109 protein-coding genes and 1 pseudogene (2 of these 110 running past the window's edge) are annotated in these 112,885 nt (G+C 71.9%); 35 read left to right on the forward strand and 75 right to left on the reverse strand.

Annotation, left to right across the window (positions count from 1 at the left end):
• Together ACFO9I_RS06395 and moeZ are read right to left on the reverse strand one after the other, a co-directional pair.
• Positions 1-749, reverse strand: partial view of a hypothetical protein gene (locus ACFO9I_RS06395; RefSeq protein ID WP_379178940.1) — the 5' portion only. It extends 145 nt beyond the left edge of the window; 749 of the gene's 894 nt are visible here — the first part of the coding sequence; its start codon is at positions 747-749; the stop codon falls past the left edge of the window.
• Positions 750-917: 168 nt separating this feature from the next.
• Positions 918-2,117 (reverse strand): adenylyltransferase/sulfurtransferase MoeZ, encoded by a 1,200-nt coding sequence (moeZ, locus tag ACFO9I_RS06400; protein ID WP_379178941.1) that lies wholly within the window; start codon positions 2,115-2,117, stop codon positions 918-920.
• A gap of 184 nt (positions 2,118-2,301) precedes the next feature.
• On the opposite strand from moeZ, the gene ACFO9I_RS06405 reads away from it, so the two are divergent.
• Both ACFO9I_RS06405 and ACFO9I_RS06410 read left to right on the forward strand, forming a co-directional pair.
• Complete coding sequence (locus ACFO9I_RS06405) at positions 2,302-2,940, forward strand: TetR/AcrR family transcriptional regulator (RefSeq protein WP_379178943.1); 639 nt, start codon at positions 2,302-2,304, stop codon at positions 2,938-2,940.
• Between the two features lie 53 nt (positions 2,941-2,993).
• Positions 2,994-3,215 carry a DUF3107 domain-containing protein gene (locus ACFO9I_RS06410; RefSeq protein ID WP_379178945.1) on the forward strand — a complete coding sequence of 74 codons (222 nt, stop codon included), beginning with the start codon at positions 2,994-2,996 and terminating at the stop codon, positions 3,213-3,215.
• On the opposite strand, the gene ACFO9I_RS06415 is transcribed toward ACFO9I_RS06410, so the two are convergent.
• On the reverse strand, positions 3,212-3,916 hold the full coding sequence (locus ACFO9I_RS06415) for a ferritin-like fold-containing protein (protein WP_379178947.1): 705 nt from the start codon (positions 3,914-3,916) through the stop codon (positions 3,212-3,214). The two genes, ACFO9I_RS06410 and ACFO9I_RS06415, sit on opposite strands and share 4 nt — an antisense overlap.
• Positions 3,917-4,160: 244 nt before the next feature.
• Here ACFO9I_RS06415 and ACFO9I_RS06420 point away from each other — a divergent pair, with 244 nt between their 5' ends.
• Positions 4,161-5,576, forward strand: coding sequence for a DEAD/DEAH box helicase (locus ACFO9I_RS06420; protein ID WP_379178949.1), 1,416 nt, complete (start codon positions 4,161-4,163; stop codon positions 5,574-5,576).
• A 144-nt stretch (positions 5,577-5,720) separates the two neighbouring features.
• Here the strand turns inward: ACFO9I_RS06420 and ACFO9I_RS06425 are convergent, their stop codons facing one another.
• Together ACFO9I_RS06425 and ACFO9I_RS06430 are read right to left on the reverse strand one after the other, a co-directional pair.
• Positions 5,721-6,434, reverse strand: coding sequence for a L,D-transpeptidase (locus ACFO9I_RS06425; RefSeq protein ID WP_379178951.1), 714 nt, complete (start codon positions 6,432-6,434; stop codon positions 5,721-5,723).
• Positions 6,435-6,437: 3 nt separating this feature from the next.
• On the reverse strand, positions 6,438-7,262 hold the full coding sequence (locus ACFO9I_RS06430; protein WP_379178953.1) for a ParA family protein: 825 nt from the start codon (positions 7,260-7,262) through the stop codon (positions 6,438-6,440).
• 61 nt (positions 7,263-7,323) lie between these two features.
• Between ACFO9I_RS06430 and ACFO9I_RS06435 the strand changes: the two genes are divergently transcribed.
• A complete protein-coding gene (locus ACFO9I_RS06435; RefSeq protein WP_379178955.1) occupies positions 7,324-8,103 on the forward strand; it encodes an SDR family NAD(P)-dependent oxidoreductase in 780 nt (259 codons plus the stop codon).
• A gap of 5 nt (positions 8,104-8,108) precedes the next feature.
• Here the strand turns inward: ACFO9I_RS06435 and ACFO9I_RS06440 are convergent, their stop codons facing one another.
• Together ACFO9I_RS06440 and ACFO9I_RS06445 are read right to left on the reverse strand one after the other, a co-directional pair.
• Complete coding sequence (locus ACFO9I_RS06440) at positions 8,109-8,726, reverse strand: MarC family protein (protein WP_379178957.1); 618 nt, start codon at positions 8,724-8,726, stop codon at positions 8,109-8,111.
• Positions 8,723-9,601: a PHP domain-containing protein gene (locus ACFO9I_RS06445; protein WP_379178959.1), complete on the reverse strand. Its 879-nt coding sequence runs from the start codon at positions 9,599-9,601 to the stop codon at positions 8,723-8,725. The genes ACFO9I_RS06440 and ACFO9I_RS06445 overlap by 4 nt, the downstream gene beginning before the upstream one ends.
• 134 nt (positions 9,602-9,735) lie before the next feature.
• On the opposite strand from ACFO9I_RS06445, the gene ACFO9I_RS06450 reads away from it, so the two are divergent.
• Together ACFO9I_RS06450 and ACFO9I_RS06455 are read left to right on the forward strand one after the other, a co-directional pair.
• Positions 9,736-10,446: an ANTAR domain-containing protein gene (locus tag ACFO9I_RS06450; protein ID WP_379178961.1), complete on the forward strand. Its 711-nt coding sequence runs from the start codon at positions 9,736-9,738 to the stop codon at positions 10,444-10,446.
• Between the two features lie 93 nt (positions 10,447-10,539).
• Entirely contained in the window at positions 10,540-11,343 is an 804-nt protein-coding gene (locus ACFO9I_RS06455; protein WP_379178963.1) for an alpha/beta fold hydrolase, read from the forward strand.
• A gap of 21 nt (positions 11,344-11,364) precedes the next feature.
• Here ACFO9I_RS06455 and ACFO9I_RS06460 read toward each other — a convergent pair whose 3' ends face one another.
• Entirely contained in the window at positions 11,365-12,003 is a 639-nt protein-coding gene (locus ACFO9I_RS06460) for a DUF6758 family protein (RefSeq protein WP_379178965.1), read from the reverse strand.
• Between the two features lie 47 nt (positions 12,004-12,050).
• Complete coding sequence (locus tag ACFO9I_RS06465) at positions 12,051-12,617, reverse strand: histidine phosphatase family protein (RefSeq protein ID WP_379178967.1); 567 nt, start codon at positions 12,615-12,617, stop codon at positions 12,051-12,053.
• Positions 12,618-12,677: 60 nt separating this feature from the next.
• Between ACFO9I_RS06465 and ACFO9I_RS06470 the strand changes: the two genes are divergently transcribed.
• Positions 12,678-13,856: an MFS transporter gene (locus ACFO9I_RS06470; protein ID WP_379178969.1), complete on the forward strand. Its 1,179-nt coding sequence runs from the start codon at positions 12,678-12,680 to the stop codon at positions 13,854-13,856.
• Here the strand turns inward: ACFO9I_RS06470 and ACFO9I_RS06475 are convergent.
• Together ACFO9I_RS06475 and ACFO9I_RS06480 are read right to left on the reverse strand one after the other, a co-directional pair.
• The gene (locus ACFO9I_RS06475; protein ID WP_379178971.1) at positions 13,816-15,285 is read right to left on the reverse strand and encodes a peptide MFS transporter; all 1,470 of its coding nucleotides are present in this window, start codon (positions 15,283-15,285) and stop codon (positions 13,816-13,818) included. The two genes, ACFO9I_RS06470 and ACFO9I_RS06475, sit on opposite strands and share 41 nt — an antisense overlap.
• A gap of 81 nt (positions 15,286-15,366) precedes the next feature.
• The gene (locus tag ACFO9I_RS06480) at positions 15,367-15,891 is read right to left on the reverse strand and encodes a MaoC family dehydratase (protein WP_379179394.1); all 525 of its coding nucleotides are present in this window, start codon (positions 15,889-15,891) and stop codon (positions 15,367-15,369) included.
• 346 nt (positions 15,892-16,237) lie between these two features.
• On the opposite strand from ACFO9I_RS06480, the gene ACFO9I_RS06485 reads away from it, so the two are divergent.
• Positions 16,238-17,644, forward strand: coding sequence for an HNH endonuclease signature motif containing protein (locus ACFO9I_RS06485; protein WP_379178973.1), 1,407 nt, complete (start codon positions 16,238-16,240; stop codon positions 17,642-17,644).
• Positions 17,645-17,840: 196 nt separating this feature from the next.
• Complete coding sequence (locus tag ACFO9I_RS06490; protein ID WP_379178975.1) at positions 17,841-18,473, forward strand: histidine phosphatase family protein; 633 nt, start codon at positions 17,841-17,843, stop codon at positions 18,471-18,473.
• A 19-nt stretch (positions 18,474-18,492) separates the two neighbouring features.
• On the opposite strand, the gene ACFO9I_RS06495 is transcribed toward ACFO9I_RS06490, so the two are convergent.
• The 6 genes from ACFO9I_RS06495 to ACFO9I_RS06520 form a co-directional block, all read right to left on the reverse strand.
• Positions 18,493-18,678 carry a DUF5302 domain-containing protein gene (locus tag ACFO9I_RS06495; protein WP_379178977.1) on the reverse strand — a complete coding sequence of 62 codons (186 nt, stop codon included), beginning with the start codon at positions 18,676-18,678 and terminating at the stop codon, positions 18,493-18,495.
• A gap of 136 nt (positions 18,679-18,814) precedes the next feature.
• Complete coding sequence (locus ACFO9I_RS06500; RefSeq protein WP_379178979.1) at positions 18,815-20,005, reverse strand: acyl-CoA dehydrogenase family protein; 1,191 nt, start codon at positions 20,003-20,005, stop codon at positions 18,815-18,817.
• Between the two features lie 74 nt (positions 20,006-20,079).
• The gene (locus ACFO9I_RS06505; RefSeq protein ID WP_379178980.1) at positions 20,080-21,216 is read right to left on the reverse strand and encodes a hypothetical protein; all 1,137 of its coding nucleotides are present in this window, start codon (positions 21,214-21,216) and stop codon (positions 20,080-20,082) included.
• Positions 21,217-21,267: 51 nt separating this feature from the next.
• On the reverse strand, positions 21,268-22,629 hold the full coding sequence (locus ACFO9I_RS06510) for an endonuclease/exonuclease/phosphatase family protein (protein ID WP_379178982.1): 1,362 nt from the start codon (positions 22,627-22,629) through the stop codon (positions 21,268-21,270).
• 179 nt (positions 22,630-22,808) lie between these two features.
• The gene (locus ACFO9I_RS06515; protein WP_379178984.1) at positions 22,809-24,971 is read right to left on the reverse strand and encodes an acyltransferase family protein; all 2,163 of its coding nucleotides are present in this window, start codon (positions 24,969-24,971) and stop codon (positions 22,809-22,811) included.
• On the reverse strand, positions 24,961-26,025 hold the full coding sequence (locus tag ACFO9I_RS06520) for an endonuclease/exonuclease/phosphatase family protein (RefSeq protein WP_379178986.1): 1,065 nt from the start codon (positions 26,023-26,025) through the stop codon (positions 24,961-24,963). The genes ACFO9I_RS06515 and ACFO9I_RS06520 overlap by 11 nt, the downstream gene beginning before the upstream one ends.
• Positions 26,026-26,105: 80 nt before the next feature.
• Here ACFO9I_RS06520 and ACFO9I_RS06525 point away from each other — a divergent pair, with 80 nt between their 5' ends.
• The gene (locus tag ACFO9I_RS06525; RefSeq protein ID WP_379178987.1) at positions 26,106-27,176 is read left to right on the forward strand and encodes a hypothetical protein; all 1,071 of its coding nucleotides are present in this window, start codon (positions 26,106-26,108) and stop codon (positions 27,174-27,176) included.
• A gap of 9 nt (positions 27,177-27,185) precedes the next feature.
• On the opposite strand, the gene ACFO9I_RS06530 is transcribed toward ACFO9I_RS06525, so the two are convergent.
• The 5 genes from ACFO9I_RS06530 to ACFO9I_RS06550 form a co-directional block, all read right to left on the reverse strand.
• The gene (locus ACFO9I_RS06530) at positions 27,186-28,274 is read right to left on the reverse strand and encodes a hypothetical protein (protein WP_379178989.1); all 1,089 of its coding nucleotides are present in this window, start codon (positions 28,272-28,274) and stop codon (positions 27,186-27,188) included.
• A complete protein-coding gene (locus ACFO9I_RS06535; protein ID WP_379178991.1) occupies positions 28,274-28,468 on the reverse strand; it encodes a DUF6752 domain-containing protein in 195 nt (64 codons plus the stop codon). Before ACFO9I_RS06535 ends, ACFO9I_RS06530 begins: the two co-directional genes overlap by 1 nt.
• 29 nt (positions 28,469-28,497) lie before the next feature.
• Positions 28,498-30,027, reverse strand: a complete 1,530-nt coding sequence (locus ACFO9I_RS06540; RefSeq protein ID WP_379178993.1) for a class I SAM-dependent methyltransferase — start codon at positions 30,025-30,027, stop codon at positions 28,498-28,500.
• A gap of 12 nt (positions 30,028-30,039) precedes the next feature.
• Positions 30,040-31,332: a phospholipase D-like domain-containing protein gene (locus ACFO9I_RS06545; protein ID WP_379178995.1), complete on the reverse strand. Its 1,293-nt coding sequence runs from the start codon at positions 31,330-31,332 to the stop codon at positions 30,040-30,042.
• 70 nt (positions 31,333-31,402) lie between these two features.
• Positions 31,403-31,819, reverse strand: coding sequence for a hypothetical protein (locus ACFO9I_RS06550; protein ID WP_379178997.1), 417 nt, complete (start codon positions 31,817-31,819; stop codon positions 31,403-31,405).
• Positions 31,820-31,897: 78 nt separating this feature from the next.
• Between ACFO9I_RS06550 and ACFO9I_RS06555 the strand changes: the two genes are divergently transcribed.
• From ACFO9I_RS06555 to ACFO9I_RS06575, 5 genes are read left to right on the forward strand one after another with little or no spacing between them, the layout of a single operon-like run.
• On the forward strand, positions 31,898-33,172 hold the full coding sequence (locus ACFO9I_RS06555; RefSeq protein ID WP_379178999.1) for a magnesium transporter MgtE N-terminal domain-containing protein: 1,275 nt from the start codon (positions 31,898-31,900) through the stop codon (positions 33,170-33,172).
• On the forward strand, positions 33,165-33,683 hold the full coding sequence (locus ACFO9I_RS06560) for a DUF1003 domain-containing protein (RefSeq protein WP_379179001.1): 519 nt from the start codon (positions 33,165-33,167) through the stop codon (positions 33,681-33,683). Before ACFO9I_RS06555 ends, ACFO9I_RS06560 begins: the two co-directional genes overlap by 8 nt.
• The gene (locus ACFO9I_RS06565; protein ID WP_379179003.1) at positions 33,680-34,693 is read left to right on the forward strand and encodes an endonuclease/exonuclease/phosphatase family protein; all 1,014 of its coding nucleotides are present in this window, start codon (positions 33,680-33,682) and stop codon (positions 34,691-34,693) included. Before ACFO9I_RS06560 ends, ACFO9I_RS06565 begins: the two co-directional genes overlap by 4 nt.
• Positions 34,694-34,739: 46 nt before the next feature.
• Positions 34,740-35,906 (forward strand): Mrp/NBP35 family ATP-binding protein, encoded by a 1,167-nt coding sequence (locus ACFO9I_RS06570; protein WP_379179005.1) that lies wholly within the window; start codon positions 34,740-34,742, stop codon positions 35,904-35,906.
• Between the two features lie 3 nt (positions 35,907-35,909).
• Entirely contained in the window at positions 35,910-36,245 is a 336-nt protein-coding gene (locus ACFO9I_RS06575; protein WP_379179007.1) for a sec-independent translocase, read from the forward strand.
• A gap of 33 nt (positions 36,246-36,278) precedes the next feature.
• Here the strand turns inward: ACFO9I_RS06575 and ACFO9I_RS06580 are convergent, their stop codons facing one another.
• Positions 36,279-36,812, reverse strand: a complete 534-nt coding sequence (locus tag ACFO9I_RS06580) for a hypothetical protein (protein ID WP_379179009.1) — start codon at positions 36,810-36,812, stop codon at positions 36,279-36,281.
• Between the two features lie 111 nt (positions 36,813-36,923).
• Here ACFO9I_RS06580 and ACFO9I_RS06585 point away from each other — a divergent pair, with 111 nt between their 5' ends.
• Both ACFO9I_RS06585 and ACFO9I_RS06590 read left to right on the forward strand, forming a co-directional pair.
• A complete protein-coding gene (locus tag ACFO9I_RS06585) occupies positions 36,924-37,643 on the forward strand; it encodes a LysM peptidoglycan-binding domain-containing protein (protein WP_379179010.1) in 720 nt (239 codons plus the stop codon).
• A 23-nt stretch (positions 37,644-37,666) separates the two neighbouring features.
• On the forward strand, positions 37,667-38,176 hold the full coding sequence (locus tag ACFO9I_RS06590; protein ID WP_379179012.1) for an Rv3235 family protein: 510 nt from the start codon (positions 37,667-37,669) through the stop codon (positions 38,174-38,176).
• Positions 38,177-38,228: 52 nt separating this feature from the next.
• On the opposite strand, the gene secA is transcribed toward ACFO9I_RS06590, so the two are convergent.
• The 15 genes from secA to ACFO9I_RS06665 all read right to left on the reverse strand — a co-directional run bounded on the left by secA (position 38,229) and on the right by ACFO9I_RS06665 (position 56,033).
• On the reverse strand, positions 38,229-41,033 hold the full coding sequence (gene secA, locus ACFO9I_RS06595) for a preprotein translocase subunit SecA (RefSeq protein ID WP_379179014.1): 2,805 nt from the start codon (positions 41,031-41,033) through the stop codon (positions 38,229-38,231).
• Positions 41,034-41,095: 62 nt separating this feature from the next.
• Positions 41,096-42,304 carry a winged helix-turn-helix domain-containing protein gene (locus ACFO9I_RS06600; protein ID WP_379179016.1) on the reverse strand — a complete coding sequence of 403 codons (1,209 nt, stop codon included), beginning with the start codon at positions 42,302-42,304 and terminating at the stop codon, positions 41,096-41,098.
• Positions 42,305-42,394: 90 nt separating this feature from the next.
• Entirely contained in the window at positions 42,395-43,078 is a 684-nt protein-coding gene (locus ACFO9I_RS06605; RefSeq protein WP_379179018.1) for a response regulator, read from the reverse strand.
• A gap of 111 nt (positions 43,079-43,189) precedes the next feature.
• Entirely contained in the window at positions 43,190-43,813 is a 624-nt protein-coding gene (gene hpf, locus ACFO9I_RS06610) for a ribosome hibernation-promoting factor, HPF/YfiA family (protein ID WP_379179020.1), read from the reverse strand.
• A gap of 378 nt (positions 43,814-44,191) precedes the next feature.
• Positions 44,192-44,941 (reverse strand): ComF family protein, encoded by a 750-nt coding sequence (locus ACFO9I_RS06615; protein WP_379179022.1) that lies wholly within the window; start codon positions 44,939-44,941, stop codon positions 44,192-44,194.
• 76 nt (positions 44,942-45,017) lie between these two features.
• Entirely contained in the window at positions 45,018-46,769 is a 1,752-nt protein-coding gene (locus ACFO9I_RS06620) for an LpqB family beta-propeller domain-containing protein (protein WP_379179024.1), read from the reverse strand.
• Positions 46,766-48,436 (reverse strand): MtrAB system histidine kinase MtrB, encoded by a 1,671-nt coding sequence (mtrB, locus tag ACFO9I_RS06625; protein ID WP_379179026.1) that lies wholly within the window; start codon positions 48,434-48,436, stop codon positions 46,766-46,768. The genes ACFO9I_RS06620 and mtrB overlap by 4 nt, the downstream gene beginning before the upstream one ends.
• A 4-nt stretch (positions 48,437-48,440) precedes the next feature.
• Positions 48,441-49,154 (reverse strand): MtrAB system response regulator MtrA, encoded by a 714-nt coding sequence (mtrA, locus tag ACFO9I_RS06630; protein ID WP_379179028.1) that lies wholly within the window; start codon positions 49,152-49,154, stop codon positions 48,441-48,443.
• A gap of 111 nt (positions 49,155-49,265) precedes the next feature.
• Entirely contained in the window at positions 49,266-50,696 is a 1,431-nt protein-coding gene (gene ahcY / locus ACFO9I_RS06635; protein WP_379179030.1) for an adenosylhomocysteinase, read from the reverse strand.
• Between the two features lie 178 nt (positions 50,697-50,874).
• Complete coding sequence (locus ACFO9I_RS06640; protein ID WP_379179032.1) at positions 50,875-51,867, reverse strand: cation diffusion facilitator family transporter; 993 nt, start codon at positions 51,865-51,867, stop codon at positions 50,875-50,877.
• Between the two features lie 10 nt (positions 51,868-51,877).
• Complete coding sequence (locus tag ACFO9I_RS06645; RefSeq protein WP_379179033.1) at positions 51,878-53,008, reverse strand: acyltransferase family protein; 1,131 nt, start codon at positions 53,006-53,008, stop codon at positions 51,878-51,880.
• 29 nt (positions 53,009-53,037) lie between these two features.
• Positions 53,038-54,069 carry an SIS domain-containing protein gene (locus ACFO9I_RS06650; protein WP_379179035.1) on the reverse strand — a complete coding sequence of 344 codons (1,032 nt, stop codon included), beginning with the start codon at positions 54,067-54,069 and terminating at the stop codon, positions 53,038-53,040.
• A gap of 20 nt (positions 54,070-54,089) precedes the next feature.
• Entirely contained in the window at positions 54,090-54,248 is a 159-nt protein-coding gene (locus ACFO9I_RS06655) for a Trm112 family protein (RefSeq protein WP_379179396.1), read from the reverse strand.
• Positions 54,249-54,250: 2 nt separating this feature from the next.
• Complete coding sequence (locus ACFO9I_RS06660) at positions 54,251-55,630, reverse strand: phosphomannomutase/phosphoglucomutase (RefSeq protein ID WP_379179037.1); 1,380 nt, start codon at positions 55,628-55,630, stop codon at positions 54,251-54,253.
• Between the two features lie 37 nt (positions 55,631-55,667).
• Positions 55,668-56,033 carry a DUF3499 domain-containing protein gene (locus ACFO9I_RS06665; protein ID WP_379179039.1) on the reverse strand — a complete coding sequence of 122 codons (366 nt, stop codon included), beginning with the start codon at positions 56,031-56,033 and terminating at the stop codon, positions 55,668-55,670.
• Positions 56,034-56,082: 49 nt separating this feature from the next.
• Here ACFO9I_RS06665 and ACFO9I_RS06670 point away from each other — a divergent pair, with 49 nt between their 5' ends.
• Entirely contained in the window at positions 56,083-56,532 is a 450-nt protein-coding gene (locus ACFO9I_RS06670; RefSeq protein ID WP_379179041.1) for a metallopeptidase family protein, read from the forward strand.
• On the opposite strand, the gene ACFO9I_RS06675 is transcribed toward ACFO9I_RS06670, so the two are convergent.
• The 3 genes from ACFO9I_RS06675 to ACFO9I_RS06685 form a co-directional block, all read right to left on the reverse strand.
• Positions 56,529-57,920 (reverse strand): DUF5719 family protein, encoded by a 1,392-nt coding sequence (locus tag ACFO9I_RS06675; RefSeq protein WP_379179042.1) that lies wholly within the window; start codon positions 57,918-57,920, stop codon positions 56,529-56,531. The genes ACFO9I_RS06670 and ACFO9I_RS06675 overlap by 4 nt on opposite strands.
• Complete coding sequence (locus ACFO9I_RS06680; protein ID WP_379179044.1) at positions 57,917-60,817, reverse strand: glycosyltransferase family 2 protein; 2,901 nt, start codon at positions 60,815-60,817, stop codon at positions 57,917-57,919. The genes ACFO9I_RS06675 and ACFO9I_RS06680 overlap by 4 nt, the downstream gene beginning before the upstream one ends.
• Before the next feature lie 99 nt (positions 60,818-60,916).
• A complete protein-coding gene (locus tag ACFO9I_RS06685) occupies positions 60,917-61,171 on the reverse strand; it encodes a WhiB family transcriptional regulator (protein WP_379179398.1) in 255 nt (84 codons plus the stop codon).
• A gap of 218 nt (positions 61,172-61,389) precedes the next feature.
• Here ACFO9I_RS06685 and cofD point away from each other — a divergent pair, with 218 nt between their 5' ends.
• From cofD to ACFO9I_RS06700, 3 genes are read left to right on the forward strand one after another with little or no spacing between them, the layout of a single operon-like run.
• Positions 61,390-62,397 (forward strand): 2-phospho-L-lactate transferase, encoded by a 1,008-nt coding sequence (gene cofD / locus ACFO9I_RS06690; protein WP_379179046.1) that lies wholly within the window; start codon positions 61,390-61,392, stop codon positions 62,395-62,397.
• Positions 62,394-63,383, forward strand: a complete 990-nt coding sequence (locus tag ACFO9I_RS06695) for a coenzyme F420-0:L-glutamate ligase (RefSeq protein ID WP_379179048.1) — start codon at positions 62,394-62,396, stop codon at positions 63,381-63,383. The genes cofD and ACFO9I_RS06695 overlap by 4 nt, the downstream gene beginning before the upstream one ends.
• A 54-nt stretch (positions 63,384-63,437) precedes the next feature.
• Positions 63,438-64,193 (forward strand): DUF3105 domain-containing protein, encoded by a 756-nt coding sequence (locus ACFO9I_RS06700; RefSeq protein ID WP_379179050.1) that lies wholly within the window; start codon positions 63,438-63,440, stop codon positions 64,191-64,193.
• Between the two features lie 61 nt (positions 64,194-64,254).
• Here ACFO9I_RS06700 and ACFO9I_RS06705 read toward each other — a convergent pair whose 3' ends face one another.
• Positions 64,255-65,343, reverse strand: a complete 1,089-nt coding sequence (locus ACFO9I_RS06705) for a mannose-1-phosphate guanylyltransferase (RefSeq protein ID WP_379179052.1) — start codon at positions 65,341-65,343, stop codon at positions 64,255-64,257.
• A gap of 33 nt (positions 65,344-65,376) precedes the next feature.
• On the opposite strand from ACFO9I_RS06705, the gene ACFO9I_RS06710 reads away from it, so the two are divergent.
• Positions 65,377-66,084 (forward strand): TIGR03089 family protein, encoded by a 708-nt coding sequence (locus ACFO9I_RS06710; RefSeq protein ID WP_379179054.1) that lies wholly within the window; start codon positions 65,377-65,379, stop codon positions 66,082-66,084.
• Positions 66,085-66,114: 30 nt separating this feature from the next.
• Here the strand turns inward: ACFO9I_RS06710 and ACFO9I_RS06715 are convergent, their stop codons facing one another.
• The 12 genes from ACFO9I_RS06715 to ACFO9I_RS06770 form a co-directional block, all read right to left on the reverse strand.
• Positions 66,115-68,997, reverse strand: a complete 2,883-nt coding sequence (locus ACFO9I_RS06715) for an FG-GAP-like repeat-containing protein (protein WP_379179056.1) — start codon at positions 68,995-68,997, stop codon at positions 66,115-66,117.
• Between the two features lie 292 nt (positions 68,998-69,289).
• Positions 69,290-70,084 carry an ABC transporter ATP-binding protein gene (locus ACFO9I_RS06720; RefSeq protein ID WP_379179058.1) on the reverse strand — a complete coding sequence of 265 codons (795 nt, stop codon included), beginning with the start codon at positions 70,082-70,084 and terminating at the stop codon, positions 69,290-69,292.
• Complete coding sequence (locus ACFO9I_RS06725) at positions 70,081-70,974, reverse strand: ABC transporter permease (RefSeq protein ID WP_379179060.1); 894 nt, start codon at positions 70,972-70,974, stop codon at positions 70,081-70,083. The genes ACFO9I_RS06720 and ACFO9I_RS06725 overlap by 4 nt, the downstream gene beginning before the upstream one ends.
• Entirely contained in the window at positions 70,971-72,983 is a 2,013-nt protein-coding gene (locus ACFO9I_RS06730) for a glycosyltransferase (RefSeq protein WP_379179062.1), read from the reverse strand. Before ACFO9I_RS06730 ends, ACFO9I_RS06725 begins: the two co-directional genes overlap by 4 nt.
• 67 nt (positions 72,984-73,050) lie before the next feature.
• Entirely contained in the window at positions 73,051-74,232 is a 1,182-nt protein-coding gene (glf, locus tag ACFO9I_RS06735) for a UDP-galactopyranose mutase (RefSeq protein WP_379179400.1), read from the reverse strand.
• Between the two features lie 41 nt (positions 74,233-74,273).
• Positions 74,274-75,212 (reverse strand): glycosyltransferase family 2 protein, encoded by a 939-nt coding sequence (locus ACFO9I_RS06740; protein WP_379179064.1) that lies wholly within the window; start codon positions 75,210-75,212, stop codon positions 74,274-74,276.
• The gene (locus tag ACFO9I_RS06745) at positions 75,209-76,159 is read right to left on the reverse strand and encodes a glycosyltransferase family 2 protein (protein ID WP_379179066.1); all 951 of its coding nucleotides are present in this window, start codon (positions 76,157-76,159) and stop codon (positions 75,209-75,211) included. Before ACFO9I_RS06745 ends, ACFO9I_RS06740 begins: the two co-directional genes overlap by 4 nt.
• Positions 76,160-76,184: 25 nt before the next feature.
• Positions 76,185-77,642: an LCP family protein gene (locus tag ACFO9I_RS06750; RefSeq protein ID WP_379179068.1), complete on the reverse strand. Its 1,458-nt coding sequence runs from the start codon at positions 77,640-77,642 to the stop codon at positions 76,185-76,187.
• 107 nt (positions 77,643-77,749) lie between these two features.
• A complete protein-coding gene (locus ACFO9I_RS06755; RefSeq protein WP_379179070.1) occupies positions 77,750-78,268 on the reverse strand; it encodes an acyl-CoA thioesterase in 519 nt (172 codons plus the stop codon).
• Positions 78,269-78,277: 9 nt separating this feature from the next.
• Positions 78,278-78,670: a hypothetical protein gene (locus ACFO9I_RS06760; RefSeq protein WP_379179072.1), complete on the reverse strand. Its 393-nt coding sequence runs from the start codon at positions 78,668-78,670 to the stop codon at positions 78,278-78,280.
• Between the two features lie 5 nt (positions 78,671-78,675).
• Positions 78,676-80,049, reverse strand: coding sequence for a wax ester/triacylglycerol synthase family O-acyltransferase (locus ACFO9I_RS06765; protein WP_379179074.1), 1,374 nt, complete (start codon positions 80,047-80,049; stop codon positions 78,676-78,678).
• A gap of 11 nt (positions 80,050-80,060) precedes the next feature.
• Complete coding sequence (locus ACFO9I_RS06770; RefSeq protein ID WP_379179076.1) at positions 80,061-80,255, reverse strand: hypothetical protein; 195 nt, start codon at positions 80,253-80,255, stop codon at positions 80,061-80,063.
• 136 nt (positions 80,256-80,391) lie between these two features.
• On the opposite strand from ACFO9I_RS06770, the gene ACFO9I_RS06775 reads away from it, so the two are divergent.
• The 3 genes from ACFO9I_RS06775 to ACFO9I_RS06785 are packed head-to-tail and all read left to right on the forward strand — an operon-like array spanning position 80,392 to position 83,882.
• Entirely contained in the window at positions 80,392-81,783 is a 1,392-nt protein-coding gene (locus tag ACFO9I_RS06775) for a wax ester/triacylglycerol synthase family O-acyltransferase (RefSeq protein ID WP_379179078.1), read from the forward strand.
• A gap of 36 nt (positions 81,784-81,819) precedes the next feature.
• Positions 81,820-83,016 (forward strand): LCP family protein, encoded by a 1,197-nt coding sequence (locus ACFO9I_RS06780; protein ID WP_379179080.1) that lies wholly within the window; start codon positions 81,820-81,822, stop codon positions 83,014-83,016.
• A complete protein-coding gene (locus ACFO9I_RS06785) occupies positions 82,989-83,882 on the forward strand; it encodes a crotonase/enoyl-CoA hydratase family protein (RefSeq protein WP_379179081.1) in 894 nt (297 codons plus the stop codon). Before ACFO9I_RS06780 ends, ACFO9I_RS06785 begins: the two co-directional genes overlap by 28 nt.
• A gap of 22 nt (positions 83,883-83,904) precedes the next feature.
• Here ACFO9I_RS06785 and ACFO9I_RS06790 read toward each other — a convergent pair whose 3' ends face one another.
• The 4 genes from ACFO9I_RS06790 to ACFO9I_RS06805 form a co-directional block, all read right to left on the reverse strand.
• The gene (locus tag ACFO9I_RS06790) at positions 83,905-84,741 is read right to left on the reverse strand and encodes a SigB/SigF/SigG family RNA polymerase sigma factor (protein WP_379179083.1); all 837 of its coding nucleotides are present in this window, start codon (positions 84,739-84,741) and stop codon (positions 83,905-83,907) included.
• Positions 84,742-84,919: 178 nt separating this feature from the next.
• Positions 84,920-85,660 carry an ANTAR domain-containing protein gene (locus tag ACFO9I_RS06795; RefSeq protein WP_379179085.1) on the reverse strand — a complete coding sequence of 247 codons (741 nt, stop codon included), beginning with the start codon at positions 85,658-85,660 and terminating at the stop codon, positions 84,920-84,922.
• Positions 85,657-86,337: a GAF and ANTAR domain-containing protein gene (locus ACFO9I_RS06800; protein ID WP_379179087.1), complete on the reverse strand. Its 681-nt coding sequence runs from the start codon at positions 86,335-86,337 to the stop codon at positions 85,657-85,659. The genes ACFO9I_RS06795 and ACFO9I_RS06800 overlap by 4 nt, the downstream gene beginning before the upstream one ends.
• A 264-nt stretch (positions 86,338-86,601) precedes the next feature.
• Positions 86,602-87,342, reverse strand: a complete 741-nt coding sequence (locus ACFO9I_RS06805) for a dienelactone hydrolase family protein (protein ID WP_379179089.1) — start codon at positions 87,340-87,342, stop codon at positions 86,602-86,604.
• A 148-nt stretch (positions 87,343-87,490) separates the two neighbouring features.
• Between ACFO9I_RS06805 and ACFO9I_RS06810 the strand changes: the two genes are divergently transcribed.
• Positions 87,491-89,248 (forward strand): SpoIIE family protein phosphatase, encoded by a 1,758-nt coding sequence (locus tag ACFO9I_RS06810; protein ID WP_379179091.1) that lies wholly within the window; start codon positions 87,491-87,493, stop codon positions 89,246-89,248.
• A gap of 35 nt (positions 89,249-89,283) precedes the next feature.
• On the opposite strand, the gene ACFO9I_RS06815 is transcribed toward ACFO9I_RS06810, so the two are convergent.
• From ACFO9I_RS06815 to ACFO9I_RS06825, 3 genes are all read right to left on the reverse strand, one after another.
• On the reverse strand, positions 89,284-89,694 hold the full coding sequence (locus ACFO9I_RS06815; protein ID WP_379179093.1) for a hypothetical protein: 411 nt from the start codon (positions 89,692-89,694) through the stop codon (positions 89,284-89,286).
• Between the two features lie 1,050 nt (positions 89,695-90,744).
• Positions 90,745-91,914 (reverse strand): acyl-CoA dehydrogenase family protein, encoded by a 1,170-nt coding sequence (locus tag ACFO9I_RS06820; protein WP_379179095.1) that lies wholly within the window; start codon positions 91,912-91,914, stop codon positions 90,745-90,747.
• Positions 91,915-92,049: 135 nt separating this feature from the next.
• Entirely contained in the window at positions 92,050-92,907 is an 858-nt protein-coding gene (locus ACFO9I_RS06825) for an Ig-like domain-containing protein (protein WP_379179096.1), read from the reverse strand.
• Between the two features lie 140 nt (positions 92,908-93,047).
• Here ACFO9I_RS06825 and ACFO9I_RS06830 point away from each other — a divergent pair, with 140 nt between their 5' ends.
• Both ACFO9I_RS06830 and arfB read left to right on the forward strand, forming a co-directional pair.
• Entirely contained in the window at positions 93,048-93,446 is a 399-nt protein-coding gene (locus tag ACFO9I_RS06830) for a CoA-binding protein (RefSeq protein WP_379179098.1), read from the forward strand.
• Positions 93,443-93,898 carry an alternative ribosome rescue aminoacyl-tRNA hydrolase ArfB gene (gene arfB, locus ACFO9I_RS06835; RefSeq protein WP_379179100.1) on the forward strand — a complete coding sequence of 152 codons (456 nt, stop codon included), beginning with the start codon at positions 93,443-93,445 and terminating at the stop codon, positions 93,896-93,898. The genes ACFO9I_RS06830 and arfB overlap by 4 nt, the downstream gene beginning before the upstream one ends.
• A 39-nt stretch (positions 93,899-93,937) precedes the next feature.
• On the opposite strand, the gene purE is transcribed toward arfB, so the two are convergent.
• The 6 genes and pseudogenes from purE to ACFO9I_RS06865 all read right to left on the reverse strand — a co-directional run bounded on the left by purE (position 93,938) and on the right by ACFO9I_RS06865 (position 98,354).
• Complete coding sequence (gene purE, locus ACFO9I_RS06840) at positions 93,938-94,462, reverse strand: 5-(carboxyamino)imidazole ribonucleotide mutase (protein WP_379179102.1); 525 nt, start codon at positions 94,460-94,462, stop codon at positions 93,938-93,940.
• A gap of 2 nt (positions 94,463-94,464) precedes the next feature.
• Positions 94,465-95,625: a 5-(carboxyamino)imidazole ribonucleotide synthase gene (locus ACFO9I_RS06845; protein ID WP_379179104.1), complete on the reverse strand. Its 1,161-nt coding sequence runs from the start codon at positions 95,623-95,625 to the stop codon at positions 94,465-94,467.
• Between the two features lie 21 nt (positions 95,626-95,646).
• Positions 95,647-95,940: pseudogene (locus ACFO9I_RS06850) on the reverse strand (winged helix-turn-helix domain-containing protein); the annotation flags it as partial.
• 117 nt (positions 95,941-96,057) lie between these two features.
• Positions 96,058-97,044, reverse strand: coding sequence for an adenylate/guanylate cyclase domain-containing protein (locus ACFO9I_RS06855; protein WP_379179106.1), 987 nt, complete (start codon positions 97,042-97,044; stop codon positions 96,058-96,060).
• Positions 97,031-97,531, reverse strand: a complete 501-nt coding sequence (locus tag ACFO9I_RS06860; RefSeq protein ID WP_379179108.1) for a PH domain-containing protein — start codon at positions 97,529-97,531, stop codon at positions 97,031-97,033. Before ACFO9I_RS06860 ends, ACFO9I_RS06855 begins: the two co-directional genes overlap by 14 nt.
• 25 nt (positions 97,532-97,556) lie before the next feature.
• Complete coding sequence (locus tag ACFO9I_RS06865; RefSeq protein ID WP_379179110.1) at positions 97,557-98,354, reverse strand: biotin--[acetyl-CoA-carboxylase] ligase; 798 nt, start codon at positions 98,352-98,354, stop codon at positions 97,557-97,559.
• 53 nt (positions 98,355-98,407) lie between these two features.
• On the opposite strand from ACFO9I_RS06865, the gene ACFO9I_RS06870 reads away from it, so the two are divergent.
• The 5 genes from ACFO9I_RS06870 (at position 98,408) to ACFO9I_RS06890 (ending at position 103,243) form a co-directional block, all read left to right on the forward strand.
• Entirely contained in the window at positions 98,408-100,015 is a 1,608-nt protein-coding gene (locus ACFO9I_RS06870; protein ID WP_379179112.1) for an acyl-CoA carboxylase subunit beta, read from the forward strand.
• Positions 100,015-100,275, forward strand: coding sequence for an acyl-CoA carboxylase subunit epsilon (locus ACFO9I_RS06875; protein ID WP_379179114.1), 261 nt, complete (start codon positions 100,015-100,017; stop codon positions 100,273-100,275). The genes ACFO9I_RS06870 and ACFO9I_RS06875 overlap by 1 nt, the downstream gene beginning before the upstream one ends.
• Before the next feature lie 142 nt (positions 100,276-100,417).
• Entirely contained in the window at positions 100,418-101,905 is a 1,488-nt protein-coding gene (locus ACFO9I_RS06880) for a glycosyltransferase family 2 protein (protein ID WP_379179116.1), read from the forward strand.
• An 11-nt stretch (positions 101,906-101,916) separates the two neighbouring features.
• The gene (locus ACFO9I_RS06885) at positions 101,917-102,648 is read left to right on the forward strand and encodes a hypothetical protein (RefSeq protein ID WP_379179118.1); all 732 of its coding nucleotides are present in this window, start codon (positions 101,917-101,919) and stop codon (positions 102,646-102,648) included.
• A 58-nt stretch (positions 102,649-102,706) separates the two neighbouring features.
• Positions 102,707-103,243 (forward strand): AAA family ATPase, encoded by a 537-nt coding sequence (locus tag ACFO9I_RS06890; RefSeq protein ID WP_379179120.1) that lies wholly within the window; start codon positions 102,707-102,709, stop codon positions 103,241-103,243.
• 200 nt (positions 103,244-103,443) lie between these two features.
• Here the strand turns inward: ACFO9I_RS06890 and ACFO9I_RS06895 are convergent, their stop codons facing one another.
• Genes ACFO9I_RS06895 through ACFO9I_RS06905 form a run of 3 tightly spaced genes read right to left on the reverse strand, consistent with a single transcriptional unit; the run spans position 103,444 to position 107,108 of the window.
• Positions 103,444-104,568: a response regulator transcription factor gene (locus ACFO9I_RS06895; RefSeq protein ID WP_379179122.1), complete on the reverse strand. Its 1,125-nt coding sequence runs from the start codon at positions 104,566-104,568 to the stop codon at positions 103,444-103,446.
• A gap of 29 nt (positions 104,569-104,597) precedes the next feature.
• Complete coding sequence (locus ACFO9I_RS06900; protein WP_379179124.1) at positions 104,598-105,620, reverse strand: glycoside hydrolase family 6 protein; 1,023 nt, start codon at positions 105,618-105,620, stop codon at positions 104,598-104,600.
• Between the two features lie 57 nt (positions 105,621-105,677).
• Positions 105,678-107,108, reverse strand: a complete 1,431-nt coding sequence (locus tag ACFO9I_RS06905; RefSeq protein WP_379179126.1) for a DHA2 family efflux MFS transporter permease subunit — start codon at positions 107,106-107,108, stop codon at positions 105,678-105,680.
• A 77-nt stretch (positions 107,109-107,185) separates the two neighbouring features.
• On the opposite strand from ACFO9I_RS06905, the gene ACFO9I_RS06910 reads away from it, so the two are divergent.
• Together ACFO9I_RS06910 and ACFO9I_RS06915 are read left to right on the forward strand one after the other, a co-directional pair.
• Positions 107,186-107,806, forward strand: coding sequence for a TetR/AcrR family transcriptional regulator (locus ACFO9I_RS06910; protein WP_379179128.1), 621 nt, complete (start codon positions 107,186-107,188; stop codon positions 107,804-107,806).
• Positions 107,807-107,816: 10 nt separating this feature from the next.
• On the forward strand, positions 107,817-108,416 hold the full coding sequence (locus ACFO9I_RS06915) for a Maf family protein (RefSeq protein ID WP_379179130.1): 600 nt from the start codon (positions 107,817-107,819) through the stop codon (positions 108,414-108,416).
• Here the strand turns inward: ACFO9I_RS06915 and ACFO9I_RS06920 are convergent.
• From ACFO9I_RS06920 to ACFO9I_RS06935, 5 genes are all read right to left on the reverse strand, one after another.
• Positions 108,361-108,912, reverse strand: coding sequence for a GtrA family protein (locus ACFO9I_RS06920; protein ID WP_379179132.1), 552 nt, complete (start codon positions 108,910-108,912; stop codon positions 108,361-108,363). The genes ACFO9I_RS06915 and ACFO9I_RS06920 overlap by 56 nt on opposite strands.
• A 74-nt stretch (positions 108,913-108,986) precedes the next feature.
• Positions 108,987-109,088 (reverse strand): MFS transporter small subunit, encoded by a 102-nt coding sequence (locus ACFO9I_RS23110; protein WP_417607677.1) that lies wholly within the window; start codon positions 109,086-109,088, stop codon positions 108,987-108,989.
• A complete protein-coding gene (locus ACFO9I_RS06925) occupies positions 109,085-110,479 on the reverse strand; it encodes an OFA family MFS transporter (RefSeq protein WP_379179134.1) in 1,395 nt (464 codons plus the stop codon). Before ACFO9I_RS06925 ends, ACFO9I_RS23110 begins: the two co-directional genes overlap by 4 nt.
• 74 nt (positions 110,480-110,553) lie before the next feature.
• Positions 110,554-111,792 carry a glucose-1-phosphate adenylyltransferase family protein gene (locus ACFO9I_RS06930; RefSeq protein WP_379179136.1) on the reverse strand — a complete coding sequence of 413 codons (1,239 nt, stop codon included), beginning with the start codon at positions 111,790-111,792 and terminating at the stop codon, positions 110,554-110,556.
• A 40-nt stretch (positions 111,793-111,832) separates the two neighbouring features.
• Positions 111,833-112,885, reverse strand: the 3' portion of a protein-coding gene (locus ACFO9I_RS06935) for an acyl-CoA dehydrogenase family protein (protein WP_379179138.1). It continues 135 nt past the right edge of the window; the window shows 1,053 of its 1,188 coding nt (coding positions 136-1,188); its start codon lies beyond the right edge, outside the window; it ends in the stop codon at positions 111,833-111,835.

The following is a 112,885-nucleotide window of genomic DNA, read 5'->3' on the forward strand; positions in this document are numbered from 1 at the left end:
GTGCCGACCGCCGTGCCGTCAGCGCTCAGGAACCCCGAGCCGGAGTCACCGGGGATGCCCGGGGTCACGGTGTAGAGGGGGTGCGACCAGCCGCCGTCGGCCGCGTCGTCACCCAGGCTGACGCCGGTGTGCGGCGACAGCGGCTCCAGGCCGGCCCGCAGGCTGGAGTTGCCGTAGGTGTAGACCCGGTCGCCGGCCGCGGTGCCGTCGGTGTCGATGCCGGTCGGCCCACCCCAGAACGGCACGCTCGGGTTGACCTTCGAGACGTCCCCGGCGTCGACCTTGACCAGAGCGAGGTCGTTGTAGGCGCAGGTGTTGGGGTCGCTGGTGCCGAGCTGCTTCTCGGTCAGCCAGGACGAGTACACCAAGGTGCCCGAGCCCACCTGGGTGCCCTCGTCCACCAGGCTGCCGCCCTCGTTGAACGTCACCTTCGTGCCCAGCGGCAGCGAGTCGGTCTGGCAGCCGTCGGTGTCGGTGGAGGAGCCGGTGCCGGCGCAGTGCGCGGCGTAGCCGACGTACACGTTGGCGGCCGCGTCGGTGTACACGAAGTTGGCGGTGCACTGGGCGCCCTCGGTGTACATCATCGTCCCCGGGTGGATCTTGGCCGTGTCGGCCGGCGCCCAGGCGGTGGTGGTGGCGGCCGCCGTCGCGGGGGCGGCGGTGGCGATGGCGGTGCCGAGCGCGGCGCTGCTCAGCACGGCGAGCGCCCCGGTGGCGACCCGGGCGGACTTCGACGGTGCAAACCTCATGGAGTGGATCCCTCCCGATGTGCGGGGCCGAGGGCGGGGGTCGCCGACGGCGGCTGTGGAGGGTCCAACGAGACATGGCCCGAACGGGTTACGCCGGAGTAGTCGATCCGGGCCAGACGCGCGTCGACCCGCCACCGGGTCCGGTGACGGGTCGACGTGGGTGAGGGGTCAGTACGACGGCTGGCTGGGGTCGATCTGGTTGACCCACGCGGCCACGCCGCCGCCGACGTGCACGGCGTCGGAGTAGCCCGCGCCCTTGACGATCGCCAGCGTCTCGGCCGACCGCACGCCGGTCTTGCAGTGCATGACGACCTGCTTGTCGGCCGGCAGCTGCTCGAGCGCGCTGCCGTTGAGGAAGTCGCCCTTGGGGATCAGCACCGAGCCCGGGATCTTGTTGATCTCGTACTCGTTGGGCTCGCGCACGTCGACGAGCACGAAGTCGCGGGTGCCCTCCTCGCGCTCCTTGAGCATCGCCTCGAGCTGGGTCACCGAGATCGTCGAGCCGGCCGCCGCGTCCGCCGCGTCCTCGGAGATCGCACCGCAGAAGGACTCGTAGTCGATCAGCCCGGTGACGGTCGGGTTCTCACCGCACAGCGCGCAGCTCGGGTCCTTGCGCACCTTCAGCTTGCGGTACTCCATCTCGAGGGCGTCGTAGATCATCAGCTTGCCCACCAGCGGCTCGCCGACGCCGGTCAGCAGCTTGATGGCCTCGTTGACCTGGATGGAGCCGATGCTGGCGCACAGCACGCCCAGGACGCCGCCCTCGGCGCAGGAGGGGACCATGCCCGGCGGCGGGGGCTCGGGGTAGAGGCAGCGGTAGCACGGGGCGTCGTCGGCGATGGTCGGCGCGAACACCGACGCCTGGCCGTCGAAGCGGTAGATCGAGCCCCACACGTAGGGGATCCCGAGGAAGTACGCCGCGTCGTTGACCATGTAGCGGGTCGCGAAGTTGTCGGTGCCGTCGACGATGAGGTCGTAGCCGCGGAACACGTCCATCACGTTGTCGTTCTCGAGGCGCTCCTCGTGGAGCACCACGTGGACGTACGGGTTGGCCTCGGCGATCGACTCCTTGGCCGACTGCGCCTTGGACTTCCCGACGTCGGACTGCCCGTGGATGATCTGGCGCTGCAGGTTGGACTCGTCGACCTCGTCGAACTCCGCGATGCCGATCGTGCCCACGCCGGCCGCGGCCAGGTAGAGCAGCGCGGGGCTGCCCAGCCCGCCGGCGCCGATCACGAGCACCTTGGCGTTCTTCAGGCGCTTCTGACCGCCCATCCCGACGTCGGGGATGATCAGGTGCCGGCTGTAGCGCCGCACCTCGTCGATGGTCAGCTCGTCGGCCGGCTCCACGAGTGGGGGAAAGGGCACTGCTCGCTCCTCGTACGTCGTCGGTCTCTCTCGGTGGGCACAACATCCGGGAGTCCCACCATGTTCCCCGCTCCCCCGCGACCGACCGCCGCACGTCCCGTCATCCGGACGCAGGTGACCAGCGGGTAGGCTGCGGACTCCGCGGGTGAGACACGACACCCGTCCCGAGGCCGAGGAGCATGAGTTGAGCGCTGGTCAGCACGACACCGCAGTCTCCCGCCCGCGCGGCAACCGGATGCCGCGCCGGGAGCGTCGCGCCCAGCTGCTGGAGTCCGCGCTCGAGGTGTTCGTGGCGCAGGGCTACCACGCCGCCGCCATGGACGACATCGCCGACCGCGCCGGCGTCTCCAAGCCGGTGCTCTACCAGCACTTCCCCGGCAAGCTGGACCTCTACCTCGCCCTGCTCGACGCCTCGTGCGACACGATCATCGACAACTGCCGCCAGGCGCTGGCCTCCACGCAGGACAACAAGCTGCGGGTCGCGGCCACGATGGACGCCTTCTTCGAGTACGTCGCCAGCGACACCGGTGCCTTCCGCCTCGTCTTCGAGTCCGACCTGACCAACGAGCCGGCCGTCCGCGAGCAGGTGGACCGGGTCACCTCGGAGTGCGCGACGATGATCGCCCACGTCATCCACGACGACACGGGGCTGCCGGACACCCCGTCCCGCCTGCTGGCCGTGTCCCTGGTGGGAATGGCCCAGGTCAGCGCCCGGTTCTGGCTGTCGGAGGCGGGCGGCATCGCCAAGGCCGACGCCGCCGCCCTGGTCGCCGGGCTGGCGTGGCGCGGGATCCGCGGCTACCCCCTCACCGACGACCACTGACCCGTACGCGCTGGTCGCGCCCGCTCGCGACCACCACCAGAAAGGAACCGACCGTGGAGGTCAAGATCGGCGTCCAGCACGCCCCCCGAGAGCTTGTCGTCGACACCGACGAGACCGCCGACGCCGTCGAGAAGACCGTCGCCGAGGCCGTTGCGTCCGGCGGCGTCCTCGTGCTCACCGACAGCAAGCACCGCAAGGTGATGGTGCCGGCCGCGAAGCTGGCCTACGTCGAGATCGGCGGCGGCGTCGTCGGCCAGGTCGGGTTCCGCAGCTAGGACGCGAGCCCCAGCTCGGCCATCCGCTCGGCGTGCCGCTCGGTGAGCCGGGTGAACATCCGGCCGATCGCGGCGAGGTCGAGGCCGGGCCGGTCCACGCCGCCGGCGAGCAGGGCCGACAGGGCGTCGCGCTCCGCGGCCACCCGCTGGGCCTGGGTGAGGGCCTCCCCCATCAGCCGGCGGCCCCACAGGGCGAGCCGGCCACCCAGCCGCGGGTCGGCCGCGATGGCGGCGCGGACCCGGTCGACGGCGAACCGGGCGTGGCCGCTGTCCTCCAACGAGGCCAGGACCAGGTCGCGGGTCCCGGTGTCGAGGTAGGCCGCGATCTCGCGGTAGAAGTCGTTGGCCAGCCCGTCCCCGACGAAGGCCTTGATCAGCCCTTCGAACCAGTCCGACGGTGCGGTGTGCTCGTGGAACAGGTCGATCGCCGAGCGGAACGGCGCCATCGCGGCGAACGGGTCGGCACCGAGCTCGGTCATCCGGTCGAGCAGCGGCCCGACGTGGGCGAACTCGGCCGTCGCCATCGAGGCGATCGCGACCTTGTCCTCCAGCGAGGGCGCCATCTTCGCGTCCTCGCAAAGCCGCTCGAACGCCGAGATCTCGCCGTACGTGATCGCCCCCAGCAGGTCGATGACGGCCTCCCGGTACGCGGGGTCCTGGAACGCCAGCGGGCCGTCCTGCGCTGCGGGCGATTCAGTCATGCGCGAACCCTACCGATACAGTGGCGAGGAACGATCGTCGTGCCCGCCCCGGGCGGGGACCGACGCAGCATGTGCGCGGCAGACCCTCCCCTGTGAGTCCGCCGCACCGAACTTCTTCGGCTGAACCGGCTGAACTCACGAAAGCGACAAGACACTGACCACGTTCCGAGAGCTCGGGGTCCTCCCCGAGATTTGCGACGCGCTGGAGCGCGCCGGCATTACGACCCCCTTCGCCATCCAGGAGATGACCCTCTCCGTCGCCCTGCTGGGCACCGACCTGATCGGCCAGGCCCGCACCGGCACCGGCAAGACGCTGGCGTTCGGCATCCCGGTGCTGCAGCGCAGCGTCGCGCCGAGCGACCCGGCGTACGCCGACATGCCGCAGGGCAAGCCGCAGGCGCTGATCGTCGCCCCGACCCGCGAACTCGCGCTGCAGGTCTCGAACGACCTCCACCTCGCCAGCAAGGACCTCGGTCTCCGGGTCCTCACGGTGTACGGCGGCGTCGGCTACGACACCCAGCTCGACACCCTGGCGAGCGGCGTCGACATCGTGGTCGGCACCCCCGGCCGCCTGATCGACCTGGCCAACCGCAAGGCGCTCGACGTGTCGCACGTCCACGCGCTGGTCCTCGACGAGGCCGACGAGATGCTGGACCTCGGCTTCCTGCCCGACGTCGAGCGCATCCTGAAGATGACCCCCGAGACCCGGCAGACGATGCTGTTCTCGGCGACGATGCCGGCCGCGATCGTGGCGCTGGCCCGCACCCACATGCGGCACCCGATGAACATCCGCGCCGAGTCGTCGTACGAGAACGCCACCGTGCCGGCGACCGCGCAGTTCATCTACCAGGCCCACGACCTCGACAAGCCGGAGATCATCGGCCGCGTCCTGCAGGCCGAGGACGCGGGCAAGGTCATCGTCTTCACCCGCACCAAGCGCCAGGCGCAGCGGGTCGCCGACGACCTGGCCGAGCGCGGCTTCTCCGCCAGCCCGCTGCACGGCGACATGGCGCAGGTGGCGCGCGAGAAGGCGCTGACGAAGTTCCGCGAGGACAAGCTCCGCGTCCTGGTCGCCACCGACGTGGCCGCCCGCGGCATCGACGTCGCCGGCGTCTCGCACGTCATCAACTACACCTGCCCCGAGGACGACAAGACCTACGTCCACCGGATCGGTCGCACCGGCCGGGCCGGCGCCACCGGCACCGCCATCACTTTCGTCGACTGGGCGGACCTGCACCGCTGGAAGATGATCAACAAGGCGCTGGACCTGCCGTTCGACGAGCCGCAGGAGACCTACTCGACCTCCGAGCACCTGTTCCACGACCAGGGCATCGCCCCGGGCACCAAGGGTCGCATCGTCGACCCGGCCCCGGTCGAGCGCAAGCCCCGCGAGGAGCGGTCCGACCGCGGCGGCGAGCGCCCCGCCCGCAACCGCAACCGGAACCGCAGCCGCACGCGCAGCCGTGGCGGCGAGCCGGTCGCCCCGGACGCGACCCAGGGCGCCACCGACGGTCCGGCCCGGGCCGACTCGGGCGAGTCCACCGGCGACGCCTCCGGTGAGCAGCGCTCCGGCGGCAACCGCAACCGCCGCCGTCGTCGCCGCTCCTCCGGCTCGGGCTCCGGCGCCGACTCCGCCCCGGCTCCGGCCTCCGCCGAGTAGCACGCCGACCCGTCGCTGTTTGACCGACAGCTTCGTCGACCCGTCGTCAATTGACGACGGGTCGATGCATTTCGGCGTGAAGCTGCGACGGGTCGACGTCCGTCACCGTGAAGCTGCGACGGGTCGGCGGGGTGGGGGTGGTCGTCAGACGACGACGACGGTGGTGCCGACCGGGGCGAACTCCCACAGCGCGAGGGCGTCGCCGCGGCGCTGGCGGATGCAGCCGTGGGACTGCGGGGTGCCGAGCTGGGCGACCGACTGCACGGGCCGGCCGTCGTCGACGGGAATGTCGTGGAAGCCGATGGCGGCCCGGTCTCCGTGGGTGAAGCGCACGAAGTACTTCATCGTCCCCGAGTCGTCGATCCCCCACGCCTGCTCGGAGCGCGAGTAGACCTCGTAGGTGCCCTGGGAGAGGTTGTCGGTCACGCTGCCCGAGACCAGGTAGGTGCGCAGCACCCGGTCGTGGGCCCCGACCAGCCAGACCCGCTGACGGCCCTCGCTGAACACGACCCGCCGGCCGGTCCCGGAGCGGACCGGGAGGGCGATGTCGAGCGTGTCGCGGGCGCGGTACTCCGAGGCGTCCGCGCTCCCCTGGCTGGTCACCGGCGCGACGTCGTCCTGCCCGGCGACGCGGTCCGGGCTCCCCGCCCCCGTCGCGGCCCGCTCCGACGCGGTCGCGGGCCGGTCGGCCGAGACCTGCTCGATCGCGGCCCGGCCCCGGTGCTCGGGCGTCGAGGCAGCCGACGGGAGCATCCCGCTGCCGCCGAGCACGGCGACCGCGGTGACCGTGACCGACGACCCCAGCACGGCGATGCGCCCGTAGCGGGGGCGGACACTGTGCTCACGGTGTCGGCTCACGGCTCAGCCCTTCTTCTTCGACGACGTCTTCCGGGCCGGCTTGGTGCGCGGCCGCTGGGACCGGGCGACCAGGTTGACCGCGACCTCGCGGTAGGCCTGGGCGCCCTTGTTGGAGCGGCTGGTCGCGAGGATCGAGCGGCCGGCGGCCGGGGCCTCGGCGAACTTGATCGTCTTGGGGATCGGTGGCTCCACGACCTCGAGGTCGTAGGTGTCGGAGATCGTCTCGAGCACGGTGCGCGCGTGGTTCGTGCGGCCGTCGTACAGCGTGGGCAACACGCCCCACACCTCGAGCTTGCGGTTGGTGAAGCGGCGTACGTCGTGGACGGTGTCGAGCAGCTGGCCGACACCGCGGTGCGACAGCGTCTCGCACTGCAACGGGACGAGCACGCCGTTCGCGGCGGTCAGGGCGGCGACCGTGAGGACACCGAGCGACGGCGGGCAGTCCAGCAGGACCCAGTCGTAGTGCTCGTCGCCGAGGTCCTCCTCGAGCGCCTCGATCGCCGACTTGATGACGTGCTCGCGGCCGGTGCGGGTGAGCAGGTCCGCCTCGGCGCGCGCCAGCTCGATCGTGGCCGGCATCAGGTCCACGCCGTCCTCGGTCTCGATGATGACCTCGGTCGGGTCCAGTCCCTTGGTCAGCACGTGGTGGACCGACAGCTCGACGTCCTCGGGATCGATGCCCAGCGAGAACGTGAGGCAGGCCTGGGGGTCGAGGTCGACCAGGAGCACCCGGTGGCCGAGCTCGGCGAGGGCCGCCCCCAGGGACGCGACCGTGGTCGTCTTGGCGACGCCGCCCTTCTGGTTGGCGATCGCGAGTGTGGTGGTCATCGGTCCATATCATGCCCGACGCCCTTGCTCATCTCGCGGCGACACCTGTTTGCTTGCCCGCATGTCTGAAATGCGTTCCACCCCCGGCACGGCCCTCGTCACGGGTGCGACGGCCGGCATCGGCCATGCGTTCGCCGTCCAGCTGGCCCGGCGCGGCCACGACCTGGTGCTGGTCGCGCGCGACGAGGAGCGGCTGGAGAAGGTGGCCGCCGAGCTGCGGGCGGGGTACGACGTGCAGGTGGAGGTGCTGGCCGCCGACCTGACCGACCGCACCGCCCTCGGCCGGGTGGAGGCCCGCCTGGCCGACCCGGACCGCCCGGTGGAGCTGCTGGTCAACAACGCCGGCTTCGGGCTCAAGGGCCGGTTCCTCGACAACTCCGTGGACGCCGAGAACGCGATGCTCGACGTGCTGGTCACCGCCGTGCTGCGACTCAGCCACGCCGCCCTCGGGGCCATGACCCGGCGCGGTCACGGCGGCATCATCAACGTCTCCAGCGTCGCCGCCTTCCTGCCTCGCGGCAGCTACAGCGCCGCCAAGGCGTGGGTGAACAGCTTCGGGGAGTGGGCCGCGGCGGAGTACCGCCCCCAGGGGGTGACCGTCACGACGCTGTGCCCCGGGTTCACCCGGACGGAGTTCCACCAGCGCATGGATGTCGGCCGGGACTCCGCGCCGTCGTTCCTGTGGCTCGACGTCGACGACCTGGTCGAGCAGGCCCTCGCGGACTTCGACAAGGGACGCGTCTACTCGATCCCCAGCGCCCGCTACAAGGCGATCGCCACCGCCGCCCGGCTCGTGCCCGGGCGGGTGCTCCAGCGGTTCCAGGCGCTGGGGCGCAAGTAGGACGCTCAGCCCTCGCCGGCGATGAAGGCCCGGACGGCGTCGGCCACCAGCTGCACCGCGATGGCCGACAGCAGCAGCCCCGCGATCCGGGTCACGAGCAGGACGCCGCTCTCGCGGATCAGTCGCAGGATCGGCAGGGAGTAGCGCATCGCGGCCCACAGGCACACGTGCACGAGCACCACGCCCGCCGCCACGGCCACGAAGTCCGGCCCGTCGTGGACGTCGCGCGAGAAGACCATCGTCGCCACGATCGCGCCGGGACCGGCCAGCAGCGGCGTGCCCAGCGGCACCAGTGCGACGTTCGTCCCGACGGCCGCGGTCGGCTCCTGCTCGTTGCCGGTGAGCAGCTCGAGCGCGACCAGCAGGAGGAGCAGGCCACCGGCGCACTGGAGGGCCGGCAGCGAGATGTGCAGGTAGGCGAGGATCTGCTGGCCGAAGAACGCGAAGATCGCGATCACGAAGAAGGACACCGCCACGGCCTGCCACGCCGCCTTGCGGGCGGTGTGCGCCGAGCGCCCGGCGGTCAGCGACAGGAAGATGGGCACGGTGCCGACCGGGTCCATGATCACGAACAGCGTCACGAAGACCTCGGTGAGCAGCACGCCGTTGACCAGCGTGCTCACCCCTGCACCACCTGCGGCGTGCTCCGTCCGGACCGGGCTGCGGCGGCGCCGGCCAGGTCGAGGAGGCGGTGGTACTCGTCCGGGTCGGTGGTGTTGCAGCCGAGCTCGTGGTCGACCTTGCCGGTGCCGTGGTGGTCGCTGGACCCGGTGGCGACCAGGCCGAGGTTGCGGGCGATGCCGCGCAGCCGGTCCCGGGTCGGGCCGTCGTGGTCCTGGTGGTCCACCTCGATCCCGGCGAGCCCCGCGTCGGCCAGCCCGGCCAGGGTGCCCTCATCGGGCTCCTGGCGGCCGTGGCGCCCCCACGGGTGGGCGATCACGCTCACACCGCCGGCCTCGCCGACGATCCGCAGCATCGATTCGAGGGGGGCGGCGTAGCGGTTGGCGTACGCAGGCCGGCCCGGGCTGAGGAAGCGCTGGAACGCCTCGGTGCGGTCCGCGACGACGTCGAGGTCGACCAGCGCGTCCGCGACGTGCGGGCGGCCCGTGGAGACGGCGTCGCCGGCCACCCGGCGTACGTCGTCGGCGTCGATGTCGATGCCGAGCTCGCGCAGCCGCTCCAGCATCGCCGGCAGCCGCGAGCTGCGCCCCTCGAGGATCCGGCCCAGCTCGGCGACCAGGCCGGGGTGGGTCGGGTCGGGCAGGTAGGCCAGCAGGTGGACGCCCCGGCCGTCGTGGCGGGTGCTGATCTCCATGCCGCGGACCAGCGAGACGCCGGCCTCACGTGCCGCGACCGCGGCCTCGTCCCACCCCTCCGCGGTGTCGTGGTCGGTCAGCGCCACGACGTCGAGCCCGGCCTCCGCAGCAGCGCGCACCAGCTCCGCGGGGCTCTGCGTCCCGTCGCTGGCGCGCGAGTGGGTGTGGAGGTCGATGCGCACGCGAGAACTCTAGAAGGGGCTACGGCCGCCGCGGGAACCGGCGGACGTGTGGATCGCACCACCCCTGTGTCACGCTGGGGTCGTCAGCCCCGACCTGCTTGCTGCAGACCACCGGCGCCGGCGGAGAGGTCCCAGTGACCCAGCCCGAGGATGTGTTTCCTCACCCGGTCGAGTTCGAGGCGGTGCTCCACGCCTCCGACCAGCTCACGGTGGCCGCATCGGCCGTGACGTCGGTCGTGCTGGGCCTGCTCGACGTCGACGCCGTCGGGCTCGCCCTGCACGGTCCTGGCGGCTCCCTCGTCCGCCTCAGCGCCACCAGCGCCCTGGTCGACCGGCTCGACCGGACCCAGGCCGACCTCGGCGAGGGGCCCGGCCTCGGCGTGTTCGACGTCGGCTCGGAACGCTTCATGGCCGACGCACGGGTCGACGAGCGCTGGCCGGGCTGGAGCCGGGCGGCCGTCGGCCTGGGCCTGCTGTCGGTGCACATGACGGCGCTGGCGCCGTTGCGCGGTCACGGCGTGAGCCTCGATCTCTACTCCCACCGGGCGCACGGCATCACGGCCGCGACGGTGGCCGCCGTCGCGGCACTGTCCCTGCCCTCGGCACTCGACCTGGCGGCGATCGGTCGGCTCGACCTGCTGGAGCGGACGATGCGCGCCCGGCAGGTCCTCGGCCAGGCCCAGGGCATCCTCATGGAGCGGCACGAGCTGACCGCGCCGCAGGCGCAGGAGGTGCTCGACCGCCGGGCCTCGGGCACCGGGCTCACCGTCGACGTCCTCGCGCGCTCCGTGGCCCAGGGGGTGCCGATGCCGTGGCCGCCCGGACCGCGCGACCCCACCCCGTGACAGGGGCCGAGGCCCGCCACGGACCGGACCGGCCGGGCCGGTCCGCCGTGGACGAGGGCGCCACCGGAGACACGGTGGTGCCACACTCGGCTCATGACGGCCGGCTGGGGTCGGGTCGAGCGACCCGACGCGGAGATCTGGTACTACGACACGGCCGAGGACAAGCCGATCGTGGTCCTCCTCCACGGGCTGGCCGGCTACGCGCTCGAGTGGGGCGCCACCATCGAGGCGCTGCGCCAGGACTGGTGCGTGGTCGCGGTCGAGCAGCGCGGGCACGGCAGCTCCACGCGCCGCCCCGATGACGTGTCCCGGCAGGCGTACGTCGACGACGTGCTGGCCGTGCTCGACGACCTCGGCGTCGACCAGGTCCCGGTCGTGGGCCAGTCGATGGGCGCGAACACCGCCATGCTGCTGGCCGCCCGGGCACCCGAGCGGGTCGACCGGCTGGTCCTGGTGGAGGGCGGCCTCGGTGGCGACTCCACGGCCGCCACCGACGGGATCGGCGAGTGGCTCGCCTCCTGGCCGGTCCCGTTCGAGGACCGGGAGGAGTTCCTCGACTTCTTCCGCAGCAGCCGGATGGTCGCCGAGACCTGGGCCGACGGGCTCGAGCAGCGTCCCGACGGGCTGTGGCCGCAGTGGGACGCCGAGGTGCTGACCCGCGCCGTCGCTCACCTCCACGAGCGGGAGCACCTCGAGGAGTGGTCCCAGGTGCACGCGCCCACGCTGCTGGTGCGCGGCGAGCACGGCTCGCTGCCGGACCGACAGGTGGAGAGCATGTGCGCGCTGCGCCCGGACACCGAGGTCATCACGGTCGCCGGCGCCGGCCACGACGTGCACCTCGAGGCGCCCGAGGCCTGGCTGCGCGCCCTCACCCGCTTCCTCACGCACGCGCGCTGAGCGGGGGCCGGGCGGCGGGCGTCACCAGAGCGGGGCCGGGCCCCCGAACGACACCTCGAGGAGCGGAGCACCCACGCTCGAGACGTCCCGCAGGATCCAGTCGTCGCGCAGGAGCAGCACCGCCGAGGCCGGCCGCAGCACGATCCACAGCCAGCGTCCCTGGGCCTCACCGGCGACCACCGAGCGGTCCAGCTCGCCGTCCAGGGCGCTGGTCGAGACCGGCCACAGCGGCACCACCTGGCTCTCGACCCGGACCTTCACCGACGGCGGGCCGTGGCCGACCTCGTCCCCGGGGTCGTCGTGCAGGGTGCCCGCGCACCGGGCACCGAGACCGGTGCCGGCCTCCTCGGTGACCACGGCGACGTCGACGGGGCCGTCGAGCTCGCTGGTGCCCGAGCAGCAGGTCAGCGTGGCCCGGGTCCGCCCCTCCTCCCCCACACGCGCGAAGTCGGTGACGCTCCAGCCGGGGCTCATCGGCCAGGGCAGGTACGTCGGGAAGCCGTCGGCCGCCAGGAGGTGCTGCGCGAACCCGTCGTACGACGCTTCACCCGGGCGCCACAGCGGGGCGATAGCCCCGTGCTCGGGGCAGGACCACGCCTCACCCGGCCCCGGACGGGCGATCGGGGTGGAGCAGCGCGGACAGCCGGCCACCAGCGACATGCGACCACGGTGCTGGCGCCGCAGGCCGGCGTCAAGAGCAGACCGGGTCAGGAGTTCCAGCGCAGCACGACCGGCGACTCCCGCTCATGCCCCAGGACCGAGACGGTGGCCGTGTCGAGGCGGAACAGCCGGCCGTCGGTGACCGGGAGCCCGAGCCACCGGGCGGTCAGGGCGCGCAGCGCGTGGCCGTGCCCGAACAGCAGCGCCGGGCCGCCCGCCGCGCGCACCCGCGTCACGACCCGGTCCAGCCTCTCGCGGACCTGCTCGGCGTCCTCGCCACCCGGGCAGGGCTTCGACCACACGGTCCAGCCCGGCACGGTGCGGCGGATCTCCGGGGTGGTGACGCCCTCGTAGTCGCCGTAGGTCCACTCCACGAGGTCCTCGTCCACCTCGGCGTCGGCGTACCCGGCGAGCTCGGCGGTGCGCCGGGCCCGCTGCCGGGGGCTGGTCAGCACCAGCGCGAACTCCGGCCCGTCGATCCGCTCCCGCAGGCCGCGTGCCACCCGCTCCCCGTCCGGGAGCAGGGGCAGGTCGGTCGTGGACGTGTGCCGGCCGGACCGGCTCCACTCGGTCTCCCCGTGCCGGACCAGCCACACCTCGGCGTCGTCGCTCATGGCCGCGAGTCTGGCACGCAACGCGCCCGGTCGCGGCGCGGTCCGTGCCACGATCGGGGCATGACCTCCCGCAGGGCCCGGGCCGCGACCGCGGCCGCCTTCCTCACCCAGGGGCTGGTCTTCATCAGCCTGACCACCCGGCTGCCGGACTTCTCCGACCGCTGGGACATCTCCGAGCTGATGCTGTCGCTGCTCCTGCTGATGATGGTGCTGCTCGCGGGCCTCGGCTCCGTGGTCGCCGAGACGCTGGCCAAGCGGGCGGACAGCGCGACCCTGCTCCGGGTCGGGCTCGGGCTGGTCTGCGTCGCCGTACCGGTGCTCACCACGGCGCCGGTCGCCGCGGTGTTCGTCGCCGGGCTGGCGGTGTACGGCGTGGGGCTCGGCGTCGTCGACGCCACCACCAACATGCAGGCGGTCGCGCTCGAGCACGACTACGGCCGCCCGATCCTGCCGTCCTTCCACGGGTTCTGGACGCTCGGCGGCATCGTGGGAGCCGCCGTCACGCTGGCGACGGCCGATGCCCCGCTGCAGGCGACGGCTGTGCTGGCGGTGGTGCCGTTCGTCGTGCTCTTCGGCCCCTTCCTGCGCCGCGACCACGGACCGACCGAGGCGGCGCAGACCGTGGCGGTGCCGTGGCGCCCGATCCTGCTCGTGGGTGTCGGGATGGTGCTCTTCTACATGGTCGACACGGCCACCCAGACCTGGGGCCCGCTCTACCTCGACCACACCTTCTCGACCCCGTCCGGGCTGGTGGCGCTGGCGACCTTCCCCTACCTGGTCGCGAGCGGCGTGCTCCGGCTCACCGGCGACACCCTGGTGGCGAGGTACGGCGAGGTGCTGGTGCTGCGGGTCGGGGCGGTCGTCGCCTCGGCGGCGCTCGCCGTCGTCGTGTTTGCCCCGACCTGGCCGGTCGCCGTCCTGGGGTTCACCCTGCTCGGGGCCGGCGTCGCGGTGATCGCGCCGCTCAGCTTCTCCGCGGCGGCCCGGATCGCCGGTGACGAGGGCCTCGAGCCAGCAGTCCGCCAGGCCCGGGTGGATGCGGTGATCGCCCGCTTCAACCAGTTCAACTACGTCGGCGCGCTGCTGGGCGCGGTCATGACCGGCGTGGTCGGGTCGGGCTCGCTCCGGGTCGGCTTCGCGGTGCCGATGGTGCTCATCCTCGGCATCCTGCCGCTGGCGCGGGCCTTCGCCCCGCCGGTCAGTGCACCCCGGACATCAGGCGTCGGATCGGCTTCGTGACCGCAGCGAGCGCCAGCCCGACCGCCACCGAGATCAGCCCGAGGACGCCGAAGTACGCCGCCTCGTGGTCGGCCGAGTAGAACTTGCCGAGGTAGCCCGCCAGCACCGAGCCCAGCGCCACCGAGAGGAAGAACAGCGAGACCATCTGGGTCTTGAACGCCTCCGGCGCCAGCTTGGTCGCCAGCGACAGTCCGACCGGGCTGAGCAGCAGCTCGGCGACCGTGAAGACCAGCAGGATGCCGATCAGGGCGAGCAGCGGCGCGCTCTGCGGGCCGCCGCCGGCCATCGGGACGAACAGCAGGAACGCGACACCCATGATCGCCGTGCCCAGCGCGAACTTCAGCGGGGTCGACGGCTGTCGGCTGCCGAGCCGGGTCCACAGCGCCGCGAACAGCGGGGCGAGCACGATGATGAAGACCGGGTTGATCGACTGCACCCACGAGACCGGCATCTCCCAGCCGAAGAGGTCGCGGTCCAGGCGCTTGTCGGAGTAGATCGTCACCACCGTGAACTGCTGCTGGTAGAGCGACCAGAACGCCGTGCTGGCGAGGAACATCGGCACGAAGGCCCAGACGCGGCCCCGCTCGACGCCGTCGATCTTCTTGCTGGAGGCGATCCGCAGGAACAGCAGCACCGCGCCGACGGCGGTGACGACGAGCACCCAGGTGGCGAGGTTCTCGGCGGTGACCAGGCCGGAGAGGACCAGGACCAGGACCGCGACCAGCGCGACGACGGCGACCGCGACGACCTTGGTGCGCTCGCTCGCGGTCAGCGGGTTGTGCACGACGTGCGCCTCGGCCGGCAGCTGCTTGCGGCCGACGGCGTACTGCGCCAGGCCCAGGGCCATGCCGAGAGCGGCGGCCAGGAAGCCGATGTGGAAGCCGGCCTCCTGCTGCAGCAGGCCGGTCAGCAGCGGACCGAAAAGTGCGCCGAGGTTGATGCCCATGTAGAAGATCGAGAAGCCCGCGTCGCGCCGCTCGTCGCCCTCGGCGTAGAGGGTGCCGACCAGGGCGGTCGCGTTGGCCTTCAGCCCGCCCGAGCCGATCCCGACCATCAGCAGGCCGGCGATCACGCCGGCGTAGCCGGGCAGCGCGCTCAGCGCGATGTGACCGAGCATGATCAGGCAGGCGCTGTAGAACAGCGTCCGCTCCGAGCCGAGTACCCGGTCCGCCAGCCACGCACCGGGGATGGTGGCGAGGTAGACCAGGCCGCCGTACGCGCCGATGACGGCACTGGCGGTCCCCTCGTCCATCCCGAGACCGCCCTGGGAGGCGGTGTAGTACAGGTAGAGCAGGACGATGCCCTGCATGCCGTAGAAGCTGAAGCGCTCCCACATCTCGACGCCGAAGAGGTTGGCGAGGACACGGGGCTGGCCGAAGAAGCCGCGGTCCTGGGTGGGACTCGGGGCGGTCTGGGTCTGGGCGTTCACCCGACGGACCATGCCAAATTGACTACGCGAGGCGCAAAATCAACCCCCCGTTTGAGGGATGGACACCGCCACCCGGACTTGCTATTCGCCGGGCCAGTGCTTGTCCGGCTGCGGGGTCGGTCGTCCGGGCTGCTCGCCCCCGCGCTCGGCGAGGTAGCTGTCCTTGGGGACCATCACCTTGCGCCGGAAGATGCAGACGACCTTGCCGTCCTGGTTGTAGCCGATCGTCTCCACGTGCACGACGCCACGGTCGTCCTTGGACTTGCTCTCCCACTTGTCGAGCACCCGGGTCTCGCCGTACAGCGTGTCGCCGTGGAACGTCGGGGCCACGTGGCGCAGCGACTCGATCTCGAGGTTGGCGATCGCCTTGCCGGAGATGTCCGGCACGCTCATGCCGAGCAGGATCGAGTAGACGTAGTTGCCCACCACGACGTTCTTGCCGAACTGCGTCGTCTGCTCGGCGTAGTTCGCGTCCATGTGCAGCGGGTGATGGTTCATCGTGAGCAGGCAGAACAGGTGGTCGTCGTACTCGGTCACGGTCTTTCCGGGCCAGTGCTTGTACGTCGCGCCGACCTCGAACTCCTCGTAGCTACGACCGAACTGCATGCTCACTCCTGATCCTCGACGGCGTTCCCGGCCATCCTGTCGGACCCTCTGCGCGCGTGGGGTTACTCGTGGGAAACCTCACCCTCGGGGGGGCGGGACACCGGCAGAGGTGGGCAGTCCCTTGACCGCAGCGCCGGGCTTGCGCGCCGTTGGTGCTTGCGGTCTTGGCAGCCAAGAGGAGGTACGCCGCACTCGGCGCCGCTTCCCGGCCTCCGGTCCGCGGTGGGCGGCCCTCGGCCGCGGGTGGCTCTGGCGCCCGGAAGCTTTACCTTCGATTTTCTCCAGATGGGCCACGAAGCGTCCACAGGCAGGGACAGATGTCGGTGATCGGTGAGACAATGGACGCATGTTCGAAACCGACGCATCCGGGGAGCCGGTCGAGATCGAGGACCTCGATCTCGACGGCCTGCTGAGCGTGCTCGAACAACGCCGCCAGGGCGCCCGCGCCGAGGAGCGCGGCAAGCTCCGGGTCGCGGCCGAGTGGTGCGTGCGCCACCCCGCCACCGCCGACACCGGGGTGGCCACCTGGGGCGGCCCGAGTGTGCTGCTGACCGACGAGTCGCTGGGTGGTGATGGCACGCCGGCGGTGGCGGCGTTCGCGCCGGAGCCGGTCGCCGCGACGCTGGGGATCTCCACGGCCGCGGGGATGGCGCTGATCGCGGACGCGCTGGACCTGCAGTTCCGGCTGCCCCGGATCTGGCGGCTCGTGCAGGCCCTGGCGGTGGAGCCGTACCGGGCCCGGCAGGTCGCCCAGGCCACCCACCGGCTCTCCCGCGCCGCGGCCGCCTACGTGGACGAGCAGCTCGCCCCCCGGCTGCCCTCGTGCGGGTGGAAGGCGGTCGAGACCACCGTGGCGCACGCGATCGCCACGTTCGACCCCGACCTGATCGCCCAGAAGGAGAAGCGCGGCAGGCAGGGCTGGCACGTCACCCTGCGCCACGACCACCCCGGCCGGTTCGACGGCACCTCCTACCTCGACGTCGCCGGCGACACCCTCGACCTGACCGCCTTCCACGACCTGGTCTGCGACCAGGCCGCCCAGCTCAAGGCCATGGGCGACCAGGACGACCTCGAGATCCGCAAGGCCAAAGCCCTCGGCGTGATCGCCGCCCAGCAGGCCACCCTCGACCTCCTCTCCCTCACCGGACCCGACACCGCGCCGGACGCCGACCAGGCGTCCGACAGGCTCGCCGCATCCGCGGCGAAACCCGCCAAGCCGCGGCCGCCGAAGACCCGGCTCTACCTCCACCTCTCCCTGGCCGACCTCGCCACCGGCTGCACCACCACCGAGCCCGGCGCCGGCATGAGCGGGACGGTGACCGGCACGGTCGAGCGGTTCGGCCCCGCCACCATCGACCTCATCAAGGACTGGGTCGGCCGCTCCCGCGTCACCGTCCAGCCCGTCATCGACCTCGCCACCACCACCGCGGTCGACCAGCACGACCCGCCCCCGTGGATGGCCGAGCTGGTCATCCTCCGCGACGGCCACTGCGTCTTCCCCTGGTGCGCCGTCGACGCAAGACGATCCGACCTCGACCACATCGACCCCTACGTCCCGATCGACGACGGCGGACCACCAGGCCAGACTGCACCCGACCGACTCGCCCCCTTGTGCCGGCGACATCACCGCTGCAAGACCAGTGGCCGCTGGCGCTACCGACGCCGACCCGACGGCAACTACGAATGGCACGGCCCCCACGGCCGCAGCTACCTCGTCACCCCCCACGGCACCATCCGCCTCGACACCAACTGAGCACGCAGAGCAGCACCGCAGGCCCGACCACCCGGCACCCACCGGGCGATCGGGCCTGCCGTGCTGCCCTGCCGAGGGCATCGTGGCCCGGGCAGGGCGTCGTGCCTCGACGCTCGACCCTGCTCGCGACTCGTAGGGTGCTACCGAGGGGAAGCAGCGCGGTGGCGACCGCACCCCGGTGAGCGCAGGAGGTCCGTTGCGTCGGCTGTACGTCGTCACCCATCCCGAAGCCACGCACCACGTGTCCGGACTCGTCGGCGGGTGGTTCGACTCGGAGCTCACCGAGCGCGGGCTCCGGCACGCCGCGGCCATCGCCGACCGGGTCGCGGAGCTCGTGCCGTCGAGTGCTGCGCCTCGGCTCTACTCGTCCGACCTGACCCGGGCGGTGCAGACCGCGGAGCCGATCGCCCGACGCCTGGGAGTCCGACCGACGTTGCTCGCGGGCCTGCGCGAGAAGTCGTACGGCGTGGCCGAGGGCCGGGACCAGGCCTGGCTCGACGCGCGTTTCGTGCCCCCTCCCCCGGCCGGCGACCGGATGGGGCACCACGAGGGCATCGAGGGGGCGGAGACCAAGCGGGCCTTCGCAGCGCGGGTCTACGAGGCCGTCGGGTCCATCCTGGCCGAGCCGGCCTCGCACCAGGTCGTCGTGACGCACGGCTTCGCGCTGACCTTCGTCGTCGCCGCGTGGATCGGCATGCCGCTGGAGTCAGGGCACTACGTGAACCTGCGCGCGCGCAGCGGTGGCCTCACGATCCTCGAGCAGGACGACCGCTTCCACAACCGCAGCCTGGTGCGGCTCGACGACACCGCACACCTGACTGGTCTCTGACCCCCGCGCGCAGCCGGACTCACGAGCCGCCGCCACCGGCCTTGCGCCGGTGCATCTTCGGAGCACCGCCCACGACCTCGGAGCCGTGTGCCTTCTCCTTCACCGGCCCGTCGTGCTGGACGCCCTGGTCGTTCGACTTCTTGCGGTCCAGGGCCTCTCGCATCTTGGCCTTCAGGTCCTCGTTCGCGCCGTTCGATTCGGGCATGGTTCCTCCTCAGGTCGGTCCCACCACCCTCGCACCCCGTGGTGGCGCGCGTCGACCGCATTCCACGCCCCCGCACACGTCGAGGGCCCGGACCCGACGCCGCGCGTGGTCCGGGCCCTCGGCGAGTGCTCCCCCGCTAGATCTTGTAGTCCTTGAGCAGGCTCCGGCCGATGATCATCTTCTGGATGTCGGCGGTGCCCTCACCGATCAGCATGAATGCCGCCTCGCGGTAGAGCCGCTCGATCTCGTACTCCTTGGAGTAGCCGTAGCCGCCGTGGATCCGGAAGGAGTCCTCGACGACCTCGTTGCAGTACTCCGCGGCGAGGTACTTGGCCATGCCGGCCTCGACGTCGTTGCGCTCGCCCCGGTCCTTCAGCCGCGCCGCGCGCACCATCATCGCGTGGGCGGTCTCGACCTTGGTCGCCATCTCGGCCAGGCGGAAGAGGATCGCCTGGTGCTCGGCGATCGGCTTGCCGAACGTCTCGCGCTGCTGGGCGTAGGCGATGCCCAGCTCGAAGGCCCGGTTGGCGATGCCGCAGGCCCGGGCCGCGACGTTGACGCGACCGACCTCGACGCCGTCCATCATCTGGTAGAAGCCCTTGCCCGGCTCACCACCGAGGATCTGGTCGGCCGAGATCCGGTGGCCCTCGAAGACCGCCTCGGTGGTGTCGACGCCCTTGTAGCCCATCTTGTCGATCTTCCCCGGGATCGTGAGCCCCTGGGCGGTCTCGCCGAAGCCGGGCTCCTTCTCCACCAGGAAGGTCGTCATGTTCTTGTAGACCGAGTCAGAGCCCTCGTCGGTCTTCGTCAGCACCGCGACCAGGGTGGACGTGCCGCCGTTGGTCAGCCACATCTTCTGGCCGGTGATCTCGTAGCCCTCGTCGGTGCGGGTGGCCTTGGTCTTGATCGCCGACACGTCCGAGCCCAGACCGGGCTCAGACATCGAGAAGGCACCGCGCACCTCACCCGTGGCCATCCGCGGGAGGTACTTCCGCTTCTGCTCCTCGGTGCCGTGCTGCATCAGCATGTAGGCCACGATGAAGTGGGTGTTGATGACTCCGGAGACGCTCATCCACCCGCGGGCGATCTCCTCCACGCACAGGGCGTAGGTGAGCAGCGACTCCCCGAGGCCGTCGTACTCCTCGGGGATCATCAGCCCGAAGATGCCGAGCTCCTTGAGGCCGTCGACGATCTCCTGCGGGTACTCGTCGGCGTGCTCCAGCTCCGTCGCGACGGGCAGGATCTCCTTCTCCACGAAGGACCGGACCGCCTTGAGGATCTCGGTCTGGTCGTCGGTGAGTCCTTCGGTCTCGCAGAGCCGGCCCATGGGGCGTCCTTCCGATCGGGAGCGTGAGCGGCTGCGATCCTACCGGCCGGTAGGCCGACCGTGACCCGGCCCGGTCAGTGGGATATCCCACCCGGGACGACCCGCTCGCGCACCCGGGCGGCGGCCCGTCGGGCGCGCGCCAGCGGCGTGGACGAGTCGCCCTCGTCGTCCGGCTCGGGCGCCTCGTCCTTGCGGGCACGCAGGGTCAGCATGTCCACCAGCGCGCGGACGGCGGCCGCCGCCACCGCCCGCTCCTTGGGCGGGCGCTCCTCCTCGGAGAAGGCCGACGCGTGGCTGCGCAGGTCGGCCAGGTCGCCCTCGACGGTGTACCCCGCCTCCTCCAGCGCGGAGATCTGGGACTCGGACAGCTGACGCACCCAGCTCTCGAAACGGGTGGGCACCCTGATCGCGCGACGCTCCTGACGAGCCAGCACCCGGACCGCGAAGTAGCGCTTGCCGACGTCGCCGTACACCTGACGGCGGCGCAGCTCCGGCTCGAGCCCGGCGTTGACGCGGCGCAGCACCTCGCTCTGCAGCCGGCCGAGCCCGGTGTTGCTGCCGACGACGTCGGTGCTCAGGGCCGTCGGGTCCACCCCGAGCACGCGGCAGTAGCGCTCGAGCAGCAGCGTCGGGCTGCTGCCCGGAGGGGGCACGGTCACGACGTGGATGCGCTCGGCCGGGACATGCGCTGCCCAGCGGGCGAGCACGTTCGGCGGGTCGAACTGGGGCCTCTTGTCGCCGAAGTCGGCCTCGCGCGACTGGCGGCGCAGGCGGCGCAGGTACTTCTCGTACGGCACGGAGCCACCGGCGCGCAGGTTCTCCTGCCAGGCCGACGGCAGCTGGCGGCCGAGGTCACGCACGGTGAGCACGACGTGGACCTCCCGGTCCCCGCACGCGCCGAGCAACGTCTCGACCTGCGAGGGGGTGCAGGACGAGAGCGACTCCTGGCTCAGCAGCGCGCGCGTGCCCGGGGCGTTGGCCAGGTCGCGCTCGAAGCGCTGGAGAGCGCCCCGGACGGCCGGCGGGTCGAGGTCCGGCTGGTAGCGCTCACGCACCCGCAGCATCGTGTGGAACGCGGCACGCTTGGTGGACGGCACCAGGTCGAGCCCCTGCGCGGCCAGCTGCTCCTGGTTGGCCCAGAAGATGCTCTGCAGGTAGGACGTGCCGGTCTTCTGCAGGCCGATGTGCACGAAGAGCGGGGGGTGAGGCATGGGGCCGACTGTATCGGCCGCCCGCCCCCCGCCGGCCGGGGGCGTCCGGCCCTACTTCGCCGACGAGTCCAGGCTCGCGACCAGGTCCGCCGCCTGGGTCAGGCTCACGTTCCCGACGCTGAGGGTGGCCCGGCTCCGGGTCGTGATGACGGTGGGGTCGAGGAGCCGGTTGACGTCGACACGCTGGACCGGGGCCCCGCTCGTGTCGCGGCGCAGGATCATCGTGCGCGGAGCGTTCCCGGCGTACCAGGCGTCGCGGCAGGAGCCGAGGCACTGGCGGACTCCCGTGCCGGACCCGGACGACTTGCCGATGGCCGACATCAGCGCCTGCTCGCGCCGGGTCAGCGTCTCGCTGAGCGTGTGGACCCGCACGAACACCCCGCGGTCCACGGCAGCCCGCAGCACGCGGACGACCTTGGGACGCTCCAGGCCGGTGGTCACCAGGTCCACGGTCTCGCCGGCGGTCGCGTCACGCACGACGTCGACGGCCTCGTTGAGGACGACGCGCTGCTCGGCGTTCGTGCCGGTGGGCTTGTTGCGCACCACCGTCGTCTGACCGGGCGCGTCGACGGTCCACGAGAGGCCGGCGACGACGGCGTTGTGGTCGGAGTTGAGCTCGACGGGGTGCTGGCTGACCACCTGGATCTGGTCGTCCGCGGTGGAGAACACGTAGTCGATGGTCGCGCCCCGGTGGTCGCCGGTCGGGAAGTAGCTGCCGAGGGCGTCGTACGTCGGCACCATGCTGTCGGCGGTGAGCACGTCGCGCGGGTAGGAGCTGGACCGGTAGTGGACGTTGAAGTCCCCGCCCACGAACACCGGCCCACGCGCCTTGAGCTGGGTCACGAGCGCGCCGATGCGCCGCACCGTGCCGCGGCGCAGGTCGGGCATGCCGTTGACGAGCGGGGCGACGTGGGCGGACACGACCGAGACCGTCCGGCCGTCGGTGGACTGCAGGGTCACCCAGTTGGCGAAGCGCAGGCCGAGCATGGTGTGCCGCTTCGGCGGGATCTCGCGGTAGTTGCTGATCCGCTGGGTGCCCTGGTCGATCCGGGTCCAGGTGTCGGTGCGCCAGGCGACCGGCGTGGCGCCCTTGTAACGACCGGGCGTGCGCCAGATGTCGTAGTCGGCCGGCGCCAGGACGCCGTCCTGCCGCATCGGGACCTCGTTGTAGGTGACGAAGTCCGGGCGGGAGGCGAGCACCGCGCGCACGTCGGACTGGAACTTCGGGACCGTCATGCCGGTCTTGATGTTGGCCTGGACCATCACCACCTCGGCCGGCGCCCCGTCGCTCGAGGCCTGGGCGGGGGCGCTCACGACGAGCCCGCTGATGCCCACCGCCAGGACCGCCGAGACGGCGAGGGTCCGGTGGACGAGGGACGAACGCGTGCCAAGGGCTGCTGAATGGGGGCTCACGGTGCCGACTCCTGATGCCTGGAGAGGACCCAGGACGACGCCCGGATTCCTTGATCACACACATCACATCAGCACCACACGCATCGTCGCAACGCGTTCGCGATAACTACAGGACTGTAGTTATCCCGGGGTCCGGCCGGGCCCTCCTGAGCACCGCTGCGACCGCTCTCGCGGCCGGGTCAGCCGGCGTCGCCGACGCCCAGCGCACGGGCCAGCGGAGTGGCCAGCCACCGCGCGTAGTCGGGCGTCATGTGCTCGGAGTCGCGCATCGTGATGAAGCTGCCGACGACCGACGGGCACAGTCCGTCGGCGCAGAACCACTTGCGGGCGTCGACCACTCCCACCCCGGCGTCCCTGGCCGCCTCGAAGGACGTCCGGGCGACGGCGGTCGCCTGACGGCCGGGTCGGAAGGCGCAGTCACCCAGGTCGGGGTCCCCGTGGCTGAGACACACGCCGGTCTCCCGGGGCAGCTTGGGGGTGTTGCCGACGACGTAGACCGCGTCGGCGGACTCCTTGAACGTCTCGAACTCCTGCCGGAAGCCGGTGCGCAACGTCTCGAGGTAGTGGTCGAGGTCGCCGCCCGGCGAGGAGACGTCGCCGGTCCCGGGATCCACGAACCGGCCGTACGAGCTCGACACGAGGACGAGGTCGGGGTGCATGGAGGCGACCGTGTCGGTCACCCATGCCTTGAAGTCCTCGCACGCTCCCCAGGTGCGACCGGTCAGGTGGTCGATCTCCTCCAGGGTGCTGGCCATGCAGCCGCTGTAGACGAGCACGTAGACCTTGTAGCCGTACTTGCGGCCCAGGGCCTCGACGGCCGGCGAGAGCGCGCGAGCGTGGGAGTCCCCGGTCACGACGATCGTGCGGTCGGCACGGGGGTCACCGACCGGGCACAGCTTGCGGGTGCCCGTCCGGTAGTCGCAGTCGCCCAGCGACGCCGTCTGGTCGCGCAGCCCCAGCAACCTCGGCTGCAGCTTGCTGGGCACCGCGCGCCCGTCGCGGGCGGCCAGCACGGACGCCTCCACGAGGGCGACGTAGGAGTCGTGGGCCAGCTTCCCGGAGGGGTAGTCCGAGGTGGAGATCGCCGGGTCGTTCCCGAACTCCCCCAGCCGGTAGCGCAGCGTCTGGTCGCTGGCGAACACGCCGACGAAGACCAGCGCCAGGCAGCTGGGGTAGATCGCGAGCGCCCGGACGGGCACGCGCCACCGGTGGCCGCTGCGGAACGGCGTCTCGACCCAGCGGTACGTCGCCCAGCTGAGCACGAAGATCAGGACCAGCATCACCAGCTGGAAGGCCGGGGTGTTGAAGCGCTGGGGGCCGACCTGGCTGCGCACCAGGATGATCAGCGGCCAGTGCCACAGGTACAGCGAGTAGGACCAGTCCCCCACCCGCACGGCGGGCGGCGACGAGAGGACGCGGCCGACCACGGTCGGCCGCTCGTGCGCCCCGCCCAGGATGAGCGCCGCCGCACCGAGCACCGGCAGGGTCGCCACGATCCCGGGGAAGGGCGTACGCGGGGTCAGCCACAGCGCCGCGACCCCGATCGCGGCCAGGCCTGCCCACGGCAGCGCCGCCGAGACCGCGGCCGGCGGGCGCCAGCGCCCCCCGGAGAGGAGCAGCGCGCAACCGGCGCCCACGCCGAGCTCCCAGGCGCGGGCGAAGGTGGAGAAGTACGCCGTGGTCGGCGAGTGGTAGGTCGCCCACATCGACCAGGCCAGCGACGCGGCGACGAGCGTGGCCAGCACCACGACGGACAGGCGGCGACCCGCCGTACGACTCCTGCGCCGGGCCCACACGGCACACAGCAGCAGGATCACCGGCCAGACGAGGTAGAACTGCTCCTCGACCGACAGCGACCAGTAGTGCTGCAGCGGCGACGGGGGCTCACCCTGCGCGAAGTAGTCCGTGCCGACCATCGCGAACCGCACGTTGGCGGCGAAGAGCGTGGCCCAGACCGCGTCGGTGATGACGGTCTGGGTGCGCAGCATGGCCAGCAGCACCGTCGAGCCGACGACGGTCGCGAGGGTCACGACCGTGGCGGCCGGCAGGATCCTGCGGGCCCGGCGCGCGTAGAAGTCGACGAGCGACACCCGCCCGGTGCGGTCGACCTCCCGGACCAGCAGCGAGGTGATCAGGAAGCCCGACACCACGAAGAACACGTCGACCCCGATGAAGCCGCCCGAGATCCCGTGACCACCGAGGTGGTGGACGATCACCAGCAGGACGGCCAGCGCACGGATGCCCTGGATGTCCGGCCGGAAGCTCAGACGGGAACTCCCCGGACCGCTGGGTCCGACCGGTTGCTGGGCGCGCGACGAGGGCCGGAGCGGCTCACTCGACATGCGCGAGGGCACTGACGAAGATGTGGTCACTGATCCGCTGCTGGGTCGATGACACATCCCTCCAGTAGCCGCTCCAGGTGGCCCCGCTGCCCACCACCCAGTCCACCGGCATCGGCATCGGCGGCGGGTGGCACCCGTTGGCGGTGCTGCCGCCGTTGGGGGCGCTCAGCCCCGCGGGGACGACCACGTGGCAGAAGAACTCCGCCCGGTCGTTCATGTCACCGGTCGTGAACACCGGCAGGCCGGTGGCCTGCAGGTCCCGGATGACCGAGACCGCCGCCGCCTGCGCGTTGCGCCGCTCGACGAGGGCCCGGCCCCCTCCCGGCGAGGGGTGGGTGTTGACGACGTAGAACTCCCGGCCCGTGGCCTTGTCCCGCAGGCGCAGGATGGGCTGCGGCCGCGGCCGACCCACGAAGGTGATGGTGAACTTGCTGCCCGAGACGAACTCGAACCGGTCGGGGTCGTAGAGGATCGAGTTGTCGGTCTCGACGGTGCCCCACGAGAGCCCGGGGTACGCCGCCATGCCGGTGCGAGCCTGCAGCGCACGCAGCTGGTCGTCCTGGAGCTCCTGGGTCCCGAGCACGTCGACGCCGTGCTTGGCGATCAGCCGGGCGGCGCCCGCGCTGCGCACCGAGGCCGGCGGGAAGTTCCGGCGGTCCCCGGTGGGCGTGGTGTGCTGGCTGCCCAGCACGTTGAAGGTGCCGATCCGGACGTCGAACGGCGCGCTCGACGGCTGCGGCGGCTCGCTCTCGGTCTTCGCGGGCTCGGTCTTCTCCGGCGGGGGCGGGGGCAGCCGCTTGAACAGCGTCCCGGGCACCACGCGCATCGGCCTGGTCCGCTGGCTCACCATCTCGACGCGGCTGTGCGGCGAGGCGGCCTCGGTGGTGCGGGAGGCGACGGCCGGCCGCAGCTCGGCGGCCGACTGCTCCGGGTCGGGCCTCAGCGTGAGGACCGCCACCACCGCCGCGAGCACCGTGAGGCACAGCAGCACCGTGAGCGCGACGAGGCGCTGGGGGCGCGACGAACCGGGTGCACGGTGGACGGGGAGGGGCACCACGGGACGTTAACACAGGACCCACGCCCGGAGCCCAACGAGCGAAGGGCCACGGGCGGGCGTTCGCTAGGCTCCCGGCCATGCTGCTCACGGCCTCCACCATCAGGGACTCCCTGCCCAACGTGCGCCGGTTCGTGGCGGCGAACCTGGCATCCGGGGTGGACCACATGGTCGTGTTCCTGGACGCCCCGAAGGAGGCCGGGCAGCGCGAGGTGCAGGCCGAGCTGGACGCCCACCCCCACGTCACGTGCGTGCCCACGGGACGCTCCGGCTGGTGGCTCGACGACCGGCCCGCCGGCCTGAACGTGCGGCAGCGGATCAACGCGAACGTCGCGCTGCACCTGCTGCGGGACCTCCCCTGGGCCGAGTGGCTCCTGCACATCGACGGGGACGAGGTCGCGTGCGTCGACCCGGCGCTGCTCGCCGAGGTCCCTGCCGGGTCGGGCGCCCTCCGGCTGGCCCCGATGGAGGCCGTCAGCCAGTGGCACGTCGACCAGGTGCCGACCCTGTTCAAGCGGCTGCTCGACGAGCACGACCTCAACCTGCTCTTCACCCTCGGGCTGATCGACAACCCCTCCAACGCGTCGTACTTCCACGGGCACATCAAGGGGAAGTCCGGCGTCCGCCCGGGCTCCGGGCTGCGGCTCACCCTGCACAACGCCGTCGACGCGTCGGGGACCATCGTCGAGGCCCACAGCCACCCGGGGTTGCGGCTGCTCCACTACGACGCCATCTCCGGCGAGGAGTTCGCCCGCAAGTGGATCGCACTGTCCACGGCCGGGCGCGCCCAGTTCCGCCCCAACCGCGGGGTCACCGCGGACGCCCTGAGCGCGCTGGTGAAGAAGGACCTCGGCCCCGAGCTCACGCAGAAGTACCTGCAGCGGATCTACGAGACCACCACGCGCGACGACGTCGAGACGCTCTCCGAGCTCGGGATGCTCGAGACCTGCGACCCGAGCCGGGGCGGGCACGTGCCCCAGCAGCTCACCCCGGAGGCGAGGGCGCAGCTCGACGAGCGGCTCGCGGAGGTGCGGGAGCAGCCGAAGCGCGACTTCCACGCCGTCGAGAGCGCCCAGGGCGACGGGCGGGACCACGGCCGGGGCAACCGGCTGCGGGACCGGCTGCCCGGGGGTGCCCGGCGCACCCGGTGACGGCGAGGGTCAGGCGTCCCGACGGCGCTTCTTGCGCCTGACGATCGAGCGCAGCCCCGACTCGGCGTCCTCCTCGGCCGCCGCGCGGCGGCGCAGGCGGCGTACGTCGCCGAGCATCACCGCGACCAGGTCGAGGGCGACGTCGGCCACCTCGGTGTCGGTGACCGAGTCGGCCGTCCGGCGTTCCTCCAGGTGCTCGGGGACGAGCAGGTGCTCGAGCCGGCCCACCACGTCGAAGGATCCGCCGGCCAGGAGGTCGACCGCGTCGTGCGCGCGGCGCCGGCACTCCTCGATCTGGTCCGGCTCCGGCCAGAAGCGGTCACCGCCGCGCGGGACCAGGCGCTCGTCGGCCAGGAACGTCCGGATGAACACACCCTTGTCGAACGCCTTCTTGAAGCCTTCGAGGCGGGTGTTGATGCGGCGCAGGGCCTCGGCCTCGACGATCCCCATCGAGGTGTTGGGGAAGGACCCGGACAGGTCACAGCTGTCCGGGTCGAAGCCGACGATCCCGGCGAACCGTCGCCAGACGTCGTCCCGGGGCGCCGTCGGGTCCAGCACCAGCACGTGGATGCGCTCGGGCGGCACGGCGGCGCTCCAGCGCTCGAGGACCAGCCTCAGGTCGAGCGTGCGCCAGTTCCAGATGGCGTTGGAGCTCTTGGAGACCTTGCGGGCGTAGTCGGGCAGCGGCACCGTCTCGCCGTTCTTCAGGCTCTCCTGCCAGCTCGCGGCGAACAGGCCGAGCGGCTCGCGCGCCGTCACCACCAGGTGGACCTCCGGGGTCGGCAGCGCCTCGACCATCGCCCGCGCCTGCTTGCGGGAGGCGGCGGCGAAGAACTCGTGGCTGACCAGACCGGTGCCGCTCGACTGCTCCAGCTCGGCGAGCATCCGGGGCCAGGCGGTGCGGTGCTCCTCGGGCGCCGACGCCGCGTGCCGGTCACCTCGCACCGTCCGGGACGCCCACAGGTGGTCGCGTCGTTGGGCGCCGGGGACCACCACCCCCGCCTCGCGGAGCCGGTCCCGGTTGGACCAGATGATGGTCTGCAGGTACGACGTCGCGGTTTTCGGCAACCCGATGTGGACGAAGATCCGTTCGACCACTACATGCTCTCGTGGAATCGGTCGATGGCCGCCTTGATGACCTCCTCGTCGCGAGACGCCATCGGGATCAACAGCTCCTGCACGACGTCGGCGAGCTCGGCGAGCCGGAGGTTGTGCCGCCTCAGCTCGGCCATGTCCGCCTCGAGGTCCTGGACCCGCTGCTCCAGCTGCGCCACCGCTTCGGCACTGGCCACCCTGCGCAGGGGATTTCTGACTGCCACGCTCACCACTCTCCCATGAGTCTCGTCACCGGCGGGCCCTTCTTGACCGGCACCTCGTCCACCTCGACCACGCGCGCCCCGGCCCGCCGGGCCAGCGCGGCCACCCGTTCGGGATCCACGGCGCCCACCGCCCAGGGCAGCTCCCGCACCTGCGCGCCGAGGTGGAAGTCGGCGTACAGCCGACCGCCGCCTCGCAACGCCATGGAGGCGAACCGGACCAGTGACTCCCGCCCGACGATCGAGGTGGCCTCCAGGACGTGGCGGGCCATCATCACCCGGGGCCGGGGGTCGTGCGCCAGCCGCGCGCCCTCGGCGAAGACCGAGCGCCACTCGGTCAGGTTCAGCAGCCGGACGTCGAGGTCGAGGCCCTCGGCCTCGGCCTGAGCGCAGACGGCGCGCAGCGCGCGCGGCACGAAGTCGTACGCCGTGACCTGCAGACCCTGCCTGGCCAGCCAGAGGCTGTCGCGCCCCCGGCCCGCCCCGACGTCGAGGACCTGCGCGCCGGTCTCCTGGGCGCGTTCGCCGACCACACGCGCGAGGCCGGAGAAGCCGTTCGGCAGCTCGCGATCGCCCGCCGCCGCGCGCCGCTGCCAGTGCTTGACCATCGGACGGGTGCCCCGGAACCACTCGTCGAGCGCCCGGACGGTCCGCTCGGGAGTCGAGAACTGGAACGCCGGGTCGGGAACCGACCAGCTCGGCCCGTACATCGCCTCGAGCAGCTTCTCCGGGCGAGCGGGGACCGGCATCTCCCGGCCCTCGAGCCGGCACGTCGTCAGCGGGTGCAGCCACGCGGGGTCGAAGTCGACGCCCACCTCACCCATCAGGTAGAGCCGATGTCCGTCCATGAAGCCGCCGAAGACGTCGAGGCCGCGGATGACGCCGTCCTCCTCGGGGACCTCGATCTTGAAGGCGAGGCCGCTGTAGCGCGACGTGCGCCACCCGAGCTCGGTGATCGCGCGCTGGAGACGGAACGACTCGCGGATCACGTCCACCGGGCAGGTGAACTCGCTGACGTAGCCGACGTCGGCGTCGGAGTCGTGGCCCAGGACGGCGCCCTCGCGCACGGCACCCAGGAGCGTGCCGTAGGCCAGGAACGGCCGCACTCCGGCCTCGGCCAGGGCGCCGAGCACGACCTCGACGGCGTCGACGAGGGCTGCGACGTCCGCGCTGCTCCGGGTCGCGAACGTCGGGACCATCCGTCCGGACTTGTCGATGCCCAGCTCCACGCCCCGCGCGTCGACGAAGCGGATCTCGTCGACGCCCTCCCCGAACGTCACGTGCTCGTCGAAGAGCACCTCTCCGGTGGCCGAGTCCTGCACGACCACCCGGGCGTGACCGTCGAGGTACTTGGCCATCGAGCGTGGCCAGGCGGCCAGCCGGGTCAGGCCGGTCGTCGACCGCACGGTGTCGCGGCGCGTCCAGAACGACCACACCCGGTGGCCGCCGAACAGCACGTCGACGACGCGCTCCTTGCCGGCCCACACGAGGATCCCGCGGTCATCCACCCGGCGTACGCGGGCACTGCGATCCACCACGGGTCGTGCTCAGTCCATGTCCACGTGTGCGAACGGGTCCACCGCGGGGCGGCGGGCGAGCAGCTCGCCGTCCTGGCCCTCGACCACGTAGTCGGTGCCACGGCCGAAGATCAGCTTGCTGGAGGTGCTGGGGAAGTTGTCGTACCAGTAGTTGATGTGGGCCTGGTACTTCAACGTCGTGCCCTTGCGGTGGTAGATCGCGACGTTCTCGTCGCTCATCTTGCTGTTGCCGGACAGGTTCGCCGAGCCGTTCAGCGTGACGTAGCCGGACCTGTCGCCGCCGACGTGGCCCACGATCGACATCGCCTTGAGGTGGAAGTAGTTGTCGAACTGGCCGTCCCCGTTGGCGTCCTGGACCAGGTGGCGCAGCGGGACCGGCCCGCGGCCGCTGGGGTCGCGGAGCATGCGCGCGATGTCCTTGCCGAGCACGGTGTAGCCGATCTTGATGTCACAGCCGTCCTGCCACAGCGAGCGCAGCTTGCGGCCCAGCTTCATGCCCCGGTCCTCGCGGATGACGTCGGGCGCGAGGCGCAGGACCGTCCGGTTGTTCGGCGTGTTGGTCGCGCGGTGGCAGCGGACCTGGTTGAGCAGCTGCATCACCGGGTCGCCGACGTGCTTGCCGGTGTCCGGGAAGAACATCAGCCGGGTGCTGCCGAAGGTCCGGGAGATGAAGGGGGGCTTGACCGGCTTGTCCTGGGCGGCCTGCTTGAACACGTTCACCGCGTAGCGGTACATCTTGCGCTGCCCCACGTGGGTGACCATGTCGTTCCACTGGTTGCGCGCCGAGGCCACCGTGTAGTTGGCCGACCCCTGCATCACGACCCGCTTCGCCTTGCCCGAGTGCGAGAACAGGTAGAACTTCGAGTGCGCCACCCCGTGCTGGCCGCGGCAGGAGCCCGCGCAGATCCGCGCCCAGCTGTGCCGGCTCGGCTTGCGGTTCTTGTTGCCCGCCTTCAGCCCGGCACGCAGCCGCTTGAACGGCCGGTTGTCGATCTCGGTGAGGTTGCCCTTCGCCATGATCAGCTGCACGCGGACGCCGCGGCGCTGCGCGCGCAGCAAGGCGTCGGTCCCGGTGCGCGTCAGGAAGTTCCAGCTGAAGATCCGGATGTTGCTGCCCTGCGGCGAGGAGTTGATCGTCCGGGTGATCTTGTTGAAGATCGCGTTCTGGACCGGGGCGGTGCCCAACGGGCTGTTGAACGTCACGCCCGGGGCCGGTGTGAACTTGTCCGCTGCCACGGCACCTTCAGCCGGGACGGACAGCCCGAGACAGATCATGAGCACGACGAACAGCCTGGCGGTCATGGATAGCTTTCCCCTCGATCATCTGGTCACGCTCGTCAACGCCGGTCACGGACCGGGCAAGCGGTGGAGCTCAGCCGCGACAGATCGCGACCGCTGCACGGTACCCGCGATCCTTGTCGAGCACCGATTCGGTCTCGTGGATCTGGCCGTGCAACACGGCGTAGAAGTGGTCCCCGTAGCGGATCATCCCCTGGCCCGACGAACACCCGAGCGTGTCCTTGGCGACGTACTGGCCATCGTCCACGCAGCCCTTGTACGTCGCGGGCAGGGTCGCGCCGTCCTTCCAGACGGCGGCGCACCGCGGCCCCGACGGTGCGGTGGAGTCGGTGGTGGCGGGCTCGCTCGGGCTGGCAGCGCTCGAGGAGCTGCTCGGGGAGGTGCCCGCGTCCACGGCAGTGTCCGAGTCGTCGCCGCAGGCGGCCAGCGTCCCGGCGAGCGCCATGGCCAGCACCGACATGGAGATCGCCTGCCCGGCCAGTGAACGCATGCGAGCAGTATAGGTGGGGCGGCCTGCGCGGGCCGGGATCCGGCGTGTTCGCCCACGTGGTCCCGGTAGCGTGACCCCGTGACCACCGCCCCCATCCGCGTCTACGCCGCCCGCCTCGTCGGGCTGCCGATCTTCGACCCCCTGGGCGACCAGGTCGGGAAGGTCCGCGACCTGGTGGCGGCGGTGCGCTCGGAGGTCAACCAGCCGCGGGTCCTCGGCCTGGTGGCCGAGGTCTTCGGCCGGCGCCGGATCTTCGTGCCGATGACCCGGGTCACCAACATCGACAGCGGTCAGGTCTACACGACCGGCCTGCTCAACATGCGCCGCTTCGAGCAGCGCTCCACCGAGACGCTCGTGATCGGCGAGATGCTCGACCGCACGGTGCGCATCCCCAGCATCGGCGTGACCGGCACCGTCTACGACGTGGGCATGGAGCAGGCGCGCAACCGCGACTGGGTCCTGTCCCGGGTCGCGGTGCAGGAGCCGGCCAAGGCGCTGCGCCGGCGGGGCCAGACCCACGTCGTCGAGTGGCGCGACGTCGAGGGGCTCATCGGCCGCGAGGAGTCGCAGGGGGCGACCCACCTGATCGCCGCCCTGAACGAGATGCGCCCCGCCGACGCGGCCAGCATGATCCACGACCTGCCGGTGGAGCGGCGTACCGCCGTGGTGGCGGCGCTCGACGACGAGCGGCTCGCGGACGTGCTGGAGGAGCTGCCGGAGGAGGACCAGGTGGAGATCCTCGAGCACCTCGACTCCGAGCGGGCGGCCGACATCCTCGAGGAGATGTCCCCGGACGACGCGGCCGACCTGATCGCGGACCTGCCGCCCGCCACCGCGGCCACGCTGCTGGAGCTGATGGAGCCCGACGAGGCCGAGGACGTCCGCAGGCTGATGTCCTACGCCGAGCACACGGCCGGCGCGATGATGACCCCCGAGCCCGTGATCCTGGGGCCCGACGCCACGATCGCCGACGCCCTGGCCCACGTGCGCAACCCCGACCTCCCGGTCTCGTTGGCCGCCATGGTCTTCGTCTGCCGGCAGCCCCTCGAGCCGCCGACCGGCAAGTTCCTCGGCGTCGCCCACATCCAGCGGCTGCTGCGCGAGCCCCCGTCCACCCTGGTGGCCGGCGCCCTGGACGACTCGATGGCACCGCTGCGCCCCTCGGCGTCGATCGAGCAGGTCGCGGCGCACCTCGCGACGTACAACCTCGTCGCGGCCCCCGTGGTGGACGACAACGGCCGGCTCCTCGGTGCCGTGACCGTCGACGACCTCCTCGACCACATGCTGCCGGAGAACTGGCGCGAGCAGGCGCTGCGGCCGGGTGACGCCCGTCCGGGGGCGAGCCGTGGCTGAGGCACGCGCGCCGCGAGCGCGGCTCGACCAGCCCAAGGAGGCGCGCCGGTCGCTGGTGCGCCGGCCGGCGTACGACTCCGACGCCTTCGGCGTCTTCGCCGAGCAGTTCGCCCGGTTCATGGGGACCGCCCGGTTCCTGCTCTACATGACGGGCTTCGTGCTGATCTGGGTGGGCTGGAACCTGCTCGCGCCCGAGAGCGTCCGTTTCGACGACTACCCCTTCATCTTCCTCACCCTGATGCTCAGCCTGCAGGCGTCGTACGCCGCGCCCCTCATCCTGCTCGCGCAGAACCGCCAGGAGTCGCGGGACAAGGTGATCGCCGAGCAGGACCGACAGGCGAACACCCGGGCCCACGCCGACATGGAGTTCCTCGCCCGCGAGGTGGCCTCGCTGCGGATGTCGGTCGGCGAGATGGCGACCCGGGACTTCCTCCGCTCGGAGCTCCGCTCGCTGCTGGCCGAGCTGGACGACCGGTCCCGCGCCGAGGCGACCCGCCCGGGTGACGAGTGAGCGCACCGGACGAGCCAGACGTCGCCCAGCGGCGCACGGTCGTGGTGCTGGCCGTCGTCGCCGTCCTCATCGTGACGCTGGCGGCGGTCCACCGGCAACGGACCTCCGCTGACGACGACGCCCCCGCGTCTCGAGCAGGTGCCACCCCGGCACCGACCCCCCGGGTCCCCGGTCCCGCGCCCCAGGCGATCCTGCCTGCTCCCGCCCCGAGCAGCCCGGGGCGGGGTCCCGACCAGTGCGTCCGCTTCGACGGCACGAAGGGTCTCGCGGTCACGACGTTCAACATCCACTCCGGGCTGGCCGACGGCCGGCTCCGCCTCGACGACCTCGCGCAGGCCGTCGAGTCGTGGGACTCCGGCCTGGTGCTGCTCCAGGAGGTGTCCCGCAACCGCGGCCGGGTGAGGAACGTGGACGAACCCGCCGCGTTGGAGGCCGGTCTCGGCATGCACGCGGCCTTCGGCGTCAACGACCACCCGGCCGACGGCGGCGACTACGGCGTGATGACCCTGTCCCGCTACCCGATCGTGTCCTCGCGCAACACCTTGCTGCCCACGGCGCCGGGCGCCCAGCAACGCGGGCTGCTGCGCACCGTCGTCGACTTCGGGGGGACCCGGATCGCGGTCTACAACACCCACCTGCAGGACGGGTACTTCCCGCTGCGTCTGCGGCAGATGCGCGCGATCACCCGGATCCTGGCCCGCGAGGACCTGCCGGTCATCCTGGGCGGCGACCTGAACACCGTCCCGGGCTCGCCCGTGATCGGCATGACCCGCCCGCTGCTCTCGGACTCGTTCGCCGAGGTGGGGAAGGGCGAGGGGGCGACGATCCCGGCGTTCCGGCCCCGCATCCGCATCGACTACCTGCTGCACTCGCCCCGGCTGGTGCCCCTGGAGTCCCGGGTGATGCCCCTGACCGCCTCCGACCACCGGGCCGTGCGCAGCGTCTTCAGGCTTCCCGACGACATCCGCGTCTGCGTGCCCGCGGTCGCGCTCCACGCAGCCGGACGCTGACACCGCGGGGCCGGCGCTGGAGCCCACCGCATAGACTCGGGGCATCATGACTACCCCCCTTCTCGACCGGATCCACGCGGCACTGGCCACCGTCAACGACCCCGAGATCAAGCGTCCGATCACCGACCTCGGCATGGTGGACTCGGTGGAGATCGACGGCGATGGCGTCGTGCACCTCACCGTGCTGCTGACCGTCGCCGGCTGCCCGCTCAAGGACACGATCAACCGCGACGTCACCGCCGCGGTGACCCGGGTCGAGGGCGTCACCGGGGTCGACCTCCAGCTCGGCGTCATGACCGCCGAGCAGCGCGCGGGCCTCCAGGAGATGCTCCGCGGTGGCCAGGCGCAGCGCGAGATCCCCTTCGCCCAGCCGGGCAACCTCACCAAGGTCTTCGCCATCGCCAGCGGCAAGGGAGGCGTCGGCAAGTCGTCGGTGACCGTGAACCTCGCCCTCGCCATGGCCAAGCAGGGACTCAAGGTCGGCGTGGTCGACGCCGACATCTACGGGCACTCCGTCCCGGCCATGCTCGGCGTGGCCGACTCCCGCCCGACCCAGGTCGACGACCTGATCATGCCGGTCCCCACCGCCAGCGGCGTCTCGGTCATCTCCATCGGGATGCTCAAGCCGCGTCGCGACCAGGTGGTCGCCTGGCGTGGCCCGATGCTGGACCGAGCCCTCGTGCAGATGCTCGCCGACGTCTACTGGGGCGACCTCGACGTCCTGCTGCTCGACCTGCCGCCCGGCACCGGCGACGTCGCCATCTCCCTGGGCCAGCACCTGCCCGGCGCCGAGGTCGTGGTCGTCACGACGCCCCAGGAGGCCGCGGCCGAGGTCGCGGAGCGCGCCGGCACGATGGCCTCGATGATGCACCAGCGGGTCGCGGGCGTCGTGGAGAACATGAGCTTCCTGCTCTGCCCGCACTGCTCCGAGTCCGGGGAGCCGGATCACCGGCTCGAGATCTTCGGCAGCGGGGGCGGCGACCGGGTCGCCGCCACGCTCTCGGAGCGCTTCGGCTACTCCGTGCCGGTCCTGGGCCGGGTGCCGCTCGACACCTCGCTGCGCGAGGGCGGCGACGTCGGCAAGCCGATCGTGGACGCCGACCCGACCGCGCCGGCGGCCGCCGTGCTGATCGAGGTGGCCGGCCAGCTCTCGGGTCGCAGCCGCGGGCTGGCCGGGATGCAGCTCGGGCTCACCCCCACCAGTAAGTTCTGACCCGTGTTCGGGGTCGGTCTGCCGGAGTTCGCGGTCATCGCGTTCGTGGCCGTGCTGGTGTTCGGCCCCGACAAGCTCCCCGAGCTGGCCCGCCAGGCCGGCCAGATGGTGCGCAAGGCCCGCAACCTCGCCAACGCCGCCCGTGACGAGCTGCGCGACGAGCTCGGGCCCGAGTACGCCGACCTCGAGCTGCGCGACCTCGACCCCCGCACGATCGTGCGCAAGCACATCGTCGAGGCGATGGAGGAGGCCGACCGCGACGAGGTCACTCCCCGCCGGCGCGGGCTGCGCCCCCTCGAGGCCGGCGAGCTCCCGCCGTACGACGCCGACGCGACCTGACCGGGCGGGGCCGCGCGACCCGGGGGCGGGGGGTCAGTCGCGGCTCTGGACCGCGGCCAGGGCGGTGAAGGCGAACAGCTGCACCCGCCCCTCCCCCACGCTCGCCTCGACGAAGTCGGCACCGACCCGACGCAGCACCGCCTCGTGACGGCCTCCGTCGACCAGGTGCAGCAGGCAGCGCTCGCCGGCGCCCGCGACCCGGCGCAGGGCGGACCCCAGGCCCAGCTTCGTCACCGGTGACCAGGCCACCTCCGGCACCGACCTCTCCGACGCGCCGAGGACCCGGGTGACCGCGTCGGTGCGCACCACCCAGTCCTGCGCGCTCCCGCGCAGCAGGCACCAGCCCGTGCCGACCCGTTCCAGCACGCCCCTGACGGTCCCTGCCCCGAGCAGGTCCAGCGCCACCTCGTGGTCCAACGAGGCCATCAGTCGGCTGGCGAGCGTGACGTGGTGGTACTCCGCCCGGCTCCGGTCGGCCAGCTCGGGGCCGCGGTCGGCGTCGTAGAGCGCCTCGGCCTGCTGCTCGAGGTCGTCGAACAGGGCGAACAGCTCTTCCTCCCACGCCATGGGCCGACCCTGTCACGCGCATCGCCGCCTGACCACTGTGGATGAACCGTTGACCACGAAAGTAAAGAAGCGTGTACTGAAGCAAACGTAAGCAAACGCAAGGATCTCGGGATGAACGATCGGTGCGACGCGCCGCCGGCACGCTGCCTGGCCGTGTGGCTGACGGTCACGGCGGGGGTGGCGGGAGCCGGCTGGCTCCTCACCCCGGACCTCGTCGGGCTCGCGCACGCCGCCGGCGCCGGAGGGCTCGCCTCCCAGCCGTTCACCCGGCTGCTGGAGTGGTCGTGCGCCCTCGCCGCCGCGCTGGCGACGTCGTGGCTGTGGCTCGTCACCGGCGTGGTCGCGCTGCACGCCGCCCGCGGTGCCCGCGCCGAGCCGCTCCGGGGCGTCCCCACCCCCGTACGCCGCCTGCTGCTGACCGCCTGCGGGGTCGCCCTGACCGGCGGGCTCACCTCGACCGCCCTGGCCTCCCCCTCCCTCGCCACGCCGGGGGCCCTGCACCGGGACCGCACCGGAGCGACCGCCGCCGCCCTGCTCCAGGGCCTTCCCCTCCCCGACCGGCCCACCGGCGGCCTGCCCGGGGGCGGCCGGATCACCTCCGCGACCGCTCACCCGCCCGGGCCCGCCCGGGTCGGGGGACAGGTCACGGTGCGGGTCGGCGACTCGCTGTGGCGGATCGCCGAGCGGACCCTCCCCCCGGACTCCTCCGACGCCGCCGTCGAGGCCTGCTGGCAGCGGATCTACGCGCTCAACCGCGCGGTGATCGGCTCCGACCCGGACCTGGTCCGGCCGGGCACGACCCTCCGACTCCCCCGCCCCCTGAACCGATGAGTCCACACCGAGAGGAGCACCCCATGACACCGTCCCGCGAGAACGTCGTACCCCTCCGCGTCCCGGTGCCCGTGGACAGCATCCAGGGCACCCTCGCGCTCGACCTGCAGCCCCGCCACGACCCGCCCGTCCCCGGCCGGGCTCCCTGCCGGGTGGCCGGCGACGTCATCCCGATCGACCAGGCGGTGCGGCGCCAGGTCGAGGAGTGGGCCCGGCGCTACGCCCAGGCCGCGGTGGAGATCGTCGGCGGCGACCGCCCGGTCTCCCAGCTGCTGCGCTGGTCGAGCCGCGACGTCTACCTCGACCTGCACCGGCGGGCGCTGCTGGTGGCCCGGGCCGGTCAGCACCTGCCGGGTCAGGGACGCGTGCAGCCCGTGCGACCCCAGGTCCGCGGTGTGCACACCTGCTTCCTCTCCCGGCGGGCGGTCGAGGTCAGCGTGCACGTGCGCTACGGGCAGCGCTCGCGCGCGCTGGCCGCGCGCTTCGAGCTCCGCTCCGGCCGTTGGCAGTGCACGGCGCTGGAGTTCGCGTGAGACGGACCAGGGCGGTGACCGGAGGTCACCGCCCTGGTCCACGCGTGGTGGTCTACGAGATCCGCGCCGTCAGTCCGGTCGGGCCGCCGGGGCGACCGTGGCACAGCTTGAACTTCTTGCCGGAGCCGCAGGGGCACTTGTCGTTGCGCCCCACGCCGGCGAACTCGTCCTCGGCAGCCGCCGCGGCCTTCACCTCGACCTCGCCGTCCTCGCTGGGAGCGGAGTAGGCGAGGTTGGTGGGCTGCTGCGGGCGCTCGAGGCCCTTGGCCCTGATGTGCGGAGCCTCGTGGCCCGGCGTGCCCGGGACCGGCTGGCGCATCGGCTCGACGACCTCCTCGAGCTCCTCGACCTCCTCCTCGGCCTCCACCTGGATTTCGAGGTTGAACAGGAAGCCGACCGCCTCCTCCTTGATGCCGTCCATCATCGCGGCGAACATGTCGAAGCCCTCGCGCTGGTACTCGACCAGCGGGTCACGCTGCGAGTAGGCGCGCAGGTAGATGCCCTCGCGGAGGTAGTCCATCTCGTAGAGGTGCTCGCGCCACTTGCGGTCGAGGACGGAGAGGATCACGCGCCGCTCGAGCTCGCGCATCACCTCCTCGCCGATCTCCTGCTCGCGTCGGTCGTAGGCCTCGTGGGCGTCCTTTCGGATCGCCTCGATGACCTCGTCGGCCTCGAGGTTGGCGCGACCGCCCGCCTGCTTCTCGAGCACGGCGGCGTCGACCGAGATCGGGTAGATCTGGCGCAGCGCCGTCCACAGCGCCTCGAGGTCCCACTCCTCCGCGAACTCCTGGGTGGCGCCGGTGACGTAGCCGGTCACGACGTCGTCGATGAAGGTGCGGATCTGCTCCTGCAGGTCGGCGCCCTCGAGGACCCGTCGACGCTCGGCGTAGATCACCTTGCGCTGGCGGTCCATCACGTCGTCGTACTTCAGGACGTTCTTGCGGGACTCGAAGTTCTGCGACTCGACCTGGCCCTGGGCGTTGGCGATCGCGTTCGTGACCCGCTTGTTCTCGATGGGGACGTCGTCGGGGATCTTGAGGACCTGGAGAACCCGGTCGACCCAGTCGGACTTGAACAGGCGCATCAGCTCGTCCTGCAGCGACAGGTAGAACCGCGACTCGCCCGGGTCGCCCTGACGTCCGGAGCGACCGCGCAGCTGGTTGTCGATGCGGCGGGACTCGTGGCGCTCGGTGCCGACGACGTAGAGGCCGCCGAGCTCCTTGACCTCGTCGTGCTCGGCCGCGACCTGGGCCTTGATCTTCTCGACCATGCCCGGCCAGGCGGCTTCGTACTCGGCCGCGGTCTCGCCCGCGGGCTCGAGGCCCTGCGCGCGCAGCTCCTGGTCGGCGAGGAAGTCGACCGAGCCGCCGAGCATGATGTCGGTGCCTCGACCGGCCATGTTGGTGGCCACGGTGACGGCGCCCTTGTGGCCGGCCTGCGCGACGATCTTGGCCTCGTTGGCGTGCACCTTGGCGTTCAGCACGGAGTGCGGGATCCCGCGCTTCTTCAGCAGCTGGGAGAGGTGCTCGGACTTCTCGACCGACACCGTGCCGACCAGGACCGGCTGGCCCTTCTGGTGGCGCTCGGCGATGTCGTCGGCGACGGCGTCGTACTTCGCCTCCTCGGTGCGGTAGACGAGGTCGGCCTGGTCGATGCGGGCCAGCGGCTTGTTGGTCGGGATCGGCACCACGCCGAGCTTGTAGATCTTGTCGAACTCCGAGGCCTCGGTCATGGCCGTACCGGTCATGCCGGAGAGCTTCTCGTAGAGGCGGAAGTAGTTCTGCAGCGTGACGGTGGCGAGGGTCTGGTACTCCTCGCGGACCTGCACGCCCTCCTTGGCCTCGATCGCCTGGTGCAGGCCGTCGTTGTAGCGGCGGCCGACCAGCATGCGGCCGGTGTGCTCGTCGACGATGAGCACCTCGCCGTCCATGACGACGTACTCCTTGTCGTTGCGGAACAGCTCCTTGGCCTTGATGGAGTTGTTCAGGAACGAGATGAGCGGGGTGTTGGCCGACTCGTAGAGGTTCTCGATGCCGAGGTGGTCCTCGACCTTGGTGATGCCGGGCTCGAGGACCGAGATCGTGCGCTTCTTCTCGTCGACCTCGTAGTCCACGTCCTTGACCAGGGTGCGGGCGATCCTCGCGAACTCGTCGTACCAGCGGACCTCGTCCTGCGTGGGGCCGCTGATGATCAGCGGGGTGCGTGCCTCGTCGATCAGGATCGAGTCGACCTCGTCGACCACGGCGAAGTGGTGACCGCGCTGGACGCACTCCTCGATGGAGCCGGCCATGTTGTCGCGCAGGTAGTCGAAGCCGAGCTCGTTGTTGGTGCCGTAGGTGATGTCGCAGGCGTAGGCGACCCGCCGCTGGGCAGGGGTCATCTCCGGCAGGATCACCCCCGTCTCGAGGCCGAGGAAGTGGTGGATCCGGCCCATCATCTCGGACTGGTACTTGGCCAGGTAGTCGTTGACCGTGACCACGTGGACGCCCTTGCCGGTGAGCGCGTTGAGGTACGACGGCAGCGTGGCGACGAGGGTCTTGCCCTCACCGGTCTTCATCTCGGCGATGTTGCCGAGGTGGAGCGCGGCGCCACCCATGACCTGCACGTCGAAGGGGCGCATGCCGGTGACCCGCTTGGCCGCCTCGCGCACCGTGGCGAACGCCTCCGGCATCAGGTCGTCGAGGGCCTCGCCGTTGGCGAGCCGCTCCTTGAACTCCGCGGTCATGCCCCGGAGCTCGGCGTCGCTCATCGCGACGAAGTCGTCCTCGATGGCGTTGACGGCCTGCGCGACGGCCTCGAGCTGGCGCAGGATCTTCCCTTCGCCGATGCGGAGGATCTTGTCAAGAATGGCAGGCACGACGGTGTAACTCCCTGATCAGTTGAGTGCTGCGCCACTCTACCCAGCGCGTCGAGCGGACCCTAACCGAATGCCGCACGAGCCCCGGTCAGGTCCCCCAGCTGCGGAGCCAGGTCGCCGCGCGGCTCGACCGTGACGTCGTCGAGCCCCAGCCAGCCGGCGAGGACCCGCAGCTCCGCCGCGAGCTCGCTCGCCGTCTCCGGGGGCGCCCCGGCCTCGGCGTACGCCGCCTTGACCTGCAGGCGTCCGGCCTTCCGGTCGGCCTTGAGGTCGACCCTGGCGACGATCCGGTCGCCGAGGAGGAACGGGAGCACGTAGTAGCCGTGCACACGCTGGTCGGCGGGCACGTAGATCTCGATGCGGTAGCGGAAGTCGAAGAGCCGCTCGGTGCGCTCCCGCTCCCAGACCAGCGGGTCGAAGGGGCTGAGCAGGGCGCGGGCCCGCACCCGTCGCGGGACGCGGGCGTCGCGGTGCAGGTAGGCGGGGCGCCTCCACCCGTCGATCGTGACCGGCAGCAGCTCTCCCTCCTCCACCAGCTCGGCGATGGCGGGCCCGGCGTGGCGGACGTGCATCCGGTAGTAGTCGCGCAGGCACTGGGCGGTGGCGACGCCGTGCGACCGGGCCGCCCGACGCACGAGCTCGCGGCTGGCCTCGGCCGGCGACGGCGTCTCGCGGGCCAGGACCTCGGCGGGGATCACGCGCTCGGGCAGGTCGTAGAGCACCTCGAACTGGCTGTTGCGCCCGGCGATGGCGAGGTCGCCGACCGTGTAGAGGTAGTCGAGGACGCGGCGGGTCCTGGACCAGTTCCAGCCCCAGTGCTCCTTGGTGCGGGGCAGCCCGTCGTCGAGGTCGCGTGCGGTCGAGGGGCCCGCGTCACGGACCTCGTCGACCAGCCGCTTCTCGAGCTCCGGGTCCTCCTCGACGATCCCCCACTTGCCCCGCTTGGCACGGTGCTCGTCCATCCGGTGCTGCATCACCGGCCACAGCTCCACGGGCATGAACGCCTGGACGTGCGCCCAGTACTCGACGATCCGGCGCGGCCGCTGCTCGGCCGCCCGCCGCAGCAGGTCGACGTCGTAGGGGCCCATCCGGGAGTACAGCGGCATGTAGTGGGCGCGCTGCAGCACGTTGACGGAGTCGACCTGCAGCACGCCCGTGCGCTCGAGGGTGCGCTGGAAGGTGCGCATCGTGGGCACCGCGTGCCGCTTGTCGAGGAACCCCTGGGCCGCCAGCGCGACGCGGCGCGCCTGGGCGGTGCTCAGCGACTGCATGGCGGGAGGGTACGCAACACCACCGACACCCCGTCGCCACCGGGTTCGGCCGTCGAGCGACGACAACGCAGCGAGCGTGCGTGCCGGACGTCAGGGAAGGTCGAGGAGCTTCTCGCGGACCGCGTACATGACCGCCTCCATGCGGGAGTGGAGCTGGAGCTTCTCGAGGATGTTGCGGACGTGGTTCTTGACCGTGTTCTCGCTGATGAACAGCTGCTTGGCGATCTCGCGGTTGTTCAGGCCCTTGGCCACCAGCCGCAGCACCTCGAGCTCGCGCTCGGTGAGCCGGAGGCCGGGCACGTGGTCGCGCTCGGGGCGCGACATCTGCTTGAACTCGTCGATGAGCTTGACCGCCATCGACGGGCTGATCAGCGACTGGCCGTCGGCGACCACCCGGACCGCCTGCGCGACCTCGTCGATGGAGGAGTCCTTGAGCAGGTAGCCCGAGGCACCGCTCTTGACCGCCTCGTAGAGGTCGGCCTCCTCGTCGGAGACCGTGAGCATGATGATCTTGGCCGACGGGACGGCGTCCTTGATGGCCAGGCAGGCCTCGATCCCCGACCGCTTCGGCATCCGGATGTCGAGGAGGACCACGTCGGGCGCGGAGGTCGCCGCCAGGTCGGTGCCCTCGATGCCGTCGCCGGCCTCGCCGATGACCTCGATCCCCGGTTCGACGGCGAGCAGCATGGTCAGCCCCCGCCGGAACAGCTCCTGGTCATCGACCACGAGGACGCGGATCGGCTCCGGCTCTGCCTCGATCTCGTGTTCCGCCACCTGCGCATCATGGCACGTGTGGGTGGCTCTTGGGACCCACCCGAGGCCGGGAACGACGAACGGGGTGGCCCGATCGGGCCACCCCGCCGCCTCGCAGGCGTCAGGAACGCGTCATTCGGCGGCGCCGAGATCCAGCGAGATGACGCCGTAGTCGTAGCCGCGCCGACGGTAGACGACCGCCGGACGGTCGTTCTCCTTGTCGACGAACAGGTAGAAGTCGTGGCCGACCAGCTCCATCTCGTAGAGGGCCTGGTCGAGGGTCATCGGGCTCGCCGGGTGGGTCTTCTCCCGGACCACCAGCGGTCCGTCACCGGTGACGGCGATCGGCCCGACCTGGCGCTCGGTCACCGTCTCGTCCTCGCTGGTCTCGAGGCCCGCCACCGGGGCGTCCGCGAGCGCCTGCCCCACGGAGACCGGGGCGTGCCGGCCACGGTGCACCCGGCGCCGGTCCGCGGCCCGGCGCATCTGCGCAGCCATCTTGTCGAGGGCCAGGTCGAGGGCACCCATCTTGTCCTCGGCGGCTGCCTCGGCCCTGATCACCGGTCCCTTGGAGAACGCGGTCAGCTCGAGCCGGACGGCGCGGTCGTGCTGGCGCGGGTTGCGCTCGCACTCCACCTCCACCTGGACCCGCATGATGCGGTGGTCGTGCTTCTCGAGTCGCGACAGCTTCTCCGCGACATGACTCCGGAACCGCTCGGACAGCTCACAGTGTCGACCCGTGACCACAACTTCCATGGGAACCTCCCGTTGCTTGGTTGGTTTCTTCTAGCTCCCGCGCACACCTCTCGGTGGGCAGGCCGAGGCACGGGTCCGGAAGGACCCGCGACCCGGAGTTGAAGGAGCCCGTCCGGCCGACCTGGTCTTCGACCCCACAATCGCCTGCTGAGGGGTTCGCAGCTTCTCTGCCACTACTGCCCTTCTCCCGCCGACCGTCGTGTCTGACGACGGGGACGAGGCAGGACTTACGACTAAGCCGCACCGTGATCGGCTCTCGAGGAGAGCCTTACGTGGACCGTTTCGCCTGCGACTGGCATCGGCTAGCCGTCCTGACACCCCGGACCGGGGCGCCCTGACGACGCAACCACGGACCCGGACGGACTCCATGTAGAGACGCTAGTGGGTGTTCGGTCCGGGCGAAACCCTGGGTCCTGAAGATTCGCCGAGACCGCGGGTCCGGGGCGGCAGACGGCGGCGGGTGGCCGCCACCACCGCCACGCGCGTCACCTCCAGCCCCACGGACTCCAGCGCACGCTGGGCCTCCCGCGCCGTCGCGCCGGTGGTGAGCACGTCGTCGCAGACCACGAACCTGGCCCGCGGCCGACGCCTCCCGACCCGCCGCAGTGCCGGGGACGGGCAGCACATGGACCCGGCCAGGTTCGCCGCCCGCGCGCCGGCGTCGAGGCCGGCCTGGTCGACCACGCCGGGCCGGGTGCGCAGCAGCCGCTGCGTCACGACGTCATGGCCGGCCGTGCGGAGCACGGCGGCCGCCCGGGCCGTCAGCGCGTACGTCGGGTCGTAGCCACGCGCCCGGACGCTCGCCGGCCGCGACGGGACCGGGACCAGCACGAGCGGTCCCGTCGGAGGGCCGGCCGCCACCGCGCGGGCCAGCAGCAGCGCGAGGTTGCGCCGCAGCGCCAGCAGCCGGTGCTCCTTGTGCCCGACGACCATCGACCTCACGACGCCGGCGTACTCCGCGGCCGCCCACGGGGTGGCCAGGCCGGCCGGCGCCGGGCTCGGCCAGGCGACGGCCGCGCCCTCGGGCAGCGCCGCCTCGCAACCGCCGCACAGGACCCGTCCCGGACGGGAGCACCCGACGCACCGCGCGCCGAGCAGCAGGTCGGCCGCAGCGTCGAGGGAGCGCACCCGTCGATGACAGCAGGCCGTGACCGCCGGCTCAAGCACGAGCAGGGCTCGCTGTGGACGACGGTCGCGGTGTCGGTCAGCCCACGTAGCCGATGGCCGTGACCCCCGGGTCGAGCTTCGCGCTGCCGCGCTCGGAGTAGGACAGGTCGATCAGGCTCGAGCCGGTCACGGCGTACAGGCTCTGCGAGGGGACCGGCGAGCCGGCCAGCGAGCGCACGTCCCCGCGCAGGGTGGTCGCCAGGCTGTCCGCGCCCGAGGGCGACCCGTCCACGGCGATGGTGCGGACCTGGGAGAGGTTGTCGGTGAGCTCGTGCAGCACCGCGACCGTCGTGGGCGTGCGCCAGGCGATGTCGCGGATCCGCAGGCGCTCGCCGCCCTCCCAGGCGATCCGGTGGGCGCGGGTCGCCCCCAGCACCCGGCCCTGCTCGTCGTGGCGGATCCTGCTGACCACGAGGGCGTCGCCGGACCGACGGTGCTCCACCGCGACGAGGCGGGACCCGTCGCGCGACACCAGGAAGCTCTTGACCGAGCGGCCGCTGAGGCCCGGCACGCGCACCGAGGTGGGCCCCCCGCCCTCGACGTACGAGACCTGCGCGCCGCCCGGCGCCCGGTCCACCAACCAGATCCGGTCCGCGAAGTCCCACGCCGGAGTCAGCAGGTTGCTGGCCGAGCTGACCACCTGGCGCACCTCGTCGGTCGCGCCGCCCACCGGGGCCACCAGGACCGAGTCCCCTTCCCCGGAGACGCCGGCCGCCTGGGTCGCGTCGAGGTTGACCGCGACCGAGCGGAGACCGTACTGGGTCCCCCCGAGCGGCCCGTCGACGGCCGACAACGCGCCCGCCTCCCCGGCGACGAGCAGTCCGTGACGCAGGCCGTAGAGCTGCGAGCTCGCGGCGAACCCGCCGGGGTCGTACGCCGCCCCCTGGTCCACGGCGACCTCGCTGACCCCGCCGGGGAGCTGGATCTGCTGGCCCCCGATCGAGACGCGCAGGGCGCTGATCGCGGGCTCCTGGCGCAGCGTCCAGGCGAGCTGGGCCATCATCAGCGTGACGGCCTGGGCGGTCTGCGGGCCGGCATCCCCCTTGAGCGAGATGTCGGCGACCCCGCCCGCGGACACGGGGACGGAGAGCCCGAAGGTCAGGCCGGGCGGGATGAAGCTCCGCGAGACCCGGGCGAGGTCGGCGCGCGGTCCACGGAGCAGGCCCTTGATGAGGGCCGTGGCCAGCTGCTCGCCCCGGGGCACGAACACCGGCTCCGGGACCAGCACCTGGGCGGTCGGCTCGAAGAAGTAGAGCGACACCTCACGGAAGCGCTGCGCGAACCAGGGCTCGGGCACGATCAGGGCGTTGGGGGCCGAGGCGATGCGGTACTCGCCGTTCTCGACCGTCATCGGGAACTGCAGGTTGTGCGCCCCCCGCGGGAGGGGACCCCGCCAGGCGCCGCGTGCGTCGAGGTGGTCCGCCCCGGTCAGCTGGACCGACACCCGCGAGCCCCGGGTCAGGCGCGGGGGCGCTGCGTCGGCGTAGGTGATGGTGCTGCGCTCGGGGTTCCAGGAGGCCTGGGCGCCCTTGGCGAGGAACTGCTTGGCCACGTTGGTCTGGATCGGGGTGGCGGTCATCGCGTCGAGGAAGCCCTTGACGATGTCGGCGGCCGAGGCGCCCTTCTCCGGCGGGCGCGGGTCGATGTAGATCCCGGGCTCGTCGTTGAGCGCACCTCCGGACCGGGTCTCGACGACGGGGCCGCTCTCGGGCATGCGCACGCAGCCCGACACAGCCGGCGCCAGGGTCACCACCAGGGCGAGGAGGAGGGCAGCGGGTCGACGGCTCACGGGACGGTCTCCTCCGCGTCGATGTCGCCCGTCTCGACCTCGTCGGCCGTGACGTCGGCGTCGGCGGGCACCAGCGGGAGCGGGCTCTGGCGCAGCGGCACGCCGGCCCGGCGCGGCAGGGTCAGACGGAACTGGGCGCCCCGTCCGGGCCGCCCCCATGCCTGGAGCCAGCCGCCGTGGAGGTGGGCGTCCTCCATCGAGATCGACAGTCCCAGCCCGGTGCCGCCGCTGGTCCGCGCCCGCGCCGGGTCGGCCCGCCAGAAGCGGTTGAACACCATGGCGGCCTCCCCCGGCGCCAGCCCCACGCCGTAGTCGCGCACCGCGATGGCGGCGGAGTGCTCGTCCCCGGCGACGTTCACCACGATCTCGGCGCCGCGGTCGCTGCTCTCCGCGTGGTCGATGGCGTTGGTGACCAGGTTGCGCACGATCCGCTCGACGCGGCGTACGTCGGCCTCCGCGAGGCACGGGTGGTCCGGGTCGCGGACGACCACGCGCACCCCGCGCTGGTCGGCCAGCACCCGGGTGCGCTCGACGACGCGGTGGGCGACGTCGACGAGGTTGACGTCCTCGGCCTCGAGCACGGCCGCGCCCGCGTCGAACCGGCTGATCTCGAGCAGGTCGCTCAGCAGGGTCTCGAAGCGGTCCAGCTCGGTCTGCAGCAGCTCGGCGGCCCGGGCCGTGGCCGGGTCGAAGTCCTCGCGGGCGTCGTGCAGCACGTCGCTCGCCATCCGCACGGTCGTCAGCGGCGTGCGCAGCTCGTGGGACACGTCGGAGACGAAGCGGCGCTGCACCCGGCTCAGCTCCTCGAGCTGGCGGATCTGCCGCTGCAGGTTGCTCGCCATCTGGTTGAACGAGGTGGCCAGGCGGGCCAGGTCGTCCTCGCCGGAGACCTGGAGCCGCTCCTGCAGCTGCCCCGCCGCCAGCCGCTCGGCGACCCGTCTGGCCATCCGGACCGGGGCCACCACCTGGCGCGTCACGAGCCAGGTCATCCCCGCCACCAGTACCAGCAGCAGGACCGCGGCGGTCAGCAGCGCACGGGTGACGAGCGCCAGGGTCTCCTGCTCCTCGTCGAGCGGGAAGAGGTAGTAGAGCGTGTACGTCGCGCCGTCCGAGGGCAGCTTGACCTGCGAGCCGACCACGATGCCGGGCTCGTCGGTGACCGAGCCGTCGGTGCCGGTGAGCCGGATCCTGGTGTAGGTCCAGGCCGTGGGCGCGTTCTTGTCGAAGTGGGCCTCGAGCGAGGTCGGCACGCTGGAGGTGTCCAGGCCCGGCGTCGACTCGGCCCCGCCGTCGGCGATCCGGCCGCCGTCACCGACCGGGCCGGCGAGCACGACGCTGAAGCCGCGGGTGGAGGCCCGCTGGATGATGGGCTCGACCAGGTCGCGCTGCTGCGAGGCCGAGTCGATGTCGGTGCCGGGCGCGGCGGCGAGCCGGGTGCGCGCCTCCGTCGTCTCGTTGTTGGCCTCGGCGACCACCGCCGCCACCCGGTGGTCCAGCATGCCCTCGCGGGTCTGCTGCAGCAGGAACCAGCCGACGATGCTCACGACCACGGCCGACAGCACCACCGTGCTCGCGACGACCCGGGCCTGGATCGACTGTCGCCAGAAGGTGAGGCCTCTCCGGAGGCCCGAGGGGAGGCCGCGCTGCGGCAGGGCACCGGAGGACACGGGATCAGGCGTTCCCGGCCTTGTACCCCACGCCACGCACGGTCACGACGATCTCGGGGTTCTCGGGGTCGTGCTCGACCTTGGAGCGCAGCCGCTGCACGTGCACGTTGACCAGCCGGGTGTCGGCGGCGTGCCGGTAGCCCCACACCTGCTCGAGCAGCACCTCTCGGGTGAACACCTGCCAGGGCTTGCGGGCCAGGCACACCAGGAGGTCGAACTCCAGGGGGGTCAGGCTGATCGGAGTCCCGCGGCGGGTGACCGAGTGCCCCGCCACGTCGATGGTCAGGTCGCCGATGGTGAGCGACTCGTGCGTGGGCGCCTCGTTGCGACGGACCCGCGCCCGGATCCGGGCGACGAGCTCCTTGGGCTTGAACGGCTTGACGACGTAGTCGTCCGCGCCCGACTCCAGGCCGACCACCACGTCGACGGTGTCGCCCTTGGCCGTGAGCATCACGATCGGCACGCCCGACTCGGCGCGGATCTCCTTGCACACGTCGATGCCGTCCCGGCCCGGGAGCATCAGGTCCAGGAGGACGAGGTCGGGCCGGTAGTCGCGGAACTCGTCCATGGCGAGGTCACCGCGCGTGCACATCCGGCTGTCGAAACCCTCCTGGCGCAGCACGATGGTGAGCATCTCCGCGAGGGAGGCGTCGTCGTCGACGACCAGGATGCGTCCCTTCCAGGCGTTGTCTGCCGAAGGGCCAGCGGGCTGGGTCATGGCTCAATCTTGCCAGCCGCCCGGCGGGATCGTGGCAGGAGACGGCAACGAGGCCGCCCGCGCGCTGCGCGGACGGCCTCGTCGGGATCCCGGATCGAGCCGGGTCGTGGATCAGTAGCGGTACTCGTCGGACTTGTACGGCCCGGCGACGTCGACGCCGAGGTAGGCGGCCTGCTCGTCGCTCAGGGTGGTGAGCTTGACGCCCAGCGAGGCGAGGTGGAGGCGGGCGACCTCCTCGTCGAGGTGCTTGGGCAGCACGTAGACGCCGACGGGGTACTCCTCGGGCTTGGTGAAGAGCTCGACCTGGGCCAGCACCTGGTTGGTGAACGAGTTCGACATCACGAACGACGGGTGGCCGGTCGCGTTGCCGAGGTTCATCAGGCGGCCCTCGGACAGGACGATGATCGAGGTGCCGGTGGGGAAGGTCCACACGTCGACCTGCGGCTTGACCGTCTTGCGGACGACGCCGTCGTACGACTCGAGGCCGGCCATGTCGATCTCGTTGTCGAAGTGGCCGATGTTGCCCAGGATCGCCTGGTGCTTCATCTTCGCCATCTGCTCGACGGTGACGACGTCCTTGTTGCCGGTCGCGGTGATGATGATGTCGGCGACGTCGAGCACGTTGTCGAGGGTGTCGACCTGGTAGCCGTCCATCGCGGCCTGCAGCGCGCAGATCGGGTCGATCTCGGTGACGATGACCCGGGCACCCTGGCCGCGCAGCGACTCGGCGCAGCCCTTGCCGACGTCGCCGTAGCCGCAGACGACCGCGACCTTGCCGCCGATCAGGACGTCGGTGGCGCGGTTGATGCCGTCGATGAGCGAGTGGCGGCAGCCGTACTTGTTGTCGAACTTCGACTTGGTGACCGAGTCGTTGACGTTGATGGCCGGGAAGAGCAGCGAGCCTTCCTTCATCATGTCGTAGAGCCGGTGGACACCGGTGGTGGTCTCCTCGGTCACGCCCTTGATCTCGTTGGCGATCTTGGTCCACCGGTCGTCGCTCTCGGCGAGCGAGGCCTGGAGCACCTCGAAGACGACCTTCTGCTCGTGGCTCTTGGCGGTGGCCGGGTCGGGGGCCTTGCCCGACTTCTCGGCCTCGACCCCGAGGTGGACGAGCATGGTGGCGTCACCACCGTCGTCGAGGATCATGTTGGCGAACGTGCCCGCGGGCCACTGGAGGATCTGCTGGGTGCACCACCAGTACTCCTCCAGGCTCTCGCCCTTCCAGGCGAAGACCGGGACGCCCTGCGGGTCGTCCGGGGTGCCGTTGGGGCCCACGACCACGGCGGCGGCCGCGTGGTCCTGGGTCGAGAAGATGTTGCAGGAGGCCCAGCGGACCTCGGCACCGAGCGCGACCAGCGTCTCGATCAGCACCGCCGTCTGGATCGTCATGTGCAGCGAGCCGGCGATGCGGGCACCGGCGAGCGGCTTGGAGTCGCCGTAGCGGGCGCGCATGGCCATCAGGCCCGGCATCTCGTGCTCGGCGAGCTGGATCTCGGTGCGGCCGTAGTCGGCCAGGCTGAGGTCGGCGACCTTGTAGTCCATGAACTGCCCCCTGTGTCCGGGTGTCTCGTGGCTGTGCCATCGAGATTAGAACGCCGGGTCGCAGGTTGCAGAATCCTCGACGCCTCCGGCTCCGGACACGGAGCGGGCACGTGCGTGCCCGCGGCCTCTGCGCGATGCGCCGTCCGGGTCCTTGCTCGGGGCCCTGCCCGGGGCCCGGTCAGTGCGCGGCGGGCGCCGGCGGCTCGGGGCGCTCGGCGGGGACGTAGTCGCTGCGGTAGATGTCCGGCTCGAGGTAGATGACCTGCGCCGTCGGCTCGGCCGCGCGCACGGCCTGCTCGGCCCGGTCGATGGCCTCGGCCACCACGTCGGCGGTGGCGCCCGCCGGCACGCCGATCTTCGCCGCGACCAGGAGCTCCTCGGGGCCGAGGTGCATCGTCTTCATGTGGATGATCCGCTCGACCCCGTCGGTCGCCTGCAGGGCGTCGGCGATCCGGCGCTGCGCGGGCAGGCTCGCGGACTCCCCCAGCAGCAGGCTCTTGGTCTCCAGGCCCAGCACCACGGCGACCGCCACCAGCAGCAGGCCGATCAGGGCGGTGCCGATCACGTCGTAGTAGAGGTTCTCGGTGACCAGCGAGAGCACGACCGCCACGAAGGCGAAGCCGAGTCCGACCAGCGCGGCGAAGTCCTCGAGCAGGATCACCGGCAGCTCGGGCTGCTTGGCCCGCCGGATGAACTGCGGGAACGTGGCGGCGCCCTTGATCTTGTTGGTCTCCGCGATCGCGGTCCGGAACGAGAGCCCCTCGAGGACGATCGCGATGCCCAGCACCAGCGGCGGCACCCACCACCAGCGGCTGTCGAGGATGGAGTCGGCCGGGTGCCCGTGCGCGGCGTGGATCTCGTGGTACTTGTGGTACGCCTCGTACAGCGCGAACAGCCCGCCCACGCTGAACAGCACGATGGACACGATGAACGAGTAGACGTATCGCTCGCGGCCGTAGCCGAACGGGTGCTGCGGGGTGGCGTCCTTCTGGGCCTTCTTCCCGCCGAGCAGGAGCAGGACCTGGTTCCCCGAGTCGGCCACGGAGTGGATCGCCTCGGCGAGCATCGAGCTCACCCCGGTCAGGAAGAACGCGACGAACTTCGTGACCGCGATGCCCAGGTTCGCGAACAGCGCCGCGACGACCGCCTTGGTTCCACCCTCTGCCGACATGCGCGGAAGGCTATCGGGTCAGCCCCGTCCCGTGGCCGCCGAGTGCCTCGGGCTTCGCGACCGCGGCCACCACCTCCGGTGCCTCGCCGGTGGCGACCTCCGCGCTCACGGCGGTGAGCTCGACCGCGTGGAGGACCCGGTGCTCGGCCGAGCCGAACGGGTCGACCGCCAGGTCGAGACGACGCGCCAGCGGGCTCCAGGCCAGGCCCAGCGCGAGGCCCACCGCGCCCACCGTCGTGAGCACCAGCGCCACCGCCGCGTGGTCCTCGGCCCAACCCGGGTAGCCGGCGTACGAGAAGGACTTCACGACGAAGCCGTGGAACAGGTAGACCACGAGGGTCCAGGTGCCCATCGTGGTGAACCAGCCGCGCACCCGGGGCACCAGCGCGAAGAACGACCAGGCGCCCAGCGTGCCGACCACGAGCAGCACCGCCCGCGTGACGAACGCGCGGGTGTCGCTGACGTCGAGCTCGCCGTAGGTCGAGCGGTAGTAGAGCCACTCGGTCTGCGCCCAGGTGTCGGTCCACGTGGTCAGCACCAGGATCGCGAGCAGCACGACCACCGCCGCGACCTGGGACGGCCGGCGCCGCAGCAGCTCGAGGCGCTCGGGCGTGGCCTTGAGGCCCATCACGAAGAACGGCAGCAGGCCCAGGACCCGGGCCATGTCGAGCGTGTCCCCGGCCCGCAGGCCCGCGACGATGCTGATCGCGACGGCCACCGCCAGGCCGCCCCACATCGGCTTGAAGATCGGCGTCATCAGCCGCCAGAAGAACAGCGCCGAGAGGTACCACATCGGCCAGTGCGGGTCCTGGAACAGGCCGGCCAGCTCCTCGCCCCCGACGTAGATGCGGAACAGCGCGAGCGCGAGCTCGAAGACCAGGTAGGGAACGACGACACCCTTGAAGAGTCCCCACATCCGTCGCGAGGTCCAGGTGAACGACCGGGAGAGGTAGCCGGTGACGAAGACGAACGCCGGCACGTGCCACGCGTACAGGAAGTCGTAGAGGTGGTCGACGACCACGTTGTGCGGGAGCAGCGTCCAGGAGTGGCCGACGACCACCAGGGTCACCAGGGCCATCTTGGCGTTGTCGAACCAGGGGTCGCGGGCGCGCTTGGATGCGGCAGGAGTCGGGGAAGCCACGTCGAGTTCCTACCCACGACGCGAGGACGTCAATCCTCGACGAGCCCCAACCTGAGGTACGCCGCGGCGTAGGTCCCGCTCAGCAGCAGCGAGGCGTAGCGCGCCACCTCGGTCGGGGCGTCGGCGGTCACCGCCTCGACGCGTACCCCGCGCGCCGCGGCCGCCGTCTCCAGCCGGCCGCGCTGCTCGCGGACCACCGGGTCGTCGGCGCCGTCGTCGAGCACCAGCAGCATCGGCCGCCGCTCGGCGGACTCCTCGGCGAAGGGGTCGTCGAACACGTCGCGGGCCCGGGTCGCCTCGATGACCGGCAGGAGGTGCTCGGCGTCGCCGGCCAGCGCGGTGCGGCCGCTGGCCCGCCGGATCGACTCGGCCACCCGGCGCGCCGCGCGGGCCGCCAGCACCGAGCCGCCCCACACCAGCGGGGTGGCGTCGGCGAGCGCGATCGCCAGCATCTTGGCCGGGTTGACCGCGAGGTCGCGGTGCGGCGAGCAGGCGATCGCCACCGCGTCGAGCGCCTCGGCGACCACCTCGGCGTCGGCACGCGGGCCCAGGCCGACCCGGTCGAGGTACTCCAGCATCACGACGGCGGTCGCCAGCTGGTCGCGCGTGACGGTCGGCAGGAGCGTGGCCCAGCGGCCGACGGCGTGGTCGGCCACCAGCGACCCGGGCGGGCAGGCGACGACGACCTGGCAGCCGCGACGCACCGCCTCGGCGACCGCGGAGGCCGTCCCGGTGTCGGCCCCGTCGGGCGCCAGCACCACGACCAGGTCGAGGCTGCCGGCCCATCCCGGCAGCATGGGTCCGGGCCAGGCGACGAACGGCACCGGGCACCACGGCTCGAGGACGGCCCGCAGCAGCCGGGAGTCCGGTCCCGCTGCGATCACCGCCCGGGGCCGGGCCTGGTCCTGGCTGCGGGCGACGGCCTCGGCGGCCGCCGCCGCGGCGTCGATCGACTCCCGGCGCACCCGGGCTCCCGCCTCGGCCAGCGGACGCAGGACCGCGTCCTGCGCGGCCAGGACCGCCTCGTCATCGAGCCGGGACTCGTCGAACCAGGTCGCCATTGCCACTCCCCTCGCGCCGGTCAGGCCGGCTTGCGCGCCTCGTCGACCAGCAGCACCGGGATGTCGTCACGGACCGGGTAGGCCAGGCCGCACCCGGTGCAGACCAGCTCCTCGCCGGCCGGCTCGAGCGAGGCGCGGCACTTCGGGCAGACGATGATCGCCAGCAGCGCGGGATCGATGTTCATGAGCGGTCTCTCCTGATGATCGCGAGGACGGCGTCGCGGACCTGCACCATCGTGGCCTGGTCGCGACCTTCTGCGTTCAGCCGCAGCAGCGGCTCGGTGTTGGACGGGCGGACGTTGAACCACCAGTCGGGGTGGCTCACCGTGAGCCCGTCCAGCCGGTCGGTGGTCACCCCCTCCCGGTGCGCGAAGGCGTCCTCGACCTCGGCGACCGCGGCCGCCTGGTCGTCGACCGTCGAGTTGATCTCGCCGCTGACGACGTACCGCTCGTAGTCGGCGAGGAGCTCCGAGAGGGTGCCCTCGGAGCCGGCGAGCGCGCCGAGCGCGTGCAGGGCGGCCAGCATGCCCGAGTCGGCGCGCCAGAAGTCCCGGAAGTAGAAGTGCCCGCTGTGCTCACCGCCGAAGATCGCGTCGGTCTCGGCCATGGTGCCCTTGATGAAGGAGTGGCCGACGCGGGTCCGGACCGGGCGTCCCCCCAGCTCGGTGACGATCTCCGGCACGGCGCGGCTCGTGATCAGGTTGTGGATCACCGTCGCGCCGGGTTCCCGCGCCAGCTCGCGGGCCGCGATCAGCGCGGTCAGGGTCGACGGCGACACGGCCTCGCCGCGCTCGTCGACGAGGAAGCAGCGGTCGGCGTCCCCGTCGAAGGCCAGGCCGAGGTCGGCGCGCTCGGCGACCACGCGCTTGCGCAGGTCGACGAGGGTGTCGGGATCGATCGGGTTCGCCTCGTGGTTGGGGAAGGTCCCGTCGAGCTCGAAGTACATCGGCACGACCTCGACCTGCTCCTCGCCGAGCCGGCCGAAGACGGCGGGCGCGGTGTGCCCGGCCATGCCGTTGCCGGCGTCGACGACCACCTCGAGCCGGCGACCCCGGACCGGGGCCAGCGACACCAGGTGCGCGGCGTACGCCTCGAGGACGTCGTGGTTGGTGATGGTGCCGGGCTGGGCGGCACATCCGGCACCGCCGGAGGCGACCCGGTCGCGGATCTCGGCCAGGCCGGTCTCCATGCCGACCGGCTGCGCGCCGGACCGGCACATCTTGATGCCGTTGTAGCGGGCGGGGTTGTGGCTCGCGGTGAACATCACGCCCGGGTGGCCGAGGTGGCCGGAGGCGAAGTACAGCTGGTCGGTCGAGGCGAGGCCGACCAGCACCACGTCGGCGCCGGCCTCCGTGGCGCCCTCGGCGAACGCCCCGGCCAGACCGGGCGAGCTGGGCCGCATGTCGTGACCGACGACGACCGTGCGGGCGCCCAGGACCTGCACGAAGGCGCGCCCGGTCGCGTGCGCGAGCCGCTCGTCCACCTGGGCGGGGACGACCCCGCGCACGTCGTACGCCTTGAAGACGGCGTCGAGGTTGGCGGGATCGAGCGTGTTGGGCATGGCCGGAGCCTAGTGTGCGGCGCGTCGGTGGCGTCGGTCAGTCCGAGCTGAGCACCCGCAGGTGCCCGCGCCGGCCGACCTCGCGGCCGGTCTCCTCGGCCGGCGGGGTGGACCGGACCGGGACGGGAGCGGGCCGCGCGGCCTCGCGCACGGCGTCGGCGAGGGCCAGCAGGTCGTCGCTGGACGGGCCCTGCGCCGCCGGGTCCGGGGCGAGCCGGAGCACCTCCCACCCACGCGGCGCGGAGAGCCGCTCGCTGTGCACGTCGCAGAGGTCGTAGGCGTGCGGCTCGGCATAGGTCGCCAGCGGCCCGAGCACCGCCGTCTGGTCGGCGTAGACGTAGGTCAGCGTGTTGACCGCGGTGCGGCCACAGGCAGTACGCGAACAGCGGCGGACAGGACTCACGCGGGGAACGGTACCCGCCGCACCTCCCCGCCCCGATTAGGCTCGCGGCGTGGACGACGCCAGCTCTCGCCCGACCCCGCAGCGCCCCCGTCGGGACCGGCGCGGACGGGGCATGCGCGGCCCGGCGGTCGTGCCCCGCGACCCGGGCCGCCCGGAGCTGCGCACCGCGCGGGAGCGCTTCGACGACCTCGCGCTGGGCATCGTGACCGACATCGACGAGCGCTGGCAGGACCGCCTCGGCCTCGTGGAGTACGCCGTCGAGGACGCACCGCAGATCCCCGACGACTGGGACTCGGGGACCGTGCCGCTGTCCTCGCTGGTGCGCGGCACCGGCGGCGAGCCCACCCGCCTCGTGCTCTTCCGTCGCCCCATCGAGCACCGGTGCGAGACCCGCACCGACCTGGAGGCGATGGTGCTCACCGTGGTCGTCGAGCAGGTCGCCGAGCTGCTCGGCATCGAGGCCGAGCAGGTCGACCCGAGGTACGAGTCCGGGGACTAGGGAACGCCGGGCCGCACGTCGGGGACCAGGCCGCTGACGACCGGCTCGACCAAGGGCACGACGGCGGCGCCCCGTCCGGTGACGAGCACGGCGCCGTGGACGCTGGTGCGCTCGGTCTCGACCGACACCAGCGTGGCCCTCGGCGGCACCGTCACCACGGTGCCCCGGCCGGGCTGGACGTCCGCGCGGGTGCGCGCGAGCTCCTCCCCCGTCGACGAGCGGGCGACGACCGTCACTGCCCCCACCGCCCGGGCGCCGGCGAGGACGACGCGCTTGCCGCCCTCGGGCACGACCGCCGTGGCCCCGGTGCGGACCGGGGGCCCGGCCACGGCGTGCGACAGGTCGCCGCCGACGAACGTCCGCAGCGTCGCGGTCACCGGCCCGGAGGCGCTGACCTCGACCCCGACCACTCCGTCGGCGATGGCTGCCGGCAGCGCGGTCCCCAGCGAGACCCGGGCGACACCCTGCGGCGGCACCCGCACCTCGTCGATCCCCTCGGGCGCGAAGACCGACTTCTCGCTCACGAAGCGCAGCGTGGCGCGGACCTCGCTGTCGCCGGGGTTCGCGATCGCGAGCGTGCGTGTCCCCTCGCCCGCCCCCAGACCCAGCAGGAAGTTGTCGGTGGTCGGCTCCGGCTGGGCCGGGAGCCAGTCCGCGCTCGCCTGACCACGGCCGAGCTCGTCGGAGCTGTCGAGCACGGTGGCACCCAGCCGGCCCCGGGCGGTGACCACCTGCAGCGCCAGCTCGCCGCGACGCGGCGCCACCTGGCCGAGGTCGAGGGACACGCTGCTGTGCCCGGGCACCGACACACCGCGCAGGCGGGGGACGTCGACGAGCCCGGACCCGGCGTACATGTTCACGTCGGCGACGGCCGGGCCCGCGTCGGGGTTGACCAGCTCCAGCACCGAGCTGTGCCGCGCGCCGGCGCCGACGCCGGTGAACCACTGGTCCGGCGAGGTGGCGGGGCAGGACGTGGCCGCGAGCTCGGTCGGGCTGCCGAAGCGGGCGCCGAGGAGCCCGGGGGCGAGCGCGTCCTCGCCGGTGACCACGACCGGACCGGTACCGGCCTGCGCGGTCGTCACCTCACCCTCGGCGACCCTCGCCGTCGACTCGTCGTCGCCCGCGCGCAGGGCCACCTCGCCCTTGCCGTCCCTGACGGCCGTCGAGAGGTACGTCGCGGGAGCGCCGGGCATCGCCGAGGGGCACACGACGGAGGCCGAGCTCAGCGACGTCCTCGTCGGAGGGTGGGAGTCCGAGGACTGCTCGTCGGCGTGGACGAGCAGCAGGGCGGCCACGACGAGCAGCGGCAGCAGCAGCGAGAGCACGGTCGGCGTGTCGAGCTGGAGCCGGCTGCGCGAGGACCGGCGACCGGGCGTGGTGCTGCTCATCGGCGTCGCCTCCGTTCACTGGTGGGTACGCAGTTCACGGCGATCACCACGATCAGGATCGCCTGGAGGACGAGCAGCCCGATGCGCAGCCAGGAGCGCGGGCCGTCGACGGCAGCGGGGTTCAGCGGGCGGTCGACCTGCCAGGCGCGGGTCGAGCGGTCCTCGGCGCTCGCCTGGGCCAGGCCACCGGTGGCGTCGAGCGCGGAGGCGACGTCGCCGTCCGCCGGCGACGGCAGGACGACGTACTCGATGCCGCGGTCGGCGAGCAGGTCCACCACGTCGGGTGTGGGTCGCGACACCAGCGCACGCACGGCCCGGGTGAAGCCCCTGTCCTCGGCGGACAGGGCGATGACCTCGTCCTCGCCGAGCGTCACGCCGTCCCCGCGCCGGACGGTGTAGGTCAGGCCGTGGTCGACGTCGCCGCGGATCACCAGGATCCCGTGCTCGTCACCGAGCATCGAGCTCTGCACCATGTAGGCGGGGATCCCCTCCCCTGCGGTCTCGTCGAGGCGGTCGTGGCCACCGACCACGAACCAGCCCAGCCCGACGAGCGGGACGACCGCGGCGAGGACGACCACGACGCCGCCGACCCACCGCCGCCAGGTGGCGACACCGGGCTCGCCGTGCCCGGAGCGGCCGCGGCCGGGCAGGCCGCCGGCGACCAGGCTCTGGGCACCGATCGAGGCGGCGACCACGAACGCGCCCTGGATGACGACCACGAGGAAGCCGAGACCGGTGCCGGTGCTCGTCGCGGCCAGGTCGAGCGTGAAGCTGCCCCAGACGACGGCGGTCACCGCCGCCACCGCGGCCACGATCCAGCAGACCAGCACCGGGATCCGGGTGGAGCGCGGCACCAGCGCCAGCACGGCCAGCACCGCGAGCACCAGGCCGAGCCAGGAGGGGGCACCGAGGTCGCCGATCCGTCCGGCCACCAGGTCCAGCGTGTCGACGGCGGCCACCGGGAGCCGGCCCGGCTCGAGGAAGAGGGCCTCGCCGGCCCCGTGCTGCAGCGCGGGCAGCCACCAGGGCAGCAGCAGGAGGGGCACCGCTCCCAGTGCGGCGGCGGGCGGGCCCCAGGCGGAGCGGTCCCGCAGGGCCGAGCGGACCACGACGCCCGCGGCGGCGGTCACCACCAGGCCGAGGACGACGGCGAAGAACCACAGCCCCGGCGCGAACGCGGTGCCGAGCGCGAGCAGCAGCGCCGTACGCCACGCAGCCCGCCAGCGCCGGTCGGCCTCCGGGTCGGCGAAGCCGAGTGCGGCGTGGGCGAGCCAGGGCAGCAGCGCGGCCACGGTCACCGCACCGAAGCGGCCGTCACCCCACGCCCCGCTGACCACGGGCACGAGCGCGTAGGTCGTGGCACCCCACAGCAGCAGCCAGCGGGGGGACCCGGCCGGCGAGGCGAGACGCCCGGCGACGCGCAGGAAGCGCCACGCCCCCCACAGGCCGAGCGGCACCACCAGCACGAAGAGCACCGTCACCACCGTCGACGGGCTGCCGCCCAACAGGGTGGCGAGCGCCGCGAAGGGCAGCACGTACGCCGGCGCCGGGACCGCGGTCCCCTGCCCGAGCGGGTGCCACGACTCGGTCCACAGCCCCCACCAGTCGCCGGCGCTCGCCGGCACCGGCGACAGCCCGCCGCCGGCGAGGGAGTCGAAGGCCGAGCGGGCACCGACCACGGCCAGCACCACGAACAGGGAGATCGCGAGCGCAACCGGGTTGGTCAGGAACCGCGCCACGATGCCGGTGTCCTCGCCGAGCACGTCATCGTCGTCCGGACGGGCCGGACGACGGGCCGCGGCCAGCGGCTGCGCCTCGGCCTTGGCGGCGCGGCGGCGCTCTGCGACGTCCTGCGCCTGGTTGGTGGCGGCGGACACGAGGTCGCCGAGGAAGTCGAGCCCGTGGCGGTAGGGCAGCCACGGCGGGGCGAGCAGCGCGCGGACGTCGGCGGGTGGGACCACCTGCCGGCCCTGGCGGGAGCGGCGGGCGGCGAGGATCTCGCGCGGCCTTCCGTAGAGCGACACCAGCGCCGCGAGCTCGTCGAGGGCCTCGCCGACGGAGCGGACCAGCAGGAAGCCGATCATCCGCAGGATGGTGCCGATGCCGAGACGCAGCAGCTGGAAGGGCAGCGCACGGGCCCGGGAGTTGGCGAGCAGCGTGTAGAGCGCGGCCCGGCGCTCCTGGTAGTGCGTGTGGCGGCCGGTGAGCGGCGTGCGCCGGAGCCCGCGGTGCGCGGCCTCGGCGTGGAAGACGACCGCCTGGGGCACCACCAGCGTCCGGTGGCCGGCGGCCGCGGCGCGCCAGCCGAAGTCGAGGTCGTTGCCGAAGATCGGCAGCTGCTCGTCGAAGCCGCCGAGCTCCTCGAGGACCCGGCGCCGCACCAGCATGCCGGCCGTGTTGACCGCCAGCACGGGGCGCACCTGGTCGTGCTGGCCCTGGTCGTACTCGCCACGCTCGAGGCCGGTCTCGCGGCGGCCGGTGCCGGAGATGGTGACGCCGAGCTCGAGGAGCCGCTTCAGCGAGGGCCACTCGCGCAGCTTCGGGCCGAGGACGTCGGCATCCGGGTGCTCCTCGGCGGCCGCGAGCAGCGCGGCGAGCGCTCCCGGGTCGGGGTTCGAGTCGTCGTGGAGGATCCACACCCACTCGCAGTCCACGCCGGAGGAGGCGAGCTGCTCCAGGGCGAGCCCCACGGCCCGGGGGAAGGAGGTCGATCCGGGAGCCCGCACCACCTCACCGAAGGCGGACTCCAGCAGGGCGGCGCTGCCGTCCTTGCTCCCGGTGTCCACCGCGACCACGTGCTCGACCGGAGCCACCTGGCTGCGCAGACCCTCCACCACGGCAGGGAGCCAGCGCTCCCCGTCATGGCTGACCAGCAGCGTCGCGACCGTCGTATGCACGACCAAGCACCCTAACGGCCCGGCCCTGCAGCGGGGTCGGCCCGGGTCGACCCGGACCGCCGCGTGTGCGCCCCGTCACCGGGAGGCCCCCCTACACGCTCAGACTGCGCGCTTCTTCAGCTTGCGGCGCTCTCTCTCCGAGAGACCGCCCCAGATGCCGAAGCGCTCGTCGTTCATCAGTGCGGACTCCAGACACTCGTCGCGCACCTCGCACGTCAGGCAGACCTTCTTGGCCTCCCTGGTTGACCCTCCCTTTTCGGGGAAGAACGCCTCGGGGTCCGTCTGCGCGCACAGCGCGCGGTCCTGCCACCCCGCTTCTTCGGCGTCCCCGTCGAGGAGAAAGAGTTCTCTCACGGCACTCGCCCTTTCGACCCGGTACTGCACCCATCCCACCGTGGCCCCTCGCGGGCCGAGATCCCTATCGGAAGAAACCGGGAGGACCTGCGAAGAACACTGTGGGAATTACATGCCTGTCGTACCCCTGAAGTCAAGCGGCGATCTGGTATGAGGGGCAACCACCCGAACGTGCTATTGCCGGAAGGCCCAAGGTCCCTGTGCGACAAGATAGGCACATGCAGAAAATCACGGTGCTCTCCGGAGGCATGGGGGGCGCGAAGTTCCTCCAGGGACTCCTCCACGGCATCTCCACCGGCGCCCTCCCCGGCGTGGCCGACGACGCGACCGTCACCGTCGTCGCCAACACCGCCGACGACATCTGGGTGCACGGCCTGAAGGTCTGCCCCGACCTCGACACGGTGATGTACACGCTCGGCGACGGCATCGACCCCGAGCGCGGCTGGGGGCGGCGCGACGAGACCTGGAGCGTGCGCACCGAGCTCGCGGAGTACGGCGTGGAGCCGACGTGGTTCGGCCTGGGCGACCGGGACGTCGCCACCCATCTGGTGCGCACCCAGATGCTCGACGCCGGGTACCCGCTCTCGGCGGTCACCGAGGCGCTCTGCCGCCGGTGGCTCGGCGAGGTGCCGGGCGTCCGCCTGCTGCCCATGACCGACGACCGGGTGGAGACCCACGTCGCGATCGCCGACCCCGACTCCCCCAGCGGACGCCGGGTGGTGCACTTCCAGGAGTACTGGGTGCGGCTGCGCGCCCAGGTCCCGGCCGAGGCCGTGCTGGTGGTCGGGCTCGAGGACTCGACCCCCGGGCCCGGCGTGATCGACGCGATCACCGACGCCGACCTGGTCCTGCTGCCGCCGTCGAACCCGGTCGTCTCCGTGGGCACCATCCTCGGCGTCCCGAGGGTCCGGGAGGCACTGACCGCGACCCGGGCACCGGTCGTCGGCCTGTCCCCGATCGTCGGCGGCGCCCACGTCCGCGGCATGGCCGAGCAGATGCTCACCTCGATCGGCGTGGAGGTGAGCGCCGCGGGCGTCGGCCTCCACTACGGCGCCCGCGCCGACGGCGGGGTCCTCGACGGCTGGCTCGTCGACGAGCGTGACGCCGAGCAGGTCCCCCGGCTCACCGGCGCCGGGCTCGCCTGCCGCGCCGTACCCCTGATGATGACCGACCACGACGCGACCGCGGCGATGGCCGCCAAGGCCGTCGCCCTGGTCACCCGATGACCGGCGCGGAGCACCCGCGGCTGACCGTGGTCGCCCCCGACGGGGTGCCCGAGGTGCGCCCCGGGGCCGACCTGGCGGGGCTGCTCCTGCCCCTGGTCGACCTGGCCGACGGTGACGTGGTGGTGGTCACCAGCAAGGTGGTGAGCAAGGCCGAGGGCAGGGTCCGGCCCGGCACCCGCGAGGACGCCCTGCCGGGTGAGACCGCACGCGTGGTCGCCCGCCGCGGGCCGACGACGATCGTGCGCACCCGCCACGGACTGACGATGGCGGCGGCCGGCATCGACGCCTCGAACGTCGAGCTCGGGACCGTCGTGCTCCTGCCGGAGGACCCCGACGCCTCGGCCGCGCGGCTCCGGGCCGCGCTGCACCACCGCGCCGGCGTCAACGTCGGGGTGGTGGTCACCGACACGGCCGGCCGGGCTTGGCGCGAGGGACAGACCGACATCGCGATCGGCGCGGCCGGCCTCCTGGTGCTCGACGACCACGCGGGGCGGGTGGACGCCCACGGCAACTCCCTGGCCGTCACCGCGCCCGCGGTCGCCGACGAGATCGCAGGCATGTGCGAGCTCGCCCAGGGCAAGCTCGGCGGCCGCCCCTTCGCTGTCGTCAGCGGCCGGCCGGACCTGGTCCTGCCGGTCGGCGAGGACGGCCGCGGGGCCGGAGCGCTCGTGCGTCCCGAGGGTGCGGACCTGTTCGGCTACGGGGCCCGCGAGGCCGTCCTGCGTGCCCTGCGCGGCGACCCCGCCGACCGCGCCCCCTTCGGCGCCCCGGCTGCCGCTGCGGAGCTCGTTGCCGCGGTGCACGCGGTCCTCGGGCCGGCGACGGCGGTGGTCGGCGACGGCCGCGGCGGCCTGGTGGTCGCCCCGGGCCGGGAGGGCTCCGCGGCGCTGCGCGCACTCGCGTTCGCCCACGGCTGGGACGCGGTGACGGAGACCGGTGACGACGAAACCTCCGGTCGGGTCGGGCTGCGCCCGGTCAGTCCGTAGACTCTGCCGTCGAACATCGCCGGACCGCCCGCACGACCCCGAGGAAGCCGACCCGTGGCCAAGAAGCCCGCCAAGTCCGACCGCCAGGCGGTCATCGACCAGATCCGCAAGAAGCAGAAGGGCGGCGAGCGCCGTCGCGGCCTCGCCATCGTCGGTGTCTGCGTCCTCATCGCGGTGCTGATCGTCGGCGCCGCGGCGTTCAAGCCGATCAAGGACTGGTACGACAACCGGAAGTTCGACAAGCTCGCGCTCACGGACATCGGCTCCCCCGCCTCGAGCTGCGAGAAGATCGTCACCAAGAAGGCCAACGGCAACCAGGACCACGTGCCCACGGGCACGAAGGTCGACTACAAGCAGGCACCCCCCGCCTTCGGCGCGCACTGGAACCAGGCGGGCGTCGCGCCGGCGCCGATGGAGCGCAAGCTCTACACCGACGACCGCCCCGAGCTCGAGTCGCTGGTCCACAACCTCGAGCACGGCTACACGATCCTCTGGTACGACAAGACGGTCGCCGACGACGACGGCGCCATGAGCGACCTGCGGGCCATCGCCAGCAAGTTCGAGGGGACCTCGAACTTCCGCGACAAGTTCATCGCGGCGCCGTGGACCTCGGCCGACGAGAACGGCAAGACCTTCCCCGACGGCCAGCACGTCGCCCTGACGCACTGGTCGGCCGGCGGCACCGGTCAGTCCGACGCCTCCAAGCAGGTGGGCGTGTGGCAGTACTGCTCCGGCGTGAGCGGCGAGGCGCTGCAGACGTTCATGGACAAGTACCCCTACTTCGACTCGCCCGAGCCCAGCGCCATGTGATCGCCGGGCGTCCGCGCCCGACGACGAAGCACCCGCACCGCACGCCGGTCGCTCGGACTCCTCAGGCGAGGTCCGAGCGGCCGGCGTCGTGCAGTCCGGCCACCACCTGCTTGACCTCCTGCGCGCGAGCGCGGGTCGTCACCAGGACGGCGTCGGGGGTGTCGACGACCACGACGTCCTCGAGCCCGACCACGGCCACCATCCGGCCCGACCGCGGCACCACCAGGCCGCTGGACGCGACCGACTGCACGAGCGCGCGGTCGCCGAGGACGGTCGTGCCGTCGCCGCCGTCGAGCAGGGTCGCCAGCGAGTCGAAGTCGCCCACGTCGTCCCAGTCGAACGACGCCGGCACGACCGCGACCCGGCCGGCCTCGGCCGCCGGCTCCGCCACGGCGTGGTCGACGGCGATCCGCGGCAGGGTCGGCCAGGTCTCCTCGAGCCGTGCGGGATCGGCGGCGATCGCGCGGAGCGCGGCCGCGAACTCCGGGTGCCAGCGCCCCAGCAGGTCGAGCAGCACCGTGGGCCGGACCACGAACATGCCGGCGTTCCAGCGGTAGGCGCCGGTGGCCAGGTAGCGCTCCGCCACGTCGGACGACGGCTTCTCGACGAACTCCAGCACGCCGCGCACACCCGGCAGGTCGGGCAGGTCGGTGGGACCGACGTGGATGTAGCCGAACGCCGAGGAGGGGCCGGTCGGCTCGATGCCGAGCGTGACCAGCCAGTCGCGGCGCGCGGCCTCGACCGCGCGCGCCACCGACGTCGCGAACCCCTCGACGTCGGCGATCACGTGGTCCGCGGCGAACGAGCCCATCACCGCCTCGGGGTCCTCGCGCTCGAGCAGGGCCGCGGCGAGCCCGATGGCCGCCATCGAGTCCCGGGGCGAGGGCTCGGCGAGCACGGCCGCCGGGCCGAGGCCGGGCAGCTGCTCGACGACGGCGGGGCGGTGCGCCCGCCCGGTCACGACGACGAACCGGTCCTGCGCCATCGGCGCCAGCCGGGCCCAGGTCTCCTGCAGAAGCGACATCCCGCTCCCGGTCAGGTCCTGCAGGAACTTGGGCGAGGCGGCCCGCGAGAGCGGCCACAGCCGCGTCCCGGCACCGCCGGCGGGGATCACGGCCCAGAAGTTGTCGAGGGACCCGGTGGCAGCCATGGGCGCAGCATAGGTGCCCCCTACGCTCGTGCCGTGACCACCTTCAGCGCGCTGCTCACCACCCTCCTCCGCGCCGATCCCGGTCGGCCCCTGGTGACGTGGTACGACCACGCGACCGGCGAACGGGTCGAGCTGTCGGTGACGACGTACGCCAACTGGGTGGCCAAGGCCGCCTCGTTGCTCGCCGAGGAGCACGACCTCGAGCGGGGCCAGGGCCTGCACCTGGACCTGCCCTCGCACTGGCTCGGACCGGTCTTCCTCGGCGCAGCCTGGACGGTGGGCCTGGTCGTGACCACGCCCGACCAGGCGGGCGCGGTCGTCTGCGGCCCCGACGGCCTGGCGACCTGGGGCCCGCGAGCGGCCGACCTGCCGGTGCTCGCCTGCTCGCTGCTTCCGATGGGCGTGCGGTTCGCCGAGCCGCTCCCGCCCGGCGTGCACGACGTCGGCGTCGAGGTCTGGTCGCAGCCGGACGCCTTCACGCCGTGGGACCCGCCCGGCCCCGAGGACCCGGCACTGCCGGGCGTCTCCCAGGCGGAACTGTGGCGAACGGCCGCCGCCGGGAGTCTCCTCACCGACGGCGGCCGTCTCCTGTCGGAGGCGAACCCGGCTTCCCCACCGGGGATCGCCTCCTTCGCGGAGCCGCTCGCACGCGGCGGCTCCGTGGTCCTGGTGTCCCACGCCGACCCGGAGCGGCTCGATGCGACGTACGTCGCCGAGCGCGCCACGGCTCGCTTCCCTTGATCGTGGGCCAGGCTCCGGGGCCGGACCCGGTCAACCGGCCAGGTCGTAGGCCCCCATCCCCTCGCCCAGGAACCGGCGCGGCGAGAAGCCCTTGGCGGTGCCCGGGATGAGCCACAGGTAGCCCGTCCTCTTCGCCCGGACGATGAGGTCGGGGTGCCCGGTCAGGCCGACGTCGCTGACCCCGACGACCCAGTCGTACGGCGACAGGTCGAGCCCGAGCGACGTCGGACTGGTCAGCCCACCCGGCCCGTTGCCCGGGAAGAGCGTCAGCTTCGACCCCTGGCGGAACAGGCTGTCGGGAGCCCCGTCGCGGTTCCAGCGGCCCACGGCGACCTGGCTGCCGGCGTCGATGCTGCCGTGGGCGACGTAGCTCGCCCTGAGGCCGTCGACGCCGTTGCCCGGGTAGATGCGGATCGCGCCGCCGCGGGGCTGCCCCATCAGGTCCGGCCACCCGTCGCCGGTCATGTCCCCGACCGCCGCCAGCAGCCCGACGTCGCCGAAGCCCGTGCCGATCGTGACCGCCTTGCCGAAGTGGCCCTCGCCGTCACCGGGACGCAGCTTGAGGTTCCCGTGTGCGCGGGTGCGCAGGATGATGTCGCCGTGCCCGTCGCGGTTCCAGTCACCGGCGTTGAGCACCAGGTCGGCACGGCGCAGGCTCGCGTCGGTGACGATGGGCCGGCCCAGCTCGACGGTGCCGGCGTTGACGAGCAGCACCGGTCCCGCAGCCGTCCGGGCGACCAGGTCCGGGGCCGAGTCGCCCGTCAGGTCGACAGCGGTGACGTCCGTGGCGGTGGCGACACGCGTCACCTCGCCCAGCGGGTGGCCGAAGCTGCCGTCGGCCCTCGCGGGCCGGACCATGGCGGGCTGCCCCTTCTTGCCGACGACCAGGTCGGGACGACCGTCGGCGTTGAAGTCGCCGAAGCCGGTGAGCGTGGCGTACTTGCCCCAGGCGCCCGGCAGCTGGACCGGCTTGCCCAGCCCGGTCCCGCCGGTGCCGGGGACCCGCCACAGCCGACCGTCGTCGTCGCGGGCGAGCAGGTCGTCGTGGCCGTCACCGTCGACGTCCCCGGTGGCCACGAGCGCGTCGTAGCCCGACCACCCCTCGGCCAGCACCTGCCGGCGGAAGGCGCCGTTGCCGGTGCCGCGGTAGAGCTCGAGCCGCCCGTCGCTCGCACGCCGCGCCACGAGGTCGTTGTGGCCGTCGCCGTCGAGGTCGCCCACAGCGGTGACGAGGTCGCGTCCCACCAGCTGGCTGCTCGCCTGGACGGGGGCGCCGAAGCCTCCGGTCCCGTCACCGGGGAGCACCCGGGAGGTCCCGTCCGCGGCCAGGGCGACCAGGTCGCCCTTGTCGTCACCGGTCAGGTCGGGCGAGGCGACCAGGGAGTCGCCGCCCGGGAGGGAGAGCCGCGCCGGCTGCTGGAACCGCGTCATGCCCCCGGTCGGGAGGATGACGGCCCGACCGTCGCTGGCACGGCGCACGACCAGGTCGGGGTACGACGTGGAGGCCAGGTCGGACTCGAGCTCACGCCCGGACCAACCGCGCTGGGCTGCGGTCGCCAGCTCGCGGATCCTGGGCACCTTCGCGTAGAGGTAGCGCCCGGGGCAGGCCGTCTGACCGGCGTCCCGGTGACCGTTGATCGCCTGGAACGTCGACGGCCCCACCTGCTGGCTGGTCGAGGAGGCGTCCACGCCGTGCAGCGAGAGCTTCCAGGCGAACAGCGCGCCGTACGCCTGCACCATCGCCTGGGAGGGCTGGTGGATGTCGTAGTTGCCGATTGCGGACATGGCGAAGGAGTAGTCGTTGTAGCCGAGCGTGTGCGCGCCGACCACCGGCCGGTCGATGCCGCCGTACCGCCCCTCCCAGATCCGCCCGAAGCGGTCGACGAGGTAGTTGTAGCCGATGTCGCTCCAGCCGCGCGATCGCGTGTGGTAGGCGTAGATGCTGCGGATGATGCCCGGCACCTCGGCCCGCGTGTAGTCGTTGGCGTTGACCGTGTGGTGCACGAAGCCGGCGTGCACCTCGAAGTAGTGCAGCGAGCTCTTGTCGCGCAGCGACTCGTCGGCGCCCCACTGGGCACGCGAGTAGATCACCGGCTTGGGGGTGTAGACCGCGGCCTGCAGGTCGAGCGCGTCGGTGCTGTCGTCGTCCGACGTCACCGCGGACTGGGCGGCCGCCGCCTCGGGGGTCGCGGCCCCGGGGGCGGCCGGCGCGGAGCCGTCCATGGTGCCCGTGTCCAGCGCCGGGGCCTCCGCCTCGCTGTGCGCGGCCTTGCCCGGGTCGACGACCGCCATCTTCATGTCCGCCGGCATCGGTCCGTGCGCCGACTCGGCGCGCACCTGGACCTGGTCGACGTCCCCCACGAGCAACGCGTCGGTGCCGGGCCGGGCGTGACGCGCCTCGGCGCTGCCCGGGTCCGGTCCGTGGTCGGCGTCGTAGGCCAGCTTCATCCAGTCCGACCACTCCTCGCCGGTGCGGGTGCGCACCTCGAAGCTGAGGTCGGACTCGGGCACGTCGACGCCGTGCTCCCAGGTGACACCGACGGCGCCGTACCCCACGACCGCCTGCGGGCGGCTGGTCAGCTCGGAGCTGCCCGGCACGGCGCCGACCCGGGTGCGCGCCTGGAGCTGCCCGGCGTCGACCCGTGCCCCGGGGGGCGCGGTCAGGGAGTACTCCGTGACCGTGGGGTCCACCACCTGGGTCGGCACCACGGACCTGCGGGTCTGGGCCCGGGTGTACGCCGCGAACTCGGCCGCCGCGGGACCGCGGGAGACGGCGTCGGCCGGGCCCGTCGGGGACTCACGTACCACGTCGAGGGTGACCACGCTGGCGGCGGGGGTCAGGGCGGCGAGGACGACTCCGAGGGCCAGGATCTGCTGGCACGCGGTAACGAAACGCGTCTTGCTGGGTGGCATCGGCGGCAACTCTCAGTGCGGGGGAAGATTCACACGTTGCGCAACTTTCACATGAGCCACAGGGACCACGGAAGAGAAACTGAGTAACTACAACGGTGTAATTTCCACTCGACACGCCGCCGGATCGGAGATTTGTCAAGTCGAGGATGCACCAGACGGGGCTCCCCCGTCCGCAGGACACGCCAGGACGCCGGAACGCCGAGCCGGCGCTCCTCGACGTCCCGCGTGGGCGGGACGGGTCGAGCAGCGCCGGCTCGGCGTCTGTCGGGAGTGTGTCAGCGTCGACTCGACGTCAGATGTCGGCGCCCAGGTCCTCGTCGGAGTCCGCGGCGTCGCTCTCGTCGGGCTCGTTCTCGGTGTTGTCGTCGTCGTACTTGAGGTAGCGGATCCCCTCGTCGACGTCGCCGTCGAAGCCCAGGCGACCCTTCTCGAGCACGATCACGCGGTCGCACATCTTGCGGACCGAGCCGGCCGCGTGGCTCACGTAGAAGAGCGTTCGCCCGCTGTCGCGGATCTCCTTCATCCGCTCCATGCACTTCTTCTTGAAGGGCCGGTCCCCCACCGCGAGCACCTCGTCGGCCAGGAAGATGTCGGAGTCGACGTGGATGGCGACCGAGAAGCCGAGCCGCGCGAACATGCCCGAGGAGTAGTTGCCGACGGGCGCGTCGAGGTGTCGGCCGATGTCGGCGAACTCCACGATGTCGTCGAACTTGCGCCGCGTCTCCTGCTCGGTCATCCCGAGGATCGCGGCGTTGAGGTAGACGTTCTCGCGCCCGGTCAGCTGCGGGTGGAACCCGGCGCCGGTGGCGATCAGGCCCGCGATCCGGCCGCGCGTCATGACGGCGCCCTCGTCGGGCCGCATGATGCCGTTGATCAGCTTCAAGAGCGTGCTCTTGCCGGAGCCGTTGAGCCCCATCAGCCCGATCGACTCGCCCTGCTGCACGCTGAACGACACGTCGTCGAGGGCCTTGAAGTCGTCGCTGATGTCGTGGCCCTTCACCATGGCGACGGTCATCTGCTTGAAGGTGCGGTGGTAGCGCAGCGTGAACGTCTTGCTGACGTTCTCGACCACGATCGACTCGGTCACGACAGTCGCTCCGGGATCCGGTTCTGCAGGCGGGTGAAGACGATCTGGCCGACCACGAGCACCACCAGCGACATGCCCACCGCCGTCAGCCCGAGCTGGAACAGGTTCTGGGGCAGCTCGGTCCTCGCCGTCACGACCGGGTCGGAGGTGGTGCCGACCCAGAAGGCGCGCTGCATCAGCAGGACCGCGTCCGCGATCGGGTTGGCGAGGTACAGCGTGGTGTGCCCGCCGAACCGCTCGTCGACCAGGGTGTAGGGGTAGATCATCGGCACGCCGAACCGCACGAAGTTGGTCAGGATGCTGACCGCGCTCGCGAAGTCGCGGAAGAAGACGTTCGCGGCCGCGAACAGCAGGGCCAGGCCGGTGCCGAGCAGCATGATGATGAGCAGCGCGAGGACCACGGCGACCGTGCCCATCGGGTCAGGGGTCCACCCGTAGAAGATGCAGGCGATCACGAGGATCACCAGCTGCGGCCCGACGTGGTAGAGCGAGACGAGCATGGAGGCGACCGGGAACATCTCCCGCGGCATGGCCATCTTCTTCACCAGCGACTTGTTGCGCACGATCGAGCGGGTGCCCGCGTTGAACGTCTCGGTGAAGAAGTGGACGACGATCAGGCCCGCGAAGATGTGGATCGCGAAGTTCTCGACGTCCTTGTGCAGGTTCAGGATGTAGCCCATCACGAACCAGTAGATGAAGAACTGGGTCAGGGGGTTGATGTAGGACCACAGCAGCCCCAGGAACGAGCCCTGGTAGCGGGCGGCGATCTCGCGCCGGACGAGCAGCTTGAGCAGGTAGCGGCGACGGAAGACCTCGAGCAGCCCCTGGTTGGCCGAGGGGGCGGTCAGGGGTGCGTCGACGACCCGGACCGTGTTCACGGTCTCGCTCATCGAGCGTCCTCCGGGGCCGACGACCCGTCGGGCTGCATCCACGGGGCGAGCGTCACGTCCCACGCCTCCGGCGAGGTGATGTCGCCGAGCTTGGCGCGGTACTCCTCGGCGAGGCGGGGCCACTCGCGACGCAGCCGCTCGTGGAGCTCGATGGTCCTGCGGGTCAGCTCGCGGAAGCGCTCCGGGTCCCGCTGGTAGAGCGCGGCCGAGGTGCCGTCGTTCATCGAGACCACGGCGGAGTCGTAGCGGGCCAGTCGGTACCACTTGGCGTCCATCGCCTTGACCTCGGCCTCGGGGAACTCGCGCGCGAGCTCACGGGTGGCGCGCAGCTGACGGATCGGCGCCAGGCCCGCGGTCACCAGCTGGGAGAGGCGGCCCGGGACCTCGGCGTCGTCCTTGCCCCGGCGCGGCGGCTTCTTGCGGCGCACCGGCGGGAACGCGTCGGGGTCGGCCTCCAGCCGCGCGTCGGTGAACTGCTTGCGGAACGCGTTGACCTCGGTCAGCTTGGTGGGCAGGTCGCGGTGGAGCTGCTCCGGGCCGGCCAGCACGTCCTCGAGCGCGAGGTGGCGCAGCTCGACGGTGGAGTACTGCATGGACACCAGGTGCTTGACCTGGTGGTTGAGGCTCTCCCGGATCATCCGGCCGCCCTTGGGGTACGGCGAGTGCAGCAACGCCGCGACGAAGCGGTTGCGGTGGTGGAAGTAGGCCTGCCAGTCCAGTGCGTCGTTCTTGTCGGTCCACGGCACGTGCCACACCGCCGCGCCGGGGAACGTGACCGTGGGGTAGCCGGCCTCCTTGGCGCGCAGGCCGTACTCGGAGTCGTCCCACTTGATGAAGAGCGGCAGCGAGAGGCCGATGTCCGCGAGCACCTGCCGCGGGATCAGGCACATGAACCAGCCGTTGAAGTCGACGTCGACCCGCTTGTGCAGCCACCGCGTCGACCGCAGGTTGCGGGCGGCGAAGTCCCAGTCGGGGAGCACGTCCGGGGGCGACTGCCACCAGAAGCGCCACGGCTGGATGATCTCCCCGAAGCTGTGCAGCCGCGAGCGGGAGAAGAGGCTGAACATGTGGCCGCCCACGATCGTGGGTCGGCGGGCCAGGTCGCCGAAGGTGATCGCGCGGATGATGCCCTCGGGCTCGCAGACCACGTCGTCGTCCATCATCATCGCGTAGTCCGCGGTGCCCTTGCGGACCGACTCGAGCTGGCCGCGCGCGTAGCCGCCCGAGCCGCCGAGGTTGCCCTGCTCGAGAACCCGCAGCGTCGAGCCCAGCAGGCCCTCGGCCTTGGCGAAGTCCGGGGAGTCGACGACCTTCTGGGTGCCCTGCTCCATCACGAAGACGGTGTCGAGGTACGGGCGCAGCTGCTCGTCCTCGCCGAGCTGGGCGAGCAGCTTCGCGCAGAAGTCGGGCCGGTTCATCGTGGTGATCGCGATGTCCACGACGCCGTGCCGGGCCCGGTCCTCGGGCACGTCGGCGACCCACTCGGCCGACTCGACGAGCACGTCCTCGAGGCCGGCGGTGACGTCGTACCAGTACCACCCGCCGTCGACGAACGGCTTGAGCGAGAGGTCGAACGCGAAGGAGCCCTCCACCTCCGAGCCCGTCGTGGCCGAGTCGACGCGCTGCGAGCGGCCGTTGGCCATCGACTTGTAGACGGTGACCGACGCCCCGCGGCCGACCAGCTTCACGGTCAGCGTGACGTCGGTGACGACCGTCCACCGGCGCCAGTAGCTGGCCGGGAACGCGTTGAAGTAGGTGCCGAAGGACAGCCGCTCCCCCACCGGGACGCGCAGGCAGGTGCGCGACTCGACCTGGTCGGGGTGGATGTGGGCGCCGGACGAGACGTTCTGCCGGAGCGCGGCGGCGTTCATCTCCTTGGCGTTGCGGTTGGCGCCGATCTCGTACTTGTCGGCGTCGAGGATCGCGGGCTCGGGGTCGACGTACAGGGGGAAGACGTCGGTGTCGCGGTCCAGCGGGAGGACCTGCCGTTGCAGCAGTCGGGTGGTCATGCGGGGTCCCCTCGGAATCGTGGACTGGAGGAGCGAAGCGGGGGAAGGGCGCGATCTCGTCGGGTGCTCATTCGTCAACGCCTCCGCTCTGGAGGGCCGCACCCTCGGTGAAGTGCGGCTTGAGCTTGTTCTCGAACATCGACAGGGCCGAGCCGATCGCCATGTGCATGTCGAGGTACTTGTAGGTGCCGAGACGGCCGCCGAAGAGCACCATCGGCTCCTTCTTCGCGAGCTCGCGGTACTTCAGGAGCTTCTCGCGGTCCTCGGCGGTGTTGACCGGGTAGTAGGGCTCGTCGTCGTCCTCCGCGAAGCGGGAGTACTCGTGGACGATGACGGTCTTGCCCGAGATGTAGGTGCGTTCGGGGTGGAAGTGCTTGAACTCGTGGATGCGGGTCCACGGCACGTCCTGGTCGTTGTAGTTCATGACCGCGCAACCCTGGAAGTCGTCGACCTGCTTGACCTCGGCCTCGAGGTCGACGGTGCGCCAGGACAGCCGGCCCTCGGAGTTGCCGAAGTACTCGTCGACCGGGCCGGTGTAGACGATCGGGACCTTGCCCTTGAACTCGTCGGCGACGTCGAAGAAGTCCGTCTCGAGGCGGACCTCGATGTTCGGGTGCTCGGCCATCTTCGTCAGCCAGGCGGTGTAGCCGTCGACGGGGAGGCCTTCGTACTTGTCGTTGAACCAGCGGTTGTCGAAGTTGTAGCGCACCGGGAGCCTGGTGATGATGTCCGCGCCCAGCTTGGTCGGGTCCGTCTGCCACTGCTTGGCGGTGTAGCCCTTGATGAACGCCTCGTAGAGGGGGCGGCCGATCAGGCTGATCGCCTTCTCCTCGAGGTTGGTCGCCTCGGAGGTCTCGATCTCGCTGGCCTGCTCGGCGATCAGCGCGCGCGCCTCGTCGGGGGTGTGGGACTTCCCGAAGAACTGGTTGATCAGCCCGAGGTTCATCGGCAGGGAGTAGACCTGGCCGTCGTACTGCCCGAAGACCCGGTGCTGGTAGTTCGTGAACGACGTGAACCGGTTGACGTACTCCCAGACCCGCTCGTTGGAGGTGTGGAAGAGGTGCGCGCCGTAGACGTGCATCTCGATGCCGGTCTCGGGGTCGGCCTCGCTGTAGGCGTTGCCGCCGAGGTGGTGGCGCCGCTCGAGGACCAGGACCTTCAGGCCCAGCTCGGTGGCGCACCGCTCCGCGATGGTCAGTCCGAAGAAGCCGGAGCCGACGACGACGAGGTCGGGGGTGGACTCGGACACAGACAAGGGTTGAACTCCTGACGGTTGGCGCGGCGGCAAGTCTAGCGACGGGGGGCCGGGCCCTCGGGGACGCGACGCATGGTCCGTGCCGACCCCATGGCCCGGATCACATTGCCCGCCTCCGCGCGTCCCCCGCGCACCGGGCTGAGCAGGACCACCGCGGCGGCGATCAGGTAGGGCTTCAGCCTCACCAGGATGTTCTCGCCGTACCGGAAGTGGACCACGAAGAGGTTGCGGAACATGTAGAACCCCTTCCAGCCGGCGAGGTCGTGCTGCTGGTCGAAGTCGAGCTGGCGGACCAGCACCGCGTCCCGGATGCCCCAGATCCGGAACCCCGCCCGGCGGGCGCGCACGGCGAAGTCGGCGTCGTCGTAGAAGATGAAGAACGACGCGTCGGGGAACCCGATCGCGTCGACGACCTCACGGCGGACCATGAAGCCCTCGAACGCGACGTTCTCCAGCTCGACGCGCTCGGGCATCGCCGCCCGGGTGCCGAAGTCGGTCTCGACCATCCCCGTCTTGGGCTTGATCGCGAGCGGGTTGCGCAGGTCGAACCGGGTCGCGGCCTTCTCGACGAGGCGACCGGAGGTGTCCTCGCGGACCGCCATCAGGCAGGCCTCGTCCTGGGCCATGAGCACCTCGAGGCAGGTCGGGGTCGGGACGACGTCGTCGTCCATCAGCCAGATCCGGTCGTGGCCGGCCTCGTAGGCCTTCTTGACCCCGAGGTGGAAGCCACCCGCTCCGCCGAGGTTGTCCTCGCTGTGGGTGACCCGCAGCGGCAGGTCGTCACGGCGCAGCACGTCGGCGGTGTGGTCGGTGCTCGCGTTGTCGATGACGTAGACGGCGTCGACCGGCCGGGTCTGCGCGGCCAGGCCGTCGAGCATCCGGGTCAGCAGTTCGGCGCGGTTGAAGGTCACGATGACCACCGCGACGCTCTCGGCCCTCGGCGGGCCCGAGGCCGCGTCGTCTCGCTGGGTCATCGCAGGAACCTCTCGTGGCCGGTGAAGTCGCCGCGCAGCCCCGCCACCATGGCCCGGGCGCTCAGCAGCAGGCGGGCCGCGGACGGGCGGGTGAACGTGTAGAACCACACGGTCTTCGCCACGAACGCGAGCGCGTGCGGCCAGCCGCGGTACTCGCGCAGGTTCAGCAGGTTGTTGCGGGCCATGCAGTAGTGCTTGAGGTCGCTGGGGCTGTGGTTGTACGTCGTACGGCCGAACATCATCGGCGTGCCCAGCTCGCCCACGCTGGGGTGACGGACCCGAGCGCCGACCACGGTCGCCACCCGGCCGCCCGCGCGCTCGGCGCGGAGGCGGTACTCGTGGTCGTCGCCCCAGATGAAGAACTCCGCGCGCGGCAGGCCGATCCGCTCGACGAGCTCGCGGGTGACCAGGACGCCGTTGAACGGGATCACCACGTCGCGGATCACGCCGTCGGTGGCCGCGGCCGTGACGTCGGCCATCCGGTGCACGACCCGGGTGCCGCCGGGCAGCCGGATCGGGAAGACCAGCCGGTCCGGGTCCGCCTCGTCCACGACGACCGGGCCCCAGAAGTCCAGCTCCTCACGCCGGGTGAGGAGCGTGGTCAGGCAGTCGGGATCGGGCAGCCCGTCGTCGTCCATGAGCCAGGCCAGGTCGGCACCGCGCTCCATCGCCCAGGCGAGCCCGTCGTGGAAGCCGCCGGCACCGCCGCGGTTCTCGGCCAGCGTCCGGCCGAGCACCCGGGCACCCGGCCCCGTCGCGCCGCCGGGCGCCGACGAGGCGAGCCACTCCCCCGTCCCGTCCGCCGAGGCGTTGTCGACCACGAGGACCTCGTCGACCTCGGGCACGACCCGCAACCGCTCGACGAGGCGCTGCAGCAGCTCGAGCCGGTTGAACGTGACCACCACGGCGACGATGCGGCGCTCGGGTCCGGTCGGGGGCTCGGTCACGGCCCACACCCTACGGGCGGCACGATCAGCAGGCCGACTCCAGGTCGTCGGCCTGGTTCGCGGCGTACCCGTCGCTCAGCGAGCCCACCGAACCGCCGGTGACCACGCCGCTGCCGCCGCCGGAGCGCTTGTGCGGCTTCCCCGCCTTCGGTGCGGTTCCCTCGGCCCGGTCGATCGCCTCGGTGACCTTCTTGCGGATCAGCGCGATGTCGGGGTCGGCCGTGTTGATCATCGGCGGCACCAGCGACAGCGTCGAGATCTTCTGGCCCTTGGCCTTGAGCGCCAGCGCCATGAACCGGTCGACCTCGCTGGCCGGGATGTCGGTGGAGATCATCGCCGAGGAGGCGTCCGCGATCTTCTCGAAGTTGCGCACCGCCACCTGCGGGCTGACCTGGTCCAGCATCGCGCTCATCACGCACTTCTGGCGCGCCATCCGGGAGTAGTCGTCGGAGCCGTCGCGCGCCCGGGCGAACCACAGCGTGTCGTGCCCGTTGAGCTTGCGCACGCCGGGCTGGATGTAGCCGGTGACGTCGGAGCCCAGGCCGCCGACGGGGATCGGCGAGCGGACGTTCAGGGTGACGCCGCCGACCGCGTCCACGAGGTCCTTGAACCCCTCGAGGTTGACCATCGCCCAGTAGTTGATCTTCAGGCCGGTGATCCCCTCGATGCCCATGATCGTGGCGTCCACGCCCGGGTGGTCGGAGTCCGGGAACAGCTCGGTGTGGTCACCGGCCCAGGTGCTGACCCCGTTGAGGTAGTCGGCGTCGAAGCCGTGCGGGAACTGCTTGTGCATCACCGAGCCCTTGACGAACGGGAAGTTCGTCATGTTGCGGGGCAGCGAGATGAGGACGGTGCGGCCGGTGTCCTCGTCGATGCTGGCGATCGTCATGGAGTCCGGACGCAGGCCCCAGCGGCCGGCTCCGGAGTCGCCGCCGAGCAGCAGGACGTTGTAGCGGCCGTCGTGGGAGTCGCTCACCGCGCCGTTGCCGAACATGCTGAGCATGAAGTCGCGCTGCACCCCGACCAGGTGCGCACCGAAGAGGAGGCTGCCCGCGACGGACAGGCACAGGACACCGTTGACGCCGACCACCGCCCGGCGGTGGTTCATCGCCAGGGTCAGCGGCTGCCCGATCCGCCACGCGTCGACGAAGAGCGCCGCCCACCCGATCGCCCCGAGCATGAGGCCGAGGCGCAGCAGCCCGAGCATCATGGTGTTCGAGGCCAGCCAGAAGGCGAGCTCGTGCCACAGCAGGCCGACGAGCACGGTCGCCACGAAGGTGGCCGAGAGCACCAGCCAGATGCGCAGCGCGATCCGGCCGACCTTGCGGTTGCCTGCGACCAGCTGGGCCGAGCCCGGCAGGACGAGCGTCATGACCATGAGCGCCATCGCGCGGCGGAAGCGGACCCGGGCCGCCCGCTCGTCGGTGCTGGAGCGGGTGGGGCTCTGGCGGTCGTGCAACCCGGGGGAAGAGACGGGTGGCATCGAGTGCCTCTCTGCTGGTGGTGCTGGGGAAGGTGTTGCAGGGGCTCGTGGCCCCCCGCACATGTGCGTTGCCCGCCAGTATCACCAGTCACAGGCGTCACAGCTCGTCACGACGCGCCGGAGGACCGACCCTTCTCGATCTCGTGCCGCTTCGCGAGCCGGTGCGCCCGCCGGATCTCGGCCTCACGCAGACGGCGCTCCTCGTCGGGCGTCTCCGGCAGCAGGCCCGGCACGGGTCGGGCCCGCCCGTTGGGGTCGACGGCCACGAAGACGAAGTACGCCGACGCCACGTGGAGCGCGTGGGCGTCGGGGTCGTTCCACGGCTGGGTCTCGACCCGCACGCCGATCTCCATCGACGACCGGCCGGCCCAGTTCACCTGGGCGAAGGTGCGCACGATGTCGCCGACGTGCACGGGCTCGAGGAACGCCATCTCGTCCATGGCGGCGGTCACGGCCGGACCGCCGCTGTGGCGCTGGGCCACCGCGCCGGCGGTGGAGTCGGCGAGCTTCATGATCTCGCCGCCGTGGATGTTGCCGAGCAGGTTCGCCTCGTTGCTCGAGGTGATGATCGCGAGCGAGACCCGCGCGTAGGACGGGGGCAGTGCGCCGAGGGTTCCGGTGGCCATGCTCGCACGCTAGCGGTCCGGCGGCAGCGCCTCCTCGAGGGACCGTCGCAACCTGTTCCACTGCCGGGCCCACGCCTGGACCGGCGCCAGCGAGCGCTCGAGGACCGCGAGCTGGTCGTCGAGGACCGCGAGCTCGGCCTGCAGCGCCTGGATGCTCAGCCGCTTGGCGTGCACCTCACGCACCAGCACCTCCACCTCGGCGGTCACCGGGGGCATCTGGTCGGTGAGCCGCCGCAGGGTGGTCAGCATCCGGTTGACGGTGGCCGGCACGGGAGCCGGGAGGGCGCCGATCGCGGTCCCCCCGGCGCTCGCCATCGCCTCCACGACCGCACGGGTGCTGTCGACGAAGGCATCGACGGTGCTGTGGAGCAGGCCGTGCTGCCCGGCATCGCTCGCAGGCACCCTGCTCACCCGGCCTGCGCGAGCCGGAGGAGCGACTCGATCTCGGCGCCGAAGGCGTCCAGCAGCTCCTCGGGGTGCTCGATGGTGCCGGAGTCGACCTTGAAGCCCACGTGCACGTGGCCGTCGTAGGTGAAGATGCAGGTGCCGAGGGTCTGGTTCCCCGACTCCGGCGCCCAGCCGAGCATCGAGTCGATCCGGGTGCCCGCGAGGTACCGCGGGCCACGCGGACCCGGCACGTTGGTGGTGACCCCGGTGGCCTTGTCGGCGAAGAAGTCGACCAGGTAGCGCTCGAGCTCCTTGCCGGTGCGCCCGATCCCGCGGATCATCCCGAACGTCAGGTACGCCTCCGGCGAGTGCTTGATCGCGTCCATCCGCCGCTTGGTCTCCGCGAGCCGGGCGAACGGGGTCTCCAGGCCGGACGGCAAGGTGAGCAGCACCAGCGCGAAGCGGTTGCCCAGCTCCCGCGGGAGCGGCTCGTCGAGCGGCCGCACGTTGACGGGCACCATCGTGGGCAGGTCGGTCACCGCGCCGTCGTGGTCGCGGAGGTACGTCGACAGCGCACCGGCGAGGGCTGCGACGAGCACGTCGTTGACGGTCGTCCCGGTCCGGTGTCCCGCGGCGGCCACGTCCGCGAGCGGGATCGGCGGTGCCCACACCGCACGCTTGGACACCCCGGGCGTGCCGTTCACCGCCGAGGCCGGGTTGCGGGTCAGGGTGAGCTTGGCGGCGATCCCGGTGGTCTGGCGCGCCAGGGTGAGGGCGTCCTCGGCGAACGACGGCGACAGCAGGTGCGGAAGGTCCAGCAACGCGCCGCCGGCGGCGCCGACCGCTGACCCGACCAGGTGCACCGCCGAGCCGAGCGGCCCGTCGTGCCGCGACTCCCCGAGCAGGTCGTCGTCGGGCGACGGGACGTCCGGATCCGCGTCGGTCATCGACAGCAGCACCCGCATCAGCGCGATCCCGTCAGCGAGCGCGTGGTGCAGCCGGGAGTAGAGCGCCGAGCCGCCGCGGTAGCCGTCGATCAGGTGCATCTCCCAGAGCGGGCGGTCACGGAGCAGCGGGGTGCTGACGTAGCCGTTCACGTGGTCCATCAGCGCCGCGTCGTCACCGGGCGGCGGCAGGGTGAAGCGACGCAGGTGGGCCGTGACGTCGAAGTCGGGGACGTCCTCCCAGTGCGGCATGCCCAGCGGCACGCGCGAGGGGACGGGGCGTTGGGCGAACACCGGGTAGCGGTCGACCACCCGGGTCTGCATCACGTCGGCGAAGCGGTCCCAGTCCACCGGGCCGGCACAGGTCATCAGGCTCTCGATGACCATCAGGTTGTCGGGCCGGTCCATGTTGAGCCAGATGGTGTCGACCGGGTCGATCGCCCTGCGCACGTCGGTCCCGGTCAGTCGGAGGGCTCGTCCGGCTGCCGCTGCTCCTCGGCGTGTCGTTCGTCCTCCGCCGCCCGGTGCGCGTGCCTGGCCTCGCTGCTCAGGTAACGGTTCAGGCCGGCCCACAGCCGGGCCCGGTCGGCGCTGCTCCTCGTCGCGGCCGTCTCGCGTGCCTCCTGCTCGGTCCGCAGCCGCTCCAGGTCACTCATCGTCGCTCCTCGTGTCGTGCTCCCCCCTGCACCTCCACCGTCCCGCCGGCACCGCGGCGTCCACAGGGCCTTTGGGCCCGGCCCACGGGTACGTCCGCCCCGGGCGGGCGGCATCCCCGGGGCGGAGGCTGGTCCGGTGGAGCGACTCACCCCGTTGGCCGACGCCTTCCTCGAGGCCGAGGACGTGGACCCGGTCGCGTCACTGGCCATCGGGTCGCTGGCGATCTTCGAGGGCCCGGCGCCCACCTTCGACGAGGTCGTCGAGGCGATCGGCGGGCGGCTGCCGCTGATCCCGCGCTACCGCCAGAAGCTGCGGTCGGTCCCGCTGGGGCTCGCGCCCCCGGCCTGGGTCGACGACCCCGACTTCGACATCCGCGAGCACCTCCGCGAGATCTCCGTCCCCAGTCCCGGCGGGAAGGCCGAGGTGGGTGAGCTGATGAGCGAGCTGATGTCGGTCCGGATGGACCGCAGCCGTCCGCTCTGGGAGTACTGGTTCTGGGGGGGCCTGCCCGACGGGCGGTGGGCGCTGCTCTCGAAGGTCCACCACAGCGTCGTGGACGGCGTCTCCGGCACCGATCTCTACCGCCTGCTCCTCGATCCCACCCCCACGCAGCGCCCCTCGGTCCCCGACGCCTGGCACCCGGCCCCCGCGGAGCCGATCGGGCGGTGGACCGCAGAGGCGCTGCGTGAGCTGGTGGCCTCGCCGGTGCACGTGACCGGGGCACTCGCGCACGCCGCCCGCACCCCCCGCCGGATGGTGCGCACGACAGCGCGCACGGCGACCGGGCTGCTCGCGCTCAGCGGTGCCCTGCGTCCGGTGCACACGACCTCGTTGAGCGGTCCGCTCGAGGGCGGCCGCCGCTACGCGTGGACGACGGTCGACCTCGGGGACCTGCGCACCGTCGGCGCGGCGTACGACGCCACCATCAACGACGTGGCGCTGGCCATCGTGACCGGAGGTTTCCGGCACCTGCTCATGGCGAGGGGCGAGACCCCCGACGCCCACGCCCTGCGCTCGCTGGTCCCCGTCTCCACGCGCAAGCCGGGCGAGGAGTCGATCCCGGACAACCGGGTGTCGCTGATGCTGCCGTTCCTGCCCGTCGACGTGTCCGACCCGGCCGAGCGGCTGGCGACCATCCGGCGCAGGATCCGCGGGTTGCGCGGCCACCACGAGCCCGAGGCCGGCACGGGGATCACCACGGCGGCCGAGCTGAGCCCCTTCCCCTCGGTCTCGTGGGGCCTGCGGCTGGGCTGGCGATTGCCGCAGCACAGCATCAGCACCGTCACCACGAACGTCCCGGGCCCCCGCTCACCCCTGTACGCACTCGGCCGCGAGCTGCTGGAGCTGCTCCCCTACGTGCCGATCGCGGACCGCGTCCGAGTCGGCGTGGCCATGTTCTCCTACCGGGACAGCCTCACCTTCGGCGTGACCGGCGACCTCGGCACGACCGCCGACCTCGACGTGCTCACCTCGGGCATCGACGACGCGCTCACCGAGCTCCTCGACCTCGTCGGGCGTGCCGGATGACACGACCCCGGAGGCGCTCGCGATAGCGTCACCCGCATGGCTGACCGACCCCGCGGGAAGGACCGTCCCGACGACGGCTCGCCCGAGTTCAACTGGCTCTACGGCGGCAAGGGCTCCAACGGCGACGACGACGCCACCCGAGCGGTGCCTCGTCAGCCCCGGCCCGAGGAGACCCGGGTCATGCCCACCGTGCCCCGCCCGGGCAGCACCTCGAGGCCACCGTCCGCGCCTCCCCCGCCGCGACCGCCGGCGCCCTCCCGGGGTCCGTCCCGGCGCCCGCGCCGGCCACGCTTCCGGGCGCGCTGGCTCCTGGTCCTCCTGCTGCTGTGGGTGGTCTGGCTGGTGGCGGTGCCCCTGTTCGCGTGGTCCAAGGTCGACAAGGTCGAGTTCGAGCCCAGCGGCGACCGCCCCGACGACCAGCCGGGGACGACGTACCTCATGGTCGGCAGCGACTCGCGCGCCGGGCTGAGCCCCGAGGAGCGCAAGGCCCTGGGCACCGGAAACGCCTCGGGCCAGCGGACCGACACGATCATGCTGCTGCACACCGGCAGCGGGCCGAACCTGCTGATGTCCATCCCCCGCGACTCTCTCGTGGACATCCCCGGGCACGGCACCACCAAGATCAACGCGGCCTTCGCCTTCGGCGGTCCCAAGCTCCTGGTGAAGACCGTGGAGAACGCGACGGGCATCCGCATCGACGACTACGTCGAGATCGGGTTCGGCGGCGTCGTGGACGTCGTCGACGCGGTCGGCGGGGTCGAGATCTGCCCCCGGACCGACATGAAGGACAAGCTCGCGAACCTCGACATCAAGAAGGGCTGCCAGGAGGTCGACGGCGCGACCGCGCTCGGCTACGCCCGCTCGCGCCACACCGATGCGCGCTACGGCGACATCGGCCGCGCCGCCCACCAGCGCGAGGTGGTCTCCGCGGTCGGCAAGAAGGTCGTCTCCCCCTGGACGGTGATCAACCCGTTCCGCTACTGGAAGATCAACATGGCAGCGCCCGACTCGTTCGCCTTCGGCGAGGGCACGAGCCCGATCCGCGCCGCCATGTGGGTGACGGCGATGACGCGGGTGAACGGCGACAACGGGCTGACCTGCGGAGTGCCGATCGCCGACCTGGCCGTGCACTGGGACCCCGAGCGGTCGAAGCAGATGTTCGACTACATCATCGAGGACAAGACCGACGAGATCCCGGACTCGCTGTGCACGCCCACCGGGACGCCGAGGTGACGGCGTACGAGACGCTGCTGTGGGAGGTCGACGCCGACGGCGTCGGCACCCTCACGCTGAACCGCCCGGACGCGCTGAACGCCTTCGACCTGACGATGGCGCGCGAGCTGGAGCGCTTCTTCCTCACCGAGGCCCGGGACGACGACGTACGTGCCGTGGTGGTGACCGGCTCCGGGCGGGCCTTCTGCGCCGGCATGGACCTCTCCGCGGAGGGGAACGTCTTCGGCCTGGACGAGTCCGTGACCCCGACCCCGGCCGACCTGCGTGCGCACCTCACCGAGGAGCCCTTCCACGACGGGGTGCGCGACACCGGCGGCCGGGTCACCCTGGCGATCCATGCGCTGCCCAAGCCGGTGCTCGCGGCGATCAACGGTCCGGCCGTGGGGATCGGCGCGACGATGACGCTCGCCATGGACCTGCGGCTCGCCTCCACCCGGGCCCGGATCGGCTTCGTGTTCGGCCGGCTCGGCATCGTCCCGGAGGCCGCTTCGAGCTGGTTCCTGCCCCGCATCGTGGGGATCCAGCAGGCCCTGGAGTGGGTCTACTCCGCAGATGTCCTCGACGCCGAGGCGGCCCTGGCCGGCCGCCTCGTGCGCTCGCTCCACGAGCCGGAGGAGCTGCTCGTCGCCACGCAGGCGCTGGCCCGGTCCTTCGTGGTCGAGCGCTCCCCTGTGGCACTCGGCCTGGCCAAGCAGCTGCTCTACCGCAACAGCGCGGCCGCGGAGCCGCTGGAGGCACACCTCTCCGACTCGCTGGCGATGTTCTGGACCTCGATCGGCGACGGCAAGGAGGGCGTGGCCGCCTTCCGTGAGAAGCGTGGCCCGCGGTTCACCGGCCGCGCCTCCGAGCTGCCGACGATCTTCTGAGCCGCCTCGAGCGGCGGGCGCCTCAGGCGGCTGGCGCCGTCTCCTCGTCCAGGCGCTTGCGCAGACGCGTGAGCAGCCGCGACAGCAGGCGGGACACCTGCATCTGGGTCACGCCGACCTCGGCGCCGATCTCGGCCTGGGTGGCGCCGCCGAAGAAGCGCATCTCGAGGATGCGGCGCTCGCGCGGTGTCAGGCCGGTCAGCACCTTCTTGAGCGCGACGCGCGCCTCGGCGCTCTCGAACGCCGGGTCCAGGTCGCCGAGCCGGTCCACCGGGCCGCTCTCGCCGTCGGCGAGCGGGGTGTCGAGGGAGACCGGCGCGAAGCAGCCGTTGGCCGCCAAGGAGTCCAGGACCTGCTCGAGGTCCACGCCGAGGTGCGCGGCGATCTCGCTGGGTCGCGGTGAGCGCCCCAGGCTCTGGAACAGCTCACCTTCGGCGGCGGTGATCTTGGTCTGCAGCTCCTGCACGGAGCGCGGCGGCCGGATCGTCCAGCCGAAGTCGCGGAAGTAGCGGCGGATCTCGCCGCGGATCGTGGGGACGGCGAAGCTCAGGAAGTCGCTGCCGTGTGTGGGGTCGAACCCCTGTACCGCCTTGACCAGGCCCAGGTTGGCGACCTGGTCGAGGTCGTCGCCGGCGATGCCGCGGCCGTGGTAGCGGCGTGCGATCTCACCTGCGACCTGCATGTTCAGCCGGATGACCTCGTCGTGCAGCGCGGTGCGCTCCTGCTCCGACGTTGCTGCGGCGGCCTCGGCGAGGAGCCGGGCGGTCTCGGCGCGTCGGTGGGCGCGGGCGTTGCTGGCGGGCGACGTGTCAACGGCGTCGGCCGGGGAGTCAGCGTGGGATGTCGCGACATGCCCCATCAGGACACACCTCCGATTGGAGTTGTCTGACGTGGCACGTTGTCTCGACCACTGTTCCCGATCGTGGCATGCCACGAACATCCCCACAACACCCGCCGGGGTGAGGGAGCTCGGACCGCCCTCGACAGGAGGAACACCCGCTTCTTACCCGTCGTCGGACGGGTCAAACCAGGTCTTCTCAGGACTTTCCGGAGACGCTCTCCTCGCCACTGCGCGCGACCCGGTAGACGACCGCCGCGGCGACGTCGGCGACCCTCACGTTGGTGTCGTTGGACATCTTCACCAGCCGGCGCCACGCCTCGTCGGCGCTGCAGCCGACCTGTGCCATCACGATGCCCTTGGCCTGGTCGATGGTGGCGCGCGAGGACAGCGCCTCGCGCAGCTGCTCGATCTCCTCGGCCATCGCCTCGAGGTCGCCGGCGGCGATCACCAGGGACCGGACGACCTCCTCGTTGGCCTCGTCCTCCCCCTGGTGCCGGGCGATCGCGGCGCCGCGGGCCTCGAGGGCGCGCAGGGCGCTGGGACGCAGCCCGGTCACGTCGTCGACCCGCAGCAGGATGCCGACCACGTCGTCGCCGTCGTGGACCGGCGCACCGACCGGCACCCAGTGCCGGGTGCGGTAGCGGGGCGGCTCCTGCTCCAGCAGGTCGTAGCGCAGCACGCCGAGGTGCAGCGGCCGCCGGGTCTGCAGTACCCGCTCGAAGGACGCGGCGAGCACCGGCTGACCACCGGCCTCGGGGTTGTCGGGGAAGGCCTCGAAGAGGTTGATCGAGACCAGCTCCTCCTCCGACCGGTCGGTCACCCGCAGGTAGGCGGGGTTCGTCGCCCGGATGACGTAGTCGGTGTCGAGCAGGACGGCCGGGGCGGTGAGGGCGTCGAAGGCGCGGCTCCCCTCGAGGACGCGGGACCGGCGGCTCACTCGGGGAGCCTGCGCGTCGATATCAGGCGCTCGGCGACGACGTGCAGCTTCAGGTTGCGGTCCTGGGAGTAGCGGCGCAGGACGGCGAACGCCTGGTCGGCGTCGATGGCGAAGCGCTCCATCAGGATCCCCTGGGCCTGGCCGATGAGGCGACGCGCATCGATCGCACGCCACAGGTTGGCCGTCTCGCGCGCGGAGGCCAGGGCCACGGCGGCGTGCCGGGCGAAGATGTGGGCGACGTCGCGGTCCTCCTCGGTGAAGTGGCCGGGACGGGTGTCGTAGAGGTTGAGGCTGCCGATGGTGGACGAGCTGGTGTGGAGCCGGATGCCCAGCATGCTGCGGACGCCGGTGGCCGCGACCGCCGCGGCCCACCCGGGCCAGCGGTCCTCCGACTCGGTGTCATCGACGATGACGCTGTCGGCAGGGTGGGTGAGCACGTCGAGGTCCGGCCCCTCCTGGTGCTCGAGCTGGACCAGGTCGAGCTGCGCCACGAGGGGGTTGGTGGCGGCGACGGTCTCGACGCGGCTCTTGGCGTGGATGAAGATCACGCCGGCGTAGGCGCAGTCCACGGACTTCAGGGCGTACTCGAGCACCCTGTCGACGGTCTCGTCCAGGCTCGGCTCGTCGTGGAGGGACAGGGCCATCGCGGCGAAGTCCTCGGCGTCCCTGCTCGTCACGGACGCCCTACGCGGAGCGGCGGTCGAATGGCCAGCACCCTTGCGACTATACGCACGGGTGCAGTGCCGGACAGCATGGGCGACCACCGCAGCGCTGCGTGAGACCTGCAGTGGTCGCCCAAGGTCGGCCCCCGTATCGACCTCGGACCGACGTCTGGCCGGACCAGGGTCGAGGCCGTCCCGCCCGGGGGACGACCCCGACTCGGGCCCGTGGCAGTGCAGTACCCGCCGCAGCCGACCGCATGCGCCCGCCTGGAGCTGTCTCTACAGCGTTCGGCCGAAGAGGTCGCGCAGGGCGTCGAAGTGCCGCTCGGTCGCCTGCTCGTCGAAGACCGACGTGTCCGCCATGGTGTAGCCGTGCGGGGCGCCGGCGTAGACCTCGTTCGCGTGCTTCAGCCCCGCCGCGTCGAGGGCCGCGCCCAGCGTCTCGATCGCCTCCGGCGGCATGGAACGGTCGCCGTCGGCATGCCCGTAGACGAACTCGGCGCGGGCGCCGGCGATCCGCAGGTGCGGGCTGTCCGGCCCGTCGACGACCAGCCCACCGCCGTGGAACCCACCGACGGCGGCGACCACGTCCGGACGCAGCCCCGCGGCCCGGGTGGCGAGCCGGGCTCCGAAGCAGTACCCGACGACACCGATCGGCGCCGTGGCGCGCTCGAGCAGCGCCTCGATCCACAGCAGCGTGTCGGGGTCGGACTGGTCGGGGGTCAGGCCGGCCACCCGGTCCGTGACCCCGCCGGCGAAGAACTTCTCGCGGTTGTCGGCGACCCTGAGGTCCGCCGTGGGGGCCAGCTCGGCCGCCCTCCCGTAGCGGTGGAACACGTTGGGGGCGAGCACGACGTACCCCCACGAGGCCATCCGGTCGGCCATCTCCTCGATGCGCGGGCGCAGCCCGATCGCGTCCATGAAGAGCAGGACACCGGGGTGCGGCCCGGGGGTCCCGGGGCCGGTCAGGTAGGCCTCGGCCGGGCCGTCGGGGGTCTGGATCTCGATCGTCTCGCGCATGCGGGAGACGCTAGCCACCCCGCGGTGACCGCGACCCTCCACCCGGATCCGGTCCGGGTCGAACGGATCTTCCCCCGGCACCCCGTGACATGGGCACAATGAACGGACGCGGGCTCGCCGCGCGGTCCGAGTGGGAAGGTGCCCCAGGGTGCAGCGCTACATCGACGAGCTCCACCTCCTGCAGGCGATCCGGCTCGCCGTCCTGGCCACCGACGTCGACGGCGTCGTCACGTTCGCGAACGAGGCCGCCGCGGAGGCGTACGCCGAGGAGGTCGCCGGGCTGCTCGGCCTGTCCGTCCGCGACCTGCTGGCCCCGGAACCGGCCGCCGGCAGCACCTTCGACCTCCCCGCGGTCCTGGGCGGCGAGACCTGGCGCGGCGACCTCCCGGTCCGACGCCCCCGCGGCGACTGGTTCCTCGCGGCCGTCTCGGCCACCCCGATCCGCGACCGTGAGGGGGCCGTCGTCGGCGCGGTCGTCGTCGCGGAGGACATGACCGAGATCCGGGCGGCCGAGGCCGCTGCCGCCGCCAGCGAGCAGCGCCTGCGCCTGGCCCATGACGCCGCGGGACTCGGCAGCTGGCACTGGGACATGGTCGCCGGCACCAACGTGTGGGACGAGCAGCTGGAGGCCATCTACGGCATGCCGCCCGGCGGCTTCGACGGCACGTTCGAGGCGTGGGAGGCGACCTTGCACCCGGACGACCACGACCGGGTGCTGGCCGTCGTCCAGGAGGCGATCGAGGCGCGGTCGTCGTACGTGCTGCGCAACCGGATGTTCTGGCCGGACGGGACGATGCGCTGGATCGAGGCCCACGGCAAGGTCACCACCGACGAGCAGGGCAACCCGACCGGCACGATCGGCTGCGTCCGCGACGTGACCGAGCGGGTGCTGCTGGAGGAGCGGGAGGCCGACGCCGTCGCCCGCGCCCAGCTCCTGCAGGAGGTGACCGCCGACTTCGTCCGGGCGTGGACCCTCGACCAGGTCGAGGACGTGCTGCGGGCCGGCCTCGAGCGGGTCCGCCACATCGTCGGTGAGGGGGTGGCGCTCCGCGTCCCCGACGACCTGGCGGCCGCGAGCGGCAGCGGCGCGCTGCTCGCGAGCAGCGACCAGCCGCTCCCCGGTGCGGACCTGCGGCTGCTGGAGACGCTGGCCTCGCAGTGCGCCATCGCGGCCCAGCGCGCCCTGCTCCAGGCCCGGACCGCCGACATCGCCGAACAGCTCCAGTCCAGCCTCGCCGCCAGCCCGCTGCCGGCGCTCGACCGCTTCGAGCTCGCCGTGCACTACGCCCCCGGGGGCGACGAGCTGGAGCACGTGGGCGGCGACTGGTACGACGCCGTCGCGACGCCGGACGGTCTGCTCGCGCTCGTCGTGGGTGACGTGATGGGCCGCGGGGTGCGTGCGGCGACCACGATGATCCGGGTGCGCGCCGGCATCCGCGGCCTGCTCACGGTCGACCCTGCTCCCCCGGCCGTGCTCGCCGCCGCCGACGAGATGATGACGCGCGACGCGCCCGACCAGTTCGTCACGGCGGCCGCGGCCCTGGTCGACCCGGCCACCGGCGCGCTCACCCTCGGCAACGCGGGCCACATGCCCGCCGTCGTCGTGCACACCGACGGGAGCACCGAGGCACTGGGCGCGGCCACCGGCGTACCGCTGGGTGTCGTGCGCCGGCGTGACCGGACCGTGACGACCGGTCACCTCGAGCCGGGCGCCGTGCTGGTCCTCGTGACCGACGGCGTCGTCGAGTCCCGCAGCCAGGACCTCGACCGCGGGATCGCGCGGCTGCGCGAGCGAGCGGCACAGCTGCGGGACCGGCCGCTCGCCGACCTGGTGGCGGGGCTCGCAGACCTCGCGGACCCGACGTCCGGGGACGACGTCACCGTCGTCGCGGCGCGCCTGCTGTGAGATTGAGACCACCGACTGGGTGGCGCAAAGTGCTCTCAATGTCGCGAGTCGGTACTCGCTGAGCCGAGGAGTCTTGCCACGAGATCGGCCCCGGGTTCGGGCGTCTGGTCGTCGAGGTCGTTCGTCAGCAGCGCGGCATCGGTGTTCCTGCCACGGAAGCTGAGGATGCTCGAGTGGGAGGCGACAGTGACGGGGCTGCTCCATGGCGTGCCCGACGACTGTGTCGTGAGGATGATGGATCCGTCCTCACTGCCAGTGCCGAGGACGACCGCGGTGCCGTTGTCGTCCAGCCAGGGTGAGGTCCAACTTCCGTCATCCGGCAGAGTGCTCGGGGCTGTCCAGTGGCCATGCGGCCCCATCCGTGCAGCTTGGTCGCGATAGGTGTTCGACCAATCCTCGCCTTGCAGCCACGTTGTCAGGACGCCACCGCTGTCATTCATCGACATCCGCAGATCCCCGCCGTCCTCGAGCAATTTCTGAGTGACCCACCCCCGAGGGTGCCATGCGCCCCTCGGGGTGCTACGGGCGTAGGCCACGCCGTTCTGGTAGCCGTGAACGTGGTCGAAGTCATCCCAAGTCGACCAGATGACGAGAGATCGGCGGGTCGGCGACATCGCAGTGTGGACTGCCCCGATACGTCCGAACTTCTCACCTGCTCGCATCAGTACGTGAGAACGCTGCCAATCCCCTCTGTGGGGACGGACTCGGGCAGCCAGGAGGCTCTTGGACAGCCAAGAAACCACAGCGTCGCCGCGCTTGTTGACCGCCACCTGAGTGCCAGTGAATGCTCGGTTGCTCAGTCGTTGCTGGTGTGTCCATCCACCGTCTACCGTCCTCTTCCTCAGCATCACGCCATGGCTGTTCCACGCGACCCACGTGGTTCGGTGACCGTCGACGGCAACGGATGGTGAGCCGAAGCGTGAGGTTGTCTTGCCGATTCGGACCGGACCGCTCCATCTGCCTCTGCGCCAGTGACACTCGTACAGCCGTGAAGCCTTCTCCCCAACTCGCAACCACACCACCGAGGCGAATCCTCCACGTGAGGCATCCGCTGCGAACCAGATCCCGGTCCTGGGTGCGGTCAGCGCCTGCGGCCCGTCCCATGCCCCCTCGAGCGAGCGTCGCGCAGCGTAGAGGACCTGGGGACCGCGACCTTCTCCCTCGGTCCACACAGCCGTGGCGACCCCACGCCCGTCGACACCCACCCAGCCGCTCGACGCCGGCGTCGTCGACACCACCTCAGGCGGGCCGAATGAGGGCGTCGACGGCGAAACGCCGGCTGACGCCACCGTTAGACTCAAGAGCGCTGCGAACGCTCCCAGCGACATGGCAAGCCTGGTCGTGCGCATCATCGCCTCCCTGACGGGGCGTCGTTGCCCACCCCCAGCCTTTGTCGACCGGATCTCCGCGGGAAGTGCCGTTCGGGGTCCAGAAACGGACCTAGGGACGCTTGTCGGAAAACGAAGCTCGCGTGATGACGTCCGCGGCTGTGAGGCTCAGAGCTCGGACTGGATCCCGGCGAGGAGCTGCCGTGCCATCACGATCCGCTGCACCTGGTTGGTGCCCTCGTAGATCTGGGTGATCTTGGCGTCGCGCATCATCCGCTCGACCGGGTACTCCCGGGTGTAGCCGTAGCCGCCGAGGACCTGCACCGCGTTGGTGGTGACCTCCATCGCGACGTCCGAGGCGAAGCACTTCGCGGCGGCACCGAAGAACGTGAGGTCGGCGTCGCCCCTCTCGGAGCGACCCGCGGCGGCGTAGGTCATCTGGCGCGCGGCCTCGATCTTCATGCCCATGTCGGCGAGCAGGAACTGCAGCCCCTGGAAGTCGGCGATCGGCTTGCCGAACTGCTGGCGCTCCTGGGCGTAGCCCAGCGCGTAGTCCAGCGCGCCCTGGGCGACGCCGACCGCCTGCGCGGCGATCGTGACGCGGGTGTGGTCGAGCGTCTTCATCGCCGTCTCGAAGCCGGTGCCCTCGGCGCCGATCATCCGGTCGGCGGGGATCCGCACGTTGTCGAGGTAGACCTCGCGGGTCGGGCTGCCCTTGATACCGAGCTTCTTCTCCGGCGCACCGAAGGAGACACCCTCGTCGGACTTCTCGACGACGAACGCCGAGATGCCCTTGCTGCGCTTCTCGGGGTCGGTCACCGCCATCACGGTGTAGAACTCCGAGACACCGGCGTTGGTGATCCAGCGCTTCACGCCGTTGAGGACCCACTCGTCCCCGTCGCGGGTGGCCCGGGTCTTCATCGACACGGCGTCCGACCCGGCGTCGGGCTCGGAGAGGCAGTAGGAGAAGCCGCCCTCCCCCGCCGCGAGCCGACCGAGGTACTTCTTCTTGAGCTCCTCGCTGCCGGAGATCTGCACCGGCAGGCTGCCGAGCTTGTTCACCGCGGGGATCAGGCTGCTGGACACGCAGGCGCGCGCGACCTCCTCGATCACGATGACCGTGGCCAGCGCGTCGGCACCGGCGCCGCCGTACTCCTCGGGCACGTGCGGCGCGTGGAAGTCCGCCGCCTGCAGGGCGTCATGCGCCTCCTGGGGGTAGCGCGCGTTCTCGTCCACGTCGGCGGCGTACGGCGCGACCTTGGCGTCGCAGACCGCGCGCACGGCCTCGCGGATGGCCTGATGCTCCTCCGAGAGGGCGTACATCGGAAAGTCGCTCATGGACGGGATCGTACTTGTGGGTAACCGAGGGGGCGCGGTGAGGTGCACCTCAGCGGATCCGGAAATGCGGGACGCCCGGCCGGTGCACGAGGCACCGGCCGGGCGTCCGCTGAGCTGCGACCGGTCAGGTCAGGGTCACTTGACGACCTTGACGACGACGGCCTTCGACTTGCTGGCGTTGCGGTAGGCGTCGCCGGCCCACTTCGCGGTGATCTTGTGCTTGCCGACCTTGAGGCCCTTGGCCTTGAAGACCGCCTTGCCCGCGTCGTTCAGGGCCGCGGTGCCGAGCTTCTTCTTGCCGTCCTTGATGACGACCTTGCCGCGGAAGTCGCTCACGCCGCCCGCCACCTTGGTGACGATCTTGGCGACCTTGCCCTTCTTGACCTTCGCGGGCGCCGTCACGGTGGTCGTCGAGTCGTTCTTGACCACGGTCAGGGTGTCAAGCACGGCCGGGTCGGCCGAGGTCGTGCAGGGAACCGAGACGTCGCCGAGAGCACTGGTCCCGCTGAGGACGAACGACTTGGGCATCGTGAGGTCGTAGACGCCCCCGCCGGGCACCGAGAAGTCGGAGTTGGTGCCGGTGGCCGGCAGGTCGACGCCACCGCCCTCGACAGGAGTCGGCGTGCCGAACGCGAACTCGGCCACCTTGACGGCCTTGCTCCCGAGCAGGATGGTCATGTCGCTCGCGCCGAGGTTGCTCACCGCGGGCAGCAGACCGGCCACGTCCGGGCCGGCGTGGAACACGTAACTGGCGTTGAGCGAGCCCTGGCTCAGCGGCAGGCCGGCGGGGATCTCGGGGAAGCCGGCACTGATGTTCGGGATGGTCATGTCGACCGGCACCTGCTGCGCGCCGATGATCGGGAACGTGCAGGTGTAGGTGCTGGTGCCGGTCTTCGTCGTGTCGGCCGCGTCGGCGGCGGTGGACGAGGCACCGACCAGGGCGCCGGCACCGAGCGCGGCGGCGACACCGGCGGTGACGAGACGACGACCCATGCGAGAAACGTTCATGAAGTGTGGCTCCCTCAAGCAGCTCAGTGGTGCTACCTCTCGGTAGCAAAAGACGCTGAACGCTAACCTCCGCCGCCGGAGGATGTTCGGGGAATGCCGGAAGTCGTCGCGTAGTTTCTCCGGACATGGCTGACTGGCAGGACACCGAGTGGATCCGGTTCATGCTCGACGAGTGCGAGACCTGGGCGGTGGTGGGGCTCTCGGGCGACCCGGGCCGCACGGCGTACGAGATCGCGGCACTGCTCCAGCGGCGCGGCAAGCGCATCGTGCCGATCCACCCGGACGCTCCCGTCGTGCTCGGTGAGCAGGGCTACGCGACGCTGGCCGACGTGCCGTTCCCGATCGACGTGGTCGACGTCTTCCGCCGCTCCGAGGCCGCCGGCGAGTTCGCCGACCAGGCCGTCGCCGTGGGTGCGAAGGGCGTGTGGTTCCAGCTCGGGGTCGTGGACGAGGACGCCTTCCGACGTACGACGCTCGCCGGGGTGCCGATGGTCATGGACACCTGCCCGGCCATGTGGAGATGAGCCGGCCGGGCGGCGACCTCGCCGTCGTGCCGGGACCCGGCCTGCCGGACGGGCTGACCATCCCCGCGGTCGAGCTGGTCGAGCGCTTCTCCCGCTCCCCGGGCCCGGGCGGACAGTCGGTGAACACCACCGACAGCCGGGTCGAGCTCGTGTACGACGTCGCCGCGTCGTCGGCCCTCAGCGAGGGGCAGCGTCGCCGGGCGCTGAGCCGGCTGGCCGAACGGCTCGTGGACGGCACCATGGTGGTCGTCGCCTCCGAGCACCGGTCCCAGCACCGCAACCGGGTCGCCGCCCGGGAGCGGCTCGCGGAGCTCCTGCGCAGCGCGCTGGCTCCCCCGCCACCGCCCCGGCGGGCGACGAAGCCGACCAGGGGGTCGCAGCGGCGGCGGCTCGAGGCCAAGCGTCAGCGTGGGCTGACCAAGTCCTTACGCGGTCGGGTCCGCGGCGAGTGACCGCCGGTCCGGCACGACGAGAACGTGCCGGACCACCCCCTAGAAGCCGAGCTTGCGGGCGGGCTCGCGGACGGCCCGACCCTTCTCCTGCGCGGCGGTCCTGAGGTCCGCCTGGAAGGCGATCATCTTCTCCAGCAGCGCCGGGTCGCCCGTGGCGAGGATGCGGGCGGCGAGCAGGCCGGCGTTGCGGGCGTTGCCGATCGCGACCGTGGCCACCGGCACCCCGGCCGGCATCTGCACGATCGAGAGCAGCGAGTCCATGCCGTCGAGGTACTTCAGCGGCACCGGCACGCCGATGACCGGCAGCGGCGTCACCGCGGCGAGCATGCCCGGCAGGTGGGCCGCCCCGCCGGCGCCGGCGATGATGACCGAGAGGCCCCGGCCGGCGGCCCGCCTGCCGTAGTCGAGCATCTCGTCGGGCATCCGGTGCGCGGAGACGACGTCGGCCTCGTGGGGGATGCCGAGCTCCTCCAGGGCCTCGGCGGCCGCCTTCATCACCGGCCAGTCGGAGTCGGACCCCATGACGATGCCGACGCGGGGTCCCTGGACCGACGTTTCAGCCATGCTCACTCGCTCTCGTTGCCGAGGTCGCCACGGAACCACGCGGCGGCGTGCCGCGCGCGCTCCAGGCAGTCCTCGAGGTCGTCGCCGTAGGCGTTGACGTGCCCCACCTTGCGGCCGGGGCGCAGCTCCTTGCCGTAGAGGTGCACGCGCAGGTGCGGGTCACGCGCGAGCGCGTGCGGGTAGCCGTCGTACAGCCGGCCGACCTCGGGGTCGACACCGCCGAGGATGTTCACCATCACCGTCCAGCGGGCCCGGGGCGCGGGCGAGCCGAGCGGGAGGTCCATCACGGCGCGCAGGTGGTTCTCGAACTGCGAGGTGACCGCACCGTCCTGGGTCCAGTGCCCGGTGTTGTGCGGCCGCATCGCGAGCTCGTTGACGAGCACGCGGCCGTCGGCGGTCTCGAACATCTCGACGGCGAGGATGCCGGTGACGTCGAGGGCCCCGGCGATCCGCAGCGCGATCTCCTGGGCCTGGCCGGCGAGCTCGGGGTCGAGGTCCGGGGCCGGGGCGACGACCTCGAGGCAGATGCCGTCCTGCTGGGTGGACGCGACGACGGGGTACGCCGCGGCCTGGCCGCTCGGCGAGCGGGCCACCAGCGCGGAGAGCTCGCGACGGAAGTCGACCAGCTCCTCGGCCAGCAGCCGCACCTCGGTCTCCTCGGCCGCCCGGAACGCCTCCTCGCAGTCGGCCAGTGACCGGACGAACCACACCCCTTTGCCGTCGTAGCCGCCCCGGGTCGTCTTCAGCACGCACGGGAAGCCGAACGCCTCGACGTCGGCGAGGGATCCGACGACCGCGTTGCGCGGACAGGGCACGCCAAGCGCGGCCAGCCGCTCACGCATGACGGCCTTGTCCTGGGCGTGCACGAGCGCACCGGGCCCGGGGTGGACCGCGACGCCGTCGTCGGCCAGCGCGTGCAGGTGCTCGGTCGGCACGTGCTCGTGGTCGAAGGTGACGGCGCGGCAGCCGTGGGTGACCCGGCGCAGCGTGTCGAGGTCGCGGTAGTCACCGACGACGTGGTCGGGGATCACCTGCGCGGCGGACACGCCCTCCCCTTCCGCCAGCAGGCGGAGCGGGAGACCGAGGGCGATGGCGGGCTGCGCCATCATCCGGGCGAGCTGGCCGCCGCCGATGACGGCGAGAGTGGGAGCGGGCTCGGACACGGGGCCAGCGTAGTGACCCGGTCAGCGGTGGGTGTCCCCGGTCTCGAAGCGCAGGCCCTGCCCGCGGATCGTGGTGATCAGGCGCGGGCGCCGGCTGTCGTCGCCGAGCTTGCGGCGCACCCACCCCAGGTGCACGTCGATCGTCTTGGACGAGGTCCAGAAGGTCGTGCTCCAGACCTCGCGCATCAGCTCGTCGCGGGTGACGATCTCACCGGCCCGGGACATCAGCGCGTGCACGAGGTCGAACTCCTTGCGGGACAGCAGGATCTCCTCGACCCCGCGCCACGCCCGGCGGCTCTCGGGGTCGAGTCGCACGTCCTGCACCTCGACCACGGCACCAAGGTAGGAAGCAAAGCGGGCCCCCGGAGCCGAAATCCCCCAAATGGGGTCAACGCACTGGACCGGCGCCCGGGATCGCCGCCCGTGGGGGGCTCAGTGGCGGCGTACCGCGACCGGCTCCACGAGGCCGAACCCCCGCACCGGCCGGGCGGGCAGCCGCCGGGTCTCGAACTGGTCGTCCGGGAGCAGTTCCGCGGTCTCGGCATCGATGATGATCCGGTTGCGCCGGGCCACCGCCGTCAGCCGGGCGGCCATGTTGACCGGCGGACCGAACACGTCACCGAGCCGCATGACGACCGAGCCGCTGGCCAGGCCGACCCGCACGTCGGGCATCCGGGAGTCCCGCCCGATCACGTTGATGATCCCCTCGGCGGTGTCGTAGGCCCGGATCGGGTCGTCGTTCACGAAAAGCACGGCGTCGCCGATGCTCTTGATCACGCGTCCGCGCTGGCCCGCGACGACGTCGGCGCACCGGGACTCGAACAGCTCGACGAGGTCGCCGATGCGTGCCTCGGTGAGCTGGTTCGACAGCGCCGTGAAGCTGACGATGTCGGCGAAGCCCACGGTCAGCTGGGTGGTGTGCAGGTCCTCCTCGTTGGCCCCCAGCGCCTCGACCCGGGCCACCGCGGCGGCCAGGTGGCGGCGCCACGCGTAGAGCATGAGCTGCTCGAAGGGCCGGTTGAACTCCTCGACGATCCGCATCGCCGAGCCGACCCGGCTGCCCGTCGCCTGGTCCCCGGCCTCGAGCTCCTCGACGCGCTGGACCAGGGAGGCCACCTCCCAGTCGGCGAGCCGGGCCATGGTCTGCCCCACGGCCCGGGTGAGGTTCACCGCCAGGTCGAAGTCGATCAGGCCCGACTCCACGACGTCGGTCAGGGTCGAGACGGCCGCGGCGTCGGCGCGCGTGAACGCGGTCTCGACCCCGTGCTCGGGGAAGCCCAGCGCCCGCCACAGGCGGCGCGCCTCCTCGATGGTGACGCCGGTCGCCTCCGACACCTCGGCGGCGTTGAAGACGAGCTCCTCGCCGAGGATCGCCCTCTCGAGGCGGTCGCGCGGCTGCTCGGGGTCAGGTGCCGTCATGCCCACGCGGGTCGCTGACGTCGTGGAGCAGGAGGTTCAGCCGGCGCTGGGTGTCCTCCACGTGCGGGATGTCGGGGAGCCGGACCTGGCCGTGGGTGCTCGCGTCGCTGATGATGAGCGTGCCGCAGCCCAGCATCCGGTCGACCAGCCCGAGCTCACTGGCCACGTCGCTGATCCGCGAGAGCGGGATGTCGTGGCCGCGGCGCGTGATCACTCCGGTGCGGGTGATCAGGCGGCGGCTGGTGAACGTGTACGACGCGGTCGCCCACACCAGGAACGGGCGCAGGACCCACCAGACCACGCCGACGGCGACGAGCACCCAGACGACGAGGGTGACGACGTGCTGGTCGACGACGGTCTGGGCGGCGACCCCGAGCGCGAGCAGGAGGACCAGCGCGAGCACCGGCACCAGCAACGCCTTGGGGTGCGTGCGCGTGCTGATGACGACGGTCTCGCCGTCGTTGAGCAGCTTCTGCGAGATGGCCACCCCCGGATCATGTCACCTGGCGCCGTCAGCCGGTGACCGAACGCACGTGCACCACGTCGCCGGCGCCGACGGCCACCTCACCCTCGGGTCCGTCCACGACGAGCCGGCCGCCGGCGTCGACGCGGGTGGCCCGCCCGGTCAGCGAGCCGCCCCCCGGGAGGCCGACCCGGACCTCGCGGCCGACGGTCGCGCAGGCGCGCAGGTACGCCGCGTGCAGGGTGGCCGACCCACCCGCCCGCCAGGCGTCGTACTCCTCCCGCAGCGCGCCGAGGACCAGCAGCAGGACCTCGGTGCGGTCCGGGGTCGCGCCGGCCTCGAGGGCGAGCGAGGTCGCGGCCTCGATCGGCAGCTCCTCGCGGGTGGTGCTGACGTTGATCCCGACGCCGACGACGGCGGCCGGACCGGCCGCGGTCTCGACGCGCTCGACCAGGATGCCGGCCACCTTGCGCTCGCCGACGAGCACGTCGTTGGGCCACTTCACCTCGGCGGCGACGCCGACCTCCCGCAGCGCCCGGGCCACGGCGTACCCCGTCATCAGGGGCAGCCACGGCCACTCCGTCGGCTCCACCTCCGGGCACAGCAGCACCGAGAACGTGAGGGCCGCCCGGGCGGGCGTCTCCCAGGTCCGGTCGAGCCGCCCGCGCCCCGAGGTCTGGTGCTCGGCGACCACGACGAGGCCCTCTCCCGCGCCGGCACGGGCACGTGCGGCGACCACGGCGTTGGTGGAGGGCGCCGCGTCGACCACCTCGACGACCAGGCCGGGTGGGCCGGCGGCGAGGCGATCGGCGTCGAGGGATGGGCGCGGAGGCAGGTCACCGGTCATGGGCACTACATTGGCCCACGGACTTGACGAGGTCGACCAGGAGGCCACCAGAAGTGAGCGCACAGCCGGGCGAGGGCACCGACGTCCCCGAAGACATCGACATCCACACCACGGCGGGCAAGCTGGCCGATCTGGACCGGCGCCTCGACGAGGCCGTGCACGCGGGGTCGGCCAAGGCGGTGGAGAAGCAGCACGCCAAGGGCCGCAAGACCGCCCGGGAGCGGATCGAGCTGCTCTTCGACGAGGGCTCGTTCGTCGAGCTCGACGAGCTGGCCCGACACCGCTCGACCGCGTTCGGGCTGGAGAAGAAGCGCCCCTACGGCGACGGCGTGGTGACCGGTTACGGCACCATCGACGGCCGCCAGGTCTGCGTGTTCTCCCAGGACTTCACCGTCTTCGGTGGCTCGCTGGGCGAGGTCTACGGCGAGAAGATCACCAAGGTGATGGACCTGGCCATCAAGACCGGCTGCCCGATCATCGGCATCAACGAGGGCGCCGGGGCCCGCATCCAGGAGGGCGTGGTCTCCCTCGGCCTGTACGGCGAGATCTTCCGCCGCAACGTGCACGCCTCCGGCGTGATCCCGCAGATCAGCCTGATCATGGGCTCCTGCGCCGGCGGCCACGTCTACTCCCCCGCGGTGACCGACTTCACGATCATGGTCGACGGCACCTCCAACATGTTCATCACCGGCCCCGACGTGATCAAGACCGTCACCGGCGAGGACGTCTCGATGGAGGAGCTCGGCGGCGCCCGCACCCACAACACCAGGTCGGGCAACGCCCACTACATGGGCACCGACGAGGAGGACGCGCTCGACTACGTCAAGGCGCTGCTCTCCTTCCTCCCGCAGAACAACCTCGACGAGCCACCGGCCTACGACGACCCCGCGGACCTCGACCTCTCCGAGCTGGACCAGGCCCTGGACGCCCTGATCCCGGACTCCCCCAACCAGCCCTACGACATGCACGAGGTGATCGCGGCGGTCGTGGACGAGGAGGAGTTCCTCGAGGTCCAGGCGATGTTCGCGCCCAACATCATCGTCGGCTTCGGCCGCGTCGAGGGCCGACCGGTGGGCGTGGTGGCCAACCAGCCGATGCAGTTCGCCGGCACCCTCGACATCGACGCCTCCGAGAAGGCCGCCCGGTTCGTGCGCACCTGCGACGCGTTCAACATCCCGGTGCTGACCTTCGTCGACGTGCCCGGCTTTCTGCCCGGCACCGACCAGGAGTGGAACGGCATCATCCGCCGCGGCGCGAAGCTGATCTACGCCTACGCCGAGGCCACCGTCCCGCTGGTCACGATCATCACCCGCAAGGCCTACGGCGGCGCCTATGACGTGATGGGCTCCAAGCACCTCGGCGCCGACATCAACCTCGCCTGGCCCACCGCCCAGATCGCGGTCATGGGCGCCCAGGGCGCGGTCAACATCCTCTACCGCAACGAGCTCAAGGACGCCTCGGACCCCGAGGCCAAGCGCGCCGAGCTGATCACCGAGTACGAGGACACCCTCGCCAACCCCTACGTCGCCGCCGAACGCGGCTACGTCGACGCCGTCATCTCCCCCCACGAGACCCGCGTCGAGGTCGTCCGCGCCCTCCGGCTGCTGCGCTCCAAGCGCGAGACCCTGCCCGCCAAGAAGCACGGGAACATCCCCCTCTGATGGCCACTGCGAGCGCCGGGAACACGCACGCGCCGGCCGAGGCCGTCGAGAGTCCCGAGATCGAGCCGTTGCTGAAGGTCGTCAGCCCGAACGCCACGCCGGAGGAGATCGCGGCGCTGGTGACGGTGCTGTCCTCCCTCGGCGGCGGCGAGGCACCGACGCCCCGCCGCAAGCCCGAGTGGCAGTCACACCACCGCAAGCTCCGCGCCAGCCTCCCCCACGGCCCCGGCGGCTGGCGCGCCAGCGGCCTGCCGCGGTGACGTCTTCCACGACGTGCGCTTCTTGAGGAAAAACACGGCAGAACTTTGCGGTTTCGCGCTCGCGACTTGAGTTCGCGTCCCCAGACTGGGGGATGAACCGGGCGTCGGCTCGCTCGGGCCGACCTGACTGGAGACGAGGATCGTGAGACCGGAAGACGTGGCCCCGGGCGCGGTGGTGCCCCCGGCGCGGATGCCCGACCCCGAGGCCTCCTACGTCCGGGTCCCCGACCCGACCCTCGCGGCGTACGCCGACCAGTTCCTCGACGAGGTCGACTCGATCCCGACCTACCGCCCCACCGTCGGGTGCGTGATCCCGGCCTACAACGAGGCCGAGACCATCGCGGGCGTGCTGGACTCGCTGCTCCAGCAGACCCGGATCCCGGACACGATCCACGTCATCGTCAACAACAGCAGCGACGACTCCGTCGAGATCGCCTCGCACTACGCCGGCCCGCACACCCGGATGACCCCGTCCGGCGAGCAGAGCACGGTCATCTACATCCACGACATCGGCAAGAACCCCGACAAGAAGGTCGGGGCGCTCAACTACGGCTACTCCCTGGTCGAGACCATGGACTACCTGCTCGGCGTCGACGGCGACACCACGCCCGAGCCGGACGCGGTCGAGCACCTGGTCAACGAGATCGCCAGCGACGACCGGATCGGCGGCATCTCCGCGATCTACAGCATCGACGACAGCGCCATGGACGGCCTGATGGCGAAGTTCCTGATCGCCGGCCAGCGCGCCCAGTTCGCGGCCTTCAACATGCAGAACATGCTGAAGGGCCGCAACATGGCCGTGCTCGGCGGCCAGTTCTCGATCTTCTCCACCCAGGCGCTGCGCGACGTGATGCGCGACAGCCACCAGCGCACCCCGTGGGTCAACGACAGCGAGGTCGAGGACTCCCTGCTCTCGCTGCAGATCAAGAGCGCCGGCTACCTGACCAAGATCAGCGCCCAGGCGCGCGCCCACGTCGGCGGCATGACCACCCTGCGCTCGCTGGACGCCCAGCAGGTGAAGTGGAACTTCGGCGCGATCGACCTGATGTGGCCCGGCCAGCGCGGCGACACCCGCGGCCAGCCCTTCCACCCGAACCTGCGGCTGCGGTGGTTCGAGCACATGTCGATGGTCGTCAACATGACCACCCGCCTGATGTTCTTCCTGCTGCTCCTCGGCGCGCTCTCCATCCACGCGTTCGTCTTCCGGGCGTGGTGGCTGATCCCCCCGACGGCGGCCGTGCTGCTGAACTTCCGGGTCGCGCACTCGATGAAGTTCCGCAACATCAAGGACTACCTGTTCGTGCTGCTGCTGTTCCCCGCCGAGCTCTACATGGTCATCCGGATGGGGCACTTCGTGCGCGCCTGGCTGAAGTTCTTCAGCCGCCAGCAGACCGACAACTGGGCGGCCCAGGCCAAGGCGGAGCGCGGCAAGGGCATCGCCTGGCTGTACCCGTTCGTGGCCCTCGTGCTGTTCTTCGTCGCCGCGGGGGTGGCGTGGGCGCAGGTCCCGATCCAGACCCAGTCGGACATCCTGGCGATCGGCTGGCCGATCCTGGGCGTGATCACCATCGCCCAGACCGCGTGGATGCTGCTGAAGTCGATGCGCCGCTACCGCGGCTACCAGGCATGAGAGGAACACCGATGACGAGGACCGGCAAGACTCGGGCCGCCCGTCTGGTCACCGTGGTGGTGGTGCTGGCCGCCCTCCAGGCGGCGCTGAGCGGCTGTGGGGCCCTCGGTCTCGGTGGGGGCGGGTCCACCGACGCCGCGTCGCCGAAGCCGGCCGTGGCCACGCCTGCGCCGTACGACTCCCAGTTCACCCGGGACGGCACCTTCCAGTCGCACGTCAAGGTGAACGGGCTCGACTTCGTCTACACGCTCTACCCGACCAAGTCGACCCCGCGGACCAACGAGTGGTACCCGCGCGGCAACAAGTTCTTCTCGTTCACGTTCCAGGCCTATGACCTGAACCGGAAGCTGCGCGACCCCTTCGCGACGAAGCGCAAGGTCTACCTCAGCCACATCACGGTGACCTCCCGGACCAAGACGACCGGGGGCGGGAAGACCCAGCACCCCTACGAGCTGGACGCGGTGGCCAAGGAGATCACCTTCGACCCGGAGCCGGTGACCACGCCGTACGGCATGATCATCACCTCCCCCAAGGGCGCTTTCGAGCTGCGCAACCAGCGGATCGGTCCGATGTCCCTCGACACCCGTGGCCTGGACCTGATGTTCACCGCGACGGTCAACATCCAGCGGGCCCCCGGCTCGAGCCAGTTCTACCGGCGCCAGATCAGGCAGACCGTGCCGATCGCGATCTTCGAGTCGAAGAAGCCCACCTCGGTCGCCTCGATCCCGGTCGACGCCAACTGACCGACGCCGACCGACCGAGATCAGCGATCATGGGGCATTCGCTTCGACAGGGGTGCTGATGACGGGACCGACACTGTTCCTCACCGTGGGGCTCCCGGGGACCGGCAAGACCACCGGGGCGCGGCGGTTGGAGGTGGAGCAGCGAGCCCTTCGGCTCACCAAGGACGAGTGGGTCAAGGCGCTCTACGGGCACGAGAACCCGCCGGAGGCCCAGGGCGTGATCGAGGGCCGGCTCATCCAGGTCGGGCTGCGCGCGCTCGAGCTGGGCGTCAACGTCGTCATCGACTACGGCCTCTGGTCCCGGGACGAGCGCGCCGCACTGCGGCAGGCGGCAGCGGACCGCGGCGCGGTGGTGGAGATCCACTACTTCGAGCTGGACCCGGCGGAGCAGCGGCGCCGGCTCGACCAGCGCCAGGCACTGGCGCCCCACTCGAGCTGGCCCATGTCGGACCGGGAGCTCACCGAGTGGGCCGCCCGCATCGACGTCCCGACACCGGGTGAGCTCGACGGCAGCGAACCCGTCGGGGACCCGCCCGCCGGCTTCGCGACGTGGGACGAGTGGCGCGCGCACCGGTGGCCGCCGTCCGTCTGCTGACGGGTCACCTGCCGGCGCTCGCCCATCGGCGCTGTCATGTACACGGCGCTCGAGCATCCGCGCTGCGGGAGCCCCGGGGTCCTCGTCGGCCTCGGTGCGATCCGGCGAGGAGTCCTCCCTGCTTTGAACAAACGTTTGTTCAAAGCAGGACAGCACCCTGGTGGGGAGCCCCCTCGGATCCGTGACGAACCCGGTCGGGCTCAGGCGGCCTCGGCCATCCGGTAGCCGACGCCGCGCACGGTCTCGATGTAGCGGGGCACTGCGCCGTCGTCGCCGAGCTTGCGCCGCAGGTTGGCGATGTGGACCTCGACGGACCGCTTGTCGGCCTCGTTGACGAAGTACGACGTGACGTACTGCTGGCCGCGCATGGTGAGGACCAGGTCGGCCTTGCTGCGGACCCGACGTCCGGTCCCGAGCAACGAGGCCAGCAGGTCGAACTCGGGCCGGCTCAGGTCGACGGCGCCACCGCCGACGGTGACGACCCGGCTCTCGGCGTTGAGCGCGAGGTCGCTGAACCTCAGCCACGCCCCGTCGACGCGCGCCGCTCCGAAGGCGTGCGCCACGGCGACCACGGGGGTCGGGGCGGGCGTTGGCCCGACCGGCTGCTCCGGAGGCGTCGCCCGGACGGGACCGGGCTGGAGGGGCGTCGGCTCGACCGACTGCCGCGGCTGTGCCGACGGGGGCTGAGGGGCCGACGGGGGCTGGTCCGACGGGGGCTGGGCCGACTGGGGCTGGGCGGACTGGGGCTGGGCGGGCGGCGCCACGGGCTGCGACTGCTGGACCGGTTGCGGCTGCTGAGCGGGCTGCTGCGGCGGAGGCGACGACTGTGCCGGAGCCGGCGACGCGTTGGTCAGCAGGTCGCGGGCGGCGGCGGCTGCCCAGGACTCCGGCTGGGGCGGCGCCGGGGGCGCGGCGGGCTCGTCGGTCCACCCCGACGGGACCTCGTTGCGCGACCGCGGCCGGCGCAGCATCGAGTCGGCCCGGGCGCGCAGCTCGCGGGGCCGGAACGGCTTGACCAGGTAGTCGTCGGCGCCGGCCTCGAACCCCTGGACCACGTCGATCTCGTCGGCGAGCGCGGTGATCATGATCAGGTAGGTGCTGCTGAACTCACGAAGCCGCTTGGCGACGGCGAAGCCGTCCATGCCGGGCATGTTCACGTCCAGCGTGGTGATGAGCGGGTTGTGCGTGCGCACCGCGTCCACCCCGGTCGGCCCGTCCTCCGTGACGATGGTGCGGAAGCCCGACTGCGTGAGGACGATGTCGATCAGGTCACGCACGTCGGGGTCGTCCTCGATGATCACGGCGACCCACTCATCCCCTGGCATGGGGTGGATGCTAACAATCTCCGAGCCCGTCACCACCCGGACTCGCTTGCCATCTCGAGAGCACGTTGCGGCCAGAACTCCCCCGCAGTGGGGCCTCCGCCGCACTCACCGTCGCTCTCGCCCGGGGGCTTGACCCACACGAACGCGTCCAGCCGGCTGCCGTCGTCGACATACCCGGGCATGGTCCCGAAGGCCCTGCCCGGCGGGTTGCACCAGTCGTCGGTCGAGCCCTTGCCGTTGCGCCCGGTGTCGATCACGAAGTGCCCGCCACCGCTCAGCTCGCTGACCCGCTCGGCGTAGGACTGCTCGTCCAGGTCGGTCTGGAAGTTGGCGACGTTGGTGGCGAATCCCCGGATCTTCCCGACCCCGACCTCGCGCAGCAGCCGTGCCATGTCGCCGGGCGTCACCCAGTTGGAGTGCCCGCCGTCGACGTACGTCGTCACCCCGGCGTCGCTCATCCGGGCGACCGCGTCCCCGATGAGGGCGACCCGGCCCTTCTCGTCACCACAGGCGACCGTGGCGGCCAGGGCGTCCGGCTCGAGCACGACCACGGCACTGTCGTGGCCGGAGGCGGCCGAGGCGATCTCCTGCACCCACGGGGCGTACTCGTCCTCGGCCAGCCCACCCGCGGAGTAGCCGCCGCTGCAGTCCCGGTCGGGGACGCCGTAGACGACGAGCGTCGCGACCGCGTCCTGCTCGTCGGCCGCGGCCAGGACCGAGGAGACGTAGGGACCGACCTGGCCCGCGGGGTACTGCTCGGGGGTGAGCCAGATCCCCGACGGGACGGCCGCGAGGCGGCCGAAGACGTCGGCCGACCGCGCATCGCCGTCGGCGGTCGCCTGCCTGGCCGCCTGCGCGGCCCCCGAGTCCGGGTCGGCGTAGCCGCCCTGGGTGGCGTAACGGTTGAGGTCCTGCGGGTCGCGCTCCCACGGCCCGACGTGCTTCGCCCTGGCCACGAGCAGCCCACCGGTGGCCACGACGAGCAGGAGGACCACCACGCCGACGCCGACCAGCACGAGACCGCGGGGACGGGTGGACTTCGTGTCGGTCACCCGGCACCCCCTCGGCTCTCGTGGCTGGTCGGGCGTCATCATGCCCGAGGCAGCGGCTCAGCCGCGTGACCGCCCGGGGGCGAGGACGGCGGCCACGACCGCGACCGCCACGGCCGCGGCGCCGGTGAGCAGCGCGGGGCCGATGGCGCCGTCGTACCCCACCGGCGTCAGCTCCCCGCCGTTGCCGAGGAACACCGCGGTCAGCAGCGCGATGCCGAGCGCCACGCCGAACTCGCGCACCGTGGAGTTGGCCGAGCTCGCCACCGCGAAGTCGGACTCCGGGAGCCCGTCGAGCACGGCGGTCGCGGAGGGCGCGAAGGTCAGGCCCATGCCGACACCGGCCAGCAGCAGCGGCGGCACGAAAGAGGCGTACGCCGAGCCGCTCTCGGTCAGGGCGGCGAACCACACCAGCGAGGCGGCCTGGAGGACCAGGCCGGTCACGAGCAGCGAGCGCAGCCCGGTGCGCCCGGCGATCGCGCCGGCGATCGGCGCCACGACCATGGGCGCGGCCGTCCACGGCAGGGTCCGCAGCCCCGCCTCCAGCGGCGTGTAGCCCTGGACGATCTGGAGGTACTGCGCCAGCAGGAAGACCGTGCCGAACATGCCGATGGTGAAGGTCAGGCCGATCACGTTGGCCACCGAGAAGCCGCGCGAGCCGAACAGCCGCAGCGGCAGCACCGCGTGGCTGCGACCGCGCGCCCACAGCAGGTACGCCGGCAGCAGCGCGGCCGCCGCCACCAGCGGGCCGAGCACGCCGGGCGAGGTCCACCCGTCGTCGTTGCCGTGCACGATCCCCCAGATCCCGAGGAACACGGCGCCGCCGAGCAGCCCGGCGCCCACCAGGTCCAGCCGCTGCCAGGCTCCGCGGGACTCGGGCACCGCGACGAGCAGCAGCGGCACGGCCACCAGCGCGACCGGCACGTTGAGCCAGAAGATCGCCTGCCAGCTGACGCCCTCGACCACCGCTCCGCCGATGACCGGGCCGAGAGCGACCCCGAGCCCGGACACCCCGCCCCAGATGCCGATCGCCGCCGCTCGCATCTGCGGCGGCACGGCAGCCGCCAGCAGCGTGAGCGAGAGCGGCATGATCGCTGCCGCGCCGAGACCCTGGACGGCCCGTGCCGCGATCAGCGCCTCCGAGGAGCTGCTCAGCGCCGAGGCGACCGAGGCGAGCGTGAAGACCGTGATGCCGATCAGCATCATCCGGCGCCGTCCGAGCCGGTCGCCCAGCGTCGCGGCGGTGAGCATGAACGTCGCGAAGCTCAGCGTGTAGGCGTTCATGAACCACGAGAGCTGTCCGACCGACGAGCCGAGGTCGGCCCGGATCACCGGCAGCGCGCTGGTCATCACCAGGTTGTCCAACGTGGCCATGAACATGGGCAGCGAGGTCGCGACCAGCGCGACCCAGAGCGGGACCCGCCGGACGGCGGGCGCGGCGGCCGCCGCGCTGGCGGCCGGTGGGACGGCCGGTGACTCGAGGACGGACATGGCAGCTCCTGCACAAGAAGGCATTGAATGATTACTTATGTATCGACGATAAGTAATCGACTGATAACCTGTCAACCATGACCTCCCAGACCCCCGCGCCCGCCTCCCGGATGAGCGCCGAGGACCGCCGCCAGCTGGTCCTGGACGCCGCCACCCGTGCCTTCGCCCGCCGCGGATACGCCGGCACCAGCACGGACGCGGTCGCCAAGGAGGCGGGGGTCTCCCAGCCCTACGTGGTGCGCATCTTCGGCACCAAGCTCGAGCTGTTCCTCGAGGTCTTCACGCACGCGACCGGCCGGATCGCGGCCGCCTTCCAGGGCGTGCTGGCCGAGCGCCCGTTCGACCCCGACAGCGAGGCCGACTGGGAGCGCCTCGGCGCGGCGTACACCGGCCTGCTGGCCGACCGCGACTTCCTCCTGGTGATGATGCACGGCTTCACCGCGGCCGGCACCGAGGAGATCGGCGCCGCTGCCCGGGCGGGCATGGCGGGCATCTTCGACGTCATCCGCAGCACCGGCTGCACCGACGACCGGGCGCGGGACTTCATCGCACAGGGCATGCTGCTCAACGTCATGATCGCCATGCAGGCCCCGGAGCACCGCGCGGAGTCCGGCCCGCTGGCGGCGCTCACCGCCTGCGCGTTCGGCGAGTCGCTGCCGCTCATCGCTGCGTCCGCCGGCTCGGGCGACCCCCGCTAGGGTTTCCCGCGTGCCCGCACTGGTCCTCGCCTCCGCGTCACCCGCTCGCCTCGCGACCCTGCGCAGCGCCGGGCTCGACCCGCTGGTGATCGTCTCCGGCGTCGACGAGTCGCAGCTCGACGGGCTCCCGCCGGCCGAGCTCGCGCTCCAGCTCGCCGAGCTCAAGTGCGCCGCCGTCGCGGCGCGCGCGGACCTGCCAGACGCCGCCCTGGTGCTCGGGTGCGACTCGGTCCTCGAGCTGGACGGCGAGGCCCTCGGCAAGCCGTCCGACGCGGCGGAGGCCGAGCAGCGCTGGCGCTCGATGCGTGGCCGCTCGGGGATCCTGCGGACCGGTCACTGCCTGCGGGAGACCGTCGGGGGACGCGTCGTGGCAGCGACCGCGTCGACCACCGTGCACTTCGCCGACCTCAGCGACGAGGAGATCGCGGCGTACGTCGCCACCGGCGAGCCGCTGCACGTCGCGGGCGCGTTCACCGTCGACGGTCTCGGCGGGGCCTTCGTCACCGGCATCGAGGGCGACCACCACAACGTGGTCGGGGTGAGCCTGCCGCTGGTCAGAGACCTGGTCGCCGAGCTCGGACACACGTGGACGAGTCTGTGGTCTCGATGACCGGTTCGACGACGTCGCCCAGCGAGGGGTGCGGCAGCGCGAGGTGGGGCAGGTGCACGGGCCGCCTGAACACGAAGGTCCGGAACAGGTAGAACCGGGCCACCAGCCCGAGGAACAGGCCGATCACGTTCGCCGAGATGTTGTCGGAGTACGGGTCGTCGAGGCCCAGGACGTTGCGGCTGATCCACAGGCAGCCGATCGGCAGCGACATGGTCAGCACGTTGATGGCCAGGAACGCGACCCGCCCGCCGTCGGCGTGCCGCGGCGGCCGGTCGCGGAACGCCCAGCTGCGACTACCCCGGTAGCTGATGACCATGCCGACGCTGTTCGCGATGACGTAGGCCCAGATGACGTGGTCGTCGAGGAGCGCCCTGTGTGCGGTGTTGAAACCGTGGACCAGGAAGTTGAAGATCACCAGGGCCACGAGCGTGGCCGCGCCCCCCACCGCGAGGAACCGGCCGCCTTCAGCGAGAACCCGCTGCCACCGGCTGCCCATGGAGCCAAGGCTAACGAACCCACTACCGCATCCCCGGCAGGACCTGCCATGTCGCCGCGCCGCGCGGCCCGGAATCAGCCGGTGAAGAGTGGCACCGCCTTGCGGACGGTCTCGACGACGCCGTACGCCAGCGGGATGCCGACCAGCGCCCAGGCACTCACGATGCGCGCGGTCATGCCGCGGCCCCCTCTCTCTCGGCCTGCTCGCTCTGCTCGTGGAAGCGGGAGTCGACCGGGCGGATCAGCAGGTTGGCGACCAGCCCCACGGCGAGCACGCCGACCATGGTCAGCAGCCCCGGGCGGTAGTCGGCGGCGACCAGCTCGCCGGGCGTGCCCTGGGCGTCGAGGAACTTGTTGACGATGAGCGGTCCGGCCACTCCGGCCGCGGACCACGCGGTGAGCAGCCGGCCGTGGATGGCGCCCACCTGGAAGGTGCCGAACAGGTCACGCAGGTAGGCCGGGACGGTCGCGAAGCCGCCGCCGTAGAAGGAGATGATCACCGCGGCCAGCAGGACGAACAGCGCAGTGGAACCGGACCCCGCCAGCGCCAGCAGCAGGTAGAGCCCGATCCCCACCCCGAGGTAGAGGACGTAGATCGGCTTGCGTCCGATCAGGTCCGAGGTGGTGGACCAGACGAAGCGGCCGGTCATGTTGGCGATCGAGAGCAGCCCGACGAAGCCCGCGGCGGCGGCTGCGCTCACGCTGGAGCCGTCGCCGTCGCGGAAGAAGTCCTGGATCATCGGTGCCGCCTGCTCGAGGATCCCGATCCCGGCGGTCACGTTGCAGAAGAGCACGACCCACAGCAGCCAGAACTGCGGGGTCCGCACGGCATTCCTCGCCGACACGCTCGCGGTCGTGACCAGGGACTTCTCGGCCACCTCGGCCGGGTCCCAGCCGTCCGGCTTCCAGCCGTCGGCGGGCACCCGGACCGTGAACGCGCCGAAGAGCATGAAGCACAGGTAGACGACGGCGAGCGTGACGAAGAGCAGCATCACCGCGTGCCCGTCGGGCACCGAGGTCGGGTCCGTGGCGTCGTACGACGAGTCGTACAGCGCCATCAGCCGGGCGCTGAGCGGGCTCGCGATGAGCGCGCCACCGCCGAAGCCCATGATCGCCATCCCGGTCGCGAGGCCCGGCCGGTCGGGGAACCACTTGATGAGCGTCGAGACCGGCGAGATGTAGCCGATCCCGAGCCCGATGCCGCCGATGACGCCGTACCCGAGGTAGACCAGCCACAGCTGGCCGGACCCGATGCCGAGGGCGGCGACAAGGAAGCCGACGCTCCAGAACAGCGCCGCCACGGCCATGGCCGCGCGCGGACCGTTGGTGTCCACCCACGTCCCGGCGACGGCCGCCGAGAGCCCCAGCATCACGATCGCGATCGAGAAGATGACACCGACGGCGGTCAGGCTGGTGTCGAAGTGCTCGACCAGGGCCGTCTTGTAGACGCTGGTGGCGTAGACCTGGCCGATGCACAGGTGCACCGCCAGGGCCGCCGGCGGGATCAGCCAGCGGCTGAACCCCGGTCCGGCGACGGTTCTCTCACGGGACAGGCGGGCAGGGACCACGAGACACCTCCGGTTGTATGACGGAGGTCATACCCGGTGGCCAACATTTCAATCATCTGCCGCCCGGGCCGCGGTCAGGCCGAGGTGCCGGGCTCCAGGCGCGCGCCCGCCGCCAGGCTGCTCCCGGCGGCGACGGTCGATCCGCGCCCGACGAGGGTGACCCGGTCTGGGCCGGCCCCGAGGTCGACGTCCGGCTCACCGACGGTTGCGGCCCCGATCTCGCAGCCGGTGTCGACCACCGACCAGTGCACGCGCGCGCCGGAACGGACGACGGTGTCGGCGAAGACCACGCTGTCGTGGACCTCCGCACCCTCCTCGACGACGACGCCGGGACCGAGCACACTGCGGCGCACCAGGCCGGCGACCCGCGATCCGGGACTCAGCAGGCTGTCGGAGACGACCCCACCGTCGAGCACCCGCGCCGGGACCCGCTGCGGCTGCCGGGTCAGCACCGGCCAGCCGGGCTCGGCCAGCACCCCGAGGTCGTCACCGAGGAGGTCGCGGTGCGCGCGCAGGTAGAGGTGCGGCTGGCCGAGGTCGCGCCAGTAGCCGGGCATGGGGTGCGCCACGGCCCGGCCACGCTCGACCAGGCGAGGCACCAGGTGGTCACCGAAGTCGCCCAGCCCCGTGTCACCGGGGTCCTCGCCGATCTCGTCGTCGGCCGAGAGCTCGCGGTGCAGCTCCTCGAGGACCTCCACGAGGACGCGGGCGTCGTAGACGAACACCTCGGTGGCCACGGTCGTGGTGTCGGGCTCGTCGGGCTTGTAGGCGAACCCGCTCACCCGCCCGTCCGCGGCCACCTGGACCGTCGCGTGGTCGCTCGCCTCGGCGACCGGCACCTCGGAGGTGACGATGGTGAGCTCCGCGTCGTGCGCGTGGTGCGTGGCGACGGCCTCGCGGTAGTCGAAGCGGTAGACGTGGTCGGCGCTCATGACCAGGACCAGCTCGGGGTCCAGGTCGGCGATCTGGTCGCGGATCCGGAACAGCTCGTCCGCGTTGCCCCGGGCGAACCCCTCCTCGTCGAGGCTGCCGGTCCCTTCCTGGGGCATCAGCAGACGCAGGCCGCCGCGCGTGCGGTCGAGGTCCCAGGGCCGACCGTTCGCGACCTGCTCCTCCAGCGTGGATCCCTGGAACTGCACCGACAGCCACACGTCGCTGACGCCCGAGTGGACGAGGTTGGACAGCGGGAAGTCGACCAGCTGGTAGACCCCTGCGAAGGGAAGGGTCGGCTTGGCCCGCTCCCGGGTGAGGACGTCCATCCGGCCGCCGGCGCCGCCGGCCTGGACGATGGCGAGGACTCGCGAACGACTCATGCGGCATCCTCGCACGCGGCCGGTGACGCCCGGCCGCAGGTCACTCGACCGGCAGGCCGAGCCCCCGGGCGATCAGCATCCGCTGGACCTCGCTGGTCCCCTCACCGATCTCGAGCACCTTGGCGTCGCGGTAGAACCGCGCGACGGGGTACTCCTCCATGAAGCCGTAGCCGCCGAAGACCTGGGTGGCGATCCGGGTCGCGGTGACGGCCGACTCGGTCGTGTAGAGCTTCGCGACCGCCGCGGCCTGCTTGAACTCCTTCATGGAGCCGCCGGTGCCGCGGTCCATCGCGTCCTTCATCGCGGCCGCGCGGTAGGTGAGCAGGCGGCTGGCGTGCAGCATCACCTCGAGGTCGGAGATCTGGAAGGCCAGGCCCTGCTTGCGCCCGATCGGACCGCCGAACGTCTGCCGCTCCCCGGCGTACTGCAGGCTCATGTCGAGGCAGGCCTGGATGCAGCCGACCGCGAGCGCGGCGATCGCGACGCGGCCGTCGTCGAGCGTGGCCAGGAACTGCGCGTAGCCGCGGCCCCGCTCGCCGAGCAGGTTCGCCTCGGGGACGCGCACGTCCTCGAAGCTCAGCGGGTGGGTGTCGGAGGCGTGCCAGCCGAGCTTGTCGTAGGGCTTCTCCGCGGTGAAGCCGGGAGTGCCGCTCGGGACGATGATCGTGGAGATCTCGGGCTTGCCGCCCTCGCGCGTGCCGGTGCGGGCGGTGACGGTGACGACGCTGGTGATCTCCGAGCCGGAGTTGGTGATGAACTGCTTGGAGCCGTTGACGACCCACTCGCCCCCGTCGAGCTCGGCCCGGGTGCGGGTCGCCCCGGCGTCGGAGCCGGCGCCCGGCTCGGTCAGGCCGAAGCCGGCCAGCCGCTCCCCCGCCACCAGGTCGGGCAGCCAGGTCTGCTTCTGCTCGTCGGTGCCGTAGGTCAGGATCGGGTTGATGCCGAGTCCGACCGCGGCCTCGAGCGTGATGCCCATCGACTGGTCGACGCGGCCGATCTCCTCGATCGCGACGCAGAGGCTGGTGAAGTCACCGTCCTCGCCCATGCCGCCGAACTCCTCCGGGGCGGTGAGGCCGAAGAGGCCGAGCTTGCC

Origin of the sequence: Nocardioides sp. GCM10023255, assembly GCF_042653125.1 — a bacterium.
Lineage (GTDB): Bacteria > Actinomycetota > Actinomycetes > Propionibacteriales > Nocardioidaceae > Nocardioides.

What these genes read in the sequence shown, in the direction of transcription:
- ACFO9I_RS06585 (WP_379179010.1), top strand. Translation starts at nt 36,924, where the DNA reads ATGAACGATCGGTGCGACGCGCCGCCGGCACGCTGCCTGGCCGTGTGG.
- ACFO9I_RS06640 (WP_379179032.1), bottom strand. Translation starts at nt 51,867, where the DNA reads ATGTCGGCAGAGGGTGGAACCAAGGCGGTCGTCGCGGCGCTGTTCGCG.
- ACFO9I_RS06485 (WP_379178973.1), top strand. Translation starts at nt 16,238, where the DNA reads ATGTTCGAAACCGACGCATCCGGGGAGCCGGTCGAGATCGAGGACCTC.
- ACFO9I_RS06905 (WP_379179126.1), bottom strand. Translation starts at nt 107,108, where the DNA reads ATGTCCGTCCTCGAGTCACCGGCCGTCCCACCGGCCGCCAGCGCGGCG.
- ACFO9I_RS06515 (WP_379178984.1), bottom strand. Translation starts at nt 24,971, where the DNA reads ATGTCGAGTGAGCCGCTCCGGCCCTCGTCGCGCGCCCAGCAACCGGTC.
- ACFO9I_RS06875 (WP_379179114.1), top strand. Translation starts at nt 100,015, where the DNA reads ATGGCCACTGCGAGCGCCGGGAACACGCACGCGCCGGCCGAGGCCGTC.
- ACFO9I_RS06675 (WP_379179042.1), bottom strand. Translation starts at nt 57,920, where the DNA reads ATGAGCAGCACCACGCCCGGTCGCCGGTCCTCGCGCAGCCGGCTCCAG.
- ACFO9I_RS06730 (WP_379179062.1), bottom strand. Translation starts at nt 72,983, where the DNA reads ATGACCACCCGACTGCTGCAACGGCAGGTCCTCCCGCTGGACCGCGAC.
- ACFO9I_RS06500 (WP_379178979.1), bottom strand. Translation starts at nt 20,005, where the DNA reads ATGGGCCGGCTCTGCGAGACCGAAGGACTCACCGACGACCAGACCGAG.
- ACFO9I_RS06825 (WP_379179096.1), bottom strand. Translation starts at nt 92,907, where the DNA reads ATGGGTCGTCGTCTCGTCACCGCCGGTGTCGCCGCCGCGCTCGGTGCC.
- ACFO9I_RS06885 (WP_379179118.1), top strand. Translation starts at nt 101,917, where the DNA reads ATGACGAGGACCGGCAAGACTCGGGCCGCCCGTCTGGTCACCGTGGTG.
- ACFO9I_RS06430 (WP_379178953.1), bottom strand. Translation starts at nt 7,262, where the DNA reads ATGACCACCACACTCGCGATCGCCAACCAGAAGGGCGGCGTCGCCAAG.
- ACFO9I_RS06505 (WP_379178980.1), bottom strand. Translation starts at nt 21,216, where the DNA reads ATGCCTCACCCCCCGCTCTTCGTGCACATCGGCCTGCAGAAGACCGGC.
- ACFO9I_RS06755 (WP_379179070.1), bottom strand. Translation starts at nt 78,268, where the DNA reads ATGGCCACCGGAACCCTCGGCGCACTGCCCCCGTCCTACGCGCGGGTC.
- ACFO9I_RS06910 (WP_379179128.1), top strand. Translation starts at nt 107,186, where the DNA reads ATGACCTCCCAGACCCCCGCGCCCGCCTCCCGGATGAGCGCCGAGGAC.
- ACFO9I_RS06725 (WP_379179060.1), bottom strand. Translation starts at nt 70,974, where the DNA reads ATGAGCGAGACCGTGAACACGGTCCGGGTCGTCGACGCACCCCTGACC.
- ACFO9I_RS06705 (WP_379179052.1), bottom strand. Translation starts at nt 65,343, where the DNA reads ATGGCTGCCACCGGGTCCCTCGACAACTTCTGGGCCGTGATCCCCGCC.
- ACFO9I_RS06830 (WP_379179098.1), top strand. Translation starts at nt 93,048, where the DNA reads ATGGCTGACTGGCAGGACACCGAGTGGATCCGGTTCATGCTCGACGAG.
- ACFO9I_RS06455 (WP_379178963.1), top strand. Translation starts at nt 10,540, where the DNA reads ATGACGGCCGGCTGGGGTCGGGTCGAGCGACCCGACGCGGAGATCTGG.
- ACFO9I_RS06855 (WP_379179106.1), bottom strand. Translation starts at nt 97,044, where the DNA reads ATGACGGCACCTGACCCCGAGCAGCCGCGCGACCGCCTCGAGAGGGCG.
- ACFO9I_RS06460 (WP_379178965.1), bottom strand. Translation starts at nt 12,003, where the DNA reads ATGTCGCTGGTGGCCGGCTGTCCGCGCTGCTCCACCCCGATCGCCCGT.
- ACFO9I_RS06890 (WP_379179120.1), top strand. Translation starts at nt 102,707, where the DNA reads ATGACGGGACCGACACTGTTCCTCACCGTGGGGCTCCCGGGGACCGGC.
- ACFO9I_RS06715 (WP_379179056.1), bottom strand. Translation starts at nt 68,997, where the DNA reads ATGCCACCCAGCAAGACGCGTTTCGTTACCGCGTGCCAGCAGATCCTG.
- hpf (WP_379179020.1), bottom strand. Translation starts at nt 43,813, where the DNA reads ATGGAAGTTGTGGTCACGGGTCGACACTGTGAGCTGTCCGAGCGGTTC.
- ACFO9I_RS06695 (WP_379179048.1), top strand. Translation starts at nt 62,394, where the DNA reads ATGACCGGCGCGGAGCACCCGCGGCTGACCGTGGTCGCCCCCGACGGG.
- ACFO9I_RS06805 (WP_379179089.1), bottom strand. Translation starts at nt 87,342, where the DNA reads ATGCGCGAGACGATCGAGATCCAGACCCCCGACGGCCCGGCCGAGGCC.
- ACFO9I_RS06480 (WP_379179394.1), bottom strand. Translation starts at nt 15,891, where the DNA reads ATGCAGTTCGGTCGTAGCTACGAGGAGTTCGAGGTCGGCGCGACGTAC.
- ACFO9I_RS06545 (WP_379178995.1), bottom strand. Translation starts at nt 31,332, where the DNA reads ATGACCGCCAGGCTGTTCGTCGTGCTCATGATCTGTCTCGGGCTGTCC.
- ACFO9I_RS06920 (WP_379179132.1), bottom strand. Translation starts at nt 108,912, where the DNA reads ATGGGCAGCCGGTGGCAGCGGGTTCTCGCTGAAGGCGGCCGGTTCCTC.
- ACFO9I_RS06815 (WP_379179093.1), bottom strand. Translation starts at nt 89,694, where the DNA reads ATGTCGATGAATGACAGCGGTGGCGTCCTGACAACGTGGCTGCAAGGC.
- purE (WP_379179102.1), bottom strand. Translation starts at nt 94,462, where the DNA reads ATGGCTGAAACGTCGGTCCAGGGACCCCGCGTCGGCATCGTCATGGGG.
- ACFO9I_RS06780 (WP_379179080.1), top strand. Translation starts at nt 81,820, where the DNA reads ATGGCTGACCGACCCCGCGGGAAGGACCGTCCCGACGACGGCTCGCCC.
- ACFO9I_RS06415 (WP_379178947.1), bottom strand. Translation starts at nt 3,916, where the DNA reads ATGACTGAATCGCCCGCAGCGCAGGACGGCCCGCTGGCGTTCCAGGAC.
- ACFO9I_RS06740 (WP_379179064.1), bottom strand. Translation starts at nt 75,212, where the DNA reads ATGACCCAGCGAGACGACGCGGCCTCGGGCCCGCCGAGGGCCGAGAGC.
- ACFO9I_RS06495 (WP_379178977.1), bottom strand. Translation starts at nt 18,678, where the DNA reads ATGCCCGAATCGAACGGCGCGAACGAGGACCTGAAGGCCAAGATGCGA.
- ACFO9I_RS06570 (WP_379179005.1), top strand. Translation starts at nt 34,740, where the DNA reads ATGACTACCCCCCTTCTCGACCGGATCCACGCGGCACTGGCCACCGTC.
- ACFO9I_RS06770 (WP_379179076.1), bottom strand. Translation starts at nt 80,255, where the DNA reads ATGAGTGACCTGGAGCGGCTGCGGACCGAGCAGGAGGCACGCGAGACG.
- ACFO9I_RS06435 (WP_379178955.1), top strand. Translation starts at nt 7,324, where the DNA reads ATGTCTGAAATGCGTTCCACCCCCGGCACGGCCCTCGTCACGGGTGCG.
- ACFO9I_RS06895 (WP_379179122.1), bottom strand. Translation starts at nt 104,568, where the DNA reads ATGCCAGGGGATGAGTGGGTCGCCGTGATCATCGAGGACGACCCCGAC.
- ACFO9I_RS06600 (WP_379179016.1), bottom strand. Translation starts at nt 42,304, where the DNA reads ATGCAGTCGCTGAGCACCGCCCAGGCGCGCCGCGTCGCGCTGGCGGCC.
- arfB (WP_379179100.1), top strand. Translation starts at nt 93,443, where the DNA reads ATGAGCCGGCCGGGCGGCGACCTCGCCGTCGTGCCGGGACCCGGCCTG.
- ACFO9I_RS06790 (WP_379179083.1), bottom strand. Translation starts at nt 84,741, where the DNA reads ATGGGGCATGTCGCGACATCCCACGCTGACTCCCCGGCCGACGCCGTT.
- ACFO9I_RS06420 (WP_379178949.1), top strand. Translation starts at nt 4,161, where the DNA reads ATGACCCTCTCCGTCGCCCTGCTGGGCACCGACCTGATCGGCCAGGCC.
- ACFO9I_RS06465 (WP_379178967.1), bottom strand. Translation starts at nt 12,617, where the DNA reads ATGAGCGACGACGCCGAGGTGTGGCTGGTCCGGCACGGGGAGACCGAG.
- ACFO9I_RS06820 (WP_379179095.1), bottom strand. Translation starts at nt 91,914, where the DNA reads ATGAGCGACTTTCCGATGTACGCCCTCTCGGAGGAGCATCAGGCCATC.
- ACFO9I_RS06590 (WP_379179012.1), top strand. Translation starts at nt 37,667, where the DNA reads ATGACACCGTCCCGCGAGAACGTCGTACCCCTCCGCGTCCCGGTGCCC.
- ACFO9I_RS06865 (WP_379179110.1), bottom strand. Translation starts at nt 98,354, where the DNA reads ATGACCGGTGACCTGCCTCCGCGCCCATCCCTCGACGCCGATCGCCTC.
- ACFO9I_RS06650 (WP_379179035.1), bottom strand. Translation starts at nt 54,069, where the DNA reads ATGGCGACCTGGTTCGACGAGTCCCGGCTCGATGACGAGGCGGTCCTG.
- cofD (WP_379179046.1), top strand. Translation starts at nt 61,390, where the DNA reads ATGCAGAAAATCACGGTGCTCTCCGGAGGCATGGGGGGCGCGAAGTTC.
- ACFO9I_RS06580 (WP_379179009.1), bottom strand. Translation starts at nt 36,812, where the DNA reads ATGGCGTGGGAGGAAGAGCTGTTCGCCCTGTTCGACGACCTCGAGCAG.
- ACFO9I_RS06525 (WP_379178987.1), top strand. Translation starts at nt 26,106, where the DNA reads ATGCTGCTCACGGCCTCCACCATCAGGGACTCCCTGCCCAACGTGCGC.
- ACFO9I_RS06930 (WP_379179136.1), bottom strand. Translation starts at nt 111,792, where the DNA reads ATGAGTCGTTCGCGAGTCCTCGCCATCGTCCAGGCCGGCGGCGCCGGC.
- ACFO9I_RS06750 (WP_379179068.1), bottom strand. Translation starts at nt 77,642, where the DNA reads ATGCCACCCGTCTCTTCCCCCGGGTTGCACGACCGCCAGAGCCCCACC.
- ACFO9I_RS23110 (WP_417607677.1), bottom strand. Translation starts at nt 109,088, where the DNA reads ATGACCGCGCGCATCGTGAGTGCCTGGGCGCTGGTCGGCATCCCGCTG.
- ACFO9I_RS06470 (WP_379178969.1), top strand. Translation starts at nt 12,678, where the DNA reads ATGACCTCCCGCAGGGCCCGGGCCGCGACCGCGGCCGCCTTCCTCACC.
- ACFO9I_RS06550 (WP_379178997.1), bottom strand. Translation starts at nt 31,819, where the DNA reads ATGCGTTCACTGGCCGGGCAGGCGATCTCCATGTCGGTGCTGGCCATG.
- mtrA (WP_379179028.1), bottom strand. Translation starts at nt 49,154, where the DNA reads ATGACCCAGCCCGCTGGCCCTTCGGCAGACAACGCCTGGAAGGGACGC.
- ACFO9I_RS06660 (WP_379179037.1), bottom strand. Translation starts at nt 55,630, where the DNA reads ATGCCCAACACGCTCGATCCCGCCAACCTCGACGCCGTCTTCAAGGCG.
- ahcY (WP_379179030.1), bottom strand. Translation starts at nt 50,696, where the DNA reads ATGGACTACAAGGTCGCCGACCTCAGCCTGGCCGACTACGGCCGCACC.